This window comes from Kosakonia arachidis, assembly GCF_900116535.1.
Taxonomy (GTDB): Bacteria; Pseudomonadota; Gammaproteobacteria; order Enterobacterales; family Enterobacteriaceae; genus Kosakonia; species Kosakonia arachidis.
The window spans coordinates 301,809-413,857 of the sequence record NZ_FPAU01000003.1 but is presented as its reverse complement, the minus strand read 5'-3'; the positions used below and the strand labels follow the sequence as shown (position 1 = coordinate 413,857).

Here is a 112,049-nt window from a genome sequence, read left to right as displayed (position 1 = left end):
TGGCGGCGTTAGCGCTGCGTTGGGCCAGGCTTCTGACTTCACCGGCGACTACCGCAAATCCGCGCCCCTGTTCACCTGCGCGTGCCGCCTCAACAGCCGCGTTAAGGGCAAGGATATTGGTCTGGAAAGAAATACCATTTATTACGCTGATAATATCCGTGATCTTGTTAGAGCTTTCTGTGATGGTTTCCATTGTGCTGACGACATCCCAGACAATTTTCCCACCGGAACGCGCGTGCTCTGCCGCCACCCCAGCGAGCTGGCTGGCTTCACGCGCATTGTCTGCATTGCGCTTAACCGTTGAGGTCAACTCTTCCATGCTTGCCGCCGTTTCAACCACCGCAGCAGACTGTTCTTCCGTGCGGGAAGCCAGGTCAGTGTTGCCTGCCGAAATGTCCGACGAGGCACTCGCCACATGAATTACCGACTCCTTAATTTGGGTGATCATGTCACGAAGCCTGTCGTTCATCACGCCCATTGCCAGCGTCAGGCGGCCAAGTTCATCCGTTGACTGTGGTTCAATGACGGCCGTCAGGTCACCCTCAGCAATACGTTCTGCCAGCGTCAAATTGTGTTTTATCTGGCGCGTCATCTGCCTGGTCAGCAGCCAGGCGACCAGTAACCCCGTCAGCACGGCGCAAGCGGCAACGATGCCCATGATGATCATTACACGCTGAATAATGTCGATATTTTTCTGGGTCTGGCCTGTCACCAAATCTGTCGTGACCGTATTGATTTTCTCTGCGACGCTGGTGAGGTCTGTCGCGGCTTTTTGTGATTCACTCAGTGCATTAACATAGGAGGCGACGTTATCCTGCATACCGTTAAGAAATGCCTGAGCCAGCTGTTTGTCTTCCGCATTAAGGCTCAGATTGTCTGCGTGGACGATCTTCGACACGGCATCAAATTGTGTCTTAAACGCATCTATCCCCTGCTTACCCGCGGATGACTGGATTTCATAAGCGAGTGTCCACATATCATTGAGGCGATTGAGTAACGCTAACTCATCTTTTGACGTATTCTCCTGCTGCTCTAAGCGACCACTGAATTTATCCAACTGGGTTTTCATCTCGGCGGATGTCAATCCCTGCGCTTTCTCGACAGTGACTTGTTCCAGTTTCACGAACGTGTCGCGGTGGCTGGCATAGTCAGGAATAGTGCTGCGCAATTCTTCAAACAAAATACGGGCTTCGTTATCCCAGGTAAAGTCGAGGCCAGCAACGGCTTTTTGATCCATCTTTGCAATGGCGTCTTTATTCCCCTGAAGGGATTTTTCATCATGGCTTAGTTGATAAGTTAAACGGTTACGCCGTGCAGTATTAAGTTCCGCGCTGATGTCATTGATTAATTGGCCTTTTAAGGCATGGTCACGGATATTGGCAGACTGTTGAATGCTGACGAGAGAAGACAGCACAATAATAACGATTAAAACGGAAAAGCCGCCAAACAACTTAACAGCCACAGGCAGATTTTTTATTGACGGTAATAACTTTGACATGGATGCATCCTCAGTAATCTTTCTTAATTTTCAAAAGAGGGTTTCATTTTTTTACTTCGTCTCTGGCTACAGGTTTATCCACATCCTTTTAGAACTCAGGAGAAGTTAGCTATCCACTTACTTATCGTCAATTGCGCAATTTCTTTTAATAAAAAAATGGAAAAAGAGATCCAAGAAAAATATATCCCAACAAAATGAATAACGTTGCAAAAAATAATGTGGGCCAGTCTACATATATTTGTTTATCGTGATAATCATGATCTCGCAAAGTTATTTATTTCCTGACAATAATTGCTATGGCGTAAAAATATGAATATATCTTCACTATCTGAGTAATAGGGTAGAGTGGTGGATTTAAAAGTTATTAATTATCATTTCGCACTTTTAGTGGTTTCTGTTTACGATAATAGGCTGACCTGCCTGACTATTTATTCTGCCGGGACATACCCCAGACATGTTTTTCAGCACTCACCATCGGCAACATGCATCATGCCAGAAAGGAGCGAAAAGCAGGTATCCGTCATTTTCGCTCAGTAACAAAACGGTTCTGCGAATACCTAAACCTCGCGTTTTTCCGCCCACTTCAGCATGGCATCGAGAGCAGGGCACAGTGCTTGCCCCCATTCAGTGAGCCGATACTCCACTTTTGGCGGCACCTGGGGATAGACCGTTCGCGACACGATCCCATCGGCTTCAAGCTGTCGTAATTGCTGTGCCAACATCTTCTGCGAAATAGCCGGTATCAGTTTTTCAAAATCGGAATAGCGCTGCACCTTTCCGTCGAAAAGATGAAAAAGAATAATTAATTTCCAGCGGCCTTCCAGCAAACGCAGAACTTGCTCCACGCCGCTTGCGGCAGATTCCGGGCTATATAACTTACTCATAATATAGTCACTCACTTTTTTGTGCGTACTTGTCAATTACACAGTCTATGTTAAAAATTCCCGTACTGTGAATTACGTGAGTATAAAGCCATGTCATTATCACTACCGCACGCTATTTCTACCTATTTCGCGATCAGCAATGGTGCCGATATCGCCCATGTTAAACACTGTTTTACCGCAGACGCCATCGTGACAGACGAAGGTAAAACCCATCAGGGACATGCGGCGATCGAGGCATGGCAACGTGCCGCGCAGGCCGCATTTGAGTACAGCGTAGAGCCGGTTCAGATGCTTATCGACGGCGATCGGCTGACGGTCACGTCGAACGTCGCCGGTAATTTTCCCGGCAGCCCGGTCGTGCTTAAGCATACTTTCGTCCTGGCTGACGACAAGATCAACACACTGGAGATTTTCTAATGTCTTGGGAGTTTGATTTCAAGAATACACGCGTGCTGGTAACCGCAGGCACCAAAGGGGTTGGTAAAGCCGTCGTCGGGTTATTAAAACAACGTGGCGCAAGGGTGTTAACCACCGCGCGCCACGCGCCCGCGGAATGTATCGCAGACATCTTTGTAGCGGCAGATCTGACCACCGCCGAAGGGTGTGCATCAATAGCGGAAGCTGTTCAGGCGCAGATGGGCGGTGTCGATGCCATTATCCATGTGCTGGGCGGTTCTGGCGCACCTGCCGGGGGTTTTGCCGCGCTGGGTGAAGAAGAATGGCAACAAGAACTCAACCTTAATCTGTTGCCAGCGGTACGCTTAGATCGTGCGTTGTTGCCTGGGATGCTGGCACAGCGTCGCGGCGTGATCATTCACGTCACCTCTATCCAGAGTAAACTACCGTTACCGGAATCGACCACCGGCTACGCGGCGGCCAAAGCGGCGCTGTCGGCATACAGCAAAAGTCTGTCGAAAGAAGTTTCGCCTAAGGGCGTTCGGGTAGTGCGCGTTGCGCCAGGCTGGATCGAAACCGAAGCGGCGGTGGCGTTGGCTGGTCGACTGGCGCAGCAGGCTGGAACGGATTATGAAGGCGGTAAGCAGATCATTATGAATGCACTCGGTGGTATTCCTCTGGGGCGTCCGTCAAAGCCCATTGAAGTGGCGAATCTCATTGCTTTCCTCGCCTCATCTCATGCTGCCGCCATCACCGGTACCGAATATGTCATCGATGGCGGCACCATCCCGACGGTGTGATCCTGTCTCTCAATGGGCGCATAATGTGAGCCGATTGAGATCGCTCACTTCTCGACATCGGGTGACCGTCATCCCCACGCATAGTATCGCGTTTAACGTAAGGGATATTTTTTAAACGCTGGCAGGGCTTCACAGGATCCAGCCATCGACTGAATGTTTTTAAAATTATCTGCCGCTACCACCGTCGGGATCATGAACTGAATAAATGACCATACCACCGTACTGGTTACCGCGATCTGATCAGGGCGAGGCGCTATGGCACGGCCTGCAAGCAGCGTATCCCATTCCCGGCATGCCGCCAGCAGTTGCCGGGTAATTCGTTCAATCCACGGCTGATGTTGTTTTTCTTCTGGTCGGAGATTGTGCTCATAAATATTTTGCACCGCCTTTTCGCAGGCGGCGAGAATAACGCCCAAAATTTGCAGATCTTTTGCCAGAGCGTCGGTATTGTCGGGTAAAAGTTTGTGATTTACTCCGGACAGCGCTTCAAAATAATCAAGAATGAGCGTTGAGTCCATCAACTGCAAACCGCTATCCAGAATGACCGTCGGGGCTTTAACTACCGGGTTAATCCGTGAAAATTCTTCAAATGTGCTAAATACCGAGAGCGGCATACTGTTGAATTCGATGCCATAAAGTTCCAGGGAGATCGCAACACGCCTTACGTAAGGCGAATCCATCATACCAATCAGTTTCATCGTTATTCCTGTTCGTGCTACATAACTGTCGTTAATCGATTACCTGTCACACCTGTGCATCAGGCGATTCGGCAAAGCAGGCAGGCACACGTTAGCGTAAATCTGCAGGGGCGAATATCATGGATTCCTTACCTCAGATGTTAGTCTTTCTAACATGTTAATCCGTTTTCTCCGGATGATAAGATAAGAATAAAAATTAATCATTTTTAAATCATATAGTTATTTTACGCCGTCATTAAATCCAGATTTAAAAAATGTTTATAGGGTAGTAACGTTAACGTATTAAACAACGTTAAGAAAAATGCCCTATGTCGGATTACCCACCTATCACCACTCTGCGAAGTCTCGAAGCTGTTGCACGGCTTGGCAGCGTCACGTTGGCCGCGAAAGAGATGAACATGACGCATTCTGCTATTAGCCAGCACATTAAAACCCTGGAGGGCATGGTAGGCGTAAAGCTATTTACCCGTCGCGGGCGCGGGATACAGATTAATGAAGAAGGCAGGCTCTATGCTTTGCAAATACGCGAAGCATTGAACCATATATCAGACGCCACCCGGCTGGTGCAGGTGAAACCGCGAGCAACGGAACTGACACTGGCGACGCTGCCGTCTTTTGGCTGTCACTGGTTATTGCCTCGCCTTTCCCGGTTTCGCGAGAAATTTCCCCATATCTCGTTACGTCTTCAGGCCAGCCTGACGGTGACCAACCTGCAACAGGAAAGCATCGATATTGCGATTCGTATGGGTCAGGGTGACTGGGAGGGAATGGAAAGCCGCTATCTTTTTTCGGATGAGCTGATTGTCGTCGCCGCACCCGGTTATAACAATGGCAAGTTACCTGGTACGCCAGAAGAGGTGGCAAAGAGCAACATTATTTTTTCGATGGAGTCGTGGAAAACCTGGTGCCTCAATGCAGGGCTGGAGAAAGAGATCCTGCCTGCTGGGTTACGCATTAACGATTCAAACCTGGTCATCGAAGCCGTACGACACGGAACCGGTATTGCTCTGGAGCGTCGTTCTCTGGTTGAGGGGTCTATCTTACGGGGAGAGTTAGTCCAAATAACCCCGGTCACAGCGCCTTATCCATGGCATTACTGGCTTGTGACATCTCCACTGGCAGAAAAAAAGCCGGAAGTCGCTCTTTTTATCGCCTGGCTGGAGGAAGAAATAGGCTGGAGAGAGAAATAATCGTCGGGAATAAACAGAAGCGGTTATGCGCGCGAATCAAAAATAACCGCCACTATTCTTGGCATCCGTGACGGCCGGGAATGGGAGAACCTTAACGACCTTCACTCTCTTATAAACGTTCCTTGCAAAGGTTGCATCTGCGTCAGGACAACTCCCTCTTCTATCGTGGCAATGGCGATAAACGTTACGTTGAGACAGCAACTTATTCAAAAAAATTAAATATGATCGTCATAAAATTCGAACGCTAATGACGGACAGACATTTTTGTTACGCTTACCGCCTTGCATCCCGCGCATTCTCTGGGTTTCAGCACTCTTTCACTTGTGCCTTTTCACCTTTTATCCCGAAAAAATCCCCCGATTATGGCCTTGACATAGATTTACGTTCAATTCATGAATATTAAGTTTTGTTTGCTAATGATAATGTTTATCAGAATCATTACCATAAATACTCACTATTCAGGGTTGACGATGAGACGCACAAAGATTGCCGCAGCAGTGGCTATGCTCATAGCCGGTAAATGCAGTTATGCAGCCGAACAAACGATAACGGTATCAGGGAACATTCTTGGTGATTCACGCGCAGAAGAAGTGAAAACCTGGGCCGGGAGCCGCACCGTTATCAGCAACGATCAACTGGAAAAAGGGGCTAACAGGACCCTTGATGATGCGTTACAGCGTGTACCGGGGGTCAAGATTCAGGATGAAACCGGTACAGGCGTGCTCCCACAGATTGCGGTCCGTGGCTTGTACGACAGCCGTAGCGGCCGCGCACAAATCCTTGAGGACGGTATTCCGCTGGTGCTGGCACCTTACGGTCAGGAAGGAATGTCGCTGTTTCCGGTAACATTTTCAACCATTGATCGTATTGACGTGGTTCGCGGTGGCGCAGCAGTACAGTATGGCCCGAATAACGTTGGCGGCGTTATCAATCTGATCAGTAAGCCCATTCCGCTGAAATGGGAAAATGAGATTGCCGAGCGTGCTACGTTTTACGGTAAAGGACACAATCTTTGGGATACCTATCTTCGCACCGGCGGCATGCTGAATGATAACTTCGGGCTGCAGGTTGAAGCTAACCAGGTGAAAGGTAGCTCGTTCCGTGAGCATAGCGACAACAAAGTTGAGAACTTCCGCATCCGCGGCCTGTGGAACATCGACGAAGACACAACCTTAAATCTCTCCTACCAATACTACGATGCTCACGCCGATCTGGCGGGTGCCCTTTCGACCGCAGACTATAACCGCGATCGCCGTCAAAGCACCCGTCCATGGGATGATTACGACGGTCATACCAAGCGTTATAGCGCAGTCTATAACCGACAACTCGGTTCACTGGGTTTTATTGATAACGCAGAATTTAACTGGATGTTCTTTGGTCATGACTCGGATCGTGATTTCCACGTCGGCATGAGTAAAGTCGCCGGGCAAAGCTTTAACCCTGCCTTACCTGCCGATATCGTGCAAAACTCGCCGCGCAATTTCAAAGTCTGGGGAACTGAACCGCGTATCAGCATGGATATCAACGGCGACAATGTGAACCAGCAATGGATTGTCGGTGGACGCTTTGTGAGTGAAAAAATCGATTACCAGGTACGTCAGCGCACCCTGGCAACAGGTGTGACAACGGTAACGCGTGACTGGGACTTTGATAATAATGCCTGGGCAGGTTATATCAGTGATGCCGTCAAACTGTTCGATGACTCGCTGACCATTACCCCAGGGATGCGCTATGAGAACATCAGCGAAAAATACACCGATAAACAAACTGGCAAACGAACCTCTACACCGGACACGCAGTGGCTACCCGGCCTGACGGTAGGCTACCAGCTTACTCCGCAGTGGTTCCTGTACGCGGACATGCAGAAAAGCCTGCGTCCGGCACAGGCTACGCAAATTGTGAAAGGCGGCGACGTCAGCTCTGAGCTAGCGTGGAACTACGAGAGTGGCGTTCGTTACAAACCCACCGAGGATGTCAGCCTCCACGCCGGTCTGTATCGCATCGACTATAAAGATCAGATCTCCTACGACAGCGTATCTGATAGCTATCTCAACATCGGACGTACCCGCCATCAGGGCATTGAGCTGGAAGGGTTCTGGAGCCCGAAAGCCATTGCGGGTCTGAAATTACATGCAGGCTATGCCTGGTTGCAGGCGGAACAGCGTAACGGCGTTAACCGTGGCAAAGAAGTGCCGTATGCCTCGCGCACACAGCTGACGATGGATGGTAGCTATGAATGGCGTGAAACCACCTTCTCTCTGGCGGGCTACTACTTCAGTAAATCCTTTACGGATACGGCCAATACGGTTTCGGAGAACAGCACCGGCTCCTTAGGTGAAATGCCGTCTTACTGGGTATGGAATGCTCAAGTGAGCCGCGATCTGTTTAAGTCAGGCAGTACCGTGCTGAACGGCTATGTCGGAATTAATAATATCTTTAATCGCGACTACTGGTTCCGCGGTATTGATACCAGCCCGTGGGGACGTCAGCCAGCGCCGGGACGTTCTGTCACCGCAGGCGTTAGCCTGAAGTTCTGATAGAAAAAACAGCAAAAAAATCGCAAAAAAATAGCGAAAATAAGCCCGGCCACTCAGGTGAACGGGCTTATTTCATTAAGGCTGGACGTAAAACAATCCGCTATAAGGAATACCGACAAAGTCGCGGTACAACGATGCTAAATCGACCTGAGGATCAACATCGCTAAACTGCTGAGGATGGAAGAGTTTGGCCATGGCTTCCAGTGCTACAACATTGAACGGGCTGTCGTAAAATTGGTGATAGATAGCCATTACCTGCTTTCCCTTCGCGACGGGCAATACACTCACACCTTCTCGCTGCATCAGTTTCTGCAGCTTCGGTAAGGTACTGGCGCGGCTAGCTTCATATCCCAGCGGCACGGCCAGCGAAGCACTCCCGCGCTGGCTCCAGTCGGCACCACTCATTAAATAGACGTCGGGGCGCACCGCAATCAGCAATTCGGCGCTAATGTCGGCCCCCTGAGGAGGAACTTTGTCCGCCATCAGATTGCGGCCACCGGCTTCAGGAATGAACTGGCCAAAACTGTCGCGGCCAAAGACGGTACAACAGTTCATGCCCGTCATGCCAGCATGGTTTTCAAATACAACGCCCGGCCACGTTTCCCTGGGAATTGTTGCTACACGCTGGCGGGTACGCTCTAACAATTGATCCCAACGCTGAATGAAGCGCCCGGCATTCTGCTGTTCGCCGGTCACCTCGCCCAATAGCAGCATACTCTGCGGTGTATGGGTTAAGGGCAGCTGGCGAAAATCGATAAACACCACCGGAATACCGCTTTTCTCCAGCAATGCCAGCGTCCCTTCACTTTCGAGCTTCTTCAGGATCCCCGTATCGAAAACAATCAGATCCGGTTTAAGCATCGCGGCTTGTTCAACGTTAAAGCTGCTACGGTATGGGTTAATAAATACCGGTATAGAAGGCAGCGCAGGATAATGCCGGGTAAAGTAACGCCCCATATCCGGTGCCCGGGTTTGCAGCGAATCATCCCATCCGACAATCCCTTTGAGCGCATCGCCAGGATGCAGCAGGCTCATCGGTAACAACATTCGGCTGTCAGCGAGAATAATGCGTGTTGCGGGTGCGTTAAGCGTGACGTGGCGACCGGCAAGATCGGTCACGGTAACCGATTGTGCCTGAGCCCCCCACGACCACACTAAAACGGTAAATAGGATCATAAGCCACTGGCTTTTCATGTTGGTCATTTCCTTACTGAGCTTCCGCTGACTAAACCACACATAAGTGTTTTTTTATTTTTGCTGCCATCGACATGGCAAACCCAAACAGCTTTTTATAAATTATTACATATATATCATAAGCTTATTCCAAAATTGCAATCCGATCACTTCGAAGTGGTAACGATCACTTAGTGAATTTATTTAACGATCTTGTTTAAATATTTTGAAAAGCACCAGTCCATTAGTAATGATAATGTGAATGATAAGCATTAACAACATGGATTGGTTATATGATCTCGCTTGCACTACCAGGGGAACGCCGCAAGTCCAGCAATGGGCTATTTGGCATTCTGAACTCCGTTCCCCACCCAACTCTTGTTGAGATGATTGCCATTGCCGGGTATGACTTCGTGATACTCGATCTGGAACATCTTCCCCATAACGAAACGCTTCTTAGCCACTGTATTCAACTGGCGCAACTCAATCACTGTACCCCATTGATACGCCTCACCTGTGACGATATTCCGCGTGCCGGACGCCTGCTTGATATGGGAGCAGGAGGGATTGTGCTGTCACGAGCAGAGAGTGCGGAACAGGTTAACACCCTGAAAAATTCGATGTTCTTTCCCCCCATTGGAACACGCGGTATCACCGGCGGCAGTGTAACTGGCTTTGGTACGTTACCCCTGGGTGATTATATCCGCCAGGTCAATGAGAAGTTATGGCTGGTCCCCATGATTGAAACGCCGGCAGGCATTGAGGCCATTGACACCCTATTGCTTATCCCTCAGGTCACGATGGTTATGGAAGGTGCACTTGACCTGGCAATGAGTATGCAACTTGGCCCGCAGCCTACGCATCCTGAGGTTGAAGCGCATATTCGCCATCTGGCTGCACGTTGCGCAGCCGCAGGGAAACCTTTTTGCGCCAATCCCCGCACCGCAGAGCAGCAGCAATACTGGCAAAGCCAGGGCGTGGACAGCTGGCTGTGCGGCGAAGATCGCGGTTTTTTGTTCCGGGCGCTAAAGCAACGGCTTACTGACGTTCAGTCTCTCTCACCTTTCCTCCTCAACACCTAAACAGGTATACACATGTTCAACCAAAAGCCCTATGTGATCATCAGTCACGTTGTTAACGCGGCCGTAACAGAAGGTTTTATTCCCGCAGCACAACGACTGGGCTATCCGGTGATCCTGCTTACCGATCACGCGATGGCGCATAACAGCAAGCTGGATGACAGCGTTACGGTGATCGAATGTGAAGTATTTAACCCACTGTCGATCCTCGACACGCTCACCGAATGGGGTATCACGCCAGCTGCGCTATTCTCCAATAGCGATCACTTGCAAACGGCAACCGCTATTGCCGCTACTGCACTTGGCCTGCCCGCCAAGAACTGGCAAATTTGCTACGCCGCTAAAGAGAAGTGGCGCATGCGTCAGCGCCTGAAAGCCCTGGGGCAACCTTCAGTATGGTCTTCTCAACTCCTTCCCGATGCCTCACCGGCCGCTGACTGGCCGTGGCCAGTCGTGATCAAGCCAGGCCAGGGTGTGGCGTCTATGGATGTGCGGCTTATTGAGGATCTCACGCGTTGCCAGCACTATCTTGACACCCTGCCCGTGCGCCAGACATTGCTGGTTGAAGCGTTCATGCAAGGGCCATTGTTTACGCTGGAAACCCTCGGTGATGGCAATGAACTGGTGGCAATTGGCGGTTTCGATGTGGAACTCTCCACGCCGCCGCACTTTGTGGAGATGAGCGCGCGTTGGGCCGGTGAGCATAGCACACGCTGGAAGCAGCAGGCGCTGGCACAGTTGCGTGAGTTTGGCGTGGGGTTTGGCGCTTGCCACAGCGAATTTATCGTTACCGATAATGGCCCGGTATTAGTTGAAATCAATTACCGCAGTATTGGCGATGGCCGCGAATTTCTGCTGGACCGCCTGCTGCCGACGGGGTGGTTCACGCCGATCCTGCGCCTGCATCTTGGCGAACCGCTGCCGCCGGTCAAACCGGAACAGGGTGAAGCGCTTATCCATTATCTCGTCGCCGATCGCAGTGGCACATTGCAGACCGCACCTCAACCGCTCAGCGCGCCGGGCCTGCACTACCGCCCGCTTAAATCCACCGGCGATCGTATTGATCTCACCCACTCCAATAAAGATTACCTCGGCGTGTTGTACCTGGAAGCCAGCGATGACGCGCAGCTAAAACAGCTCACTAACCGCACTCTCGCCGCGCTGAAGTGGGAGATTGTCTGATGAATCAGCATGACTACATTACGCTGCGTATCATAAACGCCTGCCTGCGCGAAAATGTCAGTGGTTTGATAAGCCAGGGGCAGATTACACAGGATCTTCAACACCAGTGGCTCACCTGGCAGTCGGCCAGTCAGACATTACGTCTGAAGGTTGAAGCCTGTGATTACATGCAGCCATGGCGGGCAGTATCGCCTGAATGGCAGATTAAAAGCGCGCAAGAATGGCACCCTCAGTCGGGCTATGCTAACTGGCTGGCGGCGTTAATGCCGGATCAGCACCAGGAAACACAAGAGCGCTTTGCAACCTATAAAGAGGAAGCAGATAGCGCTGTGGCGCAAGGTGAACTCTGCGCCATCGCTTTTGCACAACAGCACGCATCACTATTACGTTCACCGAATGAGATGAACTGGGGTGAGCGCCTGCGTCATGCCGATCAACTGGCAAGCTTTCTCGATCATCCTTACTACCCTACGGCGCGCGCTAAATTTGGTTTTAGCGAAGCCGACCTGCGCCAGTACGCGCCTGAATTTTGTCAGCCGTTTCGTCTGCGCTGGCTGGCTTTACCCCACCAGCAATTGACCCTTACAGCACCGGAAGCCAGACCAGACTGGTGGCCATTGCCGTCACAGGTGGGGCTGGACGCGCAGCAATTCGCCCGGCATGAATTGATCCCTGTGCATCCCCTTACGTTGAATCGACTGCAGGATGTTCCCGAGGGGGCAGTCATCGCGCCTGATGCCTGGCTCGATGTCTACCCCACCTTATCAGTCCGTACCGTGCAGTTAGCAGACTATCCGGATCACCATCTCAAAGTGCCCCTCAGCATGCGCACACTGGGACAGAAAAATATCCGACTGATCAAGCCCTCGACGCTGTATGACGGCCAGTGGTTCGCTGAAGTGCTGACCACCCTGGGGGAACAGGACACCCTGCTGCGCGGCAAATATCGCCATGTGGATGAGCGTTTTTGTGGCCATGTTGCGGAGAATAAACAGTTGGCCTTTCTGCTACGGCGCTACGCAACACCACGCATCGGTGAAACGCTGTTACCGGTTGCGGCGCTTGGCAGCAAACTGCCGGACGGACGTTATTATCTCTCTTCTCTGCTCGCGCAACCTGGTATGCCAGACGTAGCGGACTGGTGGCGTGATTACTGCCAGTTGATGGCGGATGTTCACCTGACGCTGTGGTTACGCTACGGCATTGCCCTGGAATCTAATCAGCAGAATGCCGTTCTGAGCTTTACGCCAAATGAAGCCCTGACACTGGTGATGAAAGACAACGATGCTGCGCGCATTCTGCCTGAACGCTTTAAACGCGCTTGCCCACAACTGGCAGAGCGCCTCAAGACACTGCGCGATCCGCGCATTTGTGTGTCTGATGAAGCCGCGCTGGCACAGATGTTTATCACCATCACCCTGCAACTCTGCATGGCGGCGGTGCTGGAAAATCTGGCCGCAGGCGCACTGCTCGATCGCGAAGCCGGTTATCAAACGTTGCGACATGCGCTTGAGCAGAGTCTGGCGCATCTGGAGAGTGAAGGCGTCGATACCGCCTTTGCACGACAGCAGCTGTTTACCTCCGCCACGCAGCCAGTGAAATACCTGTTGCTGAGCGGCAGTCTGTTGAGCAAACAAGCGTCCGGTGCCGCAGATATCAACAAGTACTATGGCCAAAGTGGGCCTAATTTCCTGCTGAGGGAAAAACGCTAATGCGCGGTACGTTACCGGTGGTTCTGGCCTGCCACTTTCTGGCGGCTTTTACCGTGCTTGGCGTACCGCTCTATCTGCCACGGCTGCTGGTTTCCTTTGGTATCGCTGAACGCAGCCTGTGGGCGGGCGTACTGTTCAGCCTGCCTTCAGTGATGACAGCAATCTCTGCCGCGTGGTGGGGACGGTTTGCCGATCGCTACGGGCGGCGGTTGTCGCTACAGCGGGCACTGTTTGGGCTGACATGCGCATTTTTACTGGCTGGCGTCTCGCCCTCATTGCCATGGTTGATCCTCGCACTCGCATTACAGGGAATAGCGGGAGGAACCCTGGCGGCGGCGAATGGCTATCTTTCCCTGCATCTGCGCGGTGAACAACTGGCGAAAGCCCTTAACTGGACGCAATCTTCCGCCCGGTTAGCGCTGCTGAGCGCACCACCGCTGATAGGCGGCGTCCTGATGTGGCGACCCGATATTGGCCAGCGTCTGTGGTTAGGGCTGGCTATGTTATCGCTGTGTGGCTTGCTGCTCAGCCTGCGACTACCCGCCGATCCTGCCATTGAGCCGACACATCGTGCCATGCAGAACAATGGCATCAAATCCACGTTTCATTATCTGTGGGCGATGCAATTCCTGTTCAACTTCGCCATGGTGGTGACATTTCCCTACTTCCTGCCCTACGCCGCACATTGGCTACCTACGGAAGTGCTGATCGGTATGTTCTATAGCTGGCCACATCTGATCTATCTGCTGCTTTTGCCACTTTGGCACCGCCTGGCGGGACGCAGCCTTTATTTTGTGCCAGGCATGGTGCTGATTGCGCTGGCGGCATGGTGGCACAGCCAATTAGTCGAGGCATCATCGCTGCTGGCGGCACGCACGCTGTTTGGTTGCGGCATGCTGCTGGCTTACAGCGGTGCCAATCAGATGTTGAGTGACACCATTCGCCATCACAGCGCCGGAAAGCAGTTCGGGCAGATCGATGCCGCTGGCAAGTGGGCTGGTGTGGCTGCCGGTATCGGTGCGGGCTGGTTGGTTGCGCATGTGTCATTGCAGGCGCCTTTCCTGGCTTCAGCGGCGGCGGCTTCAGGCGCCGTCTTACTCTTTGTTATTTCCCCTTTACGAGGATCAGGTTATGTCCGTATCACTCGCCGTTCGTGAAAACCCACTGCAGTCAGTAAAAGTTACCCCGGAAAGGGAGCAGGCGGAATTTGCCGGACTGACGGCGCTGCTGAACTGCTATATTCGCGAATTTGCCCGCCCTGCGGGACGCGTTAAACAGGTGTGCCAGGGCAATATTCCGCTGTCACTGGCCAGCCGTATGGTTTCGGGCAAAGTGATATTGCTGCAAATGGGAGCGGATGACAGCACGTTACTCGCCATCCGGGCTATCCGCTGGAGTTTATTGGATCGCGGCGACTTTACTGGAACCCCGTTTGTGAAAGAGTTTGGTCGTCCCTGGCGGGCCGTTCGTTGTAGCGAAGCAATGGCTCTGCTGGTCAATGATATGGTGCGTCAGACCGGACAATTACCCGATGTAGAACTGCTGGATCAGATTGAAAACAGCGTCCAGGTTACGGCCTCTTTTCTGCAGCATCTGCCAACGCCGACAGGTGCGCATAGCTACATTCAAAGCGAAGAGTGTCTCCTTTGGGGCCATCCGATGCATCCGAGCCCCAAAAGCCGTCAGGGTGTGACACCAGAGGCATTACTGGCCTGCTCGCCCGAAGTCGCCGCGCGCTTCCCGCTGTTCTGGTTCCGCATTCATCCCTCGCTATTACAGCTGCGGGGCAGTGCGCAGGTCACGGCAATGCTGGATAAACTCCATGGCGAGCACTGCTATCCTTGTCATCCATGGGAAGTTCGCCACATTATGCAGTCGCCGCTTTACACGCGTGCCGTTAGCCGCGGGCTTATCACACCGCTGGGACTGACGGGTGCCGAATTCGCGGCGACATCATCGGTGCGTACGTTGTATCGCGCCGATCTGCCTTATTACCTGAAATGCTCCATTCATGTGCGGCTCACTAACTGTGTCCGCAAGAATGCCTGGTATGAACTGGAAAGCGCAGTGGCGCTGAATACGCTACTTGAACATCGTTTTGCGCGTCTGGAAAGCACGGTACCGGGTTTTCACATCATGCGCGAACCGGCCGCCACCAGCCTTGATTTCTCCGCTCTGGCGCAAGCAGACGACGCGGAAGAAGTGCGCCATTTACAAGAGTGCTTCGGCATTCTTTATCGCGAGAACCTCACCGATCAACAGCCCTGGCTGGCGGCATCGCTGTTTGCGCTCGACCACCTGGGCCACAGTCCGCTTCAGCTGCAAATTCAGCAGTTGAGCGCAGCGCAGGGACTCTCCCGACAACAGGCGAATTTGCTGTGGCTCGACCGCTATCTCTCAGTGTTACTCCCCGGTGTGCTGGACGCTTTCTTCACCGACGGGATGGTGTTTGAGCCACACCTGCAAAACGTGCTGGTATCCATTGAAAATCACCTGCCGACGCAAGTGTGGGTACGCGATCTGGAAGGGACCAAACTCACCACCGAGCGCTGGCCAGCCTCCAGTCTGGCGATGATGTCCGAGCGTGCCAGACAGTCCGTCTGGTACAGCCGAGAACAGGGCTGGCGTCGCGTCGCCTATTGCCTGCTGATCAATCACCTGTCAGAAGTGCTGTTCCGCCTTGCCGATGACGATCGGGTACTGGAGCAGCAATTGTGGGATTTACTGGCGGCGCAACTTGGCCGTTGGCAGCATCAGCCGGAAATCGCTGCAATCCTCGAGGGCGGCGCTATCCCGTCCAAAAACAATCTGAAAACCCGCCTGCTGCGCAAAGCGGATAAGCACGCGGATTACACCCTGCTGCAACACCCAATGAGGAGTGCGCAATGACGCCCAAAGTCAGAGAGAAGCTGCAACAGTTGCAGCAACAGCGCTCAGAGCCGTTTTGCGCTTATGTGTATGATCTTGTCGCACTGCGCCAGCACATTCACAGCATGTGTCATGCATTGCCAGCGGGTTGTGAACTATTTTACGCCGCAAAAGCGAATCCGGAAGCCCCGATACTCCGGACATTATGCGAGTATGTCGATGGCTTTGAAGCGGCATCCGGTGGCGAACTCAACTGGTTACGTGAGCAGGCTGCTGGCAAGCCGCTGATTTTCGGCGGCCCCGGCAAGCTGCAAAGTGAACTGCGCCAGGCAGTGCAACTCGGCGTGGACGTGATACATGTGGAGAGTTTAACCGAGCTACGCCGTTTGCAGGCTATCGCGCTTGAAGAGAATCGAACCGTCTCCGTACTGTTGCGGATGAATATTGCGCTCGAGGGGATCGGGGGTACGCGTCTGATGATGGGAGGCAAACCGACGCCTTTTGGTCTCGATGAGCATGACCTGCCCGCAGCATTACGCGAAATCGCCCGTTCGACGCACATCAATCTGCGCGGTTTTCACTTCCATCTGATGTCTCACCAACTGGATGTGGATAACCATCTGCAGTTGATCCGTCTGTATCTGGACAAGGTTCGCAGCTGGTGCGAACGCTGGTCGCTGGATATTGACTTAATTAACGTCGGTGGCGGTATCGGTATTAACTACCTTGAACCACAACATCACTTTGACTGGGCGTGCTTTTGCCAGCGCCTGCCAGACGTGACGCAATTCAGCCAGGCGCAAGGCTGGACGCTGCGCTTTGAGTGCGGTCGTTACATTGCCGCAGCCTGCGGCTATTACGTCATGGAAGTGCTGGACATCAAAAAGAATCTCGGCGAATGGTTTGCCATTGGTCGCGGGGGAACGCACCATTTCCGCACCCCTGTCGCGCAAAGCCATAATCACCCATTTAGCCTGTTGCGACGCGAACAAAACGCTGAATGGATAAAAGATGAACAGGTGACGCTAGTTGGGCAACTCTGTACGCCCAAAGATGTGTTGGCGCGCCAGCAGCCCGTTGTCGCGCTGGCACCAGGAGACTGGCTGGTGTTCAGCCTCGCGGGCGCTTATGCCTGGAACATATCGCACCAGAACTTCCTGATGCATTCTCCACCCGAGTTTATTTGGCTCGAAAACTGAAGAAAACGTTTTACCGTCTGGTACTACAGGCGGCCCTGTGGAAAAAACGTCAGGCCGCCAACCACCTTATTTTAGCTATTTTTAAGACCGTTAAGCCTGTTTCTGCGATGCACCTGCAGGAGGAGTGATTTCAGTAAGCAGCCAGCGTTCAAAATCCTCTAATGCCGCTTCATTCAGTCCTGTTTCCGCCGGTTTGACTAAACAGAAGTTTTTGTTCAGGCTTGCGGATTCTGGCCAGGGTGAAACAAGCAGACCGCGCCTCAATTCATTTTCGACATACATACGCGGCACCAGTGCCACGCCTTGTCCCGCCATAACGGCTGCGATTGCCATTTCATGCAGGTCATAGCGAACGCCCAGACCGGGATTATCCAGGCTGATTTTGCTTTCGCGGGCATAGAGATGCCACGCGTCCGGATTCTGCCGTCGGTGGATCCGTGGCAGTTCGTTTAATTGTTTATCAACGTCCCCTGGTGATAACAGCGCAGAATGGCACACCGGAACCAGCTTTTCCTGAAACAGGAACTGCATGCGCATGCCGGTCCATGCGGGATGCTCAAAATGGATCACGGCGTCAAAGCCACTGCCGTTGAGAATAAAAGGATCGGTACTGGCCGCAATATTTAACGTTATGTCCGGGTACAACGACCTGAAGCCATTCAGCCGCGGGATCAACCATCGACTGGAGAAAGTCGGCAGAACGGCAATATCCAGACTCTTATTCCCCTCCGGCAATCCCATGATGTATTGGGTATCCCTTTCGAGCCGTGCCAGCGTTTCGTGAACATGGCGGGCATAGCGTGTGCCTGCGGGATTAAGCTTTACCCGGCTTCCTGTACGGTCAAACAGTCTGCAGTTCAGCAACGATTCAAGGCGCGCAATCTGACGGCTAATGGCCCCTTCCGTCAGGGATAGCTCCTCTGCGGCCCGGGCAAAACTGCCGTGCCTTGCCGCGGCATCAAAAGCCTGTAGGGAAGCGCTACTGGGTATTTTTCTGCGCATAAAAGAGCCCTTCCTCTGTGCTGAGAATGCCATTCAGTGAGCTAATGTCACTAAACAATGAAATATTGTCGATTTTCAGGCCGGTATCCACCTTATAGCATGATTAAAAATCATTAAGCGGATTATTCGTTGTCCGCTGTTTATCATGCGGAGGCCGAAGAATGTTGTATATCGTGGAATGTTCATATACCGATCCCCGGAGCGAGGAAGAATGGAATGCATTTTACAGCCTGGAAAAATTACCGGCGCTGGTCTCTGTTAATGGATTCCGTTCTTCTCAGCGCTTTGGCGCCGTGAAGCCCGGCTGCCCTGCTTATCTCGCCCTTCACACCGTGAAGGATGCAGATGTACTCAGCAGTGATGATTATCGGCGCAAAGGGGGCGGTAATTTCTCCCGTTGGCAGGCCCATATCACTGACTGGCATCGTAATCTGTATGCATGTGAAGCACCGACTCCGGCCGTCTCGGCAGATGAAATTCTGCTCCTCAGTGCGCAGCCGATAAGCGCTTTAGTCACCGCGCTGGGGGAACCGGCGATGGAAATGTACGCGGCAGGGCTGGACAAATCCCCGGAACGTCGCGCAGCCTGGGTTCTGCCTCGTGAAAGCGCCTTGCTGCTGGCGGATATGCCCGGCGTATACCTTTACCAACCGCTGACATTGCAGTTGCAATCTCCTGTTGAGCGTCACCAGGCGGGGAGCCATTAAATCATGCCTAATCTGACGTTTTACTTTTCTGAAGAACAGGCTGACAGGTGCATCGAACTTCCCGCGTTTACCCGCACCTGTAGCGCCCTCTGCGTTGACATACTCGCCGCAGCGCCGGACAACGTGCATATCATATTTGTTACTGTAAAGCCGGGATGCGGGCATCCGGTCTATGCCGAACTCTTTTATCGACTAACACCATGGCGTACGGCAGAAGTGATGGAAAACTTTATGCGTGAGCTGGATCTCGCCACGCAACAGGCCTGGGGGCTAATGGCGCGTATTCGCTGCTTTGGTTCCCCTGCCCCGTACCCCTACGCCCGAAACTAATCCTGAGGTATTTATGAACGCTCTTACCTTTCCATCACGTCAGATTGGCGATTTTCAGGTTACGGCGGTGAGTGACGGCAATATGTCCGCCAGCCTGGATTTACTGTCAGGTATTACAACAGAGGATGCCGCACGCCTTCAGCATCACGCCGGAATCGCTGAGCCCGGTAATATTCATATCAATGGCTATCTCATCCGCGGGCGGGGGCGGACTATTCTGGTTGACGCCGGTACAGGAGGGCTGAACAACGCGGGTGGGCAGCTCAAAGCCAACCTCGCAGCCATCGGAATCAGCCACGACGAGGTGGACACGGTGTTATTAACGCATTGCCATCCGGACCATATTGGCGGTCTGCTTGATGCTGAAAAACGACCGGTCTTCCAACATGCGGAACTTCTTCTGCATCACCGTGAAGCGGACTACTGGTCGGATGATGAAAAACGAAAAATCGCCAGCGAACGCGGCCAGCGTAATTTCATGCTGGCGCGCCAGACACTCGAGGCTTATGCACGGAACGTCCGCTTTTTTAGCGAGGACAACATATTTAGCGAGGACGATATAGCAGAGGGCATTTCTGCGGTATGGCTGCCCGGCCACACGCCAGGGCATACCGGGTTTCGCATTGACGCGAAGGAAAAAAGCTTACTGATCTGGGGGGACATCGTCCATTACCCTCATATTCAGACGGCAAGACCAGCGGTGAGCATTTTGTTTGATGTTGATCCCGCGTTGGCTAAAGAAACCCGGGAAAAAATTCTGGCCCAGGCCGTCCGGGAAAAACTGCTTATTGCAGGCATGCACCTGGGTCAGGCGGGGTTTACGACCGTTTCCATGGCTGATACGGGATACTGCCTTTCCCGCTCTGCTTTTTAATCGGATGGTGCAGGCGCCATCGCCTGCATTATCCGATGCATCACATCAACAAGCGCATTTCAATACGGTTTTCGCTGACGTCCGTAAAGCCCACGGTCGAGCCGCCGCCATTGCAAATGCAGAGCAGGAAAGCCCCTGCGGCATCGGGTTAAGTAACATTAGTAAGCGAAGGGTGAATGCTGCTGCGCCTCTTTCAGCCACAGCCCGGCATCTTCACCTGCTGCGGTGTATAACGGCGCATCTGGATTGTGAGCAATGGCAAAAATGGCATTTGCGACATCATCAGCATGCGTCACGGGCGAGTTGCTCTCGCCTACACTCTGGATAAACTCACGCACCATTTGCCCGTAGGCGGGATCGTCCATTCCGGCAAAATGCGCACGCGCATTCTCGCCAAACTTCGTTTCCGGTGAGCGCCCCGGTAACACAATATGAACGCGAATACCAAAAGGCCTGACCTCAATCGACAAGGACTCGCTCCAGGCATTCAACGCCGCTTTACTGGCGCGATAAAGCCCAATCAGCGGCATCGCTTTGGTCGTCACGGACGAGGAGACATTGATAATGACACCTGATTTTCTCTCTCTCATCAGCGGCAGAAACGCCTGCGTTAAGGACAATGTCCCCAGCACATTGGTGTTCATTAACTGCTGCGCAGTGACAACAGACGTGAGCTCGACCGGCACAGGCGCACCAAAGCCCGCATTATTCACCAGCACATCAATCGCGCCCGCCTCTTTCACCACATGGCGAATACTCTGCGCGGAAGTAATATCGAGCGGCAACATCGTCAGTTTGTCGTTCTCCGGCAAACAGGTCGGGTCAGGCGTTCTCATTGTGGCAATCACTTTCCAGCCCTGGTGTAAAAAAAGTTTTGCGGCGGCAAGGCCAAAGCCGGAAGAACAACCGGTAATCAGCACAGTAGGCATATTTGATCCTCTTTCATGGCAAGAGCAGTGATCATAGCCGCCGCCTCCCGGACAATATATAATCAAAAGTCCCGTAAACTTTAGAGATCGTCCAATGTCAGATCCGTTGACCGATATCGTTGCCCTGCTCAATCCAAAACCTTCGCATTCAAAACTCGTTGAGGGGCGCGGAGAGTGGCGTATTGTTCGGGAGTCTGGCGGAGAGGCCTTTTACTGCGCAGTGCTGGAAGGCGAATGCTTGATCAATGTGAACGGGCAAGGCCCAAAGTTACTTGTTGCCGGTGATTTTATTCTGATACCCGCCGCTTACTCTTTCGAGAACACCAACGCGGGCAGATCCAGCCCCACTGACATTACGCTGCCAACAATCATCGGCGAAGGACATGTGAGAATTGGCGCAACAAGCGGGCCAGCCGATCTGATCATGCATGTCGGCCACTGTGAATTCGATACACCGGATAAACAACTCATCGTCTCTTTACTGCCAAACGAGATCCTGATTAAAGGCCAACGTCGTTTCGTCACGTTGCTTGAACTCCTGCGGGAGGAAAGCCGTGCCAGGCGTCCCGGGCGTGATGTGGTCTTAATGCATCTTTTACAACTTCTGTTAGTAGAATCGTTACGCAGTAATCCTGAACTGCCGAAAACGGCTGGTGTGCTGAAGGGACTGCAACATGAAAAGATCGCTGTTGCACTACATCTCATGCATGAAAAACCGGGCGATGAGTGGCAAATAGCGCAGCTCGCCCGCCACGCCGCTATGTCCCGCTCCGCTTTTTTTGCCGCTTTCAATGAAACAGTCGGCATGCCGCCAGGGCAATATCTTCTCTTCTGGCGCATGTCGTTAGCGAAAAAAGCGCTGGTGAGCAGCAAAGAGAAAATCGAACAGATTGCCTTTCACATCGGATATCAGTCAGCGAGCGCCTTTAATGTGGCATTCACGCAATATGTGGGCGTTCCTCCGGGCGTTTTCAGGCGCCAGAATGGAACCGCTCAAACGCGCGCGCCAGCCTTGAACGAAGCGCGCGCGTTTCTATAAGCCTGCGCCGCGTGCAAGGAAGGCGATGTTATTGTGCTGAAAGCGCCATCACAAAGTCGCGATAAGTATGCAACGGGCGGCCAAGAAGCGAGGCCAGACGCTCTCTGTCGCCATCCTGTGGCAGCATGCCATGACTGACGTAGCGTTCAGCCATCAGACGCATTTCGTACGCCATCCATTTCGGCATAAATTCCGCCATGCTGGCTTCAAAGGCCGCCGGGTCATCACCGCCGTAAACAATCTCGCGGCCTGACACCTCGCTCCATATGGCAGCGGCGGCCTCCCCCGTCAGCGTATCGGGGCCAACGAGGTTAATCGTCTCGACAGGCAGTTTCCCACTCGCACGGTCGCGCCGCATCAGCTCAATAGCCGCCACCTCAGCGATATCACGCGTGTCCACCATCGCCAGGCCAATACCGCCGATCGGCATCGGATAAATACCGTGATTCATGACGACATCCTTAATCGTTACCTCATTGTCGATAAAGTAGGTTGGTCGCAGGAGGGTGGCGCTAAAGTCCATCTCTTTAAGCATGCGCTCAGCGCCATATTTTACGGCGAAGTGCGGCACATTGACGGAAACATCAGCGCCAAAGACAGAGAGATAAACCACGTGCTCAATGCCGCATTCGCGGGCGATGTTGAGTGTAATCAGTGTCTGGGTATATTCGTCGGCGGCGACCGCATTCAATAAAAACAGCGTCTTGATACCCCTGGAGGCAGCGCGCAGAGAGTCGATATCCAGCATATCGCCTTTAACAACCTGCACATTTTCGGCAAAGCCAGCCTTTGCAGGGTCACGGGTCAGCACGCGGAAATCAGCGCCACGGCGAATAAGCGCCTTAACAACGTTGCGGCCGACGCGGCCAGTGGCTCCGGTGATCAGGATACTCATGATGTCTACTCCATTGTGTTTGGGTGGGTGTGAACAAACACTATCGCGATCCATTTTTGCTTTGAAGATGCTATTTTTTGGATAGATCGTTCCATAAATGAGACACACCATGGATATTAATGCCCTTAAAGATTTCCATCTCATCGCAGCCTCTGGCGGGATCGGTGCAGCCAGTCGCGCCAGCGGAAAGCCCAAGGCAACCCTTTCACGCAGGCTGACAGACCTTGAAGAGGTGCTGGGCGTGCGTCTTATTGAGCGCGGTGGCCAGAAGTTGCAAATCACTGAGGCGGGTGAACGCCTTTTGTCACGAACCGTCGGCGCCATACGTGACATTGATGAAGCGGTCGAATCTGCACGGGAAGATACGGCCAATCCCTCCGGCTGGCTGCGTATTGCGGCTCCGTTACTCTTTTCACAGCTGGCTCTCGGGCGGCTTTTGGCCGAATTTCGTCGCCGCTATCCTCACATTTACGTTGAGGTTATTTCTGAAAACCGGGTGAGCGACCTGGTGGATGAGCATTTTGATGTCGCGATCCGTATTAATCCGCGCAGTAACAGTGCGCTGGTTGGCAGGCGATTTGCCAGGGACAAACTGACCCTGGTGGCGGTTCCCACCGTTCAGATGCCGGTCGGCGATGGACAAAGCGCGCCTGAGATCCCGGCGATCGTCATGTCAACGTATTCCGACACCGAGATCTGGCGTGTTCAGGACGGGCAGTGCCGCTTCACACCACAGCCCGTGATGCGTCTATCCTCCCTTCTGACTGTGCGGGACGCCGTTATGGCCGGTGCCGGAGCGGCAATGCTTCCGGGATCCCTTGTCAGCCAGCAACTGGAAAAAGGAGAGCTTGTGTGCTGGGGAGAGGCCGACACATTTACCGAACTCTGGGTGCTGCACACGTCTCGTCGGCTTCAGAGCCCCAAAGTTAAGGTTTTCGTGGAGTTTATATGCGAGCAATATCCCACTGGCTGGTTCTCTATTTGAGCTGGCCGGCTCAGGTATCCTTAAACGAAGGCGAAGTCTGCTCAGTGTTCCTGTGACATGCGATGACATAAGTCTGGAACAATTCAGAAACCCTCCCTGGCTTGCTTTTCTATATCTTTTCCCCGATGCGTTCTCATTAACGGTAACTTGAGGTAACAAATGAAAAAGTTTCTGGTGCTGATTGCAGGTTTTGCCTTTTTCAATGCTACCAGCGCAGCACCGGTGGGTAGCCGCGCACAACGCATGCAAAATCGCTTTAATACAGCGGATACCAATCATGATGGCAAACTGACTCTGACAGAGACGCAGGTTGGTATGCCACGCGTCGCCCGGCACTTTTCAGAAATAGATACGGCGAAAAATGGCTATATCACCCTCTCGCAACTCAGTGCATTTATGGCTGCAAAAGAATAATCAACCCCATGAACTCGCTATCCATGAAGACGCTTAGTATGACATGCCGGTATGGACTGTTGCTGATGGCAGGCTGTTTCCTGGCGGGCTGTAAACCACAGGAAAACGCTCTCCAGCAGTCGGTTCCGGTGGTTTCGGTGAGTGTTCCGCAAAAAATCACATTTGACGCGTCAATTACCGTCACCGGGACACTGAGTGCTTCAGAGCAGGTGCAGATTTCAGCGCGCGTCGCTGCGACGCTGCAATCTGTCAATTTTAAAGACGGCGACCTGGTACAGGCCGGACAAGTGTTATTTACGTTAGACCCGGCTGCCTTACAGGCACAGCTTAATTCGGCTCAGGCCGCGCTGGTGAATGCCCAGCGTGAAACTGACCGTGACCAGGCTCTCTATCCGTCACGCGTTATCTCCTTGTCGACCTTGCAGGACGCGCAAACTGCCAGAGATCAGGCTCTGGCGCAGCGGGATATTGCGCAAATCAATCTTGGTTATACGCGTATTACTGCACCTTTCAGCGGACGCATCGGGCGGCGCGCCGTTGATGTCGGTAATCTGGTGGGTACCAGCGGTAATACCGTTTTAGCCACGCTGAATAAAATCGATCCGTTGTATGTCACTTTCAGCCTTAATCAATCAGACGCGACGCGTTTTGGCATTATCGCCGCACGCAGAGATGCAATCACACATCAGCCGTTAGAGATCACCATTCCCGGGTTGAGTGAGCCCCTGCATACCACCATCGATTTTGTCGATAACCAGCTCGACAGCGCGAGCGGCAATATCACCCTGCGCGCGACTCTGCATCAGCCGCCAGTTAACCTTCTGCCAGGGATGTTTGTCCATGTCACTTTGCATGCAGCAGAGCCGGTGAGCCAGTTACAACTTCCGTCCACGGCAGTGCAGAGTGGCAGTATTTTCCCGGTTGCCCTGGATGGCAGTGTCAGCCGTCTTAGCGTTAAAACGGCTCCCGGTAGCGGTGAGCATGTCATTTTGCTCAGCGCAATTGACAACACGCGACGCGTCCTGACCTTTGCCCGTCCAGATTTTGTGGGGAAAAAGGTGAACGTCAGCAACGAGGCGCAAAGCCAGCATGATTAAGTTCTTCCTCGACCGGCCAGTTTTCGCCAATGTGTTGTCACTGATTATCCTGATCCTCGGCGCTGTTGCGTTATGGGTGTTGCCGGTGTCGCAGTATCCCCCCATCACCCCGCCGACGGTTCAGGTGGTGACGCACTATCCCGGAGCCAATGCACAGACTTTGCAAGGGCAGGTGGCGTTCCCCATCGAGCAGCAGGTGAATGGTGTCGAGAACATGCTGTATATGAAATCCACCACCGGCAACGATGGTACCTATACCCTGAATATCACCTTTGCTATCGGCACCGATAGCGACCAGGCTCAAGTCCTGGTGCAAAACCGTGTGCAGGCGGCGCTCTCCCAACTGCCGGATACGGTGCAGCAGCAGGGGGTAACGGTGCGTAAAAAATCAACGGCCATTTTGCAGTTGTACAGTCTGCAATCGAGCGATCCGGCCCAGGACACACTGTTTTTGAGCAACTACGCCACTAATCATCTGCGCGACTCACTGGCGCGCATACCTGGCGTGGGAGATGTCACGGTGTTTGGGACCGGAGATTACAGTATTCGCATCTGGCTGGATGCGGCGCGTATGCAGCAATACGGTTTGGTACCGGATGACGTTATCAGCGCCATCAAAGCGCAAAACCGCAGCGTCAGCGCCGGGCAGTTGGGCGCTCCGCCCGTCAACAGTGGCCAGCAGATGCAACTGACGCTTAACGTTAATGGCCTGCTGACTGATGCCCGCCAGTTCAATCAGATCGTTATTAAAAGCAGCACCCAGGACGGTGGCAGGCTGGTACGTTTACAGGATGTCGGTCATGCCGAGCTGGGTTCATCGAGTTATTCGCAGTTTTTCACCATGGACGGTAAACCAGCAGCAGGGATTGCCATTTCACAGTTACCGGATGCCAACGCGCTGGATGTTGGCACAGCAGTCGCTGCTGAAATGCAAAAAATGTCGGCCCGACTGCCGGCAGGTACGCACTATTCACTGCCATTCGACACCACCAACTTTATTCAGCGTTCAGTCGATGACGTCTACAGCACCTTGTTAATTGCCGGGCTGCTGGTTTTACTGGTAATCGTGGCATTTTTGCAAAACTGGCGGGCGGTGCTGGTACCCGCCACCACGGTACCGGTCACTCTTATCGGCACGTTCGGTGCCATTTACCTGATGGGGTTTTCCATCAATCTGCTGACGCTGTTTGCCATCGTACTGGCGATCGGTATCGTGGTTGATGATGCGATCGTGGTGGTCGAAGGCGTGAGTCATCATATAGAACTGGGATATACGCCGCGCGAGGCGACGCTGCGTGCCATGCGCCAGCTGCTGCCGCCAATCATTTCTATCACCCTGGTGCTGGTGGCAGTGTATCTCCCGGCCAGCTTCTTACCGGGGCTTAGTGGCCAGATGTATCGTCAGTTTGCGCTGGTGATTGCCGTGACGACCTTGCTCAGCGCTCTTAATGCGTTGACGCTGAAACCGGTGCAGAGCGCACAATGGCTGCGACCGGTGAAGGAGGGAACCAGGCCCTGGGTTTACCGGAAGTTCAACCAGGTTTTCGACTGGCTGGAGAACGTTTATCTCAACGGTGTTCGCCGCTTAATCCGCCACAGCAAAGCGGCGCTTATCGGTGGCATGATGATGATCGTGCTGACGTTAGTCGCCTTCCTCAAAATTCCGACCGGATTTATTCCGCTGGAAGACCAGGGTTACCTGTTGGTATCGCTGCAACTGCCAGACGCAGTTTCGCTGGGAAAAACCGCCAATGTTACCCAACAGGTGGAAGGCGTGCTGAATCAGCAGCCTGGGGTGGATCATGTTGTGGTCATCGGTGGACTGTCACCGCTCGACAATAATGCGTCCTTGTCCAGCGCGGCGCTGATTTACATCACCCTAAAGCCCTGGAATCAGCGTGGCAGGAACCAGGATTTACGTTCCATCTATACCAACCTGAATAAACAGTTGGCAGGAATTCCTGATGCCAACGCGCTGGTGATTGTGCCACCGCCTATTCAGGGCGTCGGTAACGGTGGCGGTATGCAGATGATCCTGAGCGAGAATGACGGGCAAAGTGATTACAGACATCTGCAGCAGGTGAGTGACAATTTTGCCCGGCAGGCGATGACACTACCGCAAGTGTCGCGCATGTTCAGTACACTGCGCGCAGATGTGCCGCAGATCAATGTTACGCTTGACAGAACGCGCGCAGCAGCGATGGGCGTATCTCCCGGAGACGCCTTTGATGCGATGCAACAATATCTTGGTGCCAGCTATGTCAATCAAATCACCCGCGAGAACCATAGCGTAAAAGTTTATGTGCAGGCGCAGTCAGATCAGCGCCTGCTGCAACAGCAAATCTCCGCACTGACGGTGAAAAATACCAGCGGTGATCCGGTTTCGCTGGCGACACTGGTCAGTTTCACCCCGACCCGGGGGCCTGCCGTCGCTTCTTTATATAATCTCAACCCGGCAGCGACGCTCATCGGTATGCCCGCCCCGGGTTACAGCAGCGGGGCAGCGATGCAGGCGGTGGAGACACTGGCTAAAGCCACTCTGCCCCCGGATATCAGCCTGTCCTGGACTGATATGTCGTATCAGGAAAACGTGGCCGGAAACCGTATCTATATTGCCTACGCCATGTCGTTGCTGCTGGTTTATCTGGTGCTGGCGGCACAATATGAAAGCTACTGGTTACCCGTCAGCGTCATCCTTGGTGTCCCCCTTGCCTTATCAGGAACAGCGATCACATTGTTAGCGCTGAATATTGCTAATAACCTTTATACTCAGATTGGCGTGTTATTGCTGGCCGGACTTGCCGCCAAGAATGCGATCCTGATTGTCGAATATGCCCGTCAGCAGCGCCTGGCCGGTAGCAGTATCATTGATGCTGCACTGACGGCGGCCAGAACGCGTTTCCGACCGATTATCATGACATCGCTGGCATTTACCCTGGGCGTAGTACCGCTGATCTTTTCCAGCGGTGCCAGCGCCAGTGCCAGAAAATCACTGGGGATTACCGTTTTTTCGGGAATGTTGTCAGCGACTTTGCTTGCCATCCTGTTAGTCCCTTGTTTTTATGTCGTTTTGCAACGCGTACAGGAGGCCTGGCAGGCGCGACGCAGGCCTGTTAATCAGTCCTCTTTATCGGGGGAATGACTTATGAGTGACGCGAAACCCGTGTATAAGGCGAAGAAAATCCTCGTTCTGGACGATGAAAATGAGCTGCGCAGCATGCTGCAACGTTATTTAAGCATTCAGGGATTTGAAGTCAGAACGGCGGAAAACAGCGCCCGACTAAACCGGTATTTGCAGCGTGAACCTTTTGATCTGCTGGTGCTGGATCTGATGATGGAACCGGAAGATGGCCTGTCCGTTTGTCGCCGTCTGCGCGCAGCGAAATACACGTTACCTATCCTGATGCTCACTGCGCGCGGTGACCCGATAGACCGGGTGATTGGTCTGGAAACTGGCGCTGATGACTATCTCGCCAAGCCTTTCCTGCCGCAGGAGTTGGTGGCACGTATTAAAGCAATCTTCCGGCGGCAGGCGTTGCAGCGTGATGAAATGCTTAGCGGTTTGGGAGAGGTCTGTTTTGGTCCTTACCGCCTGGATATCACCCGTCAGACGCTTTACCGCGAAGATCAGCTTCTGACACTGAATTCCGCCGAAATGAGTTTGTTGATTGCGCTGGCTACCACGCCTAACCGGCCGATCAGCCGGGAGAATCTGCTGAGTCGCGCCAGAGGACGTGAGTATGAAGCGCTGAACCGAAGCGTCGATGTGCAGATTTTACGCCTGCGCCAGCAACTTGAAGTACAACCTTCGGAACCTCGCTGGCTGAAGACCGTCTGGGGCATGGGTTACATGCTGATTGTAGATAGCGAAACGTGAAAAAATTCTGGCCCCGCTCCCTGCTGGCACGCAACAGTGTCCTGTTGATATTGCTGGTTACATTGACGCAATTCACCACGCTGGCGGTGTTCCTGGTCTTTGTCCAGAAGCCCCGGGTTAACGACGCAGCTTCGCTGATTGCCTCGCAGATCGTGATGCTCGATAAGCTGCTGGCAACGGTGCCAGCCGGGGATCGTGATCGCTATGTGCAGGTGATGCCGGGCGTGACTCAGCCACCGCAGCATTCCATAGAAATACCCTCGCTGGGGCTGGACGGGTTCTATCGTCGTTATTATCTAAAAGTCTTTCTTGATAGCCTGTATCAGAAACTTCCGGCGGGCATTCAGTTGCGCCTGGAACAACCACCTGGGAACAAATTATGGGTGGAGGTGAATACCGCCGGGCAGCCGTACTGGATCGCGCTGGCCGTGGAGCCTTCGAACCCGCTTTCCGGTCTGATAAGTGCGATTTTGCTGTCAGTCGTTTTGTCCCTGATGGCATTGCTTACCGCTTATGCCCTGCAACGGCGCATCAACCGGCCATTGACATCACTGGCTCGGGCCGCCGCCGACGTCGGAAAGGGAGGATGGCCGCGTCCCTTATTGCCAGAAGGGCCGACTGAAATCAAGACGGTCAGCCTGACGTTTAATCGCATGCTGGATGGTCTGGCTGAAATGGAGAACACCCGGGCACAGATGCTGGCCGGTATTTCTCACGATCTGCGAACGCCACTGACCAAGCTGAGGCTGTCGCTGGCAATGCGTGAGCAGGGAAAAGCCACCCTGGACGATTTTGGCCGTTATTTTGATGACGTTGATAACATTCTTCAGCAATTTATTGATTATGCCCGTGGCAGTGCCACGGAGTTAACTCAGCCCGGTGATATCAACCAGATGATTACCGAGCTGGCACATGATTTTACTGGGTTGGGACAGAACTTTAGCCTGAATCTTACCCCACTGCCGGTATTCCTTTTCCGCCCCGTCAGTGTGATGCGCCTGCTGACAAACCTGATGCAAAACGCAGCCAAATATGGTCGGACTGGATTAGAGGTCGCCAGCTGGCGGGAACATAATGTCGTTAAAATTGCGGTTCGCGATGACGGCCCAGGTGTTTCAGAGCAGGATTTATTGCTGATTATCAAGCCCTTCCATCGCGGAGCTGGTACTGCCGCCCGGCATAACGGTTCCGGGCTGGGATTAGCCATCGCGCACCAGATTGCCCGGCATCATGGCGGGGATCTCAGCGTCAACAGCCGGGAAGGCGGCGGGCTGGAGGTGATGGTTACGCTACCTTTAGTCTGAGATCCCAGTTTGGCATAGTCCGCAGGCTCAGCAACAGGGAACTCAGTACACCATTACTGAGGCCAGCAACCATGACATCGTGCACATGATCGCTAAGCTTCACAAATAAGGAATGGTCGTACAGGGAAGCGCCGGAAAACGTCGCCCATCGGGCGGCCTTTTCCATATTCGGAACTGCAATACCACAATTCGCCCCAGGAACTCTTACCGATACCCAGCTGCCCGGACGGGGTCAGCCCCGTCTCCTTTAGTCACTACCATAAGGGTGGTTACCCGTTCAACTGAGCGGATACTTCTACAGCCAGTTCAGTAAATGCCTGGGCAGCAAAACTCTGATAAGCATCCCTTCGCCGCATGAGAACCGCGGTGCGCGTCAGGCGCTCGGGTTCGAGCGCGATCGCCACCAGATTTTCCTGGGCCAGGGCGGTTCTGGCGGGCAACAGCGTGGATAAAGATGTCCTGCGAACAATTTCTATTACCGCTCCGAGAGCGTTAGCTTCCATCATTACCTTTGGATGAATGCCGTGTTTACGGCAGTAGCTGTCAATCTGTTCGCGGGTAGCGAACTCTTTGCTGAGTAATACAAGGGACTCCGTGTTCAGAGCCTGCAGTCCGGCAGATTTTTCCTTCGCCAGTGGATGCCCGGTGTTGACCACCAGGGCAAGTATCTCATCCAGCAACGGTATGACATCTATATCCGGGCAATTTACTTCGCCGAAAGCTATCCCCAGATCCAGCTCGCCTTCCTGAAGCTGGTCTTCAATGCTCTCCTGTGAAATTTCCCGCACGTTGAGGGTGATATCTGGATAGCGAAGATGAAATGCCTCAACCAGCGGCCCGACAAGATACGTTGTGAAGGTAGGCGTCACGGCCACGCGAAGCGAACCACGGCTGAGATCGATCACGTCATGGATTGCGCGCGTGGCTTCCCGTAACTCATGAGAAGCGCGGCGCACATACTGAAGGTAAGCCTGCCCGGTATCAGTCAGCCGTGTTGTACGTCCAGACCGATCGAACAACTGGGTGCCAAGCTCTTCCTCCAGCTGCTTCACCAGTTGCGAGAGAGCTGGCTGAGAGACGTGCAGCGCCGCTGCAGCTTTGGTGAAACTGAGATGTTCAGCAACCGCCTGAAAATACCGTATATGCCGGGCAAGCATCATTCACTCCATAAGATTATCTGAATTACCTCATAATAATTTAGACTTTTACCTTATACCAGAGGTTACCTACTCTTTGTCACATACAACCGACACTGAGACTGCAACCATGAAAGAGATTATCGAAGGTTTTCTGAAGTTCCAGGAAAACGCCTTCCCTGAGCGGGTCAAGCTGTTCAAAAGTTTGGCTAACCAGCAGAGCCCAAGAGCTTTGTTTATTTCCTGCTCCGACAGCCGCCTGGTGCCTGAACTGGTTACCCAGCGCGAACCTGGCGATTTATTTGTGATCCGCAACGCCGGTAATATTGTGCCGTCTTATGGTCCGGAACCGGGCGGCGTTTCAGCCTCTGTCGAATATGCGGTTGCCGCGCTGCAGGTGAATGACATCGTGATTTGCGGCCACTCTGACTGTGGCGCCATGACTGCCGTTGCCACCTGCAAATGCCTTGACCATATGCCCGCCGTATCGAGCTGGTTGCGCTATGCCGATTCAGCCCGTGTGGTGAATGAAGCCCGGCAGCATTCCGATCAGTCAGCCAAAATCGCGGCTATGGTGCGCGAAAACGTCATCGCTCAGCTGGCTAATATCCAGACCCACCCATCCGTTCGCCTGGCGCTTGAAGAAGGCCGGGTAACGCTGCACGGCTGGATCTATGACATTGAGAGCGGTCGCATTGATGCTTTTGATGGCACAACCGGCACCTTCCTGTCCCTTGCTGAAAATCCAGAAGTTAACGCCGTTTCCTCACAGGCCAGGCATGTTGCCTGAACCCCTTACCTACCAGGAGAAAAGACCATGATCCAGACTCAAGTCACTCAGGCCGCGCGTCAGGCACTCACCGAAACCATTATTCTGGCTAAGGCCCGCAAGGAGCTCTCCTTCGCCGAAATCGTTGATGGCACAGGTTTGTCGGAGGCCTTTGTTACCGCAGCCCTGCTCGGTCAGCATCCGTTGCCCGCCGACGCAGCCGTAGTGGTTGGCAAGAAGCTCGACCTGAATGCTGATGAAGTTAAACTGTTGCAGTCGGTGCCTGTCCGCGGCAGCTTTACCGATGGCATCCCGACAGATCCGACAATCTACCGTTTCTACGAGATGATGTCAGTTTACGGGCCTACCCTTAAGGCTCTGGTGCATGAGAAGTTCGGCGACGGCATCATCAGCGCCATTAACTTCAAACTCGACATCAAGAAAGTTGATGATCCGGATGGTGGCCATCGTGCGGTAATCACCCTGGACGGCAAGTACCTGCCGACCAAGCCTTTCTGATCCTTTCAGAATTCAGCCCGGCGACTGAAGAGCCGGGCTGCCTGTGTTTTCAGTCGCGGTGTGTTCCGCCTCTTTCTCATTTAACACCTGATAATCGTGGTGTCAGCATCGACACTGTGCCGGATAGCGTTAATACCCGATATATCACCGTTCCCCGACTGAGCCTCCGTCAAAACTCACCGGGTGTCAGCCCCATAACGGCACGAAACGCAGCAGAAAATGCGGCCGGTGATGAAAAACCAAGCCGCCAGGCAATCTGTTTAACAGGTACGTTTTCAGAAAGAAGATCCAGTGATGCGTATATTCTTGCACGCTGCTTCCATGTCCGGAAGCTGAACCCCGTATCACGTGAAAACAGGCGGGAGAAAGACCTTTCCGACATGTTTGCTATGTCAGCCATATCGGTCAACGAGGTTTCCCAGCGATGGCTGAGCATCAGCTCTCCTGCAGCACGTAATAACCGGTCATCCTGCGGCATCGGTAATTCTGCGGGTACGGATGGCGCCTCGCCGATAATTTCCAGAAGTAAAAGCGCCATTTTTCGCTTCGTCAGCGTGTGGTAATCATTTATAAACAGGCCAGCGATTAATTCCTTTACCAGCGGGACCACGTCGATCACGTGTACCCGGTCATTCTTCGCGAAATGTGCGCACTCAGAAATCAGGCTGCCGCTGAAGTAAACGGCGCGCAGCTCCGTACGCGACAGAAGTCTGTATGAGTGTTCCATCAACGGTGGGAGCCAGAGCGCCCGCTGAGGGGGAATAACCCACCGCCTGCCTACGGCCTCAACCAGCAGAACGCCACTGCTGGCGTATAAAAGTTGCCCTTCCAGGTGATAATGAGGGGGATCCTCTTCCCCACGCCGGTAGGAAATGGCCGTCGCTGACCAGCCTGTTGAGTCATCGTGCCTTGGCGCTTTATCGATGCTTACTGACATTTCAGAATCAAACCTCACGTCTATCATGTTCCGACTGGCGTTACCCGACCGGTATTTCGCAGGGGGTGATGTGCGCCTGACTTATTACTTAACAAGACTCTGAAGGATATAAGCCTATGCGAGTACATTTTATTGTGCATGAACATTTTGAAGCACCCGGCGCGTTTGAAACCTGGGCCATGATTCGTGGCCATGAGGTAACCTTCTCTCGCGTTTATGCAGGTCAGAAACTTCCTGAAGATGCACGGAATATCGATCTGCTGGTAGTCATGGGGGGGCCGCAGGATCCATCCGTCATGCCTGATGAATGTGCACATTTTGACTCCAGAGCAGAACAGGCACTTATTGCCTCTGCAGTACAACTGGGTAAAGCCGTCATCGGCGTCTGCCTGGGCGCTCAACTGATTGGGGAAGCACTGGGTGCACACTTCGCGCACAGCCCGGAAAAAGAGATCGGCAAGTTCCCCGTTTTTATGACTGCAGAAAGCGAGCAGAACCCGCTGTTTTCTCACTTCGGTAATAAGCTTGATGTCGGGCACTGGCATAACGACATGCCGGGACTTACGCCCGAGGCGGAGATCATCGCCTGGAGCGAAGGATGCCCGCGCCAGATAGTTGCTTATTCTGAGCTGGTCTACGGGTTTCAGTGCCATATGGAGCTTACACTGGCTCTTGTCGAATTGCTGATCGCGCATTCCGAGCGGGATTTGCGTCGGGCAGCAGAATATCGATTCGTTCAGACACCAGAAGAATTACGGAGCCACGACTACAGCGAAATGAACAGAGCATTATTCACTTTTCTCGACAAACTCGAGTCACGCTACCGCCAGACAGGTATATGACTTCGTTACCTGCAGCGAAACGACATGCCGCGCCAGTGACCGTTTATCGTTATTACTGAGTCGAAAAAAGCCCCCGATAAGTAACAGGTCGCACGCTTAACGGGGGATATATGAAAATGTTGAATGGTCCGGTTCCAAAAATTCGCATCCCGATCCGGACAACAGGCAGAGGGTAAAAAAGGACCGCCCGATGAAACCGGCCAGTCAGTTGGCGGTTATTTCAGGTGTTCTTTCAGTTCATAGGCGGCCTGACCAAGCGCGGTCCACACGGCAGGCACGTCGCTCAGCGCGTTCAGCAGACCGTAATCATGAATTAACCCGTTGTAGCGGGTGCCGTCTACGCCAATTTCGGCAACCCAGCGAGTTGCCGCATAGGCCTGATTAATCGCAACCGGGAAATGCGCTTCCGGTGATGGTGTATAGTTGACAAAGACGGCTGCTGCACCTGACTCACTCACCAGGTTACGAACGAGATGTTCGTGGGTAGCAAAATCGCCCAGAACCCAGCCCCCGCCGGGACAGTAACCGCGGGACTTGCGCGTCATAACTCAATGAATTACAGACCCAGGTCAGAGAGGCTCGGATGATCGTCAGGACGACGTCCCAGCGGCCAGAAGAATTTGCGCTCGCTTTCTTTGATGGGCATGTCATTGATACATGCGAAGCGACGTTTCATTAGGCCATCGGCCTCAAACTCCCAGTTTTCGTTGCCGTAAGAGCGGAACCAGTTACCTGAGTCATCCCGCCATTCGTAAGCGTAACGGACAGCAATTCGGTTTCCGCCAAACGCCCACAGCTCTTTGATGAGGCGGTATTCGAGCTCTTTTTTCCACTTACGGGCGAGGAACCCTTCGGCTTCTTCACGATTATTCGCGAACTCCGCACGGTTACGCCATTTGGTGTCCAGCGAATAAGCCAGTGCGACTTTTGCAGCGTCGCGGGTATTCCAGCCATCCTCAGCCAGACGAACTTTCTCGATAGCAGTTTCCAGTGTAAATGGCGGGAGCGGCGGACGGACTTGTGCATTGGTCATGGTTAAATTCCTCTTAATTTCGGTTTATAGGCAATAAAAATATTCGTTACTCAGGCCCCGGCTGAGACCCGCTCCAGCAAAACTTTTGCAACGTCCCGCGCGTCGTCAGCGGCGTTCCGGTCGCCCATCACGTATGTCATGGTGATAGCCCCCTCCACCAAAATCAGCAGTTGTCTGGCCAGAGCTGCAGGGTGTTCTGTGTTCAGCTGCACGCTGAGCTCGAGCGTATAATCAAGCAGTTTTTGCTTATGCATTTTCGCTATCAGGCGAACAGGATCGTCCGGGTCTCCCACCTCTCCGGCTGTGTTGATAAAGGCACAGCCCCGGAAGCCTTCAGACTCAAACCAGCTTTTCAGAACAGTAAACATGTTCAGAATGCGATCCTGAGGCGTCTCGCCTTTATCAGACTCGGTTCTGAACCACTGCATCCACCGTTCGTCACGCTCATTCAACGCGGCCGACGCCACGTCCTCCTTGTTCGCGAAATGGCGATAAATACTTTTCCTTGCTACGCCTGAGGTCTTCACCAGAAGGTCCATGCCCATGGCGTGGATGCCGTTCTGATAGATGAGCTGCTCAGCGGTAGTGAGGATTTTTTCTCGTGTATTACTTGGCTTCTTGTTCATGCGTTAAAGGTAGAACGATCATTCTACCAGGTCAAGCGATTGTTTTGTTCCGGGTGGGGTAATGATTTAAAAAGTTCTTTTAAATCAATTAATAGAGAATAAATAAAATTTTCACAACGAAGTGGTTTTCTGAAAAGAAAACGTTGGCAGGGATAAACAGAGTATTCAGGGTGGGGGTACAGATTGGGAAAGGCGGATATAAATCCTGTAGAACAGGGCTGTGTTAAGCTGCGCTGCCGTTTAACTCTGAACGATGGTTTTTACCTGAGTTTTGCCTGGTAAAACCAGGCTCTCCCTGACAGCTCGCTTCATTTGCAGTCTGTCGAGAATCATACTGGTGCGCTCGCCGGGTTCTTTCAGCTTGTACCCACCATTTAATGGCATCGGGGATATCACATAGCGCCGAGTACTCAGGATAATCCCGTTCACGTTGTACCCGTTTAATATGCGCAGAGTTTAATGCGTCCGCACACCCGGACGCGGTATGTTCTTGCGTGCATGTCCCGAAGCCGCACTTTTAAAAGTGCGGTCTGGATTGCTATGAATCTTTCCTGTTTCGAAATGCGGCCACTTTCATACGATTGCCGCAGGTGGCCATGCTGCACCAGCGGCGTCGATGGGATTTGCTTAAATCGTGAAACAGTAAAATACAATTGTGGCCCTCACACTGTCGTACGTATTCGAATTTGTCATCCGTGACGAGTTTTATAAGCGCGTCGGCAACGGGCCACAGTAGGCCCGCGGGGCTTTCCGTATCTGAACGAACATCCACACGATAGCGCTGCGTATCTTGATCCCATGTCAGCCGTGTCTCAGGACGCCCTTTTTCAAATATTCTGTTAATCACCGTCAGGTCTGCCTCACACGACTTCATCGCGGCATGCACGACTGCCCGGGCGGCATCGCGGAGTTGGCGAGCCTCTGCCAGTAATTCAGGCGGAGCCACAGTTCCTTTCAGCACAAGGCCCGTCGTTTCCAGCCAGTCGATAACGCTTCGGGCGTCATCAAAGCAATCATGTCTGTTGTCACCCGTCCCGTACTCACTATTGATGAAGTCCAGTGCGAGGTTATCGGCGAGGAAGAGAGGCGGAGAAGAAAGTTTTTTGATTTCCATACACACCCGTAACCTAATAAATAATTTTGACAGGTTACCAGAATTATATGTAACCTTCAATAAAGCACTTTAATGGTTACATGAGGTTCACTGTTATGTCTTCTCATTTCGCATCATCACCTGCAGATAAAGCGCCTGCCACGGCGGCCGCGCAGATTCATTACCGCTATCAACAGGTGGGCAGCGTTAACGTTTTTTACCGTGAAGCCGGCGATCCGGCATCGCCTGTCCTGCTAATGCTGCACGGTTTCGCGGGTTCATCATTTATGTTCCGTGACCTTATTGCCCTGCTGGCAGATCGTTATCATCTGGTAGCGCCAGACTTGCCGGCCTTTGGTTTTACCGAGGCGCCAGATCGGGGTGACTACGCGTATACCTTTGACCAACTGGCTGAGACCATTGACCAGTTCACTGAAGCGCTCGGCCTCGACGCCTATGCCATGATGGTTCACGACTACGGTGCACCCGTCGGATGGCGTCTTGCGCTGACGCATCCTCAGCGGATTACCGCCATCATTTCCCAGAACGGCAATGCTTACGAAGAGGGACTGGGAGAGGCCTGGGCACCTATCCAGAAGTATTGGCGCGACCCTACCCCCGAGAACCGCAGTGCGCTGAGTGATTTTCCGACGCCGGCATCAATCAAGTGGCAGTACCTGGAAGGTGTAGCCGATCCGAGTCTGGTTTCTCCTGATGGCTATTCGCTTGAAGGCATGCAGGTATTACGTCCGGGCAATGCGGAGATCCAGCTGGACCTGCTGCTGGATTATGCCTCGAACGTGAAGATGTACCCTCTGTTTCAGCAGTATTTCAGGGAATATCAACCACCTTTGCTGGCGGTCTGGGGAAAACACGATCCGTTTTTCATGGCCACAGGTGCCGAAGCCTGGAAACGCGATATCCCGGAAGCCGAGATACACTTCTATGACACCGGTCACTTCGCGCTTGAAACGCATGCGAAAGAGATAGGTGATGACGTTCGGGAGTTTCTTGACCGCCATGTCCGTCAGGCGGAGTGACTCCCTTCTGAAGCTTAGCGGCTCTGAGGCCGCGCGGGCAGTAATGGTGAATGGGAACGCTTAAAACAAAAACCGGAAAACATTATGTTTTTTACACAGGGCGTGGCTGTCCGGACGTAAAAGCAGATTTCACATACCGCGGGCATGCTTGTCGAAGGGCAATCATCCCTGAACAAAGCCTTTCAGAAAGAGGACAGGAACGATGGCAGTGACTCATGGTGTACAACATATTGGCTTAGCCGTATCAAATCTTGAAGAGAGCGCGGCGTTCTTCACTGATTTACTGGGCTGGCAGGAAGTCAAACGACGCGAAGACTATCCGGCCATCTTTGTGAAAGACGAAGCACTAACACTCACACTCTGGAAAACGCAAACAGAGGAGCCTGTTCAGTTCAATCGCAAAAACAATGTCGGACTCCATCACCTGGCTTTGCGGGTAGAAACCAAAGACGGCCTGTATGAGATTCTTGAGGTGTTGAAGGCACATCAGGTCGAAATTGAGTTCGAACCTACTTTGATTCGCGAAGGGCCGTCCATGCACATGATGTGCTATGAGCCAAGTGGTATACGAATTGAATTTTATTACCCTGGTTGAGTGATTTCTGGCGTCCTGTGCCGGGGCATTGCCGTGATGCTTTATCAGAGTGAAGTTCCTGGCGGCGATTGCCCTGGTGGTCGCCGCACTGTTAGTTATATTGCTCAGCCGCAGAGGTGAGCTACTCATTTGCCGGAATTAAATTCAGTTATGGGATATGAAATTGTCCGTTTCACGCCATGAAATATTAAACAGGCTTTTTATGCCTTAGGTAAAGGCGACTTTCGCGCTTCAGGTGCCAGCAAATATTTCGCTTCATCGTAGCGGGTTCTGGTCTTCCAGCAACGGTAAATAATCCCGGGAGGGGCCCCATGCAACAGGCACGCAGTGTCTTCCATGACGGTGAACGTGCAGTGCAGGCGCGTGCCGAAGTTTCAGTTGAGTGGCTTAAGCAGTCAGAAGGCTTTGTGCGCTCAAAGATGCCTCAGCAACATCGTGACTTCTTTGAGAGTCTTCAGATGCTGTTTCTGGGGCTGCTCGATTCAACTGGCCGGCCATGGTGTGTTCCGGCTCTCGGGCCACGAGGTTTCCTGGTTTCCCCCACCCCGGATACACTCGAAATTCATCGAGACCCGGTTCTTTCGTATGAACTCGGCCTGGATCGGTCACCCGGCGCCAGTGTTGGCATGCTTGGGATTGATCTGGCCAGCAGACGCCGCAATCGACTGAATGGCCGGATACAACACGCCTCGACTGGTGAAATGACCATCCTGGTCGACCAGTGCTTCGGAAACTGTCCGCAATACATTCGGACCCGACATCTGCCCCCTGGCCAGGACGAGCCGTCAGCTGTGAGCCGCCGGCGCGGCAACATAACTGATCCGGAAGTTCGTCGGATTATTGAGGCCGCTGACACGTTTTTTATCGCCTCCCGCGCGGCTGGACCACTGGATGGTGGAAGCGCCGGAGTCGATGCATCACACCGAGGGGGGCGTCCGGGATTTCTCAGTATCAACGGAGACGGCACGCTCTCCTTTCCCGATTTTTCCGGCAATCGCTTTTTCAATACACTAGGCAACATTGAGAGCGACGGCCGGGTCGGCCTGTTCGTTCCGGATTTCGAAACGGGTGAGGCAATAGTGCTTACGGGGCACGGTTCCATCGACTGGAACCCCGAACGCATTAAGTCGTTCGAAGGTGCCGAGCGTATCGTAGACGTGGTGCCAGAAGAGATCTGGCATGCCAGTGCCGCGCTGCCGGTTATCGGGACGACAAGCGAGAAGATTGCGAGTTGATGCCCCGGCTGTTCCACGACCATTGTGAAAAGGGAGATATCATCAAGGTAGGGCCGCCCGCGGGCAATTTCGTTCTGGATGACGGCACGCAGCCGATCGTCATGCGTTTCGGTGGCGGAGGTATAACACCCATGATGGCCATGCTTGATGCGCAGGTAACAACCCTTAAAAAAGGGGGTCTCAACACAGGGTTTACTTCGCCTATGCGACGCAGAACAGTGACAACCATGTGTTCCGTCGCGAGCTCAAAGCTATGGCCCACAGATACGACTGACTACATCTCTTCACAGCATATAGGGTCAGTTTGGATATCGAAAATTATTGTACGTTAAGGTGATTTTTTATACATCTGAGTTGTGATAGGGGAGCCAGCTCACGTTGACGGGCAGCTTTGAGCGAGGAGTGCACTGAAGGCATTTCTGCGTCAGAGGTAGTCCGAATAACGTACCAACGGCTCTCAATACCTTTATCAAACAGCACCGCATGATAAGGCGATATTTAAGCCAATCTATTAATCTGATAATCCTCAATAACTCTTACCAGGATTAACACGCTATGACAACCCAAACACCCCAGGCAGTAGCGGAAGATTTTTTTCATCGTATAGCCACAGCTGAAGATGTAAATGAGATAGCTGCACTGGTGAGTGAAAACGTAGACTGGCTGGTTGCTGGAAATACTCAGGTAGTTCCCTGGGTTGGTCGTAAACACGGCAGAAAAGGTGTCGCAGAATTCTATGCGCAAATCCGGACGCACCTTGTGTCAGAACATTTTGAACTCAAAGATATACTTATCAAAGATAAGCATCTGGTCGCTATCGGTGAGTTAGCATCACGCGTAAAAAAAACACAGAAGATGATTGAAACCGAATTTGTACTCGACATGTTTATCGAAAATGGTCTTATTACACGCTTTCGCATGTTTGAGGATAGCTATGCAGTTTCCGAGGCATGTCTTTAATTGCTGATGCGCTTGTTCCCTTAATACCCGCTCCTGGCACTAAGCGGACAAGCTACCTGAGCTAAAGGTCCGCTGTGAACAAACAGCGGACATGCCGCACCTCTTTCATGAGGCAGCGGATTTAGTTCGTGAGGCAACAGACTTTAGCGATTGTCTCTTCTCGTAGGCAGATGCAAATTGCAGTTGTTGTTACTTTTGCATCTTAACGACAACTTTGCCCTTCGCATGTCCCCCGGCAAGATAGTCAAGAGCATCCTTTGTCACTGCAAAGGGAAAAACCTTATCTATCACAGGGATGATGTGTTCCGCTTCTATGAGCTTGCTTATTTGAGTTAATTGAGCGCCATCAGGTCGAACGAAGAGAAATGAATAGGCCAGGCCCTGTTTTTTCGTAAGACGTATAATCTTGCGGCTCATCAGCCCGAGCACAAAACGCAGTAAGAAGTTCAATCCCCGGACCCGTGCGAACGCGGCATCTAACGGCCCGATGAGAGAAATAATCTTTCCGCCAGGCTTAAGAATGTGGGTGGATTTTTCAATCACATCTCCCCTGAGGGTGCCCAGAACGATATCGTAGCCACTGAGTTCGTTTTCGAATTCCTGCTTTTTATAATCAATCACCTCATCGGCCCCAAGACGGCTTACCCAGTCGACATTCTCTGTACTCGTTGTCGTTCCCACGCTTGCGCCCAGGTGCTTCGCCAACTGGATGGCAAAACTGCCAATCCCCCCGGAGCCTGCGGGTATAAAAACGTTCTGACCAGGCCTGAGCCCAGCACGTTCTGTCAGCGCCTGCCAGGATGTGAGGCTCACCATCGGTAACGAAGCCGCCTCTACGAAACTCAGATTTGCGGGTTTCAGGGCCGCAGCGCTCTCAGGGACCCGTGCAAATTCGGCAAGGGAGCCAATTCCCGTATCGAAAATACTGGCAAAAATTTCGTCACCCGGGATAAAACGGGTCACACGAGCCCCCACGGCAACAACGACCCCGGCCAAATCACTGCCCAGCGTCGCAGGGAGCTTAAAATGCAATACCGGCTTAAACATGCCGGTTGGGATCATGTTGTCAATCGGGTTAAGGCCAACCGCGTAGACCTTCACCAGGATTTCATCAGCACCGGGAGAAGGATAATCCACGTCATCGAATCCCAGCTCAGGGGATTTACCATAACGTTTAAACGTAAAGGCTTTCATCGTTCTGGTCTTCATTTATTGTTTACCCTGTGGTGTTTGCCAGTGAAATTTTTCTTAACCGCCCTGTTGCTGAGTAAAAAGGCTATCCCCAGGAACAGCTCGATAAACACGGCAAAAAGGATCTGCCCGCTAACATGCGCTTCGCACCATTCAGCGAGGCCCAGCACGGCTGAAATAATCGATATGGTGCTGATACCGGCGGCCAGAGCATAACGGGCCGGGGAAAGTTGGGCATTTCTGGCCAGTAAACACATGACCCCCACTCCCATAAAAAATGCGGCCGAGCGACGACAAATCACGCGGGTACCCGCCGTCGGCTCAATTCCCCACTGGGTTAAAAGCTGTTCCGGGAAAAACATCCATATCAAGGCCAGGATGAAAAACAACACAGAGGTCAGAATAGCCAACTGAGAAAATTTCATTTTTTATTCTTTCGCATCCAGTTGAAGACTTTTGCGCACCACCTTATCCAGGAATGCTGCAGGCGCGAATCTGAGAATAAAATTCAATTTACCGGCCAGCGTTCCCGCCGTGTAGCGCACCTTCGGATGTAAAGTCTGAGCCGCTTTAACCACTACGTCACCCACGACCTCCGGGCTTTCCGCTTCGGCCATTGCCTTGCTAAGCACTTTCGCCAGCTTAGCCCGGATCTGGTCATACTCTTCAAGCCGGGCATCCGGCTCTATATTATTGGCTTCAAACTGTGTTTTCATGTAAGCAGGTTCGATGACAGAAACCCGGATACCCTGCGTGCGCAATTCATGATCCAGTGCCCCCGTATACCCCTCGACTGCATACTTGCTGGCAGCATAAAGTGCCACATACGGAAACGGAACGACCCCAAGTATTGAGCCGATGTTAATAATGCGCCCACTGCCCTGGCGGCGCATATGCGGGATCACAGCCCGGGTCAACCTGACGATACCCAAAAAGTTGGTGTCGAACATATGCCTGGCCTGTTCGACAGAACTTTCTTCCGCAGCCGCCGGAGCGATCCCAAAGCCTGCATTGTTCACCAGCAGATCTATCCGCCCCTCCAGACGCAACAACTCCTCAATGGCGGCCCCGACAGAAGCGTCGTCTGTCACATCAAGCGTCAGTAACGGAAACGGATGCTTTCCCGCCTGGGAGCCACGCCGGCTTGTGCCATAAACCGTATACCCCGCCGCTAAAAGTTTAATAGCCGACGCTTCGCCGATACCTGAGGACGCACCGGTAACCAGTGCTACACGTTTTTTTGTCATGCTGAATAAGGCCTTGATGATTTGTTTGAGGTTTCTCATCGCTGCTGAGAGGAAACGCTGTAAGGGATTTATGTCGGGTTTACTTCTCTGCAGAACAGCTAAAAGACCGTTCTGCAGAGTGCGCCTCATTGACTAAAGTGCTTTATATCGTTCGGCAGCTTCATCTTGTTTGATGTCTGAGAGCAGAGCCTGACGCGAAGCATCGAGGGTGTTCCAGCGTGCAGCATTATGTAACGGCGGGATGGTGACGAGCTCACGGCGATCAAAGCCAACCAGTGCGGCATCCACCAACTCGCCCACTTCCATGAATTTTGCCGAGTTACTGATATCGATACCCGCACGATCCCAGATTTCCGTGTAAGTGCCGGCAGGGAGCACCGCCTGGATATAAATGCCCTTAGACGACAGCTCTACATTCATTCCCTGAGACAGGAAAAGCACAAAGGCTTTGGTTGCGCCGTAAACCGTCATGGCAAATTCCGGGGCCAGGCCTACGACGGAACTGATATTAACGATTGAGCCTTCACCCGCCTGCACAAACCGTGGCGCCACGGCACTGGCAAGCCTCGTCAGGGCGGTGACGTTAAGCGCTATAAGGCTTTCTATCGATTCAGGCGTCTGCTCTGTAAAACTGCCGGACTGCGCGATACCCGCATTATTGATAAGAATGCCAATCTGCGTGTCTTCACGCAGGCGAGCTTCGACCCGGGCTAAATCGCTCGTTTGCGTGAGGTCGGCAGGCAAAACATCGACAGAAATGCCATTTTCCTGTCGCAGACGCGCAGCCAGTATTTCTAACTTCGCTTTGTCACGTGCAACAAGAACAAGGTCGTGGCCCCGGCGGGCAAACCGTTCAGCGTAAACAGCACCAATACCCGTGGATGCGCCTGTGATGAGAACTGAAGCTTTAGTCATAAGTGGCTCTTCTCTATTAATGTGTAAACAAAATCCGCAATGTGCGATGTATGTAGGGCTTTACTTGCTGGTCTCAGTCAGCGACGGGTAATCGGTATATCCCGCGGCGCCACCGCCATAAAGTGTTTCAGGATTGAGTGGGGCCAGAGGCGCGCCCGTCTTCAGCCTTTCGACCAGATCCGGATTGGAGATGAACGGGCGACCAAACGCGAACAGCTCGGCTTTGCCCTGCGCAAGTTGCGTGGACGCCAGCGCCAGGTCATAGCCATTGTTGCCGATCCAGGTGTTTTTAAAGCGTCGCCGCAGGGCGTCATAATCGAACGGTGATACATCACGCGGGCCGCCCGTAGCACCTTCAACCACGTGGAGGTACACAATACCTAATGCATCGAGTTGTTCAGCGAGGTAGTCATATTGTGGCTGCGGATCACTGCACGAAATCGCATTAGCAGGTGAAACCGGTGAAATGCGTACGCCAGTGCGTTCTGCGCCGATCTCATCCTTTATGGCCGCCGTGACTTCCAGCAGCAGGCGCGCACGATTTTCAACAGAGCCGCCGTATTCATCAGTACGCTGGTTTGCGCCATCTTTCAGGAATTGTTCCAGCAGATAACCATTCGCACCGTGGATTTCAACGCCGTCAAACCCGGCGGTAATGGCATTGGCCGATGCCTTTCTGAAATCGTCAATAATCCCCGGTATTTCCTGCAGCTCGATCGCACGTGGTTCAGAGACATCAGAAAAACCGTTGTTCACAAAGGTCTTAGTCTCGGCACGGATGGCGGACGGGGCGACCGGCGCCGCGCCACCAGGCTGTAAATCGACATGCGAAATTCGTCCTACGTGCCATAACTGCACAAAAATGCGCCCACCGTTGGCATGCACCGCATCAGTCACTTTGCGCCAACCATCGATTTGAGCCTGTGTATAGATACCCGGCGTATCCTGATAGCCCTGCGCCTGGGCGGAGATCTGCGTAGCTTCAGTAATCAGCAACCCAGCAGTAGCTCGCTGGGTGTAGTAGGTCGCCGCCAGATCGCTGGGTACCAGACCCGCTCCGGCCCGGTTACGTGTTAAGGGTGCCATCACGATATGGTTGGCAAGCGTTATTGGCCCGAGATCATAAGGTTGAAACAGTAATTCGTTCGTCATGTTTATTTGCCTGCTAAGCGGTCGGTCAAAGGTTAATTTAATGATGATGATCATCATCTATAAAGTCAACCAGTTTGATTATGACCATCATCAATGTATACTTAACGCCTATTTTCGGAAGGGCAGAAAGCATGAAAGTGTCAAAAGAGCAGGTCCGGGAAAATCGGATGCGCATTGTTGAAACGGCATCAAAACTTTTTCGTGAACGCGGTTTTGACGGCGTGGGCGTTGCGGAACTGATGTCAGCGGCAGGGTTAACCCACGGCGGTTTCTATAAGCACTTTGGCTCTAAGGCTGATCTGATGGCGGAGGCAATGACCTGCGGTTTTACGCGTTCTGCAGAAAGCACGGCAGGTGTGGACCGGGAAAAATTTATTGAATATTACCTCTCCCGACCCCATCGCGATGATATGGGAAAGGGCTGCGTGATGTCGGCACTTGGTGCTGATACAGCCCGGCAGTCTGAATCAATCAGGGAGACGTTTGCGGCCGGAATTGAACGTCAGTTGGCAGTTTTAGAAAATGAACATGAAACGCGCGCAGACCTGATAGATACCATGGCACATCTTGTTGGTGCCCTGGTACTATCCCGAGCCTGCCCGGATAATTCCGCTCTTGCTGATGAAATTCTGGAAGTGTGCCGCACACGTCTTATCAATCATGACGCCCGTAAGGATTGAACTTGCTGGTTACGGGAATTTTTTGTAGTGCGGATTTAAACATATCGCCAACATCTGCTCTTTACTGTTTATAGAGACGCTGACTGGATACTGGGTATCGCATGGGGGATGCTTCGGGGCGTATTGGACGTCGCACCAGTTCCCCTCCCCAGTTCGGGCAATGACCCTTAAGCCGTTGGGTCACGCAATCGACGCAAAATGGGCATTCGAATGAACAGATATATGCCCCTTTTGATTCAGGTGGCAGAGCTTTATCACAGCATTCTCACTTAGGACGAAGTTCAAGCATGATATTCTCTTATTATTAAGGGACATCATGAGATATATCAGAGGCCATCTACCTGTATCGCCTTCGGCTACAGATGGCGTTATTGTTTTTTGCGTGTATTAAATGAGCATGGTCTACAGGCCGGAAAAATCAAAAGAGTGAATTATTCGACAGAAACGCTCACTTCTGGAAGCGAACGACCAGTACGCAACCTCCACTGAAGCCTCAACCAACATGCAAAATCTCACCTCCAAACAATGATCTTAAATATCATACAGATACAAAAACTTCTTCTCTATCAACTCTATCGTCACCCTTTTTGCCCCTTCCCTTTCGTGCAAAAATAAAAATCACCAACACAATTAATTACATACAAACAAATCACACTGCCGCCGGTAATAGCACGCCCTTAGGATCATGCCCCTCCTGCCAGAGCTATCGTTAGTACCAACCTTTTTCCTTTCAAACTCAGTTCATCCTCCCGCATCCACGTCGCCATGACGGTGTTTATCATGATTGACACGTAGATCGCCGCGAGCGAACGCGGATTCAATCGCCCGAGACCATGCATTAAAACGAACAGTTTTTTCACATCATCACGCTGACATCACAGGCTTAATATTTATTTATTATTACTTAACAATAACTTAAATTAAAATTCGATATTAACAATAAAAAAACATTTGTTCGCTTTTATTTCTTATTGTACTTTTATTCCGAACAGGAGGGTATTGTATGAGAATCATTGATTCACAGGCACATGATGCGTTAACTCAAATTGCGCTTTTTTGGGCTGTATCCTGGAAATTTCCACAGAAGGTTGCGGTAAAAGATCCCAACCATGAGATCAGCTACGGCGAGCTTAGAGACTGGATGCTCAGGATTGTTCAGGTCCTGAAGGATGAAGGTGTTCACGCTGGTGACCGGATTGCAATAGAACTGCCACCAGGCGCCGGGTTAATCGCCTCAATTCTGGCGGTTCAGTTCATTGGCGCTGCTTATGTACCGCTAGACCGTAATGCGCCAGTAGCGCGCAATAGTCTGATACTGAATGATTCTCAGCCTTGTATGATTATCAATGAGAGCGGTCATTCAAACTTTGCCGACTTTCAGGCAAAAAGCCTATACCAAATGCTGTCGGTATCTGTTATTGCGGATTCAGTACTGAATGCGGCCGTTCCGGAAGGGCTGGCATATATTATCTATACTTCGGGTACGACAGGTAACCCGAAAGGTGTTCCGATCACCCATGCTAATTTGCGTGCTCTCTTTCGTGCAACGGAGCCTGTATTTAAGTTCAACGAAGATGATTCCACTGTGCTTTTTCATTCCTATGCTTTTGATTTTTCAGTATGGGAAATGTGGTCAGTTTTAGCTTATGGTGGAAAGCTTGTCATTCCAGATAATGAAACACGATTGACCCCAGGTAAGCTGGCTCAGCTCATTCACGATCAAAAAATTACTTTACTTAACCAGACGCCGGGCGCTTTTTCCGTTAATGCCCCCTGGCTCTGTCAATTCCCGAAGGGGTCATTGGTTTTACGGTTTGTTGTTTTTGGTGGCGAAAGACTTAATTTTCAGATGCTAAAACAATGGCAGCAGCATATTGGGCTGACGTCTCCTTTACTGGTCAATATGTACGGCATTACCGAAACAACTGTTCATTCAAGTTGGCATATTATCAGTGATGATGATCTGGAACGCTCAGAGTCAATTATCGGTGAATTATTACCTGGATTCGATTACATCATTCGACCTCTTGATGAAAGTAATCAGCAACCTGGCTATGGCGAATTGCTTCTCTGTGGCCCGCAAGTCACTCCGGGTTACCTAAACCAGAATAATGATACCAATGGTAAATTTATTTTGGCTGAAAAAAATAACATTACCGAGCGGTATTATTGTACAGGGGATCTTGTTCAATATGATTTCGCAGGTAAGTTAGTTTATATGGGGCGCTGCGATCAGCAGGTTAAAATAAATGGTTATCGCATCGAAATTGGTGAGATTGAGTCTGTGCTGGCAAGGCATGAATCTATTATCGACATTTCCGTCATAACGTCTCATTCAGAAACCCTGGGTCATCATCTGGTTTGTTGTTTTGCTTCATCTGGCAATAAAGCCGATGTTATTGAACAGCTACATAAATTGGCGAAGGAGTCATTGCCATTTTATATGCGACCTATTCGCTATCGTGGTTTTGATGCTATACCGAAAACCATTAATGGAAAAATCGATAAACAACACCTGAAACTTTCTGTGGAGTAAATTATGAACGCAGTTGATTTAGATGATGTGAATAAAGAACAGGTAAAAGTACTTGCGTTACAACAGTATATTGCATGGTTGCAGGATATTTTAGAAAAACCAGTCAGTGCGGAAGATAACTTCCTTGATATTGGCGGACATTCCATGATTGCGATTGCACTTAATGAACGTGTGCGAAATGAATTCAATCTAACGTTGTCCATGGAGCGTTTATATAACAGCACGCTTAGCGAAACATTTTACAGCATTAAATAAAACCAATCACTCTCTGGAGATTATCATGTCAAACAAAATTCATTTGTCTGAAGAGCAAATTGCCAGCTTCCACAAAAATGGTTATATCGGCCCCATTACCATTTATTCTCCAGAAGAAATGGCGGAAATTTGGAGCGCCGTTCGTCGGCAATTACCAGATCGTTCTAATGCGGCTTACCCTTCAGATTCTTACGGTGCGGCAACAAATATCTCTAATTACGATCGCCATCTTGATATCAATAAACTTAGCCAACATGTTACTAATCCAAAAATTGTGGCGCCAGTATCTGATATCCTTGGCGATGACGTTCTGTGCTGGCGTACGGAGTTCTTCCCTAAATACCCAGGTGATGAGGGTACTGACTGGCATCAGGCTGATACATTTGCCAACGCCAGCGGAAAACCGCAAATTCTTTGGCCAGGAGAAACTGAAGATCAGTTTGGCAAAGGGACCTTAACAGTCTGGACTGCCTTTACTGATTCAACTATTGAGAATGGTTGTCTGGAAATTATGCCTGGCACCCATCATAAAATGAATTATGATGAAAATAGATCAATGCAATACCAAAGCGATATTATCAATAATATTGAAAAGGATGGTAAGAGCCGTGGGTTCTTTGGTTATGATTATCGTGACCTGCAAATAGATCCTGACTGGCATCCAGATGAAAACCAGGCCGTCCCGTTGGAGATGAAAGCCGGTCAATGTGTCATTTTTTGGTCAACATTAATGCATGCTTCCTATCCTAATATCTCTGATAAGATGTATCGGATGGGCTTTGCAACCCGCTATGCACCCAGCTTTGTTGATATTTATCCTAATACCGATCATGTGCATGAGTACGGTGGTAATATCCCATTGGATAAATTTGGCTGCGTGATTGTTGCTGGCCAAAGTCGTAATGCTAATAACCGTATAGCAACCCATAATTTGCTCGGAAATCCATTTACTCCTCTTTCTGTATAAAATAAGGATTATCGCTATGCAACAAAACCAGTGTTATCTGGAGGACACTTATCGCTTTAATATATTAAGCGATGTCATTGCTACCGGCGCTGATGAAGGAGGACAATGGATTGCCCTGCGGGATAATATTTTTCATCCGCAGGGAGGCGGGCAGCCCGCAGATCTCGGGTGGGTTAACGACATCCCGGTGGTAGTAAAAAAACAGGCGTCAGGTTTAGTGGTCCTTTATCCGCAGTCTCCTTTTTCGCCGCCGGTAGAAACAAAAGTATCTTCCGTTGTATCGGCAGATGCCCGCGCTTACCATGCAGCACTGCATACTGCCGGGCATTTACTGAATTGGGAAATGCGTCAGTTCGGGTGGATAGCTGTCCGGGGGCACCATTTCCCCGGTGAGTCGCGGGTGGAATTTAGCGCTATTGATGCTTCTGCTATTCCAGCCGATCGCCTGGATGTGGATGAAATTGAGAGCATTATTTGCCAGCGTCTGCAGAAGGGGGCGGAAATCCGAAGTTGGTTCGAGGGTTCCACCCGGCTGTGCCAGATTAATCAATCAGAGCCTATGCCTTGTGCCGGGACGCACACGGATGATTTGGCAAAAATTAGCTCATTTAGCATTAAAGCGATAAAGTTTAAAAAGGGTACGCTACGGATAAGCTATGATGCCGGGCATGTCCCGCTAAAGGAATGTCATGTCTAATTATTCTCTTCTGGCACCACGCAGCCGACTTTGGATAATTGACCTGGGATTATTGACCGTTGCCCTCTCATGGGGGGCAAGTTATTCCTTGATGCAGCTGATTATCCACGCAGGGGTCACCGTCCCCTTATTTTTAATGCTGAGGTTCGCGCTGGCTGTTCCCTTTATGTTTGTTGGCACTCGTGTCAGATTAAACAGCTTCACGCGCGGCGAAGTGATTAATGGGATCGTCTTTGGTGTACTACTTTATGCTATTCTGACATTTGAAACGTTTGGTGTTAAACACACATCGGCTGCTAATGCTGGTTTCTTGATTGCATTATCGGTGGTGTTAGTTCCCTTTTTTGAACGTTTTATCGGCAAGAGAAAGCAAAGCAAATTCATCTATTTCACCTGTTTTATGTCCCTTGCAGGTGGCGGCATGTTGAGCTTTACTGCCAATGGTAATATTGAGTTCAATCAAGGCGACATTCTTATCTTATCGGCTGCATTGATTCGCGGTTTTCAGATATTTATGTTTGGTCGGCAGACCGCGGGTAAGGATTACTCACTTATCAATATCACATTGATTGAATTACTTGTTGTCGCTGCCCTCGGGCTGGTTACTATTGTGCTGACCGAACCCACAGCGCTGCAATATATCCCTGAAATATCCATTTCGACATGGGGGTTGATTCTCTTTCTGAGTCTGCTGGCGACGGCATTTGCATTCCTGATGCAATTATATGCCGCTAAAATAACCAGTCCGACGCGCGTCGGGTTGATCTTGTCTCTCGAACCGGCCTTTGCGGCTATGTTTGCCATCACAATCATGGGGGAAACACTTAGTTTTCTGCAAGCAATAGGGGGCGGGATCATTATATGTGCGGCCCTGTTGGGGCGTATTGCTGAAGGGAAGCGTTATGAATGAACAGCCACATATCGCCATGTTTCATCATGCCGGAGGGAATGCTGCCGCGCTTAATGTGCTGGAAAAGCATTTTTCAAACTTCAATGTTAGTAAGTTTGAAATGCCTGGCCGCGGGCGCCGCCGCATGGAGCCGTTGCTAACGGATGTTAATCAGGTGATTAAGGATTTTTGTCCACAATTGCCGCGCCATTGCCCGATAATTTTTATGGGCCATAGCCTCGGAGCCTATATCGCTTATGTGATGGCCAAAAAATACCGTTTCTATGATGATCGACCGAAAAGTATGCTCGTGGTGATTGGGAACGAGCCAATCCATTGTCGTAAATATTTTGATTTTACTGAATCCAGTGAAATATCAAAAAATTCATTACTTAAATTTGCTAATCATCTCGGGAAATTACCTGACTGGCTGCAACGAGAGCCCGCTTTGCTGGAGCAATTTTTGCAGGTTCTTTCCGCTGATTTACAGGTCGCTAATTCTATCAGTGAAGAAGATAGCTCTGCGCTTGATGATATTCCAGTATTAGCCTTTTACGGAAAAGAAGACCCATTATTTCTTTCTCCACCAGAACGATGGCAAGAATGTACCCTCCGGCCATTCAGGCTGGAGGAGATCTCTGGGGGGCATTTTATTTCAGAGGCACAGGCTCATGAGATTAGCGAGTTAACAATGCATTTTATACGGGAGAATACGGTCTTTAATATTTAAATGGCGGAGGCAGGAGAATGGTAACACAGTAATACCGCTGACCTGCTGAATTAACCTTGTGTACTGTAAGACATGATAACCGTCGCACTTACAGCATCATCTGCACAAATATAGGCATGTTTAACGTCACCTGAGAAGGCATAAAAATCCCCGGGTTGAAGAATAATGCTTTCAGTGTCAGATATTTTCAGAAGCAATGTGCCAAGGTGGACGATGATATGTTCATGGGTTCCTGATACATGAGCCGGGCTGTTAATTACCACACCGGGTTTCATTTGTAAATGCCATATTTCGGTGATATTCCCCTGACCGATGCGAAACTTCATTACCTGGGAATAATCTCCTTTATAGTCAGCACCTTTTTCAATATAGGGATAGCGTTCATTATTATTACCGAGCAGATCGCCTAATGTAAGTCTTAGTGCGCTGGCGATGGCATCCAGTGTATCTACGCGAGGATTAGAGCCGCCCGATTCGAGCGTGGACAGCGTGGCTTTGGAGACGCCGGAAATTTTTGCCAGCTCATTAAGTGAAAGATTTCGAGCTATTCGTAACTGTTTTACGTTATTACCAATGTTGGTGTACGTTTTTTTTAAGCGATCGCTCTGTTGTGCATTGCTCATCTTTTAATCTTCACTGTCGGGATAAAATTAGCAGCATATTAACATTTAAGGAAGAAAATAGCTTTAAAAGTGACACATGAATTTAAACGCAGGTTATCAGCCTGATTTTTCTCATTTGTTAATGTAGCAGAGGTTGAAATGTTACTGAATGACTGCATTAAAATTATGGTTTCTGGCATGTTGTTACTTGTAATGCCTGGCCCAACCAATACTCTCCTCCTTTTCTCAGGGTACGCCAGTGGTATCAGGCCAAGTATAAAAATGATCATCGCCGAATGGGGGGGATACTTTTGTGCAATCACCTTCTGGGGCGTTATTGTGAGTGTTTTAGCTCAACATGGCACGTTTTTACTCGGTATTATTAAATTATTATCAGCATTCTATGTTGCCTGGTTGGCCGTTAAAGTCTGGGGGTTTTCATTACAGTTTCGACCGGCAAAAATTGAAATGAAAACCATCTTTATTACCACTTTGTTTAATCCCAAATCATTCGTCTTTGCGACATATATCATTCCTTCAATTGCTTTCAGAGAACTTCAGGCTTTCACTGCCGCAATGCTGAGTGTTTTTGTCGCACTGTTGCCTCTCTCTTTTATATGGGTTGCCTGTGGGAAGGGGATTGCCAGACAAGGTCTACAGCAATCGCGATTATGGCCGGTGTTTTTTTATCGCGGGCTATCGCTGGCGATGGCGAGCTTCGCTGCTTCTATGGTTTACCATTCCGTCGCAGTCTGATGCGTAAGCCTGCGGAGCAATCATGAAAATTTGCTGGTTTCAAACAAAACATATAATAAAAGTCTTACCCGATTACATCCATTTCACCGTATTGCGTTTTGCCTGGAATGGTGCGCTGGATGATGCTTTTCGCATTTATGATGTTCCGGTCCCGCGACGGTTGGCGAGCGCAACAAAGCAACGCCAGGCTGAATATCTTGCTGGACGGATTGGCGCTCAAAAATTACTACAGCATTTCGATATCACACTACGGGCACCGCTGATGGCAGATAATCGCGCGCCCTCCTGGCCTTCTTCTTATCGAGGGGCAATCTCTCACGATCGCGATTTTGCTTCTGCCGCCGTTATCAAAATGCACTATGGCCGGGTCGGGATAGATATTGAATCGCTCTCGCCGAAGATAGCTCTCAATACGATAAGCCAGCGCATTGCCTCTGCCCGGGAAATTGACACCTTGATCACCACCAGCGATTTGCTTTTGGACCACATTCTGCTGTTGCTTTTTTCTGCTAAAGAAAGTGCCTATAAGGCTTTCCCGCGTGAACATCAACAACATCTGGATTTTCACAGTTTTGAACTGCGTGATATTGATCCCCACTTGCAGCAATTTACTTTCAGCCTGACGCATACGCTTAATCATGAATATGAGGCGGGATTTAGCGTTAAGGGGTGGTATGAATTTCTGGAAAACCGGGTTCTGACCCTGGTTCATTTGCATTGACTGATAGACCTGCTCCCTGTTGAACTCACAGCACGAAGCGGACAGACAGGCGGGCTACACGCGAAGAGCAAACATTCACAACCCTCTTCGCGAATGTGATGATTAAGCAGCCGATGGGATGCCTCGACAATTCCACCAAATCGCCAGAATAAAGCATCAGGATTTTTTCTCTTCTGTGCTTTAAAGTGATGTATCAGAGGATTAAAACGGACGCGGAACTAAACTTTATGCACATAAATCGTAGAAAATTTATCCTCGGTAGTGCAGTTTTATTAGCCAGTCCGGGTTTGGCCTGGGAGTTGCCAGGGCCAGACACAACAATGCCCAACCTGACACCTGCTCAGATTCTGCAAGATCTTATATTCCTCAGATCACAATGGGTTCCCCTGGAAAAGAGCTTGAATCCATCACAGCGCCTGGCTTCTGATGAGATTATAGACAATGCGATGGCCAGAGTTGCGGCAGCATCGCCAGCAGACCTGGTTCTGGATGTTATGAAGGCTGTTGCTACTCCACGTAATGGGCACACTGCTCCCATGGTAGGACGCCTTCTGGATTCTCTGCCAATAAAGCTATGGTGGTTTTCAGACGGGCTTTACATACTAAGCGTCGCGCCTGGTTATGAATCCATTCTGGGTTCACGTATTGAAAAATTTGGGCAACTGACCGCTATTGAGTGCCTTAAGCGTGTAGCACCGTATATTTCGGGCACAGATCAGCGGATCCGTTATCTAAGTGCAAGCTATCTGACGAGCAAAATGGTTCTGGACCGCATAGGTGTTTTGTCGTCACAAAACAGCCTTCCCCTGACACTACGTCTGAGGAACGGAGAAACAAAAACAGTCAGCTTAAGTGTCAGTAAGCCGGATTATTATGATCCCCGCGAACCCCTACTTTTCGGATGGTCCCCCCTCATTCCTGATGAAAAAGGCAAAGAAAACCGTTGGTCACATGTGCTGGATGAGGTCAAAAAACGCTCACCTGGATATGGAAAACCAGCCCCCCTGTCTGTGCAGTGGATTGGTGACGGAGAAAAAATACTCTATATCCGTAGTAATTTTATCCATAGCATGGGGAAGGATTCACTTGCCGATGCATTATTGTTTGGCGTCATACAAAAACACGTTGTGCCTAAAAAACCCAGGTTCATTGTGGTGGATTTACGGCTGAATAACGGCGGAAATTTCTTCGAAACACTATTGTTCTCGCAAACATTACCGAAGCTGCTTCCACGTGACGGGAAAATATTTGTGCTTGTGAGCCGTGCTACTTTTTCAGCTGCGCTGGTCACTGTTGCCACGCTAAAACGGGCTAATCCTGCCAAAGTGATTCTGGTAGGTGAAACAATGGGTGACAACGGTCATTTTTGGGCTGAGCCAGAAACCCTCACACTGCCAAACTCAAGAATTCAGGTTTTCTACAGCACCAAATTCGAGGATTTTGAACAGGGCTGTGGCGGTAACATCGATTGTTACTGGCCTGCAGACGTCTTTGCTCAAACCCCTATCACTCTTGCACCAGAAGTAAAAATAGCCGTTCCATTTATCGATTATGCCAGGGGTCTCGATCCTGTGTTGGACGCAGTGATTGAACGGACAAAATGAAACGCAGAAAGCGGTGCATCATACTATCAATCAATACCGCGCAGAATAAAAGGCGCTAAGCGGGCAATACGTGCCAGCCTTTACGCCCTGCTGGTTTCTCTTCGCCGTCAACGACGCTCACTCAGTGCGGCAATATCCCGTGGGGTCGTCCGGCAGCATCCGCCAATCAGTCTCGCGCCAGCCTCCAACCACTGGGGCAAATAGGCCGCTAGCGATGCGCAGGCATCGCCGTGCGCATGCCACGACTTGGTGACGGCGTCGTAAGTTTCCCCGGAGTTAGGATAGACCACCAACGGCAGCGCACTGAGGCTTTGCAGATGTTTGAGAGCGGCGGTTGTTTTGCTCAGGGCAATACAGTTAATGCCCAGCGCGACGATTTGCGGGCAAGCAGAAAGCGCATCCACGACCAGGGCCAGCGGCGTGCCATCGCTCAAGTGTTTGTCGTCACGCAAGGTAAATGATAACCACGCCTGCGCCTCTGGATATTCGGCCAGCAGGTCAGCCAGTGCTTTTATTTCAGCGAAGGACGGTAACGTTTCGCAGGCCAGCAGATCGGTACCGGCATTGAGCAACGCTTCAATACGCGGGCGATGAAATAGCTGAAACGCCTCGTGGCTGCGCACGTAGTCGCCACGATACTCAGAGCCATCGGCCAGATAAGCGCCGTATGGCCCAACAGAACCCGCTACCAGCAGCGTACCGGCGTCAGGGTTTTCTGCGCGATAAATTTCACTGGCCTCTTTCGCCAGCTTCACACTCTGTTCAATCAGCGCTTTCGACTGTGCCTCCGTCAGTCCGCGCGCCGCAAAGCCTGCGGGCGTGGCCTGGTAACTGGCGGTAATGGCTATCTGTGCACCCGCACGGAAGTAATCCAGATGCACATCCCGAATGCGTTGTGGATTTTCCATTAATACTTTGGCGGACCAGAGATTATCGGCAAGGCTGCATCCGCGCGCTTCCAGCTCGGTAGCCAGTGCGCCATCAAGCACAGCAAAAGGATGACGTTCAAGCAGCGCGGTAAGAGGGTTAATCTGCGGCATAGTCAGCCTCCTTCAATTTTGTTTTGTGGGTGAGAAAATAGACACCATAGCAAAGGGCGACAAACGGCAGACCGCAATAGAGTGCAATACGCTGCTCCGGATCGAACGCCAGCCCGATGCAGGCCATCAGACACAGTACGAAGCCAAGTACGGGAACCAGCGGATACCAGGGCGCCCGGTATTGCAACGCCGAAGACGGCTTTCCTGACTGTAAGTGGCGGCGACGAAAGACAAAGTGGGACGCGCAAATGCTGAGCCATACGACCACGACGGCAAAGCCAGAAATGGCGCTGAGAGCAACGAACACTGTATCAGGGGCAATCACACTGGATAACAGCGCCAGCAGGCCGCCAAGCATAGAGACAGAAAGGGCTATCAACGGCACGCCCTGCTTATTGACGCGGGCAAAACAGCCCGGCAACGTTTTTTCGTTTGCCAGTGACCATAGCATACGGCCCGAAGCATAAAGCCCGGAATTCGCCGCTGAAAGGATAGCGGTCAGAATGACGAAGTTAAAAATATCCGCCGCATACGGAATGCCTATTTTTTCAAAGACCAGCACAAACGGGCTCTTCTCAACCCCTGCCACATTTGCCGGAATCAGCGCGGCAAGGACAAAAACGGTGCCGATAAAAAACAGGATTAACCGGACAATGGTGGCGCGGATTGCGACCGGAATAGCCTGATGCGGGTTTTCCGTTTCGCCCGCCGCGATACCGATAAGCTCTGTACCGGAAAAAGCAAAATTGACCGCCACCATGGTCATCAGAATCGGCAAACCGCCATGGGGGAACCAGCCCTCACTGGTAAGGTTAGTAAGCCCCGGCGAAGGTGAACCATCCTTCATGGTGATAAACCCGGAAATCACCCCGCAACCGAGGATGATAAAGATGATGATGGTGGCGACTTTAATGAGTGAGAACCAGAACTCCCCTTCAGCAAAGAAGCGTGTTGAAATCGCGTTAAGACAAAAAATCACCACACAAAACAGGGCACTCCATAGCCAGACCGGAACGTGCGGGAACCAGTACTGCATACAGAACCCCGCGGCGGTAAAGCTCGACCCGAGAGCGACGGTCCAGGTAAGCCAGTATAGCCATGCCACGGTATACCCTGTCGCCGGGCCAATATAGCGCGCCGCGTAGACATGAAAAGCGCCGGTGACGGGCATCGCCACGGAAAGCTCACCAAGGCACTGCATAACCAGCCAGACGACCAGCGCCCCAATCAAATACGCCAGCAGTGTACCTGCCGCGCCAGTAGTAGAGATGATGTATCCCGTATTAAAAAATAACCCTGTGCCAATGACGCCGCCTAATGAAAGCATGATCAAATGGCGGGTTTTCATGGTGCGCTTAAGCTCTCCATTCTCTTGTTGCCTGTGCATATCACCTTCTATACGTATAGATGTCTAAATGTCCATTCAGGGGGTATTTATATCGTTATTGTTAACAAAAGACCAGCATTAGGCTGACATCTGCACGGGCGGTAGAGATAAATGCGCAAGAAATAAGCAAATAGAAGGCAATACCTGTGGTGATAGGCCAGCGCGTTTACGGCAAGAAAGTGAACCAGGGCATGCACCGGGAAAGCGGTGATAAGTGGGTACACCTGGCGCGCAGCTTTTCCAGCTCAACGGCGATAGCGACACCCCCTTACACCTTCGGGTGTCTGGTATATCCCGCTGAGCCAGATTTCAGGCGCCTGACATATGTTCAATCACCTAAAATAGCGGCTCAGGTGAAATCAGATAATTTTTGCCCGGAAACAATCAACTCTTTCAGCAGCATCTGACGGCGCTCCTCCGGCGTATCGCGACTCACCATAAAGCAGATAGCGGCTACCGCCTGCCCGCTACGAGAACGAATCGGTGCCGCCATACAGCAGGTAAAACTCTCTGACAAGCCTTCGGTCAGGCAATATCCCTGCTGCCCGGCACGATGAATATCTTCGAGGAATGCCTGCTTGTCGAGGACTTGCCCGTTCGCCAGACGGTAATCCTCTTCGGGGATGAGATCGAGAATGGCACTGTCCGACCAATTACTGAGCAGCAGACGCCCCGTGGCCGTCCAGGTAATCGGTACCCGCACGCCGATATCAGAAGTGATTTTGAACGGGTGAGCATTACTTTCCGACAGCACGACGGTGTACTTATCCCCCTCCAGCATACAGAGCTGCACTGTCTCGCCATGGCGGGCCACGATCTCCACCATTAACTGATGTGAGCGGCGAATAAGGTCGTTATGTGCCATGTAATCTGCACCGTAATAGTGCATTTCACGGCCAAAAAACACCGCACCATCAGCGTCCAGTTCAACTAACCCGGCCTCACTGAGCAGGTTGACAAGTTCATATACGCTGGAACGCGGCGCACCGGTGGCGTCGATCAAATCGCGCATCGCCATAGGCTGACGAGCGATATGCAACTGGCGAAAAATGTCGATAACCCGGTCAACACCGCGTGCCCGCGATGGCTTCTCGTCCGGCATAAGCAAATTCTCCTGATGCAGTCGGGCGGTCGTGCCAGACAGTAAAAAAGAAAAGCATCATACACCTTGCTCCGTCGTTAACCCATCCCCGTTAATTAAAATTCATCGGCTGAGTTTATATTTCGTTGTTCTATTTTGGGGCCTCATTTTAGCGCATTACGTACAACTTATTTTTTTAATCCACGACAGCGGTAACATTTCCAGCCAGAGATTTTGTTCATTTCTTTTTTATTTTGCGATCGCGACAACACGACGAGAAATTAAATTCCTCGCGATATATTGCAAAAGTAAAAAACCTGTGCAAATCTTGGTCTATCCGGTATTGCAGATATCAGTCTGATATATCAGACAGTCATCATTCGGTACTAATGGGTATTCTCAGAACAAAAAGGAGCAGCGTTGCATGACGATTAAGCGTTATGGCATTGAAGGCGGCACCGGTACAGGTGGGCAGAAACTGCCGTTTGCGCGGGCTGTTGAGGCCGATGGTTGGCTCTATATCTCGGGCCAGACACCGATGCGTGAAGGCGAAGTAGTGGAGGGAGGTATCATCGAACAGACGCAACTGGCGTTCGACAACTGTCTCACCATCATGCGGGAAGCAGGTTATCGCGTGGAGGATGTTGTACATGTGACGGCGGTATTAACCGACGCACGCTATTTCAGTTCATTTAATAAAGTATTCAGAGAGATATTTAGTGATAATCCACCTGCGCGTATTTGTAGCGTGCAGGATTTAGTGGTCGACTGCAAAGTGGAAGTGGATATGAAATGCTTCCGCGCCGACCGTAAATAATTAAAAACGTTAAAACAGGCTGAGTGTTTGTATTTCTTTCTTCGCCAACACCAGGGCAGCCTGTTATTAATTGATGCTTTTGCTTTTTCATTAAAATATTCCGAAATAAGCAGCGCTACCGCTGCACAGGCGATCGTCTGACTTATATACCCTAAATCATTCGCGTTGCAGGAAGGCGGCGAGGCAGCGACAAATTCGTCGGGAACGAATTTGCCCAACCGAAGGTTGGCCTCCGGTGAGAGACAGGATGTCTCTCAGTAATCCCCAGGCGCTTACTCCAGTAAGTGACTGGGGTGAGCGACAAATCTGCCGGGAGCAGATTTGAACGCTGTAAGCAGTGGCCCCGAAGGGGTAAGGCTCAGGGATGAGCCGAATAAAAAAGCCAACGCACATGCAGCTTGAAGTATGACGGGTATAGCGGATGACACGGTATTACACCGTCTCGTTAAACATTAAAAGAGAGCATAAAAATGAATGCAACATCGCTGAAATTAAGTGCCAAAGCACTGGCGGGCGGGCTGGTATTGCTGGCCGTTGCGGGCTGTACGCCGACCGAAGAGAAAAAAGAAGGTGCTGCTGCGCCACAGTCTGCGCTGCAAACCGTTCTGCAGCGCGGCACACTGCGCGTCGGTGACTGCCTGAGCTTTGCCCCGTTTGGTTTTTACGATAAAGACGGCAATCCGGATGGTTATGACGTCGATCTGGCCAAAGCGCTGGCGAAAGAGATGGGCGTTAAACTGGAAATGGTTAACACCACCAGCGCTAACCGCATCCCTAACCTGCAAACCAATAAAGTTGACGTAGTGTTCTGTAACTTCACCCGTAATCTGGAACGCGCCAAAGAGATCGGTTTCACCAACCCCTATGTCGTGGCGAGTGAAGCGATGCTGGTCCGCAAAAACAGCGGTATTCAGTCCGCGCATGATATGGCCGGAAAAACCATTGCCACCGTGAAAGGTTCCACCAACGGTGACGAAGTGCGCAACCTCGGCATCGACGTGAAAATTCAGGAATACGATTCATCTCAGGCGGCAATCCTGGCGGTGAAACAGGGCCAGGCTGATGCCATGATCGAAGATAACAACTTCCTCGCCTATCAGGCGAAACTCGATCCGTCGCTGACCGTGACCAACGAAGCGCTGGTACCGCTGGAGTACAACGCCTTCGGTGTGAAACAGGGCGACCAGACATGGACCAACTACCTGAACGAATTCCTTTTTGAAATCAACGCCTCCGGCGAGAACGCCCAGTTGTATCAGAAATGGTTCGGCAGTAAACCGCGCTACCCGCTGAATCCGCAATACTGATTGTTCGTCCACGGCGCAGCCGCTGATGCTGCGCCGCCTGAAGGAGTCACACCATGAGTTATCAATGGCTAACCCTGTGGCGTTACGCTGGTACCTTTCTGGATGCCGCCTGGCTAACGCTACAGGTCACGCTGCTGGCGTTTGCCCTGGCGGTCGCTCTCGGCTTGCTGGCCGCGCTGGCGAAGTCTTCGCCGCTGGCGCCGCTACGCTGGCTCAGCCACTGCTACGTCGAGTTCATCCGCAACACGCCAGTGCTGCTGCAAATCTTCATCATCTTTTTTGGCCTGCCGTCGCTGGGTATCACCATGAGTGCCTATACCGCAGGCGTACTGGCGCTGGGGATTAACGTGGGCGCTTACCTGTCGGAAACCTTCCGAGCGGGCATTCAGTCGGTCGCGAAGGGCCAACTGGAAGCGGCGTATATCCTCGGTATTCCGCGCCGGCAAATTTTCCTCAGCGTGGTGTTGCCACAGGCAGCGCGCGCAGTGTGGCCTGCCATTATCAATAACCTGATTCAGTTACTGCTCGGTACGTCGCTGCTCTCAGCCATTGCGCTGCCGGAGCTGACCGGGACCGCAACGGTGATCAATGCGCGTACCCTGCTGTACATCCAGACCTTCAGCGTTGTCGCGCTGGTCTATCTGGTGCTGAGCAACCTGTTCTCATGGCTTGGCAACATGGCAGGACGCCGGATGTTCCATCCGCCGCTGGTGACGCCGGTAAAAAAGCCCGGCTGGCAGTGGGCAAAAAAATGGCTGATTAACCCAGTGAAACGGGAGAATGCACTATGAGCGAACTTATCATCGGCTCGCTGCCCATCCTGCTGAAAGGCCTGGTCGTCACGTTACTGCTCTCCATCGCCGCTATCGTCGGCAGCACACTGCTCGGTTTACTGGCAGCAGTGTTGCGCACCAGCCGTTTACCGGTTGCCAGACAGATCGCCGTGTTCTATACCGAGCTGTTTCGCGGCACGCCCGTCCTGATCACGCTGATGTTTATTTACTTCGGCGTGGCTTACTTCGGCTATGAAATCAATTTGTTCGCTGCCGGTATCCTCGGCCTGAGCATTTATCAGGGCGCTTACATCGCCGAAGTGTTCCGCGCAGGCATTGAAGCCGTGCCCAAAGGCCAGTGGGAAGTGTCGTGGATCCTCGGCCTGTCGAAGCGCCAGACGTTTCTTAGCGTGATCCTGCCTCAGACGCGCGGCATCGTGCTGCCACCGCTGGTTGGCCAGTATCTTTCGCTGATTAAAGATACGTCGATTGTCAGCATGATCGGCATGTCGGAATTGATGCACCAGGGCCAGGCCATTGTCGATCGTATCGGCCAGCCAGTGGTGATTTACGGCCTCGTCGCCCTGCTCTACTTCGTTGTCTGCTTTCCGCTTTCCCGTTGGGTTCAATATCATCAAACCAGGAGCCAGTTATCATGAGCAAATCCGCCATTACGCTGAGCCGGATCACCAAATCCTTTGGCTCAACCCAGGTGCTGAAAGAGATCAGCCTTGATGTTTCGCCCGGCGAAGTGCTGGTGCTGATTGGCGCATCCGGCTCCGGTAAAAGTACCGTGTTACGTATCATGAGCGGGCTGGAAACCGCCGATGGCGGGGAAATCTGGGTGAATGAAGTGCCGCTGCATGACCGCAAACGCAGCAGCGAAATCTGCGGCCACGTAGGCATGGTGTTTCAACAGTTCAACCTGTTTCCCCATAAAACCGCGCTCGGTAACGTAACGCTGGCGTTGATTAAAGCGCAGAAACTCTCCGAGGCTGAAGCCAATAAACGCGGCCTGGCAGCCCTGTCGCGTGTCGGGCTGGCCGAGCGCGCGCATCACTATCCGGCCCAGTTGTCCGGCGGTCAGCAGCAGCGTGTGGCGATTGCTCGCGCGCTGGCGGTAGAGCCGAAAATTATGTTTTTTGATGAAGCAACGTCAGCGCTCGATCCCGAACTGGTCGGCGAAGTGATGGAAGTCATGCGCAGCCTGGCGCGAGAAGGGATGACCATGGTCGTGGTCACTCACGAGATGGGTTTTGCGCGTAAAACCGCTGACCGCGTGGTGTTTATGGATCAGGGTGTGATTGCCGAGCAGGGCTCGCCGGAGCAAATTTTCGTTAATCCGCAGAATCCGCGCACCCAGCAATTCTTATCACGCGTGCTTGAGCACTAACAGGAGGCATGATGTCGATTCACTTTCCATTGCAGGCGGACGGCGCACTGGATGCGCAGCAGCCCGCGCCACGTTTTAAATCGGTCGCCGGTTCCGGCAATCAGCCGCTGGCTAACGGCACCGCAGTCTTTAACAGTCCCGAGGTGTTTTCCCCACTGATGCTGATGAAGCAATCAGCACTGGAGAATAATCTGCGTCAGCTGGCGGATTTTTGCCGTGAAAAAGGGGTGATGCTGGCGGCACACGGCAAGACGTCAATGTCTCCGGCGATCCTGCGCCGCGCCGTCACGGAAGGTGGCGCCTGGGGATTGAGCGCCGCAACCCCTGCGCAAGTTCGCGCGTTGCGTCAGTTTGGCATTCGTAACGTTTTCCTCGCCAACGAACTGGTCGACCCCGGCGGCATTCGCTGGATCGGCGAATGGCAAAAACAGCATCCCGACCATGGTTTCCTTTGCTACGTCGATTCGCTGCAAGGGGTTCGTTTGCTGGAGCAGCATCTCGGTGACAGCCGTATTGCGGTACTGCTGGAGATGTCGGTCAGCGGCGGGCGTACCGGCTGCCGCTCATCTTCGGAAGCCCTGGAGATTGCCGCTGCGATTGCCGCCAGCCCTGCCCTGCAACTGGTGGGTGTCGCGGGCTATGAAGGTGCACTCGGTGCCGGACGCGATGCCGCGGGCGTACAGCGCGTAAAAGAGTACTGCCAGATGCTGATCGACACGGCGGCGCTGCTGGCCGAACACCAGTTGTTTGCCAGCCAGCATATTATCCTCAGTGCGGGCGGCGGCGCGTGGTTTGACGTGGTCTCAGCGTGTTTTACGGCCGCGAACCTGCCGCTACCGATGACGCCACTGATTCGATCAGGTGCTTACATGGCGCACGACAGCGGGCTGTACGCGCGTATCGCGCCTTTTGCGCAACCTGGCGCTACACATCATTTCACCGCCGCGCTGGAGATCTGGGGACGGGTGTTGTCGCGCCCCGAGCCAGGCCTGGCATTTGTTGATTTCGGACGCCGGGATGTTCCGTTTGATCAGGATCTGCCGAATCCGCTGTGGGTGCGAAATGTTGATGGCAGCGCTCCGCGTGCGGCTTCCGGCATGCGCATCAGCGAGGTAAACGATCAGCATGCCTATCTGGTGCTGCCGGAAGAAGATGCATTAAAGCCCGGCGACTGGGTAGGCTGTGGTATTTCACATCCCTGTACCGCATTCGATAAATGGCGGTATTTGCCGCTGGTGGATGATGATTATTGCGTCACAGATTCCCTGGAAACCGCATTCTGAGTGAGACAGGCGTTCGTCGTAACAGCGCGATATATCGCGCTGTTTTTACACTAACTGTTCGCCTAAATCACGCTCATCCATTCTTTAATTTCCCCCAATACGCAGGCCGAAAGAATATTATTCTGGCCAGTAGGATTCCGCTTTGACTTTTAATAAATGGCGCAAACGCTGAGCTTCCTTTTGGGGCGGACAACCAAAGAACCGGCTAAATTCTCGGCTAAATTGTGTCGGGCTGACATAGCCAACCCGAAAAGAGGCTTCACTGGCAGTAACATTCCGCTTTACCATTAAAAAACGCGCCTGGTGCAGCCTGATGGAAATCAGATACTGTTTTGGTGTGGTACCCGTGAATGCCCTGAAATGGCGATGAAACGAAGGGGAACTCATTCCGGCCTCTTTCGCCAGCATATCAACCTCAATATGATCCATAAACCGGGTATGCATCGTGCGGATAGCAGCGGCAATTTGCCTGAAATGTCCCTTTCCGGAGAGCGCCGCTCTGATTGCAGCGCCCTGGGTATCAATCAATACCCGATAATAAAGTTCTTTCAGAATACCCGGCCCCAGTATTCTGCTTTGCTCTTCATCAGAAAGCGCCGTCAGCAGGCGATAAACCGTATCGGCCAGTTCTTCTCCCAGCGGGGTGGAAAACAGGATCCCCGCCTTCTCATTCCCTCTTCCGTCGCCTTCACCCATTTCAATCAGTAATTCGGCAATAGTGGCGACATCAAGCGATACAGACATCGCCAGCAGAGGTTCTTGCTGGCTGGCCGTCGTCTGACTGGTGAAAGGAAGCGGTGCCGAGACAACCAGATAATGCCCAGGATCGTAAGTAAATTCCTCTGCGCCCATTAACCCGGTTTTCTTTCCCTGCAGAACAATAACAATGCAGGGTTCATAAAGGACGGGCGTATGGGGCATCGACTCATTGACCCGCAACAGCTTTATCTCCTTCATACGGGTGCGCGTGTAGCCTTCATCAGGAGCCAGCGCCAGCAAAGCAGGGATCATTTTTCGTGTAAGGCTTGAGGTCACTCCGGACACTGTTCCTCCTGAATATATGAAAGGATAAGTTTTTACGCATCAGACACGCTTAGCAAATCTCATTCTGACAGAAAAGGATAATCTTTCTACAGTAACCTTCATTGTTGCATTGCGCTGCCTCTCATATCCTTTTGCGGACAACGTGACGCAGTATGTGAGGAATAAAAATGACAGATATTTTTGGATTAGAGAACCGAGTGGCAATAGTCACGGGTGCCGCAGGTGATATTGGCAAAGCCACCGTAAAACTTCTCGTCAGCCATGGCGTGAAGGTACTGGCTCTGGATATCGACCCGATGCTCCATACGCTGGCACAACGCAATCAGGTGATAACCCAACGTTGTGATGTCAGCCAGGAATATGAGGTCATCAGCGCGGTCGCGCTTGCGCAGACCGAATTTGGCGGCGTGGATATTCTTATCAACAATGCGGGCAAGACCCTGAATAAACTCGCGACCGACACTTCCGTTGAAGAATGGGACAACATTATGACCATTAATGCCAGAGGGTATTTTCTCCTGAGCAGGGAAAGTCTGAAGGTCATGCAGCCCCGCAGGCAGGGCGCGATCGTCAATGTGGCCTCCGTGGTCAGCATGGTGGGCATGAAAGCCACGGCTGCCTACTCCGCCTCTAAAGGCGCAATAGCCCAACTGACGAAAGTTCTGGCGCTGGAGGCAGCTGAGTATGACATCCGGGTGAATGCCGTCGCCCCTGGCGTCGTCGAAACGAATATCCTTTCCGGCATAGTGGAAGACAGCCGCGCCACGCTGGCCAGCTATGGACACGCGCATCCACTTGGGCGGGTGGCACAGCCGGAAGAGATTGCTGAAGCGATTATCTGGCTTGCCTCCCCTAAAGCCAGTTTCGTTACGGGAACGGTATTGATGGCTGACGGCGGCTACACCGCACAATAACCTGGAGATAATGATGAAAAAGCAGAGCATTTTGATTGTCGGGACAGATAAAGGGCTGGGGTTGGGCCTGACAGAAGCGTACCTGGAGCGAGGCTGGGAAGTTTTTGCCACACACTTACCGGATGCGGATACCGCCTCACTGCTTGCCCTGGCAGAGACTTACCCTGGCAATCTAACGACTGGCGAGATTGATGTCACCGATAAGTCCCATATCGGGCCCATGATCGGCAGGATCCGTGAACGACGGTTTGACGTTATTTTTATGGTTGCGGGTATTTACGGCCCCTTGCATCAGTCAGTGTTACAGGCCTCTGATGCTGAATTCCAGCACATCATGATGACCAATGCTTTTGGCCCCGCCCGCCTGGCCCGACACCTTTTGCCGATGCTTAAGCCGGATGGAAGCCTGGTTTTTATGTCCTCGCACCGGGGCAGTATTGCCGGTAATACCGAACCGGGGATAGGCCTTGAGCTTTACCGGGCCAGTAAAGCGGCGCTGAATATGCTGGCTCGCTGCATTTATATGGATATCAGCCAGGGATCACAGACGGTTCTGTCCATTCATCCCGGTTGGGTGGCGACAGCGATGGGCACGCTGGATGGGACAGTGGATGCTGAGATTGATGTGAGTACCAGCGTCAACGGCATGGTCAATGTGATTGAGCAACACCGGAGCGCCAGAAGCCATCTCTTCCTTGATTACGAGAACAACACCTGGCCCTGGTGATAACGGGCAATACAGCCTGTATCTTTCGCAAGGTTATCAATATTGCTGTATTCGCGCTTATCTACAGCAACGGCTGTGATAATTAGCGTACTTTCGATCATAAGATATATTTCGTTCAGCCAATCACCCGCTGAATTTGTTTATTATATCGGGCGTAATGATAATCGATGGCGACGCCACCGTGCCAGTGATGTCGCCATCCAGGAATAATGTGAAAAACATCACACCGCTTCGATCTAATTCATGTTACGCGGCCATGAGCATTTCGTTGTTACATCATAAATGATTAGCGTCAATACGTTCATATATTCGCTAAAACTTACCGAACAAATGCCATCCAGGAAGAAATAATCACATATTAATCATAAAGTTAATATCCATTTTGGCAAAAAAGAAATATATAATTTCACATAGATACACAAAATCATTCACACTGCGTCGAGGCGGCAAGACTGCGCAACCCCAGGAGCTTACATAAGTAAGTGACTGGGGTGCAAAGGCGAAGCCAACAAAGAAGCAGTTTGAAGGATAACGTGTATACCAATATTATCGATTAATTATTTCCCTTACCTCTCCGATAAAGAAATTAAGCGCGGTCTGATACCTGGGGGCCCAGCGCAATACCTGCCCTATACAACAACAACAGGTTAGCATGCTATGAAATTATCCTTTGCGCATAAACTATGGCTTCCACTTCTTGTCGCACTTCTAAGCCTTGCCGGGTCATTATTCTTTGGTTCAGTAACAATTAAAGATGACCAGCTAGCGCTACGGAAAAAGGAGTTAGTGTATGTTTCCCAGTTAGCCCTTAACGTTGTAAAAACGCAAGCTGCACTTGTTGATAAAGGGCTGATATCAAAAGAGGAAGCACAACAACGTGCTATCCAGATCATTAAAGACTTACGCTATGGCGATACAGGATATTTTACTATTCTGAACACCCAGGCACAGGTCATTATGCATCCCATTAATGCCGCGTTAATTGGCAAGGGGCCGGATATTGCCGATGCCAATGGCGTATATATTTTCCGGGATATGGTCGCAGTAACGAAGGATGGCCATGAAGGCTTCACGGCCTATGATTTCCCGCGACCAGGAGACACCGTACCGAAGCCCAAAATTGCCTATAACATTCCGTGGCCTTCCTGGGGATGGATTATTACGACGGGTCTTTATGTTGATGATATTCAGGAAGTCTTTCTCAATTCTCTTTATCAGAACACCGCCCAATTTATCGCTATCAGTATTCTGCTCTCGGTGCTGGTTTATCTGATTAACCGCAGCACATTGAAAACACTGGGTGGGGAACCGCGTTATGCCGCTGAGGTCGTGTCGCGGATTTCCGCCGGGGATTTATCACAAACTGTAAATAAAAAAGCCAATGATAACAGCAGTCTGTTGCATGAGATGGGGATAATGCGCGAGCAACTGACTTCCGTTATTGAGGAGATCCGCGATGGTGCGGAGATGATCAACACCAACACCCAGGATATTGTCGCCGGCAATCAGGAGATAGCCGGACACACCGATCAGCAGGCGATGTCTCTGGAAAAGACTTCCTCCAGCATGGAAGAGATTACCGCGGCTGTAAAACAGAATGCTGAACACGCAGGACAGGCGCGTGAACTGGCGCGCGGCGCGGTGGATATTGCCTCGCGTGGCGGTGTCATGATGCAGAATGTCAATGACACCATGAACGGCATTTCCGAAAGCGCCGGTAAAATTGCCAATATCATCGATGTGGTAAACAGCATTGCTTTTCAAACCAATATTCTCGCGCTGAATGCGGCAGTTGAGGCGGCCAGGGCCGGAGAACAGGGGAAAGGCTTTGCCGTGGTTGCCAGCGAGGTACGCAATTTATCCTTACGCAGTTCTCAGGCAGCCCAGGAGATTAAAGAGCTGATTGAGGAGTCCGTCAGCCGTGTCAACAGCGGTTCGTCGCAGATTAAAATCGTCGGCGATAATATTGATGAGATGATTGAAGCCGTGCAGCGGGTTTCGGACATTATGTCGCAAATCTCCGTTGCGACGGATGAACAGAGCATCGGGATTAGCCAGGTCAACGAAGCCATCGTACAAATCGATTCTGTCACCCACCAGAACACGCAACTGGTTCAGCAGGCGGTCGCGGCAGCGAATGCGCTGGAAAAACAAACCCGGCGGCTCACGCAGACCGTGGCTTTCTTCACAACGGGTCGATAAAGGGGATGGAGTGCTTCGCCTTGATCCGCGCGACGACGGCTTATATTGCTGCGTTGCGCGGGATCGAGATTGGTAGACCCAAACAAGGCGGATACCCGCGCAGATAAGAGGGTACACCTACGCTCAGAACGCGAAACAGGGCCATAAATGCCACAAAGAAAGGCCAATCGATAAGCCCGCCAAGCCTCGACTGGGAGAAGTGAACGGGGGAAGTTGAAGCCTTTATCGTTGAAGGAGGAGCCACCATAAGCGTGCAATTTTTCAAGCCGGGGAGACTTATTTATTGATAACCTTGGTCAGCTCAACTTCACCCGTGGCGGCATTAAAGTACAGATAGAAAAGATCCCCATTTAACTGATCAGGTTTTGACCATATTTCCTTTTCCCCTAAGCTACGCTTTTCCTTTGTGTAGCCAAGCTTTTCAAGGTAAGAGCGCAACGGTGCTGTACCAACAGCTCCCGCTCCCTTGAAGATAATGCTATTTGAAGGCGCATAACCATCGCCGGGGTGCGACTCGAAATAGAAGTCGTCCGTTAAACGCGGGGCGTTTTCAATGTCCTTGTCTGTCAGAGTGTGGTAGTTGAAGCAATCATTTTCTTTGTAGGCAGTTGTTTCATCAGAGCCAGATGCAACGAGCCAGACAAATAGCCATACGAGAATAAGCACGGTGACAGCCAGTAGTGCGCACCACTTTATGACTTTTAACAGAGTTGTCATTGCTTCGCCCCCATGAACGAGAGCGATGTACCATCATTTGTAATGACCTTAACTACCCCGGATGCGAAATCGTCCCACGGCCTGAGCCATGTCATAAAATGCGGAAGATTCACCGTATACGGCTGGTGTCGCACACACGAATCTTGTGGATCAGGAAACAGAATCGGACGGAAACCACGATTTTTATGGGAACCTATCGCCCCATAGTAATCCCAGCGGCGAACGGCAGAATCATAACTCACGGGCTTGATACGATAACCATACCGACCCGGTATGATAGCCCGATAGAACCCGAACAGATCAGAAACTAAATCCTCACCACTAAAGCCGCTGTCCGTATACCACGAGAATGACCGTAAGCTTTGTAGTCCTTCAAATTTGGATGCGGTGTTCATCATCATTGCCAGCATGATTCTGTTAATATCTTCGGTGCTCCGGCCACGCCTAATTTCCCAGCGAGAGAACTTCCCGACACCGAGCCGCGATGCGAACTTGATGATACCCATGTCCTGCCGATACATGGCTATATAAGTCGGCTTACCACTACGCTCCCCCTCAACGAATTGACGTTTAAGCGCAGCCACGTCATTGCCACGGGCATGCCCCATATCAATCCAGCCCAACACCTCGGTGTATACTATTCCTCTGTCGAGTACGTCAAATGATGCCCCGTCCTTTATCTCTCGTCTGGTGCTCACGCGTTCATCTCCATATAAACTCTGACTGTCAATGTTATAGTCTATTTTTCAGGCAGTCCAGACGGTAAGCAATAGCATCATATAAGCCCCGTTTTGGTGGTACAGCAACAAGCGGAGCGTTAGGCGACAACATCAGGGTTATGGCAGTCAAATTCAAATTCTTAACTATAAGGATAGAGCGAGACTTGTACCTGTTGGTAAACCGAGAAAAATTTACCCCAAAAAATGTGGTGGTTAAAATGGCATCGATTCACAATTACACAGTATTAGACGATCTTGGAAATTATGATAAGGAACTCAACCCTAACAGATTGAGTACTATAGAGTTATTACCAAAGGGTGTAAGTTGGTTACATAATGGTAAAAAGATAGAAATTAAGGATGATAATAAAATCGCTCCCGTTTTATTATTGAATGGCGATGAAGTCGCCTTAATAAAATCACCCTATGATAAAGACCAAAACAAGGCCTACATCATTGATGCTGAAGGGAATATAAAAGGGGACGTTAAAGATATAATTAACAAAAAAGCAAGTGATGCTATTTTTTATAATGTTGACTATATTTATGATGAGCTTTTTTTCTTTCTCAACATTAGAAACTGCGATTATAGATTTTCATTTAACACGAAGACAGTTCTTTGCGGAAATCTGTTGCAGACATATTAACCAACAGGCCCAGAGAAATATTTTTCTAATTATTTAAAAAATGAAGAAAACAGATGGTGGCTTTGTGAAAATAACAGATTTGAAAAATAAGTTGAGCAAATGATACATACCCAAATGGACAATACTCACGTACTGCGTGTCCAAAACATCGAAGCGGTCGCACTATATGGGTGATGCACAACTGGATATGCGTCTGATTTTTCTTTATCAGATGAGGTTCAAAGGTGCTTTCACGATCCCGGGATGGCCGCATTGAGCACCGTTTCGACGGAAAGCCTCGTCAATATATGAGAAAACGCATTGAGACCGGCTTCTATTTTAAGGTTTTTAGCCAGCTCAGCCGCAAGGCTTTGAGTTTCTCTTCCCTCATAATTTGCCTGTCTCCGTTACTGGAGTGAACATATCAAAAAAGGCAATTACACCATTTAAATTCCAGCCTCATGTCATTTGATATATATCTGTATAAATAATCGGTAATTATCAGATTAGGGCAGAGTTAATACACCTTATTCTTCTGGATAAAAAAATTCAGCAGTGACTAAATGTGATTCTGATTTCTCAGATTGAATATTATAGGCGAATGAATACCGCTCCCCTGCCGTAAACTTAAATCCGAATACAGGAAGACACTCACCCTTCGGTACATAAACAGGCTTGTCATCGAAAATCTTGTGAAGAGAATTGCTATTATCGCTGTTGATTTGAATAGCTGTAATCCGTTCTTGTGGCTTCAGTGGCGACACCACACAAACATGATTATCTTTAATAAACACCGTTGTGGATTCGCGATCTACCATTCGATCGCCTGGCCCAGGGCACCCCGTTAAGAGAAATACGACAGCCAACAACATTCTTTTTTTCATGGTTACTGCCCCTTCCCTGTAACGATTTTCTGATAAAGCGAGGGAACATCCTGCAATTTATCTACGCCCCTGTACATCCCCATGCGCCCTGGCCTCTGATAATAAGAACACTTACTAACCGAACCGCTGCATAAGCTGGCGTACAATGACGGCCAGCTTATGAGCGATGTTATCCTTCAGGTGCGGATCGCGCTTCTCCGGGCAATTTGCCCCGGGAAATGCAGGTTAATCCGGCGACGGGAGACACCCCCGCAGCGGTCGGTAAAGCACAGCGCACAGTACGGGTGGTAACAGCGGTTTCATTCCTGTTCCGCCCCGTCGAGCCAGCGCTGGTTGCAGCGCTCGATCACGGCATCGAGTTGATCCGTCATCAGGTAAATCAGGGAAATAAGTTGCAGACGCTCAGCCGGATCGCGGCGGGCAGTCACCTTGTCCTGTTCCGCTGCCAGATTGCTGACCAGATGGCCGATATTGCGCAGGTGTTCAAGATGTCTGAGATCGTCAAGGGTGAGGATGGGCTGGCTCATGCGTGCACCTCCGCAACCGGCAGGTGAGCGATGTGTTTATAAGCGGCAAGAGTGCGCAGCATACAGACGCGCGGTTTACGTACGGAACGACGAACGGCAGCGAAAACAAAGATAAACTGCGGGTGAGACAGGGTGAGGGGCGTAGCCATAGGGGCAACCTCCATTGAGTAGTGGTTATTGCCACCACCGGAGTTCTCACGCTCTGGTGGTAGCCCAGACGGGGGTGAGAAACCGGCCTCAATGGCTACCGGCCAGCCCGAGGGCTGCCCCGCCTGAGCCACCATTACGCAGGTACGACAACGGTTAAAGAACCGGTGCGTAAACAACAGGTGCACATAGGCATAGACACAAAAAAAGACGCATGGCGCGTCCGGTGTCGCCACTGAGTAACTCGGGTTCTCACGCCCGGCTGCCGATTTTGCGACAGCGGGAAAACTATACCTGGAAACGCCGAGAAGAAGCAAGCCAGAAAAAGGGGCATTTTGCTGACAGAGCAACATCATGCATCACAGCCCCGGTTATCCGACTGAGGTACGCCTTATCCGTGACAACATCTGCTGCTGGCCTGTTCGTCTGCTCTGTCGGGTGCTGGATGTTCATCCTGTTGGGTTTTACACCTGGCTTCAGCAGCCGCATTCCCCACGGTATCAGGCAGGTCTGAGGCTAACAGGACAAATTAAACAGTTCTGGCTGGAGTCCGGCTGCGTTTATGGCTATCGCAAGATCCATCTCGACCTGCGAGATATCGGGCAACAGTGCGGGATTAATCGGGTCTGTCGGCTGATGAAGCTGTGCTGGGATAAAGAAAAAGATCTACGGAACGCGGGAGGAAGCCCGCAGCGATATTTTTGATTACATCGAAATGTCTTATAACAGTAAGCGCCGGCATGGTTCGAGTGATCAGATGCCACCAGTTGAATATAAAAGACCATATTATCAACGACTCAGAAGTCGTCTAGATTATACGTGGCAATTCACCCATATCGGTTGCGATAGTCCCTGTAGCAGGTATTATTTTGCGCATTGCATTCCAAAACTGAATTTTTGCCTGAGCATTTTGCTCCATGGCTGCGATCTCTTCCGAGGGCTTCATGACTAACACGAACTTTTCTCAAACGGCTGCGTTTATCTGGTCGGTGGCCGATCTGCTGCGCGGTGATTTTAAACAGTCTCAATACGGGCGCGTGATCCTGCCCTTTACGCTGCTGCGCCGTCTTGAGTGCGTGTTGGCTGAGACCAAAGACGCGGTGGTGGCGAAATATGATGAATTAAAAACGAGCCCACTGCCGGAAGATGCCAAACAGAAATTTCTGCTGCGCGCCAGCGGACTTTCCTTCTTCAACACCTCGAAGATGGATCTGGGCAAGATGGGGCAGAATGACATCAAAGCCAACCTGGAAAGCTACGTACAGGCGTTCTCCCCGGACGCGCGTGAAATCTTCGAGCATTTTAAATTCAGTGAGTTTGTCGGCCTGCTGGAAGACGCCAACCTGCTGTTTAAAGTGGTGAAAAAATTTTCTACCACTGACCTGAGCCCGAAAGCGATTTCCAACTATGAAATGGGCCTGGTGTTTGAAGAACTTATCCGTCGTTTCGCGGAAAGTTCTAATGAAACCGCCGGTGAGCACTTTACGCCACGCGATATCGTGCGTCTGACCACCTCGCTGGTGTTTATGGAAGATGATGAAGCGCTGACGCAGGACGGCATCATCCGCACCATTTACGACCCGACGGCCGGGACCGGCGGCTACCGGCTTGAGGCTGGAAAATTCGAGCCAAGCTATGCATCCGAGCATGCACTCGGGAATGGAAAGTATCTGTATGTAAAACGCGGTCGGGACGGCGTGGTCAACAAGAGCCCATTGGTTCTTGCACCAGAAACCCTGGCCTTAAAAACGGAAATTGATCGCATTGCGGGTATCCACTGCCTTTGGGAAAAAGTAAAAAGCACCAGCTATCGCCGTTAGCTGCTGCTGTAATCGCGTGCCCATTCGTTTTAAAGAGCAGAATTGTAGGACGTCTCTGTCAGAGGCGCTACATAAGAATTTGCCAGTTATCTCAGAACACATTTAGATTAGTCGCTTAGAGATCACCTGACACCTCCCCCTTCTTAAACTAAGGGGTAGTCTTAAGTTTTGTTCAACATCGATCAGTTTAAAATCGATGCGCGACGGTGGCGCTAAAGGGAAATTATGCTTCATCATTATCAGGCAAAGTCACTGGACAATATCTACCTTGAGGACATTCCCCACATCATCCACCCAGACTATGCGGCGCGAGATCTAGTAGATACCACCCTGCCAAACCGGAACATCCAGGAATGGAATTTGCCGCAGAGCTACTCACAGTTTGTCAGCCAATATTACCAGTTTCACCATCAGTGCCCTTGGCTGGCATACCGTGACACGCATTCTGATATAAAATCCGGAAAGGTAGTTCTGCTAAGAAAAGACATGACCGGCTATACCGTCAGGGGCGTTCTGACGCTTTCCGGCAACCTTCGTGATGACCTCCCCTTGTTTCTGCATACCCGGCTCCACTACCTCATATCACATCAGCTAAAACGCCCGGTATACTACGTTCGCCCGTCAGCGCCCGTGCAACATGCTCAGGCTGCAAAAACAATTAACAGCAAAGCGGCGGGTCGGCTTCTGGCCGCTGGCGGAATTTATAACGGAAATATTGAGGGGTTCAGGAAGACCGCAGAACAACTCGGCGGGGATGCACCAGCTGGTTACGATCAGGTAATGGATAACAAAGGATTACTCATCACCGGTGCGTCAGTTGCAGCGGCACTTGGCATCGGAAGATTAACCCCAGTAAATGAAATAGAAACACTATCCAATCTGTCTAAAACGCCTAAACCATCGCCTTCAACGTTGGTTAGTTTCGAGTCACGACAGCTACAGAAAAAGTTCAAACATGCTGTCGATTTCAACGTTCCCGGCAATCCAAACGCGGAAGGATTAAAATCATTTGAACAGGCGTTAAAAAGTCATATAGACGATCCGTTAACCAATAGAATTACAGGTAAATATCGATGGAATCAGGATGTCTATCACTACTACAATCCAGAAACCAAACTAAATGTTATGACAAAACCAGATGGCAACTTCATTTCCGGATGGAAGCTGTCAGATACTCAATCAACCGACCTAATAGGTAATGGCAATGTCTTTTAATCAAAATGAATCGGCGATTTTGGATCTTATTGACGCATTTACGTGCGGTAACATTTCTGCACCGGATTTTGAACAAGAATACTCCGCCGCATGGCGAACTTACAGGGATTCATCTGATACAAAAAAAGCCGATATAGCCACTCAGAGGTTTTTTGACTCAGTTTTCTCATTAGTCGATTCTTACTGTTCAGATCCAGAGTTAATCGACGAAGATGATTTAAACGAGGATGAATTACTAAGTGAGGTATCAAAACTTAAAGCATCTTGGGAACACGCCATCCTCGCTTGACATAATTTATCATGATAACAGAGACATACTCATTAACCACTACAGAACTCAATGTCTTGAAAGTCATGGCAGAAAAAGACATCGACTGGACTTGGATGAGGCTGGATCGCACCCTTGCTATACGGGGTTTTCCAGGGTTTAGCAATGTTGCGAACATAGTAATCAACTTGATGAATGAGGGCATGGTCGATGCCGTTTATAACGAAAAAAACTCATCGAGACCACGTTATTGCGTATCAGAGCAAGGTCATCAGTTGTTGGGACAAATCAATGAGGATACAAGGCATTACGATATCTCATGATTTTTTGCAACACTCGGCTCCATGACTAAGGTAAAACGCCACCGTAACGCCTATGTAACGCACCTGTATTTCGATGTTTTTCGTCCCTCAAGAAGCAAGAAGTATGTGCAACCGGGGATATTCAATCGTCTATATACTGTTCATTAATACAGAAACCAGAATTTATAAACTTATACCTGCGCTACTTCCCCAGTTTGTCCCAACGCACAGCTGACACAATGCCCCAATTGCCGCTGGCATTGGGCCTGCGCCATTTTGCCGTCTCCATGCTACGGAGATACTCAAGGGCTTCGGAAAACGTCCCAAAGCGCTTCTGAGCGGTCTTATCGCCCACACCGAAGGAGCCATCTCTGGAACTCGCTAGCCCAGGGTGAAAACACGAACCATCGGCCGCGTATGGAACCAACAGATCTGGGTCATCATTTTCAGATGATTCAGGCGCTAACAACTGCCACGGCTCAACACTCAGAGCGTTAGCCAGCACCTCAATCGCATCCAGAGACGCATTAGAACCGCCGCGTTCAATACGACTCATATAACTACGGGCAAACCCACACCGATCAGCAAACGCTTCCTGGCTCATTCCGGTGGCAATGCGCAGTTCTTTTACCCGCTCGCCAAACTGTATTCTCAGGGATTTTTTCATGCGCTGAATGTGCAATTTTGACCACTGTAAGGCCACGCTCCATATGAGACATTTTGAATCTATTTTTGCGCCAGTGAGCTTAGTCACTCGCATTCATCGCCTGTATCATGACAGCCCAATAGATTCAAAATAAACACCAATAGTGACATTTAAAATCCAAGAAGTATGATGATCGTCATCGGTTGGTCATCACCATCGTTCGCTATTAGGCGCGATGTGGTTTGGAAAGTGAGGGAATCATGGCGGGAGCAGACTTTTTATTACCGATGTCAGCGGGAGCCGCGCTTAGCTGGGCCAGTTATAGTATGGTCGTTCATGTTGTATCAAAGCGGCAGATCAGCACGCTACGCGCAATTGCATGGGGTGCCCTGGGCGCGCTCTCATTACTGCTGGGCGTATGCACCTTTTCCGCAGTTGGTGCAGAACAACCGCTAACAAAACAAAATGCCTTATGTTCAGGTAACAGCCCGGAATGCTATGCGAAAACGCACCACAACCCGGTCAGGGAGTGCAGGCAGGTAATGGACAAGAAAGCGACATTCCGTCATGTATGGTCAGGCAACGAAGATCAATCGCGATTCACCACCTACCTCTGGCACGACGAGAACAAACGAACTATTCAAATGTTCGGACAACAAGCTAAGGCGATTAATAGCCTTGGAATGCAAACACCGCTTCAATATTTTTGTGTTTTCAACGCCAACACTGGGGAAATCATCGCGGCTTCATTTGAGTAACCACCATTAGCCCCCCGAACTCATAAGTGGGGGCATTCAACCTCGACGATCTTCTTTGCTGCCCTTACCGGAAACGGTGCCACTATCTTTTTCACGCTTTGAATCTCACACGCTAACCAACCCCAAACTCGCGGTTGTAATGAAAGGTCAGAAACGTTTAAAGCAACGCAGCTATAGTGGCCCTGGAAACGCCGTATTCACGCGCTACCTCTACACAATCAGTCAGATTTCACTGTGAAACGAAGCTCATAACCTCTACCAGTAGGCCAGACTTTTTTAACTGAAGAGACTTTCCACCCATCGACTACCCATTCACCGTCTTTTCCTTCACTTAGTGAGCCAACAATGTCGGCAACTTTTCCGGGAGAATGAGGAAACATCTTTTTCATTATCTCAAATGAACCGTTTATAAAATAACTCCGAGAAATTTTGGCGGCATTTGGCTCTTGATTATTCATATTGAGCATAAGCATCAATTTCTTTGTTTTGTCCTTATTACCTGATACGTAGTAAGCAATATTATTGTTCATAGTGTCTCCACTATTCGGCGTTTCTATTTCAAAATAGGGTGTTCCACACGTATAGTCTTCGCTGCCTTCAGCATATGGTTTATAGGTTGACGGAGTTTTAATGAAGGGCATTCCTGAAAGAAAGTGGCAAGCATCTGAAGGAACCGGGTCAGGTATGACAACGGCAAAACCTGGAAAAGAGGTAACGGAAAGCAACAAAAAAAAAGCTTTTTTGTTCATGGCAAAAAATCCTGCTTAAGCGAATCCAGTAAGATGTGTTTTATTGACCCAAGCATCATACATGAAAGGTTATAATGTCAGGCCGCAACAGTCAGTGTAATTAGTATATCGGTCAGTTCAGCAGACACTTTACACCGACGCCACAGATGTTGTGTCGTTTGGCACCTCGCTTCATGACCCGGATTGCTACTATCTCATTCGCGCCTTTGACAGTGTTGAAAGCATGGCTGCGGTTCTTGATGCCTTTTATGCAAGCGCTGACTGGCGCAGCGGCCCACGCGAAGATATCATCGGTAGCATACCGAAGCTTCTGAATAACCGTCGCTAATAATGTTACGTAAATGCGCTGGTTGCGCAGTGAGTTGCAGATAACCTTTAGCAACCCCCTCGATACCCTGCTCTTCGCCATAATTAAGAACGTAACTACCATCAAGCGGGTCTAGCTCAGCCTCAGAGAGAACCTCAACATAAAAGCCAGCTTGCCCCGTCGCCAGCCAAAATACGGGCAGATTGCGGTTCATCACCGCCTGTATTAATTGCGCAACAGGCAACTCAACTGACTGAGCAAAGTTGGAAAGCGAAATCATACCCTCCCCAGTCAGCAGCGGGGCGCTGTCATTTAAAGATCGGTGATCCAATTGTTCATACTCTTGTAAGGTCTGATACCAGACCGCCAACAGTAGCCCGGACTTTAGCTTCGCTTCATGAAGATCGTGAGTGCCTGTTGAAGTGTGAATCTCACACTGTCCTGCGTATCGACGAAAACGTTGGGGAACGCTAATGCGGACAACATAAATGCCGCTGGTTCGACGATAGAGTTTATATCGATGAGACATCGCCTCGTACACCCTTTTGTAAGAGGGGCTACGCGATTACAAGCAAAATATCGGAAAAAGTTATTTAAAAACAACTAATTAGAGAAGACCTGGTGCGAAGGTCGGACTCAAATGCTCATATAAGTAGTTGAAATGTATTAAATATAAAAGAACAACAATAAAAAGTGCCCCCTTTTATGCCCCCAAGCATTTTTTTGCCCATTGCTGTATCGTAAGCCATCAAGTCTCCTATGGTTAGGTTCCCTATACCGGATCCTAACCGGAACAATCCATCATTAGGTTGTTCATTTGAATGCGTTCTCCCCCCTAGACGCCAAAGCTGACTCCTTCAGATATGGGGTAAAAAGTTTTTTATGGAAAACTGTCCATACTGTTCACTTGTGATTTTTATTATTAATATTCAATAAGTTAACAAGTGAATGGTTGGTGAACAGTGAACACTTTACTATTCACCTACGCAGGCTTATAGATGTATTCGGTGAAATCTGCTGTGAACGAAGAACTAACGCTTATTCATCCCCGTTATCTTCAGATTTCAGAGCGTCAAGGTCAGCCTGACTCATGCGCATCTAACAAAACAGTAGCAACTCATATTTTTCTTTTGCTTCTCAATAGTTGAACTAACTCATTACGGGATCTATACAGGTTATCTTTTATCTCATTATGAGAACGCCTTTTTTTTCTTTCAACCACACCTTGAAGCGTAAACATTCTTGATATGCTCTCTAGCTTTTTAGCTCCAAGGGTCTCAAATATCCACTCCATGAAATCATTACTATAAATTGGAAGTGTATTATGTGACTCTCGATGAACCGCAATAGCATTGAGCCCAGTGAGGTTCAATATATCCCAAACATCAACATCGCAAGTTAATATTTGTGCAAGGTGAAACTGTGTATTGTTTTTATCACCAATAGTATTAGTCAGCAAATCTAACATTCTAGCCATGAATAAATCCATAGCACAGTTTCTAATCAATTGAAGTGGTTCAGATGTATTTGTAAGGCCATTAAGCTTCCTAGTTGTTTGCAACTTATTACTGTGAAAAATAATATCAACACAAACAGCGATTTCCTTTGGCATTAAAATAGATATTTCTTTATCAATAATAGATAAAAAGTCCATTAACTTATTCTCAGAGGAACGTTTTGAACTGTATTCAATTATTTTAGTCTTTAACAACAATAGCTCCATTAGGTCTACTATCTCCGAAAACTGACCAAACGAGCATCTACTTTTATTATAGTAGTCAAATAGAAGAACATCGGCTTCCCTTTCAGACACCTCCTTATATTTCTTTAGAAATAACTCTCTCCACGATGAATTGAAGTGAGAGTTCACCATAGAAATTGATTTTAAAGCAGCGACAGTTTCTCTAACCTTTTCAATATCAGTTTCTTTCAGGTTATTTTCTATCTCAGACAGATACAATGCCATGTTTAAGATATTAATATCATCTTGCGATATGTTTTCAGATATAGAGCTACAGACCTGATAAACTCGTTCTGATGGCTGAGCTTCATAGGCAAATGAACGAATATAGCTAGCAGTATTACTATCAACATATATTGCTGTTGAAATGAAATGCTTAGTTATACCTTTACTTTCAATCACTTCTTTATCAATAACACATAGCGAATTTCCTTTAAATGGCGTTAAGAGGTAACATTTTGGTGACAACTCTTTTTTAGGCAGATAAAATGGCCCACCAACAGACTCATGCGAGTAAATAACCCTCCACTCTTTTAACTCGTTTTTGAAATATTCATACTGCCCCATCGCATCACTAAATGATGGGGCATTCCCTATTTCATTCAACAGCTTTAATGTATTGATTTCCTTGTTCATACTTACTCATAAAATTAAGGCACCAGTAATTTTATAATATCACATCAGATATTTGACAATATAGCCTTCGTCACGAAATACCGCTGTGAACAACTCTTTTGAAAACTCAATAAATTGAAAAAAAGGAATTAAAATCAACTAAAAAACCGACCCTATGGCCATATTAAATTAGCTACTTCCAGTACGAAATTCAGATGCCGTCGAGACTATGTTATACCCCCATCTAATCGTAATAAAGCAGATACTAGGAAACAAAGGTTGACGTGGTTTACTCATTGTTTACTGACTCTTTTCACGGCTTTTAAAGGTGAATGGCTAAATTCATTAGCAAGCATTCTCAATATTTAATTTTCTTAGAGCGTGATAGCTTTTCCTTTATCAAGTTGCTCTCTCCTTTACGCCCATTAATAACATAATGCACTTCGCAAAAAACTCTATACTGCGAAAAAAAATCTGAAAGTGCCATATGTAATTCAAATGCCCATGAAAGACGCTCAACTTCCTTATCAAAAAAATGGTGTATAAAATCAGCATTCTCTCTAAGATGAAACACATTATTCCTAAATATCCTCAACGAATCCGAATGTTCTTTCATCAACTTTCCGATGCTATCTGAAATTGGCAATAATTCCTTGAAACTTTCAGGACGTTCATTCTCGACTAAAAGTCGCATTTTTAACGATCGGAAACCTTCGCAGACAACACCTAAAAAACCTAGCCATGTAGAAAGATATATACCCATGTCAAATTGTTCGCGATGACTCAAATGGCCATTCTTTTTCATTTTCTGGTTGAGTTTATTGTAATTTTTAAACATAAGATCAGCCGTTTCGAAATAATGAATTTGGAGTGTCAGTACACGGTCATGATTGCGACTTGGGAGCATATCCTCAGGGTTTCGGCAATCTATTTCGATAGCGTAGGTGTGTGGTGCATTAGCAAAATAATAAAGATCGTGGTCTGGAAAAATCAATTCCCCATCATTTAGCGCCTTTTTCAAATGTTCCTTAACATCATCATAATTTCTGAAACCGTAGGCTGTAAGATTCTTCCCAGCAAAGCTAGTTAACCACCAAGAATTAAACCCTCCTATCTCACCCTGCTCCCCAAAATCAAAATCTACGATACCTGAATCCAGTTCTACCCGGCATCCAGCTCCATGTTTATAATATTTAATACCGCCCTCTAACTCACCAACACTGGGTATATCAGATTCAATCCATCCATAGCTACTGGATGGCATTTGGATGCCAGAACGATGCATTAGCTTTAAAGCGACCTGTACACTATCTTGAAAGTCAGCAATCAAACGATAAAGATTTTCGTTCATACCAGAAGCCCATTTCATTTTGTTGAGTACGTGATGTATTACGTCTCCAGGCCCCGGAGACGCTATTATGGATAATATCTCCCTTTCCGAGAAATTAACATCGGCTATGCTCCAAGCCCGCAGCGAGGGCGTTCAGCCCGTCAGGTCCCAGTGTTTTTGAAGCATACCCAAACGAGACAGATACAAGCGCAGGCAAGAGCAGCACCCAGCATCAACGCAAAGTGCTTTAACAGTGGGGATTCAGGAGTGATTTAGCGTTTAAAGAGAAGAGTAACCCTAACCCACAGCCTCACGCTCAGAACGCGAAACAGGGTCATAAACGCCACAGAGGAAGGCAAATCGATATACAGCCCGCCCAGCCTTCGGCTGGGAGAGGCGCACGGGGGAAGTTGAAGCCTTAACCGTCGAGGGAGGCCGAACTATAAACATGCAATTTTTCAAGCGGGGGACTTTTAACAGTGGGATTGTGGGGCTGTTTTGCATTCAGAGAGTGAGGCTGTGGGGTAGCCCTCCTTGAACCAAATAATGCGAAACTGATCATTCTTCCACGTAGCTTAGGCCACTTTGCATGGATAATTAGCACCAAACACAGCAGCCAGTTTAAGAGAAATGCGCGACATCTACCGTCTGCGTTTACCCCAGCGCTGCATTATGGCTCTGTGTGCTTCATCCGCTGACCATTCAATAGGTACAACAACGTATACAGGCATTTCATCGCCAGAGGGGGTACCACGTAAATGGACTTTATACCCTAGTTTATTAAGTTCTACCTCGGACATCGGTGATATAACCTCGCCGCTATGGCTGCCGCCAATAAACTCAGCTTTAAAATCCAACATGCCCCCCTACACACTAATAAGAATCATTGAAGGTGTGTCACCCAGCAGCTACGCTGGGCAGAACATCACCTCGGACTAGCAATCAACTTAGTATCGCTTTGTGTCTCGTAGTATTACAGACAGTAACCACCACCATTGGCGTTTGATCCAACAAACATCACTGAACATCTTGCCGTCAGATGTTTTGATATAAACCCCGCCACGATGATGCACTTTGTTGTGATGAGCCTTATTTATGAATGGCACGTTCAAGACCATTTCGTCTCGTGCTTTCAATCTTTTTGGTAGCATCGGTGTGATCATGTTCTCGTCCGAATATTCGTCGGATAACATTCTAAGGCGTCCACTGGCTGTTACTACACCGGCTGCACTCAACGTTACATCGTGTGCGCTTATGTTCGAAACGTATATTCTGTCCTCGTGCTGATCACACCCGAGGTAAAGTCTTAGCGATGTTCTTGATTTTAGTAACTGAAATACTGACAAACCGAAACCCGCCCACGCTGCAATTCCTGTCCAGTTATCAGTCTCTATGATCCAATCAATCAATGTCTTCTTCACGGCAGCTTTACCATTGCGATGTTGTCTTTTACCGATAGTATGTGTTAGCTATTTAGTAAAAAAATAGCACTAATGTGAAGCCAGTATATCTCCCCTTAAGTCTGAATAATCACTCAACTTATATCTCGTACTGAAAATCAATTGAAGGATACTTTCCAATGACCCTAGGTCAAACTGGATATATTCCTGAGATATTCCATTGTTAGTTATTTTGATGCCTAAATATGTATATCCTTCGGCATCAGTGCTATCCCAGTCAGCATGTACAGTAATGTTTCGTAACCGTCCACATTCCTTGAGATCCTTTATAAGACCTTCAAACATATCAACATGCTGCCCAACACCCAAATGGAATAATTCGGAATGACGTCTAAACAACTCGACTTTTGCTGCATAATTCATGTTATGCACAATTATTATTCCTAACTGATCTGACCGATCGCTGAATCCTTCATAAATGACTTTATCTAATTCTTTCTCTAGCGCATTGAAATACATAACAATCTGGCCAATAAGTGGCAATGCAGATTCAAGGTATTCTTCCTGTTTTGCAGCATCATCTTCAAAATCAATATCATGCCATAAGAATTGATTAAAGCTCTTTCTTTTGGTCTTCATTTTCTACCAGATAACTGTTTGAACTATCACTGATAATATGCCGTTTACTGACACAATAAAAGTCATAAGCCCCGTTGGTGGTAAGACAACAAGCGGAGTCGTCAGGCGACAGCATCAGAGTTATGTCAGTTAGTGAAGTTTATCAGGATGACCATGTACCCAAAGGGAGCGAGGCCGAACCGCTGGCAGAGCTTGCATATGGTCTGCAAGTACCGTGACCACCATAAACCTGTTTATCCCCTGCGGCGTCTCGCGACGGCGACAGAACGGGGGCATCGGGCTAAAATGCGCTTCACTAAAAGTTTTTGGGATTGTTTAGAGACGGTGGCTACGTCATAGCTTTCAAGTTGATTCAGTACGTGTTTGACGCTTGGAACGACACGCCGCTATGAGTTAACATCCCAATTACCACTATCAACCACAGCGGCTTTTTCAAGGGACATAACAGAGCATTTCTTACAGGCAAAAGAGACAGATTTTATTGTCTAACTAGCTATATTATAAGGAATTTAGTGACTTGGTGCGAAGGCCGGACCGCGATTGTCGACGTAACCAACTGAAATAATTGACATTAAAAAATAAGAGAACCGCCATATATACTCACATGTATACTCATGCGCGATTCTCTGAAAACTTAGCTAACTTAAAATCACTCCTCATCATCTTCCACAGGCTCTAGCGCGTCAAGTGCGACTCGTACCATCGCGATAGAACCAATACGGATAAAAGCATCTTCACCATCCTCGTCGGTCAGCACGTAACGATCCGTTGTTTCAGGCTCGCCATCCAGCGTTTCAAAGAACGCATTCAACTGACCGATATCATCCACCTCTTCGTTTTGCGGCGCATCAGACTCAACGCACAGTGGAATCTCACCCCCTCCGTTCGCCAGGGTGATATGGACATTAAAATAATCGTCTTCGTAGGCATCATCCTCTTCGTCAACGATTGGCCGCAGACCATCAGACAAAAACTGGTGAAATGCCACTTCACGTATATTTAACGCATAACGATACTCGGAAGAATCAAAAACGAAGAAGCGCTCTGTGTTTGGGGTGGTTTTTTCCTGAAAATAATAATAAAACCTCCGCTTATCCGCCGCTGAAATGGGCAACAGCAAATAGTCCTGATGTCCCTGTAGCCAAAGTTTTACGGTCCAGAGACCGCTATCCATTTCAATACCGCTTGTGGCTATCGCCTCAAGATCTTCATCGGTTTTACGACGCTTCTTGCGGAAGTCGTTTATCAACCGATCGCTTTCCGGGAACACTACGTTTAGAGGTTTATCCAGGGCATTGCATATTGCCTGTGCAAGACTCAGCTTTGCCGCAACCTTCCCGGTTTCGATACGCTGAATTTGTTGCTGGCTGGTGCCGACCATAAACGCCAGCTCTCGCTGGGTGATAGATAGCTGAGTACGGAGCTGTTTGATGCTGTTCTGTAACATGGCATCCATCCTTCAGAAGGAGTAGAAAGTGCCATTAAAACACAAAATTGAGTAAAAAACACAAAGCTGTGTTTTTACTCATTCATCAACACTCATGGACGAAAAGAAAATCTTTTCATCGTTCTTCTTTGGTATGCCAGAGATCCACGATATAGATGTCATTATCGCGAAGTTCGTAGTGAACCTCGTAATCATCGAATAATACTTTTCGGACCTCACGAGGTTCATACCGAGTCTGCTGTACGCCAATTGCCGGATGCGCTGTAAGACCAGCACAACCAGTAATCAGGCGATCCAAAACGTCATCGGCGTGCTGGCGGCTGTACTGAAGGGCAAAACGGTAGATACGCTCCAGGTCATCCTGAGCTTTAAGCGTCCAGTAAACTTCCATTTATCAGGATTTCTTTAAGCGATTAGCAAAATCCACCATGTCCGAGTGGCTCATCACGCGACCGGCATCCACATCGGCAAGACCGGCCTGAATGCTCTGATGACGCCGTTCTCTTTCAGCCAGCATACTGGTCAACGCTTCTTTAATAATCCAGCTCTTAGAGCGGTCCAACTCAATTGCCAGATTTTCAACAGCGGCAGCCAATTCAACGGGTATCTGTGCACTGATGGTTTGTTTAGTAAGCGAACCCATAGGGATTACCTCGTTTAATAACATTTAATAACTCCTATTAAGATTAGCATAGAGGTGCCTATAAAAACATCACATCTCATTTCGCAGGCAACATCCCAGGAAAGTGCTTCGCCACGATATCGTTCATCTTCTCTACCAGATCCAGGCGTTTAAAAGTGATATGTCCGCTGCCCTTCTGGAAGTAGCGAATAGTGAACAACTCATCTTCGAAAATCTGCTGATGCGGATTGTCGCGCACGAAATCCATAAACCGGATGGAGACATCATGCCGGTTATCAGGAATGGTTTTACCATCCAGCAAGTAGAGCATCCGTTCCAGATCGGCTAACTGATCGCGCCGCCAGCCCCAATTCAGGCAGTAGCCCCATCGGTCGTGCTTCACCAGATTGTTGATGATGATCCTCTTGCCGAAACAGCTGGGATTGTTGGTTTTATAGTCCCAGCTTAGTCCTTTGAATACGTTGATAATCCCACGTTCGAAAACATCCTGTTTATTGTGGTGGAGTTGTTTAAAGGTACTTAGGATGTTGGCTTCACTGATGGCTGGAAGATCGCCCTCTTCGAGGTTTTTAGCCCACTGGCTGCGGGCTTCGGCATCCATCAAGGTCAACATCCCGGACTTCAGCATGAGATCGCGCCAGATACTGCGGTCGATATTGCGGGTAATCACCGGCATCGCTTTATCTACTGATTGCATCAGCCAGCAGTCAAAGGAATGGCCCTGTCGCATCGCCCAATGCTCCGCTACATCACCACCGATGCTGGAGGTTAACCGCGAGATATCATCAAGCTTATGGATCAGGATTTCTATCAAGCTCAGCGCAGCATCACGTCCTGTGACGATACGCTCAATGCTGGTCGAGCAAATTAGCTCACTATGATCGGTTAAAACTTCAGCTTCTGTTTGCATGATATTTTGTCCGTAAAAAGCAAACACGCCCGCCGGGAGTGGCAGGCGCATTATGCAATGAGTAAATAAGGAAGACAGATCGGGAATGTAATTCGGGAAGGAGACTCGCAAGATTCAGCGTGTCAAAAGATTATGGCTTTGTCGTAACAGACCAGTTGCCTGTCGCGCCCGCAAAATATCTACAGCCCGAAGATAAGGCGATTGTTCCTGCCAGCTAAATCCCTTGCGATCGATACGAACCAGCTCGTACTTTTCCACCAGAAAGTTAACGGCATCCGCCAGCGTAATACCGGCGTCGATATGCTCCTGAATAACGCTTTCATCACTGAACGGAGTGTCATTCAGCGTTAGGCCATAGTGTTGCTCCAGTAAACGCGTAAGCAACGTTTGCCAGACAAGTACTGGCGGCGGGCATGGCTTCGCCACCCGTTGATTTACAGGAGGAGTTTTCATAAGTTTTCTCGTTGGGAAATGGACTTAGCGTTGGGTAGGATAGATAGCGAGATAAACGTAGCCACAACTACCATGCGTATCCGCTTCACAGGTCAGTTCGTTGTGGTACAGCGTAACGCAGTGCTGGTGCCGTGGATTAAGCTCACCACTGGTGAGCATCAGTTCTAGCTGTTTCATCAGTACAGGAAAAGCCAGGTCGAGATGACGTAAATCCGCATCGCTGAACTGACCGTTAAAGCTGGCGCGGTCAGCCAGGTAATGCAACTGGTTATCCTCCTGTGCCAGGCGGGCACTAAAACACGGTGAGAAATCGCTTCGGAGTCCCCACCACGGCTCTGCAATATCCTGAACTGCGATCTTTCTTTTATTCTGCATTTTTGCACTCCTTAAAAAGGTTAATTCAGGGTCACGCTACGCAGGCTGATATAAGGCCCGTTGCGGTCCTGACGACGTTCAGCAAAGACAGCCAGTACCCCGTTGATGTTTTGAACCTCCCTGCCGTAATAGTGGCAGACGCTGCCGTACCACTGATATTTCCCGGTACAGAAGCGAAATAACCGCGACTCAGGGTGCTGTCGGTATATCGCCATCGCCTGACGTTTACTGATAATTTTCATTAATAATCTTCCTTTAAAGCCAGCCACGTTCAGCAAACGAGACAACATCCATTCCGCCCACCACCAGGTGGTCGAGCAGCCGGATATCCACGAGAGTCAGGGCACTCTTCAACCGTTTCGTTATCTGCCGGTCGGCATGACTAGGTTCCGCCTGACCGGAGGGGTGATTGTGCGCCAGTACGGCTGCTGCCGCATTGTGCTTCAGGCCTGACTTCACTACTTCGCGGGGATGGACTTCAGTACTGTTGATGGTGCCTTTAAACAGAGTTTCGTGAGCAATCAGGCGGTTCTGGTTATCGAGCCAGAGCAGCATAAACGCTTCCCGCTCAAGTAATGCCATCTGCAAGCGCAACCAGTCCCGAACTGAACTGCTCGATGTAAATGACATGCCGGGCTCACGCAACTGGCTTTTCAGCAAAGTTAAGGCGTGTTTAATGGCACGCTGCGTGGCGGGAGCCAGCTCAGCAACAACAGATAATGAGTTTGTTGTGTTCATGGTGAGGGTATCTCCTTTAATTTAAGTGGCTAACATTAGTGGTCAAACAGTGCCAGCATGTTTTCGGTCATCACCCACAGGGCGCGGTTTAGCTTCACGTCTCCGTCGATGCCGCTTACGGCGCGGGTCCGGCTGCGTTTACCTTGTGCGGTACGTCCAGGCAGACCGCCTTTCAGCAGGTTTTCCTGAATGCGCTGGTAAGTGGTCCACAGGTCATCGCTCTCGTCCTGCCAGCGTCGAGGAGCAAGAATTTGCGATTCAGTTACTGGCTGGTAATCCTCCCCAAAACGGTATGTCAGCGCCGCTTTAGCCAGTGCATGCTGTGCTGGTGGCGGGAGTTGCAGGGACTGCATGGCGTCACGTTTCTCTTCCACCCGGTTAAAGACGCTGAGCACTTCATAGGCACCCTCAATCACCTTCCCGACGACATCCCCCCTGTGCGGCACGCGGATCTCGCCAAACGACTGTCCGCAGACGAGCGAATTAGTGCATACACTTCGGAATATCCCCGGCAGTAACTGAAAACTTGATGCGCCATCGTGCGAATTCAGGATGATAATTTCCGGCACCTGCTGACCGTTTATCTGACCGGCACGACGCAGGCGCAGCATATGCTTTGTATGTTCCCGTCTGCTCTGGTCGCGCACACGTGACTGACAGGCAAAGAACGGCTGGAACCCTTCGTGTTTAAGGTTCTCCAGCAGGGTTATCGTGGGTATGTAGGTGTACTTTTCGCTTCTGGAGTCGTGCTTGTCTTCCCCGAAGACGCTGGGGACATACTGCATCAGTTCTTCGCAGGTTAAGGGACGGTCACGTCGAATCTGGTTCACCTGACCAAAACGGCTGGCTAATCGCATAGTTGATTCCTCATCTGATTAATCTGACGGTATAAAAGCAAAAGCCCCTGCTCCGTGAGGAGGCAGGGGCAGATATGATGTTCACGGTGGGAGGGATATGGCGGGCAGGATTACAGCGTATCCAGAATCTTCAGTATCTGCGCCATCAGGGCGGTGATAAGTGCAGTGACCAGCAACGTGACCGCTTCCCGGGCTGTATCAATACTGCTGTCATCGTAGCCTGCCTGACGCAGGCGAATTTCAATAAATTTCCGGGCCTGATGGCCGCCGCACCAGGTCAGTGCCTGGGCCAGGGCCGTCACCAGCATTTTCAGAAAGGTCATAGAGTTTGCTCCGGACTGCCAGGCGGCAGTCCTCTGGTGGAGTGAAGATTTCTTTGAGGAAGCTGATACAGGAAAGCAGCTCAGTGGTAGGTGTAACGCCATCCCCCCTTATCCGTGGTGACGACGACTTCTGAAGCCACGCAGTTATTATAAAAACTCACTCTGACGGACTGCCCGTAGCGCAGGGTGGCAGGCAGAATGGTTTCCTTATTTTTTGAAGACAGGTACTTCTGGTTATCGATACGACAGTTACCGCGGTTCACGTCTATGTTTTCAACGTTGATACTGTCATCCAGTGAGGTGACCACAACAGTGACGTAGCGTGTTCCGGCGGGGTGAATATTGTTACTGGTCTCCACTTTAACGGGCGGCGCTGACTCAGCCAGCGCCTGAGCTGACAGTGCAAACAGTACGGGTAACAACATGTGTTTAACTTTCATAATCTGTTCCTTTTAAAATAACGTAATCAACAGGCGTTAAATTCAGATGCAGGCTAGAGTGCATCTTTACCCACACAGCCGTGGGTCCCGAATGCCGGTAGTACCTTAGCCGCCCCGGCCAGAGTGAATGTGGCTGACTTAACACCGTCTCCGGTTACTGAGACCTGTTTACCATTACGTAACTGAGCCCAGGCCAGCGCCAGGTTATTACCGCCCACGCGACTGCCAGATTCGCTGATATCAATAAGTGCGCCACCATCGATACTGACCTGAAGGCTTTTATCTTCATCCATACTGACCTGATGCCCGCTGGCGTCAGTAAATATGACCATGGCCGGTTGCGAGCCATAATCCTCGCAACTCAGAGACAGCTGCGACTGACCTTCCCCGTTGATAACAAACTCTGATACTCCCTGGCCCCATCCACGGGTCCAGGTATCCGGGCTGCCAGATGCCTGCGCCATAACCGGCAGCAGACTGCCAGCCAGTACCAGGGCGCTGAGTAATACTTTTTTCAAGATGAATTCCCTCTGTTAGTGAAAGTGCGGTTTTGACTAATGAATAAACAGACTCATTCCCGGATGAGCCCACTGATGTACTGAAAATGCGGCAGGGCCTGAATAAATCGCGGGTCTTCAAAAATCCGCCGGATATGGCTGCTTCTGGTGAAGCCCCCGATGGTCATGACCACATCGGAGATGGCTGAAAGGGTAAATACCTGAATCCGTTCGCCAGTCACTGCAGTCAGGTACCACTCGCCTTCCAGGCAGATAAGCCGGTAAGGAGCAACGGCGGACTGATGGTGTCCGTGGTGCAGAAAATGAATGCGGCGACTGCTGATGATGGCCTGGATAATGACCTGAAAACCGCCAAACAACGCCGGAGCCTGACGGGGTGGCGTATTCCAGATAATGCAGGGGGAATCCTGACCGCTGTCGAGCAGGACAGACAACAACTTTGGGTCAAGTGCCGGAAAGTAATGTGCCACCCTGGTTATTTGGGCAAAACGGATAATGTCGCTGTTGGTACGAAAAGGGCCCCGAGCATCCCGCAGACGAAAACTCCCGCCGGTATATTCTGTGTCGATATAGCGCAGTCGTTCACGCAGGTCGCGCTGAACGGTGCGCTCAGAGACACCAAACTCCTGAGCAAGTTGCCTGACACTGAGCGTTTCCCCCATAAAGAGGCGGCTGACCAGCATGGCGAGACGGCTTGCCAGGCGGTCATAGCGTTGTTCCTGTTCAGACATGAGGGATGCTTCCTGCGCAAATAGCAGCCCTGTCGGGGCTGGTGGTTAAGTAAAAAGGTGTTAACGGGAAAGGCGCTGCTGTCTCAGCCAGGACACGATGATGCATGCTGGTATCGTGACCCGATAAGCCGGACCGGCGAGGCCGGAAACCATCCATGATGAACTCAATGCGATGGCAAGTGGACCCGCCAGTACGGAAAGTGCGCGCGAAGCAACCACAACTGTCCCCCAGGTGGCAATACCACCCAGAGAGGCAATGACACTGGCAGACAACATCGTTGCCAGCTCCAGCGCAGCCAGCGAGGAAGTCCGTATGGCAGCCTGTACGGCGATAAGAATGAGTTGCGGCGTGGGGTTTGTCAGATCCAGATGCATATTGCGGGAAAAAGCAGCCAGCTCTTCCGGTGTCATCTGATCCAGGCTCTTTTCCAGTACCTTCATCAGCAGAGCAAGCTCAATAGTTTCGGTAGTACTTTTCTGGTTGTAATTCACATCAAGCTTGTCACAGACATCAACGAGAATTTCCCTATAGGCCACGCCTTGCCCCAGCCGGACCAGACTCGCCAGGGTATTCGCGCCGTAACGCTGAAACTCAGCGGCTATCAGTTGCCAGTAGCGGCGGTGGTCTGGTGCTAACAGGCGGTACTCCGGAGTACTGGTCAGACTCTCTGTCCAGCGAGTGTCGCCATCGCGTGGGTCAGTGGTCAGGATGGAAACCAGTAATTGCAGTTCTTCATTGCTGCACTGGCCCAGCAGATTCAAATCAGGATCATTACGGTAGACAGCCATTATCCGTCCTCAGTCAGTGTGATGTGAGGTCACACTGTAAAAGGGGCTATTGCACGGATGTGTCACCCGAAACGGTGAGTTTTTGCGCTAACGGACCCGGGTACGACAGGGTATGTCACAGCTCCTGTTTCACATTCTGACAGAACATACACCCAGCAGCCGGGAGTTTCCGTTATCCATTACAATGATATATATATGATTTTATATTGAATTATCGAATTTGTTTGAACAAAGATTGTACAGCCAGTTCCATCAGTTCTGAGTGGCTCATACTGTGTTTTTTTGATAATTCCTTGAGCATTCTGATACTTTCTTTGCTCAGGCCGGAAAGTACGGCAGTCTGTTTTTTATCCGTCTCTTTTCTTTTTTCACGCACTTTCTTTTGTGACCAGGCTTTAGTCAGTGAGGTGACCAGTGTTTCAAACTTGTCTTCTCTACTCAAAAGGTAAAGCTGTGTGGTTAAAGCATATTTGTTATCACTCTCAGTTAGGGGCACTAAATCAGCTGAGAACATATTCTTTTTCTGTAAATAGCGGATTGAAAAAGAAACTGACTCTTTACTTTTTATCAAAGAGGTCATGTTGACCTCACTTCTACATATTTCTTTCCTCTCCTTATAGTGACGGGACAAATAAGACGTCAGAATATTAATTTCAGTGTTTGCAAACGGTAATGAATTTAATATCGTCAAAATTGATTTATAACGTTCTTTATGCCCGGCTGTCAGCCTGTTGATTTCAAAAGTATCAGAAACCAATACCGCCCGACGCTGATCCTCTACATCACTGTAGCGATGGATGTTATCCGCTCTAAGTAGCTTAAAGACATCCTTCCATTCGAGATGTATCAGAGCCCACCAGAAATAGTGGCATGCCTCATTATCATTTTTAAGCCATGTAATGCAGCTGTCTGAGAAAGCATCATCCCCTGCATCCTTAACAAGTCTTACTATTTTATCAAAAGAATATTTATTCTTATCATAAGCGACACCAGAACAGATAAAATTTATTATTTCCGGAGCATTATTGGCTATCTGAGGAAAAAGGGAGTTAGCTATCGTCAGGTTGAGAGAGATTAATGTGCGCCTGAGTATGTGCAATGGTACAGTTGAAAGATATTCCTTTATCAGCTCCGTGGCATCTCCTGCCAGTGCCTGTGCAGATTTAATTCTCATCATTTTTACACGCTCATCATTCATGTCCAACTCCCTCTCTCGCGTCTCCTTCCACGGTAACTTAAAATCAGGTATCAATAAAGATTTATCGTATAAAAATCACTGTTTTTTAGAAGAAAAAACAAGGAAAAAACGTTCCATAATCAGCGTGTTTATCCTTACAGGTAGTAGGATACAAGTCATTTAATTGCATTAACAATGCTACACAGGAATACTACAGTAACTCCAGAGTGGCTGTACGGCCAGAACAGGGTGCATTGATAGTGCATAGACTGCATATGCATGCACATCACATAACACTGACTGTCGGATTGGTAATATCTACCTGTCTCCCTCTTCATCCCTTGTACGCTTATAGCCACAGATCCTGTCTTAATAACCCTTCCGTAATCAGAGATGACTTAATCCAATTAAACTGAAATATAATTACTCAGTTTTAAGCACCTGGGAAAATAGCTGTTTCGAATCTTTTTTTACCACTCCGGTGATTGATATGAACGATAATCCACCGGAGATTTCAACAATGAACCACACCTTTAACCCTTTCTGGCAACAACGTATTACCGACATCTTCCTGAACGCCCTGAAGGTTTATCCACGAATTTTAATGCTGAGGGTTGATCTGCGGACACCTGATATTCCGGCTGCGACAGATGCAGCAGTAATATCTCGCTTTACCGACTCACTGAAATCAAAGATTTATGCCTACCAGCAACGTAAACAAAAGGAAGGGAAACGCGTACATGCCACCACGCTGCGTTATATATGGGCCAGGGAATATGGCCCAAAGAACGGTAAAAAACACTATCACATGGTCTTATTGCTGAATCGCGAGACGTGGTGCTCTGCCGGAAATTACAGCGATCCGGGCTCTCTCGCCGGGCTTATTAAACAGGCATGGTGTAGCGCTTTGCGGGTAGATACGCAGGAATATGCAACGCTGGCCCATTTTCCTGAAAACCCGGCGCTGTGGATTGACCGTGATAACAACACGCAGATCCAACAGGGGCTGGAGCGGGCCTCTTATCTTGCCAAAGACTATACCAAAATCACCGGTGACGGGGAGCGTAACTTCGGCTGTAGTCAGGGCTGACTGACCCTTCGCTCATGACCCGTAAGACAGGGGTTAACCAACCGTCAGGTATTTTTTTACAGGCAATCCCAATCCTCTGAAGGAGTACCTGTGTGCAATGTTACTCAACCACGCCGGACTCCTCCCACCATTCATTTTCAGAGGGAGAGATTCCATGACCGCTACCTATAACCCCGTTCTTTGCGCAGAAGACCCGCTTATCGATATGACATTCATCACCACGTACACAGGTATGACTGACAAGTGGTTCTACAAGCTTATTCAGGATGGCGAATTCCCAAAACCCATCAAACTGGGACGGAGTTCCCGTTGGTATAAAAGCGAAGTAGAAAGCTGGATGCAACAACGCATTGCAGACTCGCGGAGAGCCTGAATATACAGCCCTCGTCCACCGGGAAATGTCATTCCCGTCAAACGGCTAACTGCATACCGCCCCGCTGGCAGTGCGAACGTTGCAAACGCCGCTATTGCGGCGAGAAACCCTGCCCCATTTGCAGCCGCCCCCCTGAACCATCAGTTCCAGTCATCCATAATCAACCTGTAACCCGCCATCCTCCACACAGACAGCCATCTCGTTCCTGGACGGTACCTGCCTGCATGTCGTATGGCGGTAAGGAGTCAGTCCGATGAACTTTAAGACCGTTACCAGTAAGGAACAGAACGGCGAAATTCGTATGCTGAAATGCTACCTCGCCAGTGACCACCGTGGGCATTTTGTGACGACCAGTGAAGCGGCGAACATGCCGGGACAGTTATGGAGCTGCGTATCCTGTGGCTGTCGACTCATCTTCCATACCGGCACGCACGCTGACTCACCCTGGTTCGAACATGACCAGAGGACAGTAGCTGCCAGTACGTTGATGAGCTGTGCGCATATTGACCCGGCAGTGAAAGCGGAGATACGCAGAAGAACATTACGCAGTCTTTTCAACACCCTGGATTCCCCGGTAATGTCGCTGGACTGGTACTGCGTCTGGTGCGCTAACCATTACAGCGGGGAAAAACGCTGCACTGCCTGCGGGACCGGTATTTACAGCATTGAGGAGGCCTGCTGGCAGAATAATTACACCTGAATTGGCCTGCTTGTTGGGGAGATGCCAAGCTGCAACTCCACATGATCCGCTACATTAGCGCCCATGATTTTAACATGAGGATAATGCACTGAAGTAGCAATACCCTGGCAAGGGTAAGTTGCTACATTTCTAAATTCCATTCGTCATTCGCACGGACGGCAGTGCTCAGATCGGACTAGTTACGCGATCTGAGCGTTGTGAATCACCGGGACATACGCTGCTTGACTACTTCAAAGAACATTTCCCAGAGGTGTTCAGACATCCCTTCATTCGTCAGCAGCTGTTCTGGTGAATTGCTTCTGCCATATCCCCCCATCAGAGCACGAAAACCAAGCGTTTGACCGTTATCAGCAAGATTCAGGCATTCGTTATAGCTATTTCGAACAACATTATCCTGGCTATAACAGATATCTCCCATTCCATGATGTTGATTGCTACGCCAGATTCCGCACTGACCAACCTTGCCACCGTTGACATATACGGCACATGTGAAGGAATCGTTATCAGGTCGGTGGGAATCAACGTCTAGCCCTGCATGGCGCTTTTTGAGTTCGTCCAGCGAGTTAGCAAAGTAACGAGCGACATACTCAAAACCCTCTCGACGGGCACGATCTTTATCAAGGTCAGTAAAACTCTTTGGTAGAGAAAGATTGCTGGAACGAGGTGTAAAAACTGTATCCGCTGTACTAACCAAAGGCTGGGCAGGAACAGGTGTACTTTGCTGTGGCTTTCTCGCCTCCATAGCAGCAATAGCGCGAGAAACGGCATCGACGACCTGAACATAACCTTCATCGTGGCTGGCAAATTTGGTGATGGGAATAGGAAAAAACGAGAGTTGTCATAGCGCGTACGATGCTCCGGTAGAGATATGAATAATACCGCCATTATTGCGCCAATCAGTGTAAAAGAGTAATCCCCCTTGCCACAAAGTATCGATGCGGAAATCAGCCCTTCATCTTGGTATCGCGCTGACGTCAGGGTATGATCCCTAGCAATTTCCCTGATTTTACTTAACCTGGATACCGAACCAGGCACAGATGATTTTTTGAGGTTTTGATGGACAACGCTGAACAGCAATTTCTGAACGATCTGGATACTAAGTTCTGGAAAGCCGCAGACAAGCTACGCGCCAATATGGACGCAGCCAACTACAAGCATGTGGTACTGGGGCTTATCTTTCTGAAGTATGTTTCAGATGCCTTTGACGCCCGTCAGAAGGAACTGAAAGGGCTGTTTGAAGACAAGTCCAACACAGACAACATTTACGCGCTTTCTCGTGACGATTACGACACAGAAGAGGCGTACCAGCAGGCGATCGCAGAAGAACTGGAAGTCCAAGACTATTACACCGAGAAAAACGTCTTCTGGGTGCCAAAGCTGGCTCGCTGGGAAACGCTCAAAACCAACGCAGCCCTGCCTGTAGGGACGGTTCTGGGGAAAGACGATAGTGGTAAAAATATCGTGATGACGTCGGTATCGAAGCTTATTGATATTGCGCTGGATACAATTGAGAACAGCAACACGAAGTTGAAGAATATCCTCAACCGTATCGGGCACTTTCAACTAGGTAACGATCTGTTGATCAGCCTGATCAACGTTTTTTCAGATACCAGCTTCAGCGAACCTGAATACAATGGTGTGAAGCTCAATTTGAAGAGCAAAGACATCCTCGGACATGTCTACGAGTACTTCCTCGGTCAGTTCGCGCTGGCGGAAGGCAAACAGGGCGGCCAGTATTACACGCCAAAAAGCATCGTCACGCTGATTGTTGAAATGCTCCAGCCCTATAATGGCCGCGTTTATGACCCGGCGATGGGGTCTGGTGGTTTTTTCGTTTCCAGCGATCGCTTTATCGAAGCGCACGCAGATGAAAAACGTTACAACGCTGCCGAGCAAAAGCGCAATATCTCCGTTTATGGGCAGGAGTCCAACCCTACCACCTGGCGTCTGGCTGCGATGAATATGGTGATTCGTGGCATCGACTTTAACTTCGGTAAACAAAACGCCGATACTTTCCTGAACGACCAGCATCCGGATCTGCGTGCCGATTTTGTCATGGCTAACCCACCGTTCAATATGAAAGAGTGGTGGAATGCGAAGCTGGAAGATGACGTCCGCTGGCAGTACGGTACACCACCACAGAGCAATGCCAACTTTGCCTGGATGCAGCATATGATCCACCACCTGGCACCGAAAGGTTCTATGGCGCTGCTGCTGGCGAACGGTTCGATGAGTTCCAATACCAACAGTGAGGGTGAAATTCGCCGGGCGATTATTGAGGCGGATCTGGTGGAATGTATGGTGGCCTTACCGGGACAGTTGTTTACCAACACCCAAATCCCGGCCTGTATCTGGCTGCTGACCAAAGACAAATCAGGCGGTAATGGTAAGGCTCATCGTAAAGGTGAGGTTCTATTTATTGATGCTCGCCAGATTGGCTTTATGAAAGATCGTGTATTGCGTGATTTTACGCCTGATGATATCAAAAAGATTACCAATACTTTCCATGCTTGGCAGACTGATAAAAATTATGAAGATGAAGCTGGTTTCTGCTATGTAGCCACGCTGGATGATATAAAGAAAAAAGGGTTTGTTCTTACACCAGGGCGTTATGTCGGAGCTGCCGAGCAGGAAGGAGATGATGAACCGTTTGCCGAAAAAATGACATGGTTAACCGGCCAGCTTAAAGAGCAATTTGCAGAAAGTGCTGAGCTAGAGAAACAGATTAAGGCGAATCTGAGGGGGCTGGGTTATGAGTTTTGAATGGATTGAGACCACATTAGGTGATTTTATAAACCTTAAACGTGGATATGATCTACCAAAAGCAAAACGTAAAGATGGGACTGTTCCTGTTATTTCATCTTCTGGTTATTCTGGATCGCATAATGTTTCCATGATAGAAGGCCCTGGTGTGGTAACCGGCCGATACGGCACCATAGGTGAAGTGTTCTATATACCTGAAAATTTCTGGCCTCTGAATACCACTCTGTATGTTGATGATTTTAAAGGTAATTCGCCACTATTTATCTATTACTTATTACAGACAATTAATTTTCATTCTTTTAGTGATAAAGCTGCTGTTCCCGGAATTAACAGAAATCATGTTCATATGGCCAGTATCACTGTACCAAAATCAAAACATGAACAAGAAAAAATCGCATCTGTATTAAAAAAATTAGAGGATAAAATATCTGTCAACAGAAGAATGAACTTAACACTTGAACAAATGGCGCAAGCTCTGTTCAAGTCTTGGTTTGTTGATTTTGAACCGGTAAAAGCAAAAATAGCCGTATTAGAGGCCGCGGGTACGCAGGAAGAGGCAACACTTGCGGCCATGACGGTAATCTCTGGAAAAGACGCTGTTTACTTGGCCGATTTTGAGCGAGAGCAGCCAGGAAAATATGCTGAACTTAGAGCTCTGGCTGAGTTATTCCCGGCTGAAATGCTGAAGAGCAAGCTTGGCGATATTCCTGTCGGATGGATTAATACAGACTTATCGAGTCTTGCATTACTTAATACTTTATCTTGGTCTAAGAAAAATGCACCAGAATCATTAAATTATGTTGATTTGGCCAACACAAAATGGGGAGTTATTCACTCTACAGAAGAGTTTTTATTTGCTGATGCGCCAAGTCGTGCTCGTAGAAAATTGAAGTCAGGCGACACTATCGTAGGAACTGTTAGGCCAGGAAACGGTTCCTATGCTTTCATTGATGAAGATAATTTAACCGGAAGCACTGGTTTTGCGGTATTGACACCGAAAAAAAATCATTTCAGTACCTTTATATACATCTGTGCTACTTCTAAAGATAATATTGAGCGATTAGCTCATTTAGCCGATGGTGGCGCATATCCAGCAGTAAATTCTGATATTGTACTAGCTACTCCATGTACTATTCCTGTTGAAGATAGAGACAGTGAAAAGCTGATATCAGCTTTTCATGGCTTCGTCAAAAACTTGTTCGATTGTAAGAAAAATATTTCATTACAAAACAAATCGCTAGAGCAACTTCGAGATATTCTACTTCCTAAGCTTATATCTGGTGAAATTGATTTATCAAATCAATCTCTCTTTCCTAAAATAATTATGGAAGGGGCATGAAATGAGTAAAATACCAGATAATTACTGGAACAAAATCCCAAAATGGGAAAGCACTTTACCTAAGCAGAGTTTTGTTATTACTGCTGATAAATTTAGTGGCCGAATTCCTGTAACTAGGATTGATGATTGGCATGATTTTACTAATTTATTAGAAAGTGATTTTTTTAATCAAAATGATATACAACTAGTTTTTCGAGGTCATAGACGTTTCGATTGGGGCATGACACCAACATTGGGAAGAGTTACATCAAATGGAATTGTCACTAAAGAACTTGCAGAGCGGCAATTAATTCTTTTTAGAAAAGCCATTAGGGGAAGAATAAAGGATCATAGTTTGCTGGATGATGGTCCAGAAGATGATGAATTGTGGTCTATTGGTCAGCACCATGGTTTAATGACACCTTTATTGGATTGGACATACTCTCCATATGTTGCCCTTTTTTTCGCCTTTTGCAAAGAAGACCAAATTGAAGAAGATGACAACCCATATCGCTCGATTTATGTTTTAAACAAAACATTTATAGTTGATGAAGAAATTTGCCAAGATATCAGGTTATTTGAACCAAAAAAAGATGATCATGGCCGATTAGTAAGCCAAGCGGGGTTGTTTACTTATTCGCCACATGATGCAACCATTGAAAATAAACTGGCCGAAATATTAAGTAATGAAGAGGTTCACGGTGATGATTTTTCAAATGCATCAGAGGATGAAGAAGCCTATATTTTGGCTAAATACATCTGCAAAATTTATATAAAAAATGAAAATCAAGGCGAGTGTTTAAAATATCTTCGCCGTATGAACGTACATCACGCCAGCCTTTTCCCTGACTTGATTGGTGCTGCGGATTATTGTAATGTATTCATTGCTGAAATTGAAAAAAATAAATCAGAAAAGATAGAGGTTTCTGAATCTGCAGATTTCCACCAAGAAACAACACCAATCTCATTTGAAAGTAACAGTTCGAAAATCCGTGCGTCCAACTCAATAATGGATCTATTATTAACACCGACTGAAGCCAACAGCATTGACGTTAAGAAATTAGAGTTTATGGCTAATGAAATAGCCAACACTCTTGCAAAAGGTAAATTAATAGACTGGCAAGAGCGTGACTCATTGAAAGAAAGTATGCTTGCAAAAACAAGAATCATATTGAGAAAAGCAGGTTATCCAGAGTCAGCACGTGAGTATGTTATTAAAAATATACTTTCTATTGAAGATAGTGATGACAAGGAGGCATAAATGAACGAGTCTACACTTGAAACATTATGCCTGGGCTGGTTTGCAGATCAAGGCTGGGAAATTCATCACGGGCCGGATATTGCCCCTGATGGCAGTAACCCACAACGCGCCAACTATCATGATGTATTCCTGACGCCCGTGTTAACCTCCTGCCTGCAAAAACTTAACCCACACCTGCCTTCAGACGTCTTCGAACAGGTTATCTCCCGTATTACCCGCGCTGAAAGCCCGGATCTGATTGCTAGTAACAAAGCCTTTCATCATTGGTTATTGGAAGGTGTTCCGGTTCAGTATCGTCGCGACGAAGAGCTTATCCACGATCACGCCCTGCTGGTAGATTTTAACCAGCCGCAAAACAACCGTTTTATGGTGGTCAATCAAATGACCATCAGCGGAACGAAACAGCCTCGTCGCCCGGATATCATCTGCTTTATTAACGGGCTGCCGCTGGCGGTTTTGGAACTGAAAAGCCCCATCGACGACAAGGTAGATATCTGGGATGCCTACCACCAGTTACAGACCTATAAAGATGAAATTCGCGATCTGTTTATATGCAATGAAGCGCTGATTGTCAGCGATGGTTATCTGGCTCGTGTGGGATCCCTGACGGCCACGGAAGAGCGTTTTATGCCGTGGAAGACCATCAGCAATGAAAATGATAAGCCCCTGCTGGAATGGCAACTGGAAACTATGGTACGGGGGTTCTTTAACCAGGAACAACTGCTCGACTATATCCGTTACTTCGTTCTGTTCGAAAACAACGATGAAAGGCTGATTAAAAAAATAGCCGGTTATCACCAGTTCCACGCGGTGCGTGAGGCGGTGCAGGCGACAATCGTCGCTGCTACAGGTAAGCAACTGGCGCTGCACAGCAACATTCAGCCGGGCAGTAAGAAAGCAGGTGTGGTCTGGCATACGCAGGGTTCCGGTAAAAGTATCTCCATGTGTTGCTACGTCGGCAAATTGTTGCAACAGCCGGAGATGGGCAACCCGACGATTGTGGTCGTGACCGATCGTAACGATCTGGACGGTCAGCTTTACGGCACCTTCTGTCAGGCGCAGGAACTGCTCAAACAGATGCCAGTGCAGGCGGATGATCGCGAAGCACTGCGTGAACTGCTTGCAACCCGCGATGCTGGCGGCATTATCTTTACCACTGTGCAGAAGTTCTCCCCGGAGGAAGGGGAAAACGCCCATCCGGTTCTCAATGGGCGCAGCAACATCGTTGTTATTTCCGATGAAGCGCACCGCAGCCAGTACGGCATGAAAGCCAACCTGGACCGGGAAACTGGCGTCTATAAATACGGTTACGCTAAACATATGCGTGACGCGCTGCCTAACGCCTCGTTTTTGGGATTCACTGGAACGCCGGTTTCGGCAGAGGATCGCGATACCCGCGCTGTATTTGGCGATTACGTCTCGATTTACGATATTCAGGATGCGGTGGACGATGGCGCAACGGTGCCTATTCACTACGAATCCCGGCTGGCGAAACTCGATCTCAATCATGAAGAACTGGCGGCACTCTCCGATCAGGTTGATGAACTGATTGAAGATGATGAACTGGACCTGCGTGAAAAAACCAAAGGTGAATGGAGCCGTCTGGAGAAACTGGTTGGTGCTAAACCTCGTCTCCAGCAGGTTGCCGCCGATCTGATTTCTCACTTTGAGAAGCGCAATACCGTCATGGACGGCAAGGCGATGATTGTCGCGATGAGCCGTGAAATCTGCGTCCATCTTTACGATGAAATTATTGCGCTACGTCCGGAGTGGCACGATGTCGATCCTGAAAAAGGACAAATCAAAATCGTGATGACCGGTACAGCGTCCGACAAAGCAATGCTGCAACCGCATATCTACAACAAGCGAACTAAAAAACGGCTGGAGTCCCGTTTCAAGAATGTGAACGACCCGCTGAAGTTGGTGATCGTGCGTGATATGTGGCTGACCGGCTTCGACGCCCCCTGCTGTCACACCATGTATATCGACAAGCCGATGCGCGGCCATAACCTGATGCAGGCCATTGCCCGCGTCAACCGGGTATTCAAAGATAAACCCGGCGGGCTGGTGGTTGATTACATCGGAATCGCCAATGAACTGAAACTGGCGCTGAAAACCTACACCGATGCAAACGGTAAAGGTGATGCGACCATCAACGCAGAAGAAGCGCTGGCAATCATGCTGGAAAAGTTGGATATCATCCACGGTATGTTTGCCAAAACAGCAACGTCAGCAGGTTTTGACTACACCGGCTTTGAAGCTCACGCACAAAAGCTGTTGGTGCCTGTTGCAAACTACGTGCTCGGCCTTGAGGACGGTAAGAAGCGTTTTCTTGATAACGTACTGGCAATTACTAAAGCCTGGTCGCTTTGCTGTACGCTGGATGCGGCGCAGCCTTATAAACTGGAGATTGCTTTCTTGTCTGCGGTGAAGGCCGCTATCAGCAAATTTACCAGCGTGGACAAAAAAATAAGCCAGGCCGAGAAGAACTCCGCGCTGAAACAGATTCTGGATAATGCCGTAATTGCTAACGGCGTGGATGATATTTTTACGCTAGCAGGATTGGATAAACCTAATATTGGTTTACTTTCGGATGAGTTTTTGCAAGAAGTCCACGATATGCCATATCGCAACCTGGCGGTAGAATTGCTGGAAAAACTGATTAATGATGGTATCCAGTCCCGCACTAAAAATAACGTAGTGCAGGAGAAGAAGTATTCTGAACGTCTTCAGGCGGTGTTGATTAAATACAATAACCGGGCTATTGAGACGGCGCAGGTGATTGAAGAGCTGATCCAGATGGCGAAGGATTTTCAGTCCGCAATGGCGCGTGATGATGCGCTTGGCCTGAATCCTGACGAGATCGCCTTCTACGACGCACTGGCAGAAAACGAAAGCGCCGTTAGTGAGTTGGGGGATGAGGTACTTAAGAAACTGGCGATAGAAGTGACACTGAAGCTACGGCAATCCACAACCGTGGACTGGCAAGTGCGCGAAAGCGTGCGTGCGAGATTGCGTATCCTGGTTCGCCAGACTCTGCGTCGGTATAAGTATCCACCCGATAAAATGCCGGGGGCGGTGGAGTTAATATTAAAACAAGCGGAAGTTATTTCGAATCACTGGACGATGTAACGGAATTTAAAAAAATTGTTGTATAAGGAAATATGATGAAAGTAAGTGATTTTATTTTCAAATTTAAGCCAAACGATTATTCACATGAATATTCAATATGCCGAGTTAGGATATTTTTGCATGAGGGCATTCAATTTTCATTACTAACGGATCTCGATGATCAAAGCCCGACGAGTGTAACCAACTCCGTGGAATACATCCGTAAGCAGCTAATAGATGAGGGATTTATCGACAATGACACTATAATTATTGAACATTATGAAGAAGGCTTTTCTGGCTATGGAAGTTTTGACATTGTAACATTTGGCCATAACAATTCGCCTAATTGGGTGAAAACAACACTGAAAAAAACACAAATAATGCTTGGCTGTTCCCATGAAGAGTTATTAGATAGTACATTAAAAAATAAAAGGCTTTTAAAAAAATAGAATATCTTCGTCAGCAACTTTATCCCTATACTAAAAAATCTTATGTTGAAGATAGCAGCATAATCACTAAAAGATTACTAATAAAAGAGCGCTCTATATTAAAAACAGAAATCGCTAATTTTATTGAAACTAATCCAACCGAACGTGAAATAGCAGAGTTCCTAAAGAAGGATTTATCTTTTTTCGCTAGTTTTTATGCTAATCCAAAAGAGGAGTACATTGTTTTACCAGAATTACAAATTGCTAATGGCTTTGTTGATTATGTTATTCTTTCCGGCCGTTCACGAATGGACGTTACTTTCATAGAGATCAAGGGTGCTAACTTTAATCTTATGAATCAATCTGGATACGGCAATCTATCACAAAAAACAAATGAGGCAATACAACAAGTTAGAGAGAGAATTAGTGTTATTTATAGAGATTATAAAAAATATAGAAAATACTTTCATGAGGTAAGGGAGCAGGTCGAAACTGGGACTGGCTTCTCAAATGCATTAATTGGACCAAGAGGTAAATTAAGCGTTGATCCTGATAAAGATATAAACATCAGAAGTGTTGTTATTGCTGGTCTCTCTAATAATGATCTTGAAGAAAGCAAACAACGACATAATGTTGAGTTTACATCTAGTCCGCCCATCAGGTTAGAAAGCTGGAATAGCTTAATCAATAAATTTTGAAATGGTATTTCCATTAAAAACACTAGACATAGATTTTATATATTTAACAATTACCATTAAAAATGGAGCTTAATAAAAAAGAAGATAAGTTGCGCCTCTCTTTTATATATATTAGTCAAAGTTTAATCTGAGTATGCTATTAAAAATTTGAGAGCTACTGGTTTGGATATGGGTGTCGAATACTTATAAAAATATAAGGTAGCATGTCTCCACCCACCAATAGAGGACACGAATCTCCTCTTTGCCCAAAACAAGATCTCTGGGCGTGTAGTACTCTCAAGTGAAAATGCAACTGAGAAAAACCCCAGCCTGCTCCTTAAGGCTGGTCGATTAGATTTAATTCAACAAATATGCCCCTCCTTTCACTCACCATTACCCCTATTGATCTTCGCATAGTCAAACGGCGTAATCCCCTTCTCCCGGTTTGCATCCAAAAAATCAGCCCACCACTGCAACATCAGCTTGCGTTCATCCAGATGTTCCGCCTTATGAATATAAGCAGCTCGTACCGAATTACGTTCCATATGGCTCATTTGGCGTTCGACCGCATCTTTGGACCATAGACCTGACTCAATCAATGAGCTACAAGCCATTGTGCGAAAGCCATGACCACAAACCTCCACCCTGGTGTCATAACCCATCACCCGCAGAGCACTATTCACGGTGTTTTCACTCATGGGCTTACGCGGATCGTGATCGCCAATAAAAATCAGCTCATGTTCGCCACAGAACTGTTTTATCTGCTTCAGGATTACCAGCGCCTGCTTTGAAAGCGGCACCAGATGAGGTGTACGCATCTTTGATCCTCGCTGAGAATGTTTCACGCCGGGAATAGGCTCTCGCTCAGGCGGGATGGTCCACATTGATGTTTCAAAATCGATCTCTGACCAGCGAGCAAAACGCAGCTCACTGGAGCGAATAAAGATAAGCAGAGTGAGTTCCGTTGCCCAGCGGGTTAGCGGCCTGCCGGTATAGCCGTCTATTTTCTCGAGTAACTCAGGGATGCGCTTTAATTCCAGCGCCGGGCGATGTTGTCGATTGCCAGATGCGACGGCTCCAGCCATCTCCTGCGCTGGGTTGTAATCAATAAGCCCGCTTTGCACTGCATAACGCATGATGGCTGTAGTGCGCTGTTGGAGACGAGAAGCCACCTCAAGACGTCCAGACAATTCCACCGCTTTAATTGGTGCCAGTAAATCACGAGTACCCAATTCAGTAATGGCGCGAGTACCAATTGCCGGGAAGATATTGTCCTCCAAGCTCTTTTTTACGCGATTAGCATGATCTTCCGACCATTTTTGGTTGGTCGCAAGCCACTCTCTGGCAACCTTCTCGAAAGTAATAATCTCTTTCGCCTGCTCTTCTTTCACAGCACGTTTATGCTCACGAGGATCGATACCAGCAGCTACCAGCTTTCTGGCCTCTTCCCTTTTCTTCCTGGCATCCGCCAGCGAAACATCCGGGTAAACGCCGAACGCCATCAAATGCTGTTTACCACCGAAGCGAAAGCGGAAACGCCAATATTTTGAGCCATTGGGGTGAATCAGCAAAAACATGCCATCACCATCAACAAGTGAATACTCTTTTTCCTCAGATTTAGCAGAACGAACCTTAGTATCTGTTAGTGCCATAGCGGCTATCCTTCCATAGTACTGCCGTGAATATATAAGCAATATCGAACCAGCATATATACTCGGTTCTATACTCACAAGCATGTTGATGTGGGGTAACTCAGATTGACTTCAGTTGAGGTGAAAATCGTGGAAAGCCTTGTGTGGCGAGGATTTCAGGCATAAAAAAAGACCTCAGTTGAGGTCCATTTACATGCTTTTGGTGCCGAAGGCCGGACTCGAACCGGCACGTATTTCTACGGTTGATTTTGAATCAACTGCGTCTACCGATTTCGCCACTTCGGCACTGAAGGGGATGCGGAAACGTGTGGGATTATACCTGCCGTTCGCGGCTATGCAAGCCACGATCGCGCATTCAGCTGCTAAGTGATGAAAAAACCAGCGCCGCGTCAAACTGTTGGCGATTACTTGTCCTGTCGCGGCCCGCTATCCACTGCATTAACCCGCCTGTCGAAATTCCCTTTTCCCTTGCTATACACAAAATCATTCACACTGCGTTGAGGCGGCAAGACTGCGCAGCCCAGGAGCTTACATAAGTAAGTGACTGGGGTGCAAAGGTGAAGCCAACAAAGAGGCAGTTTGAAGGATAACGTGTATGTCAGGCTATTTATCATACTCCTCTTACTCATTATTTCTAAAATAGCGAAACGGCCATTTTTAATATATGATATTTTACTGATCAGGTTGTCTATTTCATCTTCGCTAATTTGCCATATCGGTTAAAAGACCTATGACAACCAGCCTGTTTCATTTTTTCCATTTCATTTAATACTTTGATGATTACCAGGCTCATTGACGAAAACTATTACGTGGAGATGACGCATGCATGTACTCATGATTGACAAGCAGTCGATATTTATTGAAGGAATGGCATCAGTACTTTCGCAACTTATCCCAAATGTAAAAATCCGGGGACTGAATAATCAGAATGAAATTAATGACACACTAAATGAATTTCCGGCATCACTAATTCTGCTGGATGGTGACGGAAATAAAACAGAGAGTCTTGAATTACTCGATACGCTGGCATTGCACCACCCTACTATTCCGGTAGTGATGCTGATGAATAAATGCCAGCCGACCTTACTCAGGCAGTTTTTGCATCACCATGCGATTGCATTTGTCAGGCGTGATTCACCGCCGGAAACCATCGCGCAGACACTGCGCACGGCGGCACTGGGGATGCTCTGCTTCCCGCAGGAAAGCATCACTCTGCTGGATGGCGGACACGGCGCGATTACGCGGCTCAGCGAGCGCCAGCGTGAAATCCTCAAGCTGCTGGCTGCCGGGGAATCCAATAAACAAATCAGTCGCCAGTTAAATATCAGCGCCGGTACAGTGAAAGCGCATCTGGAATCTATTTTCCGCCGTCTGAATGTGAATAACCGCACCCAAGCCGCGATGATGTATTCGGACGAATAGTTCAGCCTGAATTTTTGTTGACATTTAATTGCTGCTACATTTCTCCTAAAACAAATACAGGAGCACTATGCCTGTGCATAATGCTCCTGCCAGAGATATTTAGCATCAGCATTTACAGCAGTGAAAATGCCCGGTGGCTTTTATTTGGCGGGTGTTGTCTTGCGGGGCGCCCTGGAAGGTGTCGTTTTTTTAACCACCGGCAATTTTTTACGTACCGTCGTTTTTTTCGGCTTCTCATCTTTGCACATCGTGTGGCAGAAATAATAAATGGCAATCACGCCGACACCAACATCTTTTAATATCCAGAACGGTAGTTCTTGTGCCATTAACATGACATTGAACAGCAAATAAGGAAGATTGAGAAACCCCTGAACGGTAAACCCTAACGCGGTAATTAATAACCCAATGCGATACCACACGGGGATATTGGGCATGCGGGAGCTGAGTGCGCTGACAAAAATAATCACCGCAATCGCGCCATCCACCAGCGTGGCGGCCCAGAAAATGAGTTTCAACGTCATGATGGATCTCCCGATTTAGGGCGTCGTGGCGCGCGGCGGCGCGATGGCGTGACCTTTACGCCACGGGCGGCGCGTTTTAGCTCGCCAGCAACCTGTAAAATATCCTGCCCTTCCCGCCGATTAAAAAAGTTGGCCAGCCAGGCAATCATCCCGACGCTGATCGCGCCGATAAAATAGCCAATACCCATCGCGATATCGCTATCTTTGAAGTTCATGCCCAGCCAGCGCGCAATAAAACCGCCCAGCGTGAAGGTCGTGCTGACGCTAATGGCACCGATAATCACCCCGGCTGCCAGCCGACCGTGCTGATGCAATTTTTTGGGTTGCCAGAAAAACGAGACGCTCAGCCCGCCAAATAACCCGGCGAGCGCTGCCAGCCCCTGACTTAACATCTGAATGCCATCAACCATGGCAGTCTCCTCCTCAACAGGCGGCCTCAACGAATGGGATGAGGCCGCATTACTGACTACTGGCAAGGAGGAAGCGTGACGATTGTCGCGTCATTATCTGTAGTGAGATAACGCGTCGCGTTTTCCGGGCTGTAGATCAGATGTTTGTTACTGCGCAGACCGCGTACGCTATCGAGATCGGCGCTGTACCATTTTCCTTTGCCCGGCGCAGGCTTACCGGTCCAGGGATCGCCGCCCAGTACTTTCTTGTTCAGCGCCCAGACGTTCCACAGCGAATCTTCCGCCTTCCCACTCCAGCCCAATTTGAGCGCCTGATCGCGGGTCACGTACTCAGCGGGCAGTACATCATCACGATTTAGCGTTTTAAGCAGCGCCGTCAGTTTCTTCTCATCCTGCACGGTCTTGTTGTTCTGTTTCGCCAGTTGCTGGTTGGCCGCTTGTACCACCGCGCTGCATTGCGGTAAGTCGGCATATGCCGGTACAGCGGTTAGCACAGCCAGAAACAGTATCGACAGTCTGTATTTCATTGGAATTCCTCCGGTCACTTCAGTTGACGGGTGCCATAAACAGCGCACGTTCCGCGTCGCGGCGACGGGTCAAGCCGGGGAGAATTTTGCCACCGGCTTTATTCCAGCGCGGAAGCTGGTCCGCCGCCGCCTGATATTGTCCCTGATTAAGCAGGCGCAGCAGTGTCGAGCTCTGCAAATTGCCTAACCCAACGTTAAAGGCGAACGCCACCAGCGCATCGAACTGGTTCTGGTTGAGATCGACCGTCACGAGTCGATGAACCCCGCGCTCAGTCATCCCCAGATCCGCCCGCAACAAATCTTCCGCTTCCACCTTGCTTAACGCCTGCGGGAAATTCTCCTCGGGCAAAATCAAATGGCCGTAGCCGATGGTCCATTTACCGACCGCATCGCGGTACTTCTCCAGGCTTAGTCCTTCAAAAGACTTAATGAGTGTTAATCCGGCCGCGCCGGTGTTTGCGGGTTGGTTAGCCATTGTCATCACTCCTCACACTTGATTGGGGAAGAACTTGTCGGGTGTACTCTTCAATAAGCCGCATCACGCTTTCCGGCGGCTCCAGCACGGTGAACTGCATTTCAATGTCCACATGCCCGCTGTCACGACCGCTGCCTTCGTGGCTC

At 49.7% G+C, this 112,049-nt stretch carries 116 protein-coding genes, 1 tRNA gene and 7 pseudogenes (2 of these 124 cut by a window edge); 65 read left to right on the top strand and 59 right to left on the bottom strand.

Annotated features, from left to right (window positions below; genetic code table 11):
* On the bottom strand, positions 1–1,498 hold the 5' portion of the coding sequence (locus BM427_RS13615; protein WP_090122304.1) for a methyl-accepting chemotaxis protein. The gene continues 416 nt to the left of window position 1, outside the view; 1,498 of the gene's 1,914 nt are visible here — the first part of the coding sequence; it begins with the start codon at positions 1,496–1,498; the stop codon falls past the left edge of the window.
* 557 nt (positions 1,499–2,055) lie between these two features.
* Positions 2,056–2,382, bottom strand: a complete 327-nt coding sequence (locus BM427_RS13610) for a winged helix-turn-helix transcriptional regulator (RefSeq protein ID WP_090122302.1) — start codon at positions 2,380–2,382, stop codon at positions 2,056–2,058.
* A 90-nt stretch (positions 2,383–2,472) separates the two neighbouring features.
* Here BM427_RS13610 and BM427_RS13605 point away from each other — a divergent pair, with 90 nt between their 5' ends.
* Both BM427_RS13605 and BM427_RS13600 read left to right on the top strand, forming a co-directional pair.
* Positions 2,473–2,799, top strand: coding sequence for a nuclear transport factor 2 family protein (locus BM427_RS13605; RefSeq protein ID WP_090122301.1), 327 nt, complete (start codon positions 2,473–2,475; stop codon positions 2,797–2,799).
* Complete coding sequence (locus tag BM427_RS13600; protein ID WP_090122299.1) at positions 2,799–3,578, top strand: SDR family oxidoreductase; 780 nt, start codon at positions 2,799–2,801, stop codon at positions 3,576–3,578. The genes BM427_RS13605 and BM427_RS13600 overlap by 1 nt, the downstream gene beginning before the upstream one ends.
* Positions 3,579–3,670: 92 nt before the next feature.
* Here BM427_RS13600 and BM427_RS13595 read toward each other — a convergent pair whose 3' ends face one another.
* Positions 3,671–4,276, bottom strand: coding sequence for a glutathione S-transferase family protein (locus tag BM427_RS13595; protein ID WP_090122298.1), 606 nt, complete (start codon positions 4,274–4,276; stop codon positions 3,671–3,673).
* A 308-nt stretch (positions 4,277–4,584) separates the two neighbouring features.
* On the opposite strand from BM427_RS13595, the gene BM427_RS13590 reads away from it, so the two are divergent.
* Both BM427_RS13590 and BM427_RS13585 read left to right on the top strand, forming a co-directional pair.
* Positions 4,585–5,466 carry a LysR substrate-binding domain-containing protein gene (locus tag BM427_RS13590; RefSeq protein WP_090122296.1) on the top strand — a complete coding sequence of 294 codons (882 nt, stop codon included), beginning with the start codon at positions 4,585–4,587 and terminating at the stop codon, positions 5,464–5,466.
* Between the two features lie 470 nt (positions 5,467–5,936).
* The gene (locus BM427_RS13585; RefSeq protein WP_167518536.1) at positions 5,937–8,003 is read left to right on the top strand and encodes a TonB-dependent receptor family protein; all 2,067 of its coding nucleotides are present in this window, start codon (positions 5,937–5,939) and stop codon (positions 8,001–8,003) included.
* 75 nt (positions 8,004–8,078) lie between these two features.
* Here the strand turns inward: BM427_RS13585 and BM427_RS13580 are convergent, their stop codons facing one another.
* Positions 8,079–9,197, bottom strand: a complete 1,119-nt coding sequence (locus tag BM427_RS13580) for an ABC transporter substrate-binding protein (RefSeq protein ID WP_090122295.1) — start codon at positions 9,195–9,197, stop codon at positions 8,079–8,081.
* Between the two features lie 272 nt (positions 9,198–9,469).
* On the opposite strand from BM427_RS13580, the gene BM427_RS13575 reads away from it, so the two are divergent.
* From BM427_RS13575 to BM427_RS13550, 6 genes are read left to right on the top strand one after another with little or no spacing between them, the layout of a single operon-like run.
* Positions 9,470–10,258, top strand: a complete 789-nt coding sequence (locus BM427_RS13575; protein ID WP_090122293.1) for an HpcH/HpaI aldolase family protein — start codon at positions 9,470–9,472, stop codon at positions 10,256–10,258.
* Between the two features lie 12 nt (positions 10,259–10,270).
* Positions 10,271–11,437: an ATP-grasp domain-containing protein gene (locus BM427_RS13570; RefSeq protein ID WP_090122292.1), complete on the top strand. Its 1,167-nt coding sequence runs from the start codon at positions 10,271–10,273 to the stop codon at positions 11,435–11,437.
* Positions 11,437–13,149 carry an IucA/IucC family protein gene (locus tag BM427_RS13565; protein WP_090122291.1) on the top strand — a complete coding sequence of 571 codons (1,713 nt, stop codon included), beginning with the start codon at positions 11,437–11,439 and terminating at the stop codon, positions 13,147–13,149. Before BM427_RS13570 ends, BM427_RS13565 begins: the two co-directional genes overlap by 1 nt.
* Entirely contained in the window at positions 13,149–14,306 is a 1,158-nt protein-coding gene (locus BM427_RS13560) for an MFS transporter (protein ID WP_090122289.1), read from the top strand. Before BM427_RS13565 ends, BM427_RS13560 begins: the two co-directional genes overlap by 1 nt.
* On the top strand, positions 14,281–16,038 hold the full coding sequence (locus BM427_RS13555; protein WP_090122286.1) for an IucA/IucC family protein: 1,758 nt from the start codon (positions 14,281–14,283) through the stop codon (positions 16,036–16,038). Before BM427_RS13560 ends, BM427_RS13555 begins: the two co-directional genes overlap by 26 nt.
* A complete protein-coding gene (locus BM427_RS13550; protein WP_090122283.1) occupies positions 16,035–17,216 on the top strand; it encodes a type III PLP-dependent enzyme in 1,182 nt (393 codons plus the stop codon). The genes BM427_RS13555 and BM427_RS13550 overlap by 4 nt, the downstream gene beginning before the upstream one ends.
* 90 nt (positions 17,217–17,306) lie before the next feature.
* On the opposite strand, the gene BM427_RS13545 is transcribed toward BM427_RS13550, so the two are convergent.
* Complete coding sequence (locus BM427_RS13545) at positions 17,307–18,218, bottom strand: LysR substrate-binding domain-containing protein (RefSeq protein WP_090122281.1); 912 nt, start codon at positions 18,216–18,218, stop codon at positions 17,307–17,309.
* 161 nt (positions 18,219–18,379) lie between these two features.
* Between BM427_RS13545 and BM427_RS13540 the strand changes: the two genes are divergently transcribed.
* From BM427_RS13540 to BM427_RS13530, 3 genes are read left to right on the top strand one after another with little or no spacing between them, the layout of a single operon-like run.
* Positions 18,380–18,925, top strand: a complete 546-nt coding sequence (locus BM427_RS13540; RefSeq protein ID WP_090122279.1) for a sugar ABC transporter — start codon at positions 18,380–18,382, stop codon at positions 18,923–18,925.
* A gap of 3 nt (positions 18,926–18,928) precedes the next feature.
* Positions 18,929–19,255: a hypothetical protein gene (locus BM427_RS13535; RefSeq protein WP_090122277.1), complete on the top strand. Its 327-nt coding sequence runs from the start codon at positions 18,929–18,931 to the stop codon at positions 19,253–19,255.
* 13 nt (positions 19,256–19,268) lie between these two features.
* The gene (locus tag BM427_RS13530) at positions 19,269–20,129 is read left to right on the top strand and encodes an MBL fold metallo-hydrolase (protein WP_090122275.1); all 861 of its coding nucleotides are present in this window, start codon (positions 19,269–19,271) and stop codon (positions 20,127–20,129) included.
* A 158-nt stretch (positions 20,130–20,287) separates the two neighbouring features.
* Here BM427_RS13530 and BM427_RS13525 read toward each other — a convergent pair whose 3' ends face one another.
* Positions 20,288–21,058, bottom strand: a complete 771-nt coding sequence (locus BM427_RS13525; protein ID WP_090122273.1) for an SDR family oxidoreductase — start codon at positions 21,056–21,058, stop codon at positions 20,288–20,290.
* A 94-nt stretch (positions 21,059–21,152) separates the two neighbouring features.
* On the opposite strand from BM427_RS13525, the gene BM427_RS13520 reads away from it, so the two are divergent.
* Positions 21,153–22,097 (top strand): AraC family transcriptional regulator, encoded by a 945-nt coding sequence (locus tag BM427_RS13520; protein ID WP_090122271.1) that lies wholly within the window; start codon positions 21,153–21,155, stop codon positions 22,095–22,097.
* A gap of 28 nt (positions 22,098–22,125) precedes the next feature.
* Here BM427_RS13520 and BM427_RS13515 read toward each other — a convergent pair whose 3' ends face one another.
* Positions 22,126–22,992: an SDR family oxidoreductase gene (locus tag BM427_RS13515; protein WP_090122270.1), complete on the bottom strand. Its 867-nt coding sequence runs from the start codon at positions 22,990–22,992 to the stop codon at positions 22,126–22,128.
* Between the two features lie 109 nt (positions 22,993–23,101).
* Between BM427_RS13515 and BM427_RS13510 the strand changes: the two genes are divergently transcribed.
* From BM427_RS13510 to BM427_RS13485, 6 genes are all read left to right on the top strand, one after another.
* Positions 23,102–23,977 (top strand): LysR family transcriptional regulator, encoded by an 876-nt coding sequence (locus BM427_RS13510; RefSeq protein WP_090122268.1) that lies wholly within the window; start codon positions 23,102–23,104, stop codon positions 23,975–23,977.
* Between the two features lie 159 nt (positions 23,978–24,136).
* A complete protein-coding gene (locus tag BM427_RS13505; RefSeq protein ID WP_090122267.1) occupies positions 24,137–24,391 on the top strand; it encodes an EF-hand domain-containing protein in 255 nt (84 codons plus the stop codon).
* A gap of 65 nt (positions 24,392–24,456) precedes the next feature.
* Entirely contained in the window at positions 24,457–25,488 is a 1,032-nt protein-coding gene (locus BM427_RS13500) for an efflux RND transporter periplasmic adaptor subunit (protein ID WP_167518537.1), read from the top strand.
* On the top strand, positions 25,481–28,630 hold the full coding sequence (locus tag BM427_RS13495; protein ID WP_090122264.1) for an efflux RND transporter permease subunit: 3,150 nt from the start codon (positions 25,481–25,483) through the stop codon (positions 28,628–28,630). Before BM427_RS13500 ends, BM427_RS13495 begins: the two co-directional genes overlap by 8 nt.
* Positions 28,631–28,633: 3 nt before the next feature.
* Entirely contained in the window at positions 28,634–29,365 is a 732-nt protein-coding gene (locus BM427_RS13490; RefSeq protein ID WP_208809152.1) for a response regulator, read from the top strand.
* Positions 29,362–30,669 carry an ATP-binding protein gene (locus BM427_RS13485; protein WP_090122262.1) on the top strand — a complete coding sequence of 436 codons (1,308 nt, stop codon included), beginning with the start codon at positions 29,362–29,364 and terminating at the stop codon, positions 30,667–30,669. Before BM427_RS13490 ends, BM427_RS13485 begins: the two co-directional genes overlap by 4 nt.
* Before the next feature lie 269 nt (positions 30,670–30,938).
* Here the strand turns inward: BM427_RS13485 and cynR are convergent, their stop codons facing one another.
* Positions 30,939–31,826, bottom strand: a complete 888-nt coding sequence (cynR, locus tag BM427_RS13480; RefSeq protein ID WP_090122261.1) for a transcriptional regulator CynR — start codon at positions 31,824–31,826, stop codon at positions 30,939–30,941.
* Between the two features lie 109 nt (positions 31,827–31,935).
* Here cynR and BM427_RS13475 point away from each other — a divergent pair, with 109 nt between their 5' ends.
* Together BM427_RS13475 and cynS are read left to right on the top strand one after the other, a co-directional pair.
* Positions 31,936–32,595 (top strand): carbonic anhydrase, encoded by a 660-nt coding sequence (locus BM427_RS13475; protein WP_090122259.1) that lies wholly within the window; start codon positions 31,936–31,938, stop codon positions 32,593–32,595.
* A gap of 27 nt (positions 32,596–32,622) precedes the next feature.
* Complete coding sequence (cynS, locus tag BM427_RS13470) at positions 32,623–33,093, top strand: cyanase (RefSeq protein ID WP_090122258.1); 471 nt, start codon at positions 32,623–32,625, stop codon at positions 33,091–33,093.
* 169 nt (positions 33,094–33,262) lie between these two features.
* Here the strand turns inward: cynS and BM427_RS13465 are convergent, their stop codons facing one another.
* A complete protein-coding gene (locus BM427_RS13465) occupies positions 33,263–34,030 on the bottom strand; it encodes an AraC family transcriptional regulator (RefSeq protein ID WP_090122256.1) in 768 nt (255 codons plus the stop codon).
* Between the two features lie 116 nt (positions 34,031–34,146).
* On the opposite strand from BM427_RS13465, the gene BM427_RS13460 reads away from it, so the two are divergent.
* Positions 34,147–34,872, top strand: coding sequence for a type 1 glutamine amidotransferase (locus tag BM427_RS13460; protein ID WP_090122255.1), 726 nt, complete (start codon positions 34,147–34,149; stop codon positions 34,870–34,872).
* Between the two features lie 326 nt (positions 34,873–35,198).
* Here BM427_RS13460 and BM427_RS26515 read toward each other — a convergent pair.
* From BM427_RS26515 to BM427_RS13440, 4 genes and pseudogenes are all read right to left on the bottom strand, one after another.
* Positions 35,199–35,387 (bottom strand): annotated as a pseudogene (locus BM427_RS26515) (alpha/beta hydrolase fold domain-containing protein); the annotation flags it as partial.
* 41 nt (positions 35,388–35,428) lie between these two features.
* Positions 35,429–35,905, bottom strand: coding sequence for a nuclear transport factor 2 family protein (locus BM427_RS13450; protein WP_042392797.1), 477 nt, complete (start codon positions 35,903–35,905; stop codon positions 35,429–35,431).
* A 50-nt stretch (positions 35,906–35,955) separates the two neighbouring features.
* Entirely contained in the window at positions 35,956–36,531 is a 576-nt protein-coding gene (locus BM427_RS13445) for a TetR/AcrR family transcriptional regulator (RefSeq protein WP_090122253.1), read from the bottom strand.
* A 538-nt stretch (positions 36,532–37,069) separates the two neighbouring features.
* Positions 37,070–37,645 carry a CGNR zinc finger domain-containing protein gene (locus BM427_RS13440; RefSeq protein WP_090122251.1) on the bottom strand — a complete coding sequence of 192 codons (576 nt, stop codon included), beginning with the start codon at positions 37,643–37,645 and terminating at the stop codon, positions 37,070–37,072.
* A 95-nt stretch (positions 37,646–37,740) separates the two neighbouring features.
* Here BM427_RS13440 and BM427_RS13435 point away from each other — a divergent pair, with 95 nt between their 5' ends.
* The 4 genes from BM427_RS13435 to BM427_RS13415 all read left to right on the top strand — a co-directional run bounded on the left by BM427_RS13435 (position 37,741) and on the right by BM427_RS13415 (position 41,454).
* Complete coding sequence (locus BM427_RS13435) at positions 37,741–38,664, top strand: alpha/beta fold hydrolase (protein ID WP_090122250.1); 924 nt, start codon at positions 37,741–37,743, stop codon at positions 38,662–38,664.
* A 202-nt stretch (positions 38,665–38,866) separates the two neighbouring features.
* Entirely contained in the window at positions 38,867–39,259 is a 393-nt protein-coding gene (locus tag BM427_RS13430; protein ID WP_090122248.1) for a VOC family protein, read from the top strand.
* Between the two features lie 311 nt (positions 39,260–39,570).
* The gene (locus tag BM427_RS13425) at positions 39,571–40,494 is read left to right on the top strand and encodes a pyridoxamine 5'-phosphate oxidase family protein (RefSeq protein ID WP_090122245.1); all 924 of its coding nucleotides are present in this window, start codon (positions 39,571–39,573) and stop codon (positions 40,492–40,494) included.
* Between the two features lie 555 nt (positions 40,495–41,049).
* The gene (locus BM427_RS13415; protein ID WP_090122242.1) at positions 41,050–41,454 is read left to right on the top strand and encodes a nuclear transport factor 2 family protein; all 405 of its coding nucleotides are present in this window, start codon (positions 41,050–41,052) and stop codon (positions 41,452–41,454) included.
* A 189-nt stretch (positions 41,455–41,643) separates the two neighbouring features.
* Here the strand turns inward: BM427_RS13415 and BM427_RS13410 are convergent, their stop codons facing one another.
* The 5 genes from BM427_RS13410 to BM427_RS13390 form a co-directional block, all read right to left on the bottom strand.
* On the bottom strand, positions 41,644–42,663 hold the full coding sequence (locus BM427_RS13410; protein WP_090122240.1) for an NADP-dependent oxidoreductase: 1,020 nt from the start codon (positions 42,661–42,663) through the stop codon (positions 41,644–41,646).
* Positions 42,660–43,070, bottom strand: a complete 411-nt coding sequence (locus BM427_RS13405; protein WP_090122238.1) for a hypothetical protein — start codon at positions 43,068–43,070, stop codon at positions 42,660–42,662. Before BM427_RS13405 ends, BM427_RS13410 begins: the two co-directional genes overlap by 4 nt.
* A gap of 3 nt (positions 43,071–43,073) precedes the next feature.
* A complete protein-coding gene (locus tag BM427_RS13400) occupies positions 43,074–43,892 on the bottom strand; it encodes an oxidoreductase (protein ID WP_090122763.1) in 819 nt (272 codons plus the stop codon).
* Between the two features lie 132 nt (positions 43,893–44,024).
* Positions 44,025–44,807, bottom strand: coding sequence for an SDR family NAD(P)-dependent oxidoreductase (locus BM427_RS13395; RefSeq protein ID WP_090122236.1), 783 nt, complete (start codon positions 44,805–44,807; stop codon positions 44,025–44,027).
* A 60-nt stretch (positions 44,808–44,867) separates the two neighbouring features.
* Positions 44,868–45,959, bottom strand: a complete 1,092-nt coding sequence (locus BM427_RS13390; protein ID WP_090122234.1) for an alkene reductase — start codon at positions 45,957–45,959, stop codon at positions 44,868–44,870.
* Positions 45,960–46,090: 131 nt separating this feature from the next.
* On the opposite strand from BM427_RS13390, the gene BM427_RS13385 reads away from it, so the two are divergent.
* The gene (locus tag BM427_RS13385) at positions 46,091–46,639 is read left to right on the top strand and encodes a TetR/AcrR family transcriptional regulator (protein WP_090122233.1); all 549 of its coding nucleotides are present in this window, start codon (positions 46,091–46,093) and stop codon (positions 46,637–46,639) included.
* 61 nt (positions 46,640–46,700) lie between these two features.
* Here BM427_RS13385 and BM427_RS13380 read toward each other — a convergent pair.
* Positions 46,701–46,928, bottom strand: a pseudogene (locus BM427_RS13380) (DUF1272 domain-containing protein).
* Positions 46,929–47,642: 714 nt separating this feature from the next.
* On the opposite strand from BM427_RS13380, the gene BM427_RS13375 reads away from it, so the two are divergent.
* From BM427_RS13375 to BM427_RS13350, 6 genes are read left to right on the top strand one after another with little or no spacing between them, the layout of a single operon-like run.
* Entirely contained in the window at positions 47,643–49,175 is a 1,533-nt protein-coding gene (locus BM427_RS13375; RefSeq protein ID WP_090122231.1) for an amino acid adenylation domain-containing protein, read from the top strand.
* Positions 49,176–49,178: 3 nt separating this feature from the next.
* Positions 49,179–49,430 carry a phosphopantetheine-binding protein gene (locus BM427_RS13370; RefSeq protein ID WP_090122229.1) on the top strand — a complete coding sequence of 84 codons (252 nt, stop codon included), beginning with the start codon at positions 49,179–49,181 and terminating at the stop codon, positions 49,428–49,430.
* A 25-nt stretch (positions 49,431–49,455) separates the two neighbouring features.
* Complete coding sequence (locus BM427_RS13365; protein WP_090122228.1) at positions 49,456–50,397, top strand: chlorinating enzyme; 942 nt, start codon at positions 49,456–49,458, stop codon at positions 50,395–50,397.
* 16 nt (positions 50,398–50,413) lie between these two features.
* Positions 50,414–51,094, top strand: coding sequence for a hypothetical protein (locus BM427_RS13360; protein WP_090122227.1), 681 nt, complete (start codon positions 50,414–50,416; stop codon positions 51,092–51,094).
* A complete protein-coding gene (locus BM427_RS13355; RefSeq protein WP_090122225.1) occupies positions 51,087–52,004 on the top strand; it encodes a DMT family transporter in 918 nt (305 codons plus the stop codon). The genes BM427_RS13360 and BM427_RS13355 overlap by 8 nt, the downstream gene beginning before the upstream one ends.
* The gene (locus tag BM427_RS13350; protein WP_090122224.1) at positions 51,997–52,713 is read left to right on the top strand and encodes a thioesterase II family protein; all 717 of its coding nucleotides are present in this window, start codon (positions 51,997–51,999) and stop codon (positions 52,711–52,713) included. Before BM427_RS13355 ends, BM427_RS13350 begins: the two co-directional genes overlap by 8 nt.
* A 50-nt stretch (positions 52,714–52,763) precedes the next feature.
* Here the strand turns inward: BM427_RS13350 and BM427_RS13345 are convergent, their stop codons facing one another.
* Positions 52,764–53,336: a helix-turn-helix domain-containing protein gene (locus BM427_RS13345; protein ID WP_090122223.1), complete on the bottom strand. Its 573-nt coding sequence runs from the start codon at positions 53,334–53,336 to the stop codon at positions 52,764–52,766.
* A 138-nt stretch (positions 53,337–53,474) separates the two neighbouring features.
* On the opposite strand from BM427_RS13345, the gene BM427_RS13340 reads away from it, so the two are divergent.
* The 3 genes from BM427_RS13340 (at position 53,475) to BM427_RS13330 (ending at position 56,396) form a co-directional block, all read left to right on the top strand.
* Positions 53,475–54,071 (top strand): LysE family translocator, encoded by a 597-nt coding sequence (locus BM427_RS13340; RefSeq protein ID WP_090122222.1) that lies wholly within the window; start codon positions 53,475–53,477, stop codon positions 54,069–54,071.
* A gap of 22 nt (positions 54,072–54,093) precedes the next feature.
* Positions 54,094–54,792 (top strand): 4'-phosphopantetheinyl transferase family protein, encoded by a 699-nt coding sequence (locus BM427_RS13335; RefSeq protein WP_090122220.1) that lies wholly within the window; start codon positions 54,094–54,096, stop codon positions 54,790–54,792.
* 227 nt (positions 54,793–55,019) lie between these two features.
* The gene (locus tag BM427_RS13330) at positions 55,020–56,396 is read left to right on the top strand and encodes a S41 family peptidase (protein ID WP_139234412.1); all 1,377 of its coding nucleotides are present in this window, start codon (positions 55,020–55,022) and stop codon (positions 56,394–56,396) included.
* 107 nt (positions 56,397–56,503) lie between these two features.
* On the opposite strand, the gene mmuM is transcribed toward BM427_RS13330, so the two are convergent.
* The 3 genes from mmuM to BM427_RS13315 form a co-directional block, all read right to left on the bottom strand.
* A complete protein-coding gene (mmuM, locus tag BM427_RS13325; RefSeq protein ID WP_090122217.1) occupies positions 56,504–57,436 on the bottom strand; it encodes a homocysteine S-methyltransferase in 933 nt (310 codons plus the stop codon).
* Entirely contained in the window at positions 57,423–58,823 is a 1,401-nt protein-coding gene (gene mmuP / locus BM427_RS13320) for an S-methylmethionine permease (RefSeq protein WP_090122216.1), read from the bottom strand. The genes mmuM and mmuP overlap by 14 nt, the downstream gene beginning before the upstream one ends.
* Before the next feature lie 349 nt (positions 58,824–59,172).
* Complete coding sequence (locus tag BM427_RS13315) at positions 59,173–59,925, bottom strand: IclR family transcriptional regulator (protein ID WP_090122214.1); 753 nt, start codon at positions 59,923–59,925, stop codon at positions 59,173–59,175.
* A 403-nt stretch (positions 59,926–60,328) separates the two neighbouring features.
* On the opposite strand from BM427_RS13315, the gene BM427_RS13310 reads away from it, so the two are divergent.
* The 6 genes from BM427_RS13310 to BM427_RS13285 all read left to right on the top strand — a co-directional run bounded on the left by BM427_RS13310 (position 60,329) and on the right by BM427_RS13285 (position 65,477).
* Positions 60,329–60,721: a RidA family protein gene (locus tag BM427_RS13310; protein ID WP_007372873.1), complete on the top strand. Its 393-nt coding sequence runs from the start codon at positions 60,329–60,331 to the stop codon at positions 60,719–60,721.
* A gap of 470 nt (positions 60,722–61,191) precedes the next feature.
* The gene (locus BM427_RS13305; protein ID WP_090122213.1) at positions 61,192–62,028 is read left to right on the top strand and encodes an ABC transporter substrate-binding protein; all 837 of its coding nucleotides are present in this window, start codon (positions 61,192–61,194) and stop codon (positions 62,026–62,028) included.
* A gap of 53 nt (positions 62,029–62,081) precedes the next feature.
* A complete protein-coding gene (locus BM427_RS13300) occupies positions 62,082–62,819 on the top strand; it encodes an amino acid ABC transporter permease (protein WP_090122211.1) in 738 nt (245 codons plus the stop codon).
* Entirely contained in the window at positions 62,816–63,460 is a 645-nt protein-coding gene (locus tag BM427_RS13295; protein WP_090122210.1) for an amino acid ABC transporter permease, read from the top strand. The genes BM427_RS13300 and BM427_RS13295 overlap by 4 nt, the downstream gene beginning before the upstream one ends.
* Complete coding sequence (locus BM427_RS13290) at positions 63,457–64,194, top strand: amino acid ABC transporter ATP-binding protein (protein ID WP_090122209.1); 738 nt, start codon at positions 63,457–63,459, stop codon at positions 64,192–64,194. The genes BM427_RS13295 and BM427_RS13290 overlap by 4 nt, the downstream gene beginning before the upstream one ends.
* An 11-nt stretch (positions 64,195–64,205) precedes the next feature.
* On the top strand, positions 64,206–65,477 hold the full coding sequence (locus tag BM427_RS13285; protein WP_090122207.1) for an alanine racemase: 1,272 nt from the start codon (positions 64,206–64,208) through the stop codon (positions 65,475–65,477).
* A gap of 117 nt (positions 65,478–65,594) precedes the next feature.
* Here the strand turns inward: BM427_RS13285 and BM427_RS13280 are convergent, their stop codons facing one another.
* A complete protein-coding gene (locus BM427_RS13280) occupies positions 65,595–66,488 on the bottom strand; it encodes an AraC family transcriptional regulator (RefSeq protein ID WP_090122206.1) in 894 nt (297 codons plus the stop codon).
* A gap of 200 nt (positions 66,489–66,688) precedes the next feature.
* Here BM427_RS13280 and BM427_RS13275 point away from each other — a divergent pair, with 200 nt between their 5' ends.
* The 3 genes from BM427_RS13275 (at position 66,689) to BM427_RS13265 (ending at position 70,364) form a co-directional block, all read left to right on the top strand.
* A complete protein-coding gene (locus BM427_RS13275) occupies positions 66,689–67,435 on the top strand; it encodes an SDR family NAD(P)-dependent oxidoreductase (RefSeq protein ID WP_090122205.1) in 747 nt (248 codons plus the stop codon).
* Between the two features lie 13 nt (positions 67,436–67,448).
* Complete coding sequence (locus BM427_RS13270; RefSeq protein WP_090122203.1) at positions 67,449–68,162, top strand: SDR family oxidoreductase; 714 nt, start codon at positions 67,449–67,451, stop codon at positions 68,160–68,162.
* Positions 68,163–68,819: 657 nt separating this feature from the next.
* Positions 68,820–70,364 carry a methyl-accepting chemotaxis protein gene (locus BM427_RS13265; RefSeq protein ID WP_090122202.1) on the top strand — a complete coding sequence of 515 codons (1,545 nt, stop codon included), beginning with the start codon at positions 68,820–68,822 and terminating at the stop codon, positions 70,362–70,364.
* Positions 70,365–70,640: 276 nt separating this feature from the next.
* Here the strand turns inward: BM427_RS13265 and BM427_RS13260 are convergent, their stop codons facing one another.
* Positions 70,641–71,081 carry a hypothetical protein gene (locus BM427_RS13260; RefSeq protein ID WP_090122200.1) on the bottom strand — a complete coding sequence of 147 codons (441 nt, stop codon included), beginning with the start codon at positions 71,079–71,081 and terminating at the stop codon, positions 70,641–70,643.
* Entirely contained in the window at positions 71,078–71,779 is a 702-nt protein-coding gene (locus tag BM427_RS13255) for a hypothetical protein (RefSeq protein ID WP_090122199.1), read from the bottom strand. Before BM427_RS13255 ends, BM427_RS13260 begins: the two co-directional genes overlap by 4 nt.
* A 239-nt stretch (positions 71,780–72,018) precedes the next feature.
* On the opposite strand from BM427_RS13255, the gene BM427_RS13250 reads away from it, so the two are divergent.
* Positions 72,019–72,447 carry a hypothetical protein gene (locus tag BM427_RS13250; RefSeq protein WP_139234411.1) on the top strand — a complete coding sequence of 143 codons (429 nt, stop codon included), beginning with the start codon at positions 72,019–72,021 and terminating at the stop codon, positions 72,445–72,447.
* Positions 72,448–72,953: 506 nt separating this feature from the next.
* Here the strand turns inward: BM427_RS13250 and BM427_RS13245 are convergent.
* The 4 genes and pseudogenes from BM427_RS13245 to BM427_RS13230 form a co-directional block, all read right to left on the bottom strand.
* Positions 72,954–73,310 carry a putative T6SS immunity periplasmic lipoprotein gene (locus tag BM427_RS13245; protein WP_090122196.1) on the bottom strand — a complete coding sequence of 119 codons (357 nt, stop codon included), beginning with the start codon at positions 73,308–73,310 and terminating at the stop codon, positions 72,954–72,956.
* Between the two features lie 120 nt (positions 73,311–73,430).
* Positions 73,431–73,576 (bottom strand): annotated as a pseudogene (locus BM427_RS26065) (hypothetical protein); the annotation flags it as partial.
* A 33-nt stretch (positions 73,577–73,609) separates the two neighbouring features.
* Entirely contained in the window at positions 73,610–73,837 is a 228-nt protein-coding gene (locus BM427_RS13235; RefSeq protein ID WP_090122194.1) for a hypothetical protein, read from the bottom strand.
* Complete coding sequence (locus BM427_RS13230; RefSeq protein WP_090122193.1) at positions 73,834–74,340, bottom strand: ash family protein; 507 nt, start codon at positions 74,338–74,340, stop codon at positions 73,834–73,836. Before BM427_RS13230 ends, BM427_RS13235 begins: the two co-directional genes overlap by 4 nt.
* Before the next feature lie 64 nt (positions 74,341–74,404).
* On the opposite strand from BM427_RS13230, the pseudogene BM427_RS26510 reads away from it, so the two are divergent.
* From BM427_RS26510 to BM427_RS26060, 6 genes and pseudogenes are all read left to right on the top strand, one after another.
* A pseudogene (locus BM427_RS26510) lies at positions 74,405–74,626 on the top strand (IS3 family transposase); the annotation flags it as partial.
* 10 nt (positions 74,627–74,636) lie between these two features.
* Positions 74,637–74,789, top strand: a pseudogene (locus BM427_RS26505) (IS3 family transposase); the annotation flags it as partial.
* 139 nt (positions 74,790–74,928) lie between these two features.
* Positions 74,929–75,603, top strand: a pseudogene (locus BM427_RS13215) (type I restriction-modification system subunit M N-terminal domain-containing protein); the annotation flags it as partial.
* Positions 75,604–76,029: 426 nt separating this feature from the next.
* Positions 76,030–77,019, top strand: a complete 990-nt coding sequence (locus BM427_RS13210; RefSeq protein WP_090122188.1) for a colicin D domain-containing protein — start codon at positions 76,030–76,032, stop codon at positions 77,017–77,019.
* Positions 77,009–77,308 carry a colicin immunity domain-containing protein gene (locus BM427_RS13205; RefSeq protein ID WP_167518538.1) on the top strand — a complete coding sequence of 100 codons (300 nt, stop codon included), beginning with the start codon at positions 77,009–77,011 and terminating at the stop codon, positions 77,306–77,308. Before BM427_RS13210 ends, BM427_RS13205 begins: the two co-directional genes overlap by 11 nt.
* Positions 77,309–77,373: 65 nt before the next feature.
* Entirely contained in the window at positions 77,374–77,610 is a 237-nt protein-coding gene (locus BM427_RS26060; RefSeq protein WP_090122761.1) for a MarR family transcriptional regulator, read from the top strand.
* A 181-nt stretch (positions 77,611–77,791) separates the two neighbouring features.
* Here BM427_RS26060 and BM427_RS13195 read toward each other — a convergent pair whose 3' ends face one another.
* A complete protein-coding gene (locus BM427_RS13195; protein ID WP_090122759.1) occupies positions 77,792–78,256 on the bottom strand; it encodes a helix-turn-helix domain-containing protein in 465 nt (154 codons plus the stop codon).
* A gap of 239 nt (positions 78,257–78,495) precedes the next feature.
* On the opposite strand from BM427_RS13195, the gene BM427_RS13190 reads away from it, so the two are divergent.
* Positions 78,496–78,993 (top strand): hypothetical protein, encoded by a 498-nt coding sequence (locus BM427_RS13190; protein ID WP_090122186.1) that lies wholly within the window; start codon positions 78,496–78,498, stop codon positions 78,991–78,993.
* A 218-nt stretch (positions 78,994–79,211) separates the two neighbouring features.
* On the opposite strand, the gene BM427_RS25360 is transcribed toward BM427_RS13190, so the two are convergent.
* Positions 79,212–79,742 carry a hypothetical protein gene (locus BM427_RS25360; protein ID WP_139234410.1) on the bottom strand — a complete coding sequence of 177 codons (531 nt, stop codon included), beginning with the start codon at positions 79,740–79,742 and terminating at the stop codon, positions 79,212–79,214.
* A 151-nt stretch (positions 79,743–79,893) separates the two neighbouring features.
* Between BM427_RS25360 and BM427_RS26055 the strand changes: the two genes are divergently transcribed.
* Positions 79,894–80,070, top strand: coding sequence for a hypothetical protein (locus BM427_RS26055; protein ID WP_244316612.1), 177 nt, complete (start codon positions 79,894–79,896; stop codon positions 80,068–80,070).
* Here BM427_RS26055 and BM427_RS13180 read toward each other — a convergent pair.
* The 19 genes and pseudogenes from BM427_RS13180 to BM427_RS13080 form a co-directional block, all read right to left on the bottom strand.
* Positions 80,042–80,578, bottom strand: a pseudogene (locus BM427_RS13180) (DUF6538 domain-containing protein); the annotation flags it as partial. The gene BM427_RS26055 and the pseudogene BM427_RS13180 sit on opposite strands and share 29 nt — an antisense overlap.
* Positions 80,579–81,166: 588 nt before the next feature.
* Entirely contained in the window at positions 81,167–82,426 is a 1,260-nt protein-coding gene (locus tag BM427_RS13175) for a hypothetical protein (protein WP_090122183.1), read from the bottom strand.
* 337 nt (positions 82,427–82,763) lie between these two features.
* Positions 82,764–83,756: a DUF6896 domain-containing protein gene (locus BM427_RS13170; RefSeq protein WP_090122757.1), complete on the bottom strand. Its 993-nt coding sequence runs from the start codon at positions 83,754–83,756 to the stop codon at positions 82,764–82,766.
* 1,469 nt (positions 83,757–85,225) lie between these two features.
* Positions 85,226–85,774 carry a hypothetical protein gene (locus tag BM427_RS13160; RefSeq protein WP_090122181.1) on the bottom strand — a complete coding sequence of 183 codons (549 nt, stop codon included), beginning with the start codon at positions 85,772–85,774 and terminating at the stop codon, positions 85,226–85,228.
* Positions 85,775–86,423: 649 nt separating this feature from the next.
* Entirely contained in the window at positions 86,424–87,221 is a 798-nt protein-coding gene (locus BM427_RS13150) for a helix-turn-helix transcriptional regulator (protein ID WP_090122180.1), read from the bottom strand.
* A gap of 115 nt (positions 87,222–87,336) precedes the next feature.
* Complete coding sequence (locus tag BM427_RS13145) at positions 87,337–87,612, bottom strand: type II toxin-antitoxin system RelE/ParE family toxin (RefSeq protein ID WP_086530362.1); 276 nt, start codon at positions 87,610–87,612, stop codon at positions 87,337–87,339.
* A gap of 3 nt (positions 87,613–87,615) precedes the next feature.
* Entirely contained in the window at positions 87,616–87,864 is a 249-nt protein-coding gene (locus tag BM427_RS13140) for a CopG family ribbon-helix-helix protein (RefSeq protein WP_090122178.1), read from the bottom strand.
* 76 nt (positions 87,865–87,940) lie between these two features.
* Positions 87,941–88,774, bottom strand: coding sequence for a DUF4942 domain-containing protein (locus BM427_RS13135; RefSeq protein ID WP_090122755.1), 834 nt, complete (start codon positions 88,772–88,774; stop codon positions 87,941–87,943).
* A gap of 114 nt (positions 88,775–88,888) precedes the next feature.
* On the bottom strand, positions 88,889–89,227 hold the full coding sequence (locus tag BM427_RS13130) for a TA system toxin CbtA family protein (protein ID WP_090122177.1): 339 nt from the start codon (positions 89,225–89,227) through the stop codon (positions 88,889–88,891).
* A 24-nt stretch (positions 89,228–89,251) separates the two neighbouring features.
* Positions 89,252–89,602 carry a type IV toxin-antitoxin system YeeU family antitoxin gene (locus BM427_RS13125; protein ID WP_090122175.1) on the bottom strand — a complete coding sequence of 117 codons (351 nt, stop codon included), beginning with the start codon at positions 89,600–89,602 and terminating at the stop codon, positions 89,252–89,254.
* Positions 89,603–89,622: 20 nt separating this feature from the next.
* Positions 89,623–89,844 (bottom strand): DUF987 domain-containing protein, encoded by a 222-nt coding sequence (locus BM427_RS13120; RefSeq protein ID WP_090122174.1) that lies wholly within the window; start codon positions 89,842–89,844, stop codon positions 89,623–89,625.
* 13 nt (positions 89,845–89,857) lie between these two features.
* Positions 89,858–90,340, bottom strand: coding sequence for a RadC family protein (radC, locus tag BM427_RS13115; RefSeq protein WP_090122173.1), 483 nt, complete (start codon positions 90,338–90,340; stop codon positions 89,858–89,860).
* A gap of 35 nt (positions 90,341–90,375) precedes the next feature.
* On the bottom strand, positions 90,376–91,197 hold the full coding sequence (locus BM427_RS13110) for a DUF932 domain-containing protein (RefSeq protein WP_090122171.1): 822 nt from the start codon (positions 91,195–91,197) through the stop codon (positions 90,376–90,378).
* A gap of 110 nt (positions 91,198–91,307) precedes the next feature.
* On the bottom strand, positions 91,308–91,520 hold the full coding sequence (locus tag BM427_RS13105; RefSeq protein ID WP_090122170.1) for a hypothetical protein: 213 nt from the start codon (positions 91,518–91,520) through the stop codon (positions 91,308–91,310).
* Positions 91,521–91,600: 80 nt separating this feature from the next.
* Complete coding sequence (locus BM427_RS13100) at positions 91,601–91,960, bottom strand: hypothetical protein (protein ID WP_090122168.1); 360 nt, start codon at positions 91,958–91,960, stop codon at positions 91,601–91,603.
* A gap of 53 nt (positions 91,961–92,013) precedes the next feature.
* A complete protein-coding gene (locus BM427_RS13095; protein ID WP_425280069.1) occupies positions 92,014–92,424 on the bottom strand; it encodes a YfjT/YkfB family phage-associated protein in 411 nt (136 codons plus the stop codon).
* A 107-nt stretch (positions 92,425–92,531) separates the two neighbouring features.
* Complete coding sequence (locus BM427_RS13090; protein WP_090122165.1) at positions 92,532–93,209, bottom strand: helix-turn-helix transcriptional regulator; 678 nt, start codon at positions 93,207–93,209, stop codon at positions 92,532–92,534.
* Between the two features lie 60 nt (positions 93,210–93,269).
* Positions 93,270–93,998: a DUF3944 domain-containing protein gene (locus BM427_RS13085; protein WP_090122164.1), complete on the bottom strand. Its 729-nt coding sequence runs from the start codon at positions 93,996–93,998 to the stop codon at positions 93,270–93,272.
* A gap of 211 nt (positions 93,999–94,209) precedes the next feature.
* Complete coding sequence (locus BM427_RS13080) at positions 94,210–95,196, bottom strand: hypothetical protein (protein ID WP_090122163.1); 987 nt, start codon at positions 95,194–95,196, stop codon at positions 94,210–94,212.
* Positions 95,197–95,695: 499 nt separating this feature from the next.
* Between BM427_RS13080 and BM427_RS13075 the strand changes: the two genes are divergently transcribed.
* From BM427_RS13075 to BM427_RS13065, 3 genes are all read left to right on the top strand, one after another.
* Positions 95,696–96,265 carry an inovirus Gp2 family protein gene (locus BM427_RS13075; protein WP_090122754.1) on the top strand — a complete coding sequence of 190 codons (570 nt, stop codon included), beginning with the start codon at positions 95,696–95,698 and terminating at the stop codon, positions 96,263–96,265.
* Between the two features lie 154 nt (positions 96,266–96,419).
* Positions 96,420–96,638, top strand: coding sequence for a helix-turn-helix transcriptional regulator (locus tag BM427_RS13070; RefSeq protein ID WP_090122752.1), 219 nt, complete (start codon positions 96,420–96,422; stop codon positions 96,636–96,638).
* Positions 96,639–96,891: 253 nt separating this feature from the next.
* On the top strand, positions 96,892–97,338 hold the full coding sequence (locus tag BM427_RS13065) for a putative zinc ribbon protein (protein WP_090122161.1): 447 nt from the start codon (positions 96,892–96,894) through the stop codon (positions 97,336–97,338).
* Between the two features lie 202 nt (positions 97,339–97,540).
* Here the strand turns inward: BM427_RS13065 and BM427_RS26050 are convergent, their stop codons facing one another.
* Positions 97,541–98,080 (bottom strand): hypothetical protein, encoded by a 540-nt coding sequence (locus BM427_RS26050; RefSeq protein WP_244316524.1) that lies wholly within the window; start codon positions 98,078–98,080, stop codon positions 97,541–97,543.
* A gap of 314 nt (positions 98,081–98,394) precedes the next feature.
* On the opposite strand from BM427_RS26050, the gene BM427_RS13055 reads away from it, so the two are divergent.
* Genes BM427_RS13055 through BM427_RS13030 form a run of 6 tightly spaced genes read left to right on the top strand, consistent with a single transcriptional unit; the run spans position 98,395 to position 106,917 of the window.
* Positions 98,395–100,101 carry a class I SAM-dependent DNA methyltransferase gene (locus BM427_RS13055; protein ID WP_090122160.1) on the top strand — a complete coding sequence of 569 codons (1,707 nt, stop codon included), beginning with the start codon at positions 98,395–98,397 and terminating at the stop codon, positions 100,099–100,101.
* Positions 100,091–101,440 carry a restriction endonuclease subunit S gene (locus BM427_RS13050; protein WP_090122158.1) on the top strand — a complete coding sequence of 450 codons (1,350 nt, stop codon included), beginning with the start codon at positions 100,091–100,093 and terminating at the stop codon, positions 101,438–101,440. The genes BM427_RS13055 and BM427_RS13050 overlap by 11 nt, the downstream gene beginning before the upstream one ends.
* Before the next feature lies 1 nt (position 101,441).
* Positions 101,442–102,680, top strand: a complete 1,239-nt coding sequence (locus tag BM427_RS13045) for an FRG domain-containing protein (RefSeq protein WP_208809130.1) — start codon at positions 101,442–101,444, stop codon at positions 102,678–102,680.
* Positions 102,681–105,812, top strand: a complete 3,132-nt coding sequence (locus tag BM427_RS13040) for a type I restriction endonuclease subunit R (protein ID WP_090122157.1) — start codon at positions 102,681–102,683, stop codon at positions 105,810–105,812.
* 35 nt (positions 105,813–105,847) lie between these two features.
* Positions 105,848–106,240: a hypothetical protein gene (locus BM427_RS13035; protein WP_090122155.1), complete on the top strand. Its 393-nt coding sequence runs from the start codon at positions 105,848–105,850 to the stop codon at positions 106,238–106,240.
* Entirely contained in the window at positions 106,237–106,917 is a 681-nt protein-coding gene (locus BM427_RS13030) for a Shedu anti-phage system protein SduA domain-containing protein (RefSeq protein WP_090122154.1), read from the top strand. Before BM427_RS13035 ends, BM427_RS13030 begins: the two co-directional genes overlap by 4 nt.
* Positions 106,918–107,279: 362 nt before the next feature.
* On the opposite strand, the gene BM427_RS13025 is transcribed toward BM427_RS13030, so the two are convergent.
* Together BM427_RS13025 and BM427_RS13020 are read right to left on the bottom strand one after the other, a co-directional pair.
* Complete coding sequence (locus tag BM427_RS13025) at positions 107,280–108,548, bottom strand: tyrosine-type recombinase/integrase (RefSeq protein WP_090122153.1); 1,269 nt, start codon at positions 108,546–108,548, stop codon at positions 107,280–107,282.
* Positions 108,549–108,748: 200 nt separating this feature from the next.
* A tRNA-Leu gene (locus tag BM427_RS13020) sits at positions 108,749–108,833 on the bottom strand.
* Positions 108,834–109,370: 537 nt separating this feature from the next.
* Between BM427_RS13020 and BM427_RS13015 the strand changes: the two genes are divergently transcribed.
* Positions 109,371–109,970, top strand: coding sequence for a response regulator transcription factor (locus BM427_RS13015; protein WP_090122151.1), 600 nt, complete (start codon positions 109,371–109,373; stop codon positions 109,968–109,970).
* A 140-nt stretch (positions 109,971–110,110) separates the two neighbouring features.
* On the opposite strand, the gene BM427_RS13010 is transcribed toward BM427_RS13015, so the two are convergent.
* The 5 genes in view from BM427_RS13010 to BM427_RS12990 are tightly spaced (at most 56 nt apart) and all read right to left on the bottom strand, a layout consistent with a single transcriptional unit that may run on beyond the window.
* On the bottom strand, positions 110,111–110,491 hold the full coding sequence (locus BM427_RS13010) for a hypothetical protein (protein WP_090122150.1): 381 nt from the start codon (positions 110,489–110,491) through the stop codon (positions 110,111–110,113).
* Positions 110,488–110,901 carry a hypothetical protein gene (locus BM427_RS13005; RefSeq protein ID WP_090122148.1) on the bottom strand — a complete coding sequence of 138 codons (414 nt, stop codon included), beginning with the start codon at positions 110,899–110,901 and terminating at the stop codon, positions 110,488–110,490. Before BM427_RS13005 ends, BM427_RS13010 begins: the two co-directional genes overlap by 4 nt.
* Positions 110,902–110,957: 56 nt before the next feature.
* Positions 110,958–111,428, bottom strand: coding sequence for a ribonuclease (locus BM427_RS13000; RefSeq protein WP_090122147.1), 471 nt, complete (start codon positions 111,426–111,428; stop codon positions 110,958–110,960).
* A 19-nt stretch (positions 111,429–111,447) separates the two neighbouring features.
* Complete coding sequence (locus BM427_RS12995) at positions 111,448–111,903, bottom strand: lysozyme (RefSeq protein ID WP_090122145.1); 456 nt, start codon at positions 111,901–111,903, stop codon at positions 111,448–111,450.
* On the bottom strand, positions 111,896–112,049 hold the end of the coding sequence (locus tag BM427_RS12990; RefSeq protein WP_090122142.1) for a DUF2589 domain-containing protein. The gene runs 545 nt beyond the window's last position; the window shows 154 of its 699 coding nt (coding positions 546–699); the start codon falls outside the window, past its right edge; the stop codon is at positions 111,896–111,898. Before BM427_RS12990 ends, BM427_RS12995 begins: the two co-directional genes overlap by 8 nt.

What these genes read in the sequence shown, in the direction of transcription:
- BM427_RS13610 (WP_090122302.1), bottom strand. Translation starts at nt 2,382, where the DNA reads ATGAGTAAGTTATATAGCCCGGAATCTGCCGCAAGCGGCGTGGAGCAA.
- BM427_RS13605 (WP_090122301.1), top strand. Translation starts at nt 2,473, where the DNA reads ATGTCATTATCACTACCGCACGCTATTTCTACCTATTTCGCGATCAGC.
- BM427_RS13600 (WP_090122299.1), top strand. Translation starts at nt 2,799, where the DNA reads ATGTCTTGGGAGTTTGATTTCAAGAATACACGCGTGCTGGTAACCGCA.
- BM427_RS13595 (WP_090122298.1), bottom strand. Translation starts at nt 4,276, where the DNA reads ATGAAACTGATTGGTATGATGGATTCGCCTTACGTAAGGCGTGTTGCG.
- BM427_RS13590 (WP_090122296.1), top strand. Translation starts at nt 4,585, where the DNA reads ATGTCGGATTACCCACCTATCACCACTCTGCGAAGTCTCGAAGCTGTT.
- BM427_RS13585 (WP_167518536.1), top strand. Translation starts at nt 5,937, where the DNA reads ATGAGACGCACAAAGATTGCCGCAGCAGTGGCTATGCTCATAGCCGGT.
- BM427_RS13580 (WP_090122295.1), bottom strand. Translation starts at nt 9,197, where the DNA reads ATGAAAAGCCAGTGGCTTATGATCCTATTTACCGTTTTAGTGTGGTCG.
- BM427_RS13575 (WP_090122293.1), top strand. Translation starts at nt 9,470, where the DNA reads ATGATCTCGCTTGCACTACCAGGGGAACGCCGCAAGTCCAGCAATGGG.
- BM427_RS13570 (WP_090122292.1), top strand. Translation starts at nt 10,271, where the DNA reads ATGTTCAACCAAAAGCCCTATGTGATCATCAGTCACGTTGTTAACGCG.
- BM427_RS13565 (WP_090122291.1), top strand. Translation starts at nt 11,437, where the DNA reads ATGAATCAGCATGACTACATTACGCTGCGTATCATAAACGCCTGCCTG.
- BM427_RS13560 (WP_090122289.1), top strand. Translation starts at nt 13,149, where the DNA reads ATGCGCGGTACGTTACCGGTGGTTCTGGCCTGCCACTTTCTGGCGGCT.
- BM427_RS13555 (WP_090122286.1), top strand. Translation starts at nt 14,281, where the DNA reads ATGTCCGTATCACTCGCCGTTCGTGAAAACCCACTGCAGTCAGTAAAA.
- BM427_RS13550 (WP_090122283.1), top strand. Translation starts at nt 16,035, where the DNA reads ATGACGCCCAAAGTCAGAGAGAAGCTGCAACAGTTGCAGCAACAGCGC.
- BM427_RS13545 (WP_090122281.1), bottom strand. Translation starts at nt 18,218, where the DNA reads ATGCGCAGAAAAATACCCAGTAGCGCTTCCCTACAGGCTTTTGATGCC.
- BM427_RS13540 (WP_090122279.1), top strand. Translation starts at nt 18,380, where the DNA reads ATGTTGTATATCGTGGAATGTTCATATACCGATCCCCGGAGCGAGGAA.
- BM427_RS13535 (WP_090122277.1), top strand. Translation starts at nt 18,929, where the DNA reads ATGCCTAATCTGACGTTTTACTTTTCTGAAGAACAGGCTGACAGGTGC.
- BM427_RS13530 (WP_090122275.1), top strand. Translation starts at nt 19,269, where the DNA reads ATGAACGCTCTTACCTTTCCATCACGTCAGATTGGCGATTTTCAGGTT.
- BM427_RS13525 (WP_090122273.1), bottom strand. Translation starts at nt 21,058, where the DNA reads ATGCCTACTGTGCTGATTACCGGTTGTTCTTCCGGCTTTGGCCTTGCC.
- BM427_RS13520 (WP_090122271.1), top strand. Translation starts at nt 21,153, where the DNA reads ATGTCAGATCCGTTGACCGATATCGTTGCCCTGCTCAATCCAAAACCT.
- BM427_RS13515 (WP_090122270.1), bottom strand. Translation starts at nt 22,992, where the DNA reads ATGAGTATCCTGATCACCGGAGCCACTGGCCGCGTCGGCCGCAACGTT.
- BM427_RS13510 (WP_090122268.1), top strand. Translation starts at nt 23,102, where the DNA reads ATGGATATTAATGCCCTTAAAGATTTCCATCTCATCGCAGCCTCTGGC.
- BM427_RS13505 (WP_090122267.1), top strand. Translation starts at nt 24,137, where the DNA reads ATGAAAAAGTTTCTGGTGCTGATTGCAGGTTTTGCCTTTTTCAATGCT.
- BM427_RS13500 (WP_167518537.1), top strand. Translation starts at nt 24,457, where the DNA reads ATGGCAGGCTGTTTCCTGGCGGGCTGTAAACCACAGGAAAACGCTCTC.
- BM427_RS13495 (WP_090122264.1), top strand. Translation starts at nt 25,481, where the DNA reads ATGATTAAGTTCTTCCTCGACCGGCCAGTTTTCGCCAATGTGTTGTCA.
- BM427_RS13490 (WP_208809152.1), top strand. Translation starts at nt 28,634, where the DNA reads ATGAGTGACGCGAAACCCGTGTATAAGGCGAAGAAAATCCTCGTTCTG.
- cynR (WP_090122261.1), bottom strand. Translation starts at nt 31,826, where the DNA reads ATGCTTGCCCGGCATATACGGTATTTTCAGGCGGTTGCTGAACATCTC.
- BM427_RS13475 (WP_090122259.1), top strand. Translation starts at nt 31,936, where the DNA reads ATGAAAGAGATTATCGAAGGTTTTCTGAAGTTCCAGGAAAACGCCTTC.
- cynS (WP_090122258.1), top strand. Translation starts at nt 32,623, where the DNA reads ATGATCCAGACTCAAGTCACTCAGGCCGCGCGTCAGGCACTCACCGAA.
- BM427_RS13465 (WP_090122256.1), bottom strand. Translation starts at nt 34,030, where the DNA reads ATGTCAGTAAGCATCGATAAAGCGCCAAGGCACGATGACTCAACAGGC.
- BM427_RS13460 (WP_090122255.1), top strand. Translation starts at nt 34,147, where the DNA reads ATGCGAGTACATTTTATTGTGCATGAACATTTTGAAGCACCCGGCGCG.
- BM427_RS13450 (WP_042392797.1), bottom strand. Translation starts at nt 35,905, where the DNA reads ATGACCAATGCACAAGTCCGTCCGCCGCTCCCGCCATTTACACTGGAA.
- BM427_RS13445 (WP_090122253.1), bottom strand. Translation starts at nt 36,531, where the DNA reads ATGAACAAGAAGCCAAGTAATACACGAGAAAAAATCCTCACTACCGCT.
- BM427_RS13440 (WP_090122251.1), bottom strand. Translation starts at nt 37,645, where the DNA reads ATGGAAATCAAAAAACTTTCTTCTCCGCCTCTCTTCCTCGCCGATAAC.
- BM427_RS13435 (WP_090122250.1), top strand. Translation starts at nt 37,741, where the DNA reads ATGTCTTCTCATTTCGCATCATCACCTGCAGATAAAGCGCCTGCCACG.
- BM427_RS13430 (WP_090122248.1), top strand. Translation starts at nt 38,867, where the DNA reads ATGGCAGTGACTCATGGTGTACAACATATTGGCTTAGCCGTATCAAAT.
- BM427_RS13425 (WP_090122245.1), top strand. Translation starts at nt 39,571, where the DNA reads ATGCAACAGGCACGCAGTGTCTTCCATGACGGTGAACGTGCAGTGCAG.
- BM427_RS13415 (WP_090122242.1), top strand. Translation starts at nt 41,050, where the DNA reads ATGACAACCCAAACACCCCAGGCAGTAGCGGAAGATTTTTTTCATCGT.
- BM427_RS13410 (WP_090122240.1), bottom strand. Translation starts at nt 42,663, where the DNA reads ATGAAGACCAGAACGATGAAAGCCTTTACGTTTAAACGTTATGGTAAA.
- BM427_RS13405 (WP_090122238.1), bottom strand. Translation starts at nt 43,070, where the DNA reads ATGAAATTTTCTCAGTTGGCTATTCTGACCTCTGTGTTGTTTTTCATC.
- BM427_RS13400 (WP_090122763.1), bottom strand. Translation starts at nt 43,892, where the DNA reads ATGACAAAAAAACGTGTAGCACTGGTTACCGGTGCGTCCTCAGGTATC.
- BM427_RS13395 (WP_090122236.1), bottom strand. Translation starts at nt 44,807, where the DNA reads ATGACTAAAGCTTCAGTTCTCATCACAGGCGCATCCACGGGTATTGGT.
- BM427_RS13390 (WP_090122234.1), bottom strand. Translation starts at nt 45,959, where the DNA reads ATGACGAACGAATTACTGTTTCAACCTTATGATCTCGGGCCAATAACG.
- BM427_RS13385 (WP_090122233.1), top strand. Translation starts at nt 46,091, where the DNA reads ATGAAAGTGTCAAAAGAGCAGGTCCGGGAAAATCGGATGCGCATTGTT.
- BM427_RS13375 (WP_090122231.1), top strand. Translation starts at nt 47,643, where the DNA reads ATGAGAATCATTGATTCACAGGCACATGATGCGTTAACTCAAATTGCG.
- BM427_RS13370 (WP_090122229.1), top strand. Translation starts at nt 49,179, where the DNA reads ATGAACGCAGTTGATTTAGATGATGTGAATAAAGAACAGGTAAAAGTA.
- BM427_RS13365 (WP_090122228.1), top strand. Translation starts at nt 49,456, where the DNA reads ATGTCAAACAAAATTCATTTGTCTGAAGAGCAAATTGCCAGCTTCCAC.
- BM427_RS13360 (WP_090122227.1), top strand. Translation starts at nt 50,414, where the DNA reads ATGCAACAAAACCAGTGTTATCTGGAGGACACTTATCGCTTTAATATA.
- BM427_RS13355 (WP_090122225.1), top strand. Translation starts at nt 51,087, where the DNA reads ATGTCTAATTATTCTCTTCTGGCACCACGCAGCCGACTTTGGATAATT.
- BM427_RS13350 (WP_090122224.1), top strand. Translation starts at nt 51,997, where the DNA reads ATGAATGAACAGCCACATATCGCCATGTTTCATCATGCCGGAGGGAAT.
- BM427_RS13345 (WP_090122223.1), bottom strand. Translation starts at nt 53,336, where the DNA reads ATGAGCAATGCACAACAGAGCGATCGCTTAAAAAAAACGTACACCAAC.
- BM427_RS13340 (WP_090122222.1), top strand. Translation starts at nt 53,475, where the DNA reads ATGTTACTGAATGACTGCATTAAAATTATGGTTTCTGGCATGTTGTTA.
- BM427_RS13335 (WP_090122220.1), top strand. Translation starts at nt 54,094, where the DNA reads ATGAAAATTTGCTGGTTTCAAACAAAACATATAATAAAAGTCTTACCC.
- BM427_RS13330 (WP_139234412.1), top strand. Translation starts at nt 55,020, where the DNA reads ATGCACATAAATCGTAGAAAATTTATCCTCGGTAGTGCAGTTTTATTA.
- mmuM (WP_090122217.1), bottom strand. Translation starts at nt 57,436, where the DNA reads ATGCCGCAGATTAACCCTCTTACCGCGCTGCTTGAACGTCATCCTTTT.
- mmuP (WP_090122216.1), bottom strand. Translation starts at nt 58,823, where the DNA reads ATGCACAGGCAACAAGAGAATGGAGAGCTTAAGCGCACCATGAAAACC.
- BM427_RS13315 (WP_090122214.1), bottom strand. Translation starts at nt 59,925, where the DNA reads ATGCCGGACGAGAAGCCATCGCGGGCACGCGGTGTTGACCGGGTTATC.
- BM427_RS13310 (WP_007372873.1), top strand. Translation starts at nt 60,329, where the DNA reads ATGACGATTAAGCGTTATGGCATTGAAGGCGGCACCGGTACAGGTGGG.
- BM427_RS13305 (WP_090122213.1), top strand. Translation starts at nt 61,192, where the DNA reads ATGAATGCAACATCGCTGAAATTAAGTGCCAAAGCACTGGCGGGCGGG.
- BM427_RS13300 (WP_090122211.1), top strand. Translation starts at nt 62,082, where the DNA reads ATGAGTTATCAATGGCTAACCCTGTGGCGTTACGCTGGTACCTTTCTG.
- BM427_RS13295 (WP_090122210.1), top strand. Translation starts at nt 62,816, where the DNA reads ATGAGCGAACTTATCATCGGCTCGCTGCCCATCCTGCTGAAAGGCCTG.
- BM427_RS13290 (WP_090122209.1), top strand. Translation starts at nt 63,457, where the DNA reads ATGAGCAAATCCGCCATTACGCTGAGCCGGATCACCAAATCCTTTGGC.
- BM427_RS13285 (WP_090122207.1), top strand. Translation starts at nt 64,206, where the DNA reads ATGTCGATTCACTTTCCATTGCAGGCGGACGGCGCACTGGATGCGCAG.
- BM427_RS13280 (WP_090122206.1), bottom strand. Translation starts at nt 66,488, where the DNA reads ATGATCCCTGCTTTGCTGGCGCTGGCTCCTGATGAAGGCTACACGCGC.
- BM427_RS13275 (WP_090122205.1), top strand. Translation starts at nt 66,689, where the DNA reads ATGACAGATATTTTTGGATTAGAGAACCGAGTGGCAATAGTCACGGGT.
- BM427_RS13270 (WP_090122203.1), top strand. Translation starts at nt 67,449, where the DNA reads ATGAAAAAGCAGAGCATTTTGATTGTCGGGACAGATAAAGGGCTGGGG.
- BM427_RS13265 (WP_090122202.1), top strand. Translation starts at nt 68,820, where the DNA reads ATGAAATTATCCTTTGCGCATAAACTATGGCTTCCACTTCTTGTCGCA.
- BM427_RS13260 (WP_090122200.1), bottom strand. Translation starts at nt 71,081, where the DNA reads ATGACAACTCTGTTAAAAGTCATAAAGTGGTGCGCACTACTGGCTGTC.
- BM427_RS13250 (WP_139234411.1), top strand. Translation starts at nt 72,019, where the DNA reads ATGGCATCGATTCACAATTACACAGTATTAGACGATCTTGGAAATTAT.
- BM427_RS13245 (WP_090122196.1), bottom strand. Translation starts at nt 73,310, where the DNA reads ATGAAAAAAAGAATGTTGTTGGCTGTCGTATTTCTCTTAACGGGGTGC.
- BM427_RS13235 (WP_090122194.1), bottom strand. Translation starts at nt 73,837, where the DNA reads ATGAGCCAGCCCATCCTCACCCTTGACGATCTCAGACATCTTGAACAC.
- BM427_RS13230 (WP_090122193.1), bottom strand. Translation starts at nt 74,340, where the DNA reads ATGATGTTGCTCTGTCAGCAAAATGCCCCTTTTTCTGGCTTGCTTCTT.
- BM427_RS13210 (WP_090122188.1), top strand. Translation starts at nt 76,030, where the DNA reads ATGCTTCATCATTATCAGGCAAAGTCACTGGACAATATCTACCTTGAG.
- BM427_RS13205 (WP_167518538.1), top strand. Translation starts at nt 77,009, where the DNA reads ATGTCTTTTAATCAAAATGAATCGGCGATTTTGGATCTTATTGACGCA.
- BM427_RS26060 (WP_090122761.1), top strand. Translation starts at nt 77,374, where the DNA reads ATGGCAGAAAAAGACATCGACTGGACTTGGATGAGGCTGGATCGCACC.
- BM427_RS13195 (WP_090122759.1), bottom strand. Translation starts at nt 78,256, where the DNA reads ATGAAAAAATCCCTGAGAATACAGTTTGGCGAGCGGGTAAAAGAACTG.
- BM427_RS13190 (WP_090122186.1), top strand. Translation starts at nt 78,496, where the DNA reads ATGGCGGGAGCAGACTTTTTATTACCGATGTCAGCGGGAGCCGCGCTT.
- BM427_RS25360 (WP_139234410.1), bottom strand. Translation starts at nt 79,742, where the DNA reads ATGAACAAAAAAGCTTTTTTTTTGTTGCTTTCCGTTACCTCTTTTCCA.
- BM427_RS13175 (WP_090122183.1), bottom strand. Translation starts at nt 82,426, where the DNA reads ATGAACAAGGAAATCAATACATTAAAGCTGTTGAATGAAATAGGGAAT.
- BM427_RS13170 (WP_090122757.1), bottom strand. Translation starts at nt 83,756, where the DNA reads ATGAACGAAAATCTTTATCGTTTGATTGCTGACTTTCAAGATAGTGTA.
- BM427_RS13160 (WP_090122181.1), bottom strand. Translation starts at nt 85,774, where the DNA reads ATGAAGACCAAAAGAAAGAGCTTTAATCAATTCTTATGGCATGATATT.
- BM427_RS13150 (WP_090122180.1), bottom strand. Translation starts at nt 87,221, where the DNA reads ATGTTACAGAACAGCATCAAACAGCTCCGTACTCAGCTATCTATCACC.
- BM427_RS13145 (WP_086530362.1), bottom strand. Translation starts at nt 87,612, where the DNA reads ATGGAAGTTTACTGGACGCTTAAAGCTCAGGATGACCTGGAGCGTATC.
- BM427_RS13140 (WP_090122178.1), bottom strand. Translation starts at nt 87,864, where the DNA reads ATGGGTTCGCTTACTAAACAAACCATCAGTGCACAGATACCCGTTGAA.
- BM427_RS13135 (WP_090122755.1), bottom strand. Translation starts at nt 88,774, where the DNA reads ATGCAAACAGAAGCTGAAGTTTTAACCGATCATAGTGAGCTAATTTGC.
- BM427_RS13130 (WP_090122177.1), bottom strand. Translation starts at nt 89,227, where the DNA reads ATGAAAACTCCTCCTGTAAATCAACGGGTGGCGAAGCCATGCCCGCCG.
- BM427_RS13125 (WP_090122175.1), bottom strand. Translation starts at nt 89,602, where the DNA reads ATGCAGAATAAAAGAAAGATCGCAGTTCAGGATATTGCAGAGCCGTGG.
- BM427_RS13120 (WP_090122174.1), bottom strand. Translation starts at nt 89,844, where the DNA reads ATGAAAATTATCAGTAAACGTCAGGCGATGGCGATATACCGACAGCAC.
- radC (WP_090122173.1), bottom strand. Translation starts at nt 90,340, where the DNA reads ATGAACACAACAAACTCATTATCTGTTGTTGCTGAGCTGGCTCCCGCC.
- BM427_RS13110 (WP_090122171.1), bottom strand. Translation starts at nt 91,197, where the DNA reads ATGCGATTAGCCAGCCGTTTTGGTCAGGTGAACCAGATTCGACGTGAC.
- BM427_RS13105 (WP_090122170.1), bottom strand. Translation starts at nt 91,520, where the DNA reads ATGACCTTTCTGAAAATGCTGGTGACGGCCCTGGCCCAGGCACTGACC.
- BM427_RS13100 (WP_090122168.1), bottom strand. Translation starts at nt 91,960, where the DNA reads ATGAAAGTTAAACACATGTTGTTACCCGTACTGTTTGCACTGTCAGCT.
- BM427_RS13095 (WP_425280069.1), bottom strand. Translation starts at nt 92,424, where the DNA reads ATGGCGCAGGCATCTGGCAGCCCGGATACCTGGACCCGTGGATGGGGC.
- BM427_RS13090 (WP_090122165.1), bottom strand. Translation starts at nt 93,209, where the DNA reads ATGTCTGAACAGGAACAACGCTATGACCGCCTGGCAAGCCGTCTCGCC.
- BM427_RS13085 (WP_090122164.1), bottom strand. Translation starts at nt 93,998, where the DNA reads ATGGCTGTCTACCGTAATGATCCTGATTTGAATCTGCTGGGCCAGTGC.
- BM427_RS13080 (WP_090122163.1), bottom strand. Translation starts at nt 95,196, where the DNA reads ATGAATGATGAGCGTGTAAAAATGATGAGAATTAAATCTGCACAGGCA.
- BM427_RS13075 (WP_090122754.1), top strand. Translation starts at nt 95,696, where the DNA reads ATGAACCACACCTTTAACCCTTTCTGGCAACAACGTATTACCGACATC.
- BM427_RS13070 (WP_090122752.1), top strand. Translation starts at nt 96,420, where the DNA reads ATGACCGCTACCTATAACCCCGTTCTTTGCGCAGAAGACCCGCTTATC.
- BM427_RS13065 (WP_090122161.1), top strand. Translation starts at nt 96,892, where the DNA reads ATGAACTTTAAGACCGTTACCAGTAAGGAACAGAACGGCGAAATTCGT.
- BM427_RS26050 (WP_244316524.1), bottom strand. Translation starts at nt 98,080, where the DNA reads ATGGAGGCGAGAAAGCCACAGCAAAGTACACCTGTTCCTGCCCAGCCT.
- BM427_RS13055 (WP_090122160.1), top strand. Translation starts at nt 98,395, where the DNA reads ATGGACAACGCTGAACAGCAATTTCTGAACGATCTGGATACTAAGTTC.
- BM427_RS13050 (WP_090122158.1), top strand. Translation starts at nt 100,091, where the DNA reads ATGAGTTTTGAATGGATTGAGACCACATTAGGTGATTTTATAAACCTT.
- BM427_RS13045 (WP_208809130.1), top strand. Translation starts at nt 101,442, where the DNA reads ATGAGTAAAATACCAGATAATTACTGGAACAAAATCCCAAAATGGGAA.
- BM427_RS13040 (WP_090122157.1), top strand. Translation starts at nt 102,681, where the DNA reads ATGAACGAGTCTACACTTGAAACATTATGCCTGGGCTGGTTTGCAGAT.
- BM427_RS13035 (WP_090122155.1), top strand. Translation starts at nt 105,848, where the DNA reads ATGAAAGTAAGTGATTTTATTTTCAAATTTAAGCCAAACGATTATTCA.
- BM427_RS13025 (WP_090122153.1), bottom strand. Translation starts at nt 108,548, where the DNA reads ATGGCACTAACAGATACTAAGGTTCGTTCTGCTAAATCTGAGGAAAAA.
- BM427_RS13015 (WP_090122151.1), top strand. Translation starts at nt 109,371, where the DNA reads ATGCATGTACTCATGATTGACAAGCAGTCGATATTTATTGAAGGAATG.
- BM427_RS13010 (WP_090122150.1), bottom strand. Translation starts at nt 110,491, where the DNA reads ATGACGTTGAAACTCATTTTCTGGGCCGCCACGCTGGTGGATGGCGCG.
- BM427_RS13005 (WP_090122148.1), bottom strand. Translation starts at nt 110,901, where the DNA reads ATGGTTGATGGCATTCAGATGTTAAGTCAGGGGCTGGCAGCGCTCGCC.
- BM427_RS13000 (WP_090122147.1), bottom strand. Translation starts at nt 111,428, where the DNA reads ATGAAATACAGACTGTCGATACTGTTTCTGGCTGTGCTAACCGCTGTA.
- BM427_RS12995 (WP_090122145.1), bottom strand. Translation starts at nt 111,903, where the DNA reads ATGGCTAACCAACCCGCAAACACCGGCGCGGCCGGATTAACACTCATT.